Annotated in this window: 67 protein-coding genes, 1 pseudogene, 3 CRISPR repeat arrays and 1 riboswitch (1 of these 72 cut by a window edge); of the genes and pseudogenes, 27 read left to right on the forward strand and 41 right to left on the reverse strand. The window is 71.5% G+C overall.

The annotated features are described in order from the left end of the window. From WMF43_RS02205 to WMF43_RS02225, 5 genes are all read right to left on the reverse strand, one after another. Window positions 1-390: the 5' portion of a GAF domain-containing protein gene (locus tag WMF43_RS02205; protein WP_437677149.1), read on the reverse strand. The gene continues 24 nt to the left of window position 1, outside the view; 390 of the gene's 414 nt are visible here — the first part of the coding sequence; it begins with the start codon at window positions 388-390; the stop codon falls past the left edge of the window. A gap of 382 nt (window positions 391-772) precedes the next feature. After that, window positions 773-1,753, reverse strand: a complete 981-nt coding sequence (locus WMF43_RS02210) for a C-type lectin domain-containing protein (RefSeq protein ID WP_437677151.1) — start codon at window positions 1,751-1,753, stop codon at window positions 773-775. A 385-nt stretch (window positions 1,754-2,138) separates the two neighbouring features. Beyond that, entirely contained in the window at window positions 2,139-5,525 is a 3,387-nt protein-coding gene (locus tag WMF43_RS02215) for an ATP-binding protein (protein ID WP_437677153.1), read from the reverse strand. A gap of 100 nt (window positions 5,526-5,625) precedes the next feature. Next, the gene (locus tag WMF43_RS02220; RefSeq protein WP_437677155.1) at window positions 5,626-6,288 is read right to left on the reverse strand and encodes a regulatory protein RecX; all 663 of its coding nucleotides are present in this window, start codon (window positions 6,286-6,288) and stop codon (window positions 5,626-5,628) included. 83 nt (window positions 6,289-6,371) lie between these two features. After that, window positions 6,372-8,567 carry a DUF362 domain-containing protein gene (locus tag WMF43_RS02225; protein ID WP_437677157.1) on the reverse strand — a complete coding sequence of 732 codons (2,196 nt, stop codon included), beginning with the start codon at window positions 8,565-8,567 and terminating at the stop codon, window positions 6,372-6,374. Window positions 8,568-8,900: 333 nt separating this feature from the next. Here WMF43_RS02225 and WMF43_RS02230 point away from each other — a divergent pair, with 333 nt between their 5' ends. Further along, entirely contained in the window at window positions 8,901-9,452 is a 552-nt protein-coding gene (locus WMF43_RS02230; RefSeq protein WP_437677159.1) for a hypothetical protein, read from the forward strand. Between the two features lie 51 nt (window positions 9,453-9,503). On the opposite strand, the gene WMF43_RS02235 is transcribed toward WMF43_RS02230, so the two are convergent. Further along, window positions 9,504-12,347 carry a hypothetical protein gene (locus WMF43_RS02235; protein ID WP_437677160.1) on the reverse strand — a complete coding sequence of 948 codons (2,844 nt, stop codon included), beginning with the start codon at window positions 12,345-12,347 and terminating at the stop codon, window positions 9,504-9,506. A gap of 204 nt (window positions 12,348-12,551) precedes the next feature. Beyond that, the gene (locus WMF43_RS02240) at window positions 12,552-13,499 is read right to left on the reverse strand and encodes a hypothetical protein (protein WP_437677162.1); all 948 of its coding nucleotides are present in this window, start codon (window positions 13,497-13,499) and stop codon (window positions 12,552-12,554) included. Window positions 13,500-13,637: 138 nt separating this feature from the next. Between WMF43_RS02240 and WMF43_RS02245 the strand changes: the two genes are divergently transcribed. Further along, entirely contained in the window at window positions 13,638-14,621 is a 984-nt protein-coding gene (locus WMF43_RS02245) for a DHH family phosphoesterase (RefSeq protein WP_437677164.1), read from the forward strand. A gap of 1,108 nt (window positions 14,622-15,729) precedes the next feature. Next, window positions 15,730-20,697, forward strand: coding sequence for an AAA family ATPase (locus WMF43_RS02250; RefSeq protein WP_437677166.1), 4,968 nt, complete (start codon window positions 15,730-15,732; stop codon window positions 20,695-20,697). Window positions 20,698-20,725: 28 nt separating this feature from the next. Here the strand turns inward: WMF43_RS02250 and WMF43_RS02255 are convergent, their stop codons facing one another. The 26 genes and pseudogenes from WMF43_RS02255 to WMF43_RS02380 all read right to left on the reverse strand — a co-directional run bounded on the left by WMF43_RS02255 (window position 20,726) and on the right by WMF43_RS02380 (window position 49,451). Beyond that, window positions 20,726-22,072 carry a cytochrome P450 gene (locus tag WMF43_RS02255; protein WP_437677168.1) on the reverse strand — a complete coding sequence of 449 codons (1,347 nt, stop codon included), beginning with the start codon at window positions 22,070-22,072 and terminating at the stop codon, window positions 20,726-20,728. 249 nt (window positions 22,073-22,321) lie between these two features. Further along, complete coding sequence (locus tag WMF43_RS02260) at window positions 22,322-23,374, reverse strand: terpene synthase family protein (RefSeq protein WP_437677170.1); 1,053 nt, start codon at window positions 23,372-23,374, stop codon at window positions 22,322-22,324. A 9-nt stretch (window positions 23,375-23,383) separates the two neighbouring features. Next, complete coding sequence (locus WMF43_RS02265; RefSeq protein WP_437677172.1) at window positions 23,384-24,973, reverse strand: hypothetical protein; 1,590 nt, start codon at window positions 24,971-24,973, stop codon at window positions 23,384-23,386. A gap of 114 nt (window positions 24,974-25,087) precedes the next feature. Beyond that, window positions 25,088-26,050 carry a polyprenyl synthetase family protein gene (locus WMF43_RS02270; protein ID WP_437677173.1) on the reverse strand — a complete coding sequence of 321 codons (963 nt, stop codon included), beginning with the start codon at window positions 26,048-26,050 and terminating at the stop codon, window positions 25,088-25,090. A gap of 1,368 nt (window positions 26,051-27,418) precedes the next feature. Then, window positions 27,419-28,969, reverse strand: coding sequence for a cobyric acid synthase (locus WMF43_RS02275; protein ID WP_437677175.1), 1,551 nt, complete (start codon window positions 28,967-28,969; stop codon window positions 27,419-27,421). An 88-nt stretch (window positions 28,970-29,057) separates the two neighbouring features. Continuing rightward, window positions 29,058-29,993: an adenosylcobinamide-phosphate synthase CbiB gene (cbiB, locus tag WMF43_RS02280; RefSeq protein WP_437677177.1), complete on the reverse strand. Its 936-nt coding sequence runs from the start codon at window positions 29,991-29,993 to the stop codon at window positions 29,058-29,060. A 92-nt stretch (window positions 29,994-30,085) separates the two neighbouring features. After that, a complete protein-coding gene (gene cobU, locus WMF43_RS02285; RefSeq protein ID WP_437677179.1) occupies window positions 30,086-30,658 on the reverse strand; it encodes a bifunctional adenosylcobinamide kinase/adenosylcobinamide-phosphate guanylyltransferase in 573 nt (190 codons plus the stop codon). Continuing rightward, a complete protein-coding gene (locus WMF43_RS02290; protein WP_437677181.1) occupies window positions 30,655-32,109 on the reverse strand; it encodes a cobyrinate a,c-diamide synthase in 1,455 nt (484 codons plus the stop codon). The genes cobU and WMF43_RS02290 overlap by 4 nt, the downstream gene beginning before the upstream one ends. Continuing rightward, the gene (gene cobO / locus WMF43_RS02295) at window positions 32,109-32,645 is read right to left on the reverse strand and encodes a cob(I)yrinic acid a,c-diamide adenosyltransferase (RefSeq protein WP_437677183.1); all 537 of its coding nucleotides are present in this window, start codon (window positions 32,643-32,645) and stop codon (window positions 32,109-32,111) included. The genes WMF43_RS02290 and cobO overlap by 1 nt, the downstream gene beginning before the upstream one ends. Beyond that, window positions 32,642-33,433: a precorrin-4 C(11)-methyltransferase gene (cobM, locus tag WMF43_RS02300; protein ID WP_437677185.1), complete on the reverse strand. Its 792-nt coding sequence runs from the start codon at window positions 33,431-33,433 to the stop codon at window positions 32,642-32,644. The genes cobO and cobM overlap by 4 nt, the downstream gene beginning before the upstream one ends. 13 nt (window positions 33,434-33,446) lie before the next feature. Then, window positions 33,447-34,713 (reverse strand): annotated as a pseudogene (cobJ, locus tag WMF43_RS02305) (precorrin-3B C(17)-methyltransferase). Beyond that, window positions 34,706-35,845, reverse strand: coding sequence for a cobalt-precorrin 5A hydrolase (locus WMF43_RS02310; RefSeq protein ID WP_437677186.1), 1,140 nt, complete (start codon window positions 35,843-35,845; stop codon window positions 34,706-34,708). Before WMF43_RS02310 ends, cobJ begins: the two are co-directional and overlap by 8 nt. Further along, the gene (gene cobI, locus WMF43_RS02315) at window positions 35,842-36,651 is read right to left on the reverse strand and encodes a precorrin-2 C(20)-methyltransferase (RefSeq protein WP_437677187.1); all 810 of its coding nucleotides are present in this window, start codon (window positions 36,649-36,651) and stop codon (window positions 35,842-35,844) included. The genes WMF43_RS02310 and cobI overlap by 4 nt, the downstream gene beginning before the upstream one ends. Beyond that, on the reverse strand, window positions 36,648-37,955 hold the full coding sequence (gene cbiE / locus WMF43_RS02320; protein WP_437677189.1) for a precorrin-6y C5,15-methyltransferase (decarboxylating) subunit CbiE: 1,308 nt from the start codon (window positions 37,953-37,955) through the stop codon (window positions 36,648-36,650). Before cbiE ends, cobI begins: the two co-directional genes overlap by 4 nt. Continuing rightward, window positions 37,952-38,653, reverse strand: coding sequence for a precorrin-8X methylmutase (locus WMF43_RS02325; protein WP_437677191.1), 702 nt, complete (start codon window positions 38,651-38,653; stop codon window positions 37,952-37,954). Before WMF43_RS02325 ends, cbiE begins: the two co-directional genes overlap by 4 nt. Continuing rightward, window positions 38,650-39,783, reverse strand: a complete 1,134-nt coding sequence (locus WMF43_RS02330) for a cobalt-precorrin-5B (C(1))-methyltransferase (protein WP_437677192.1) — start codon at window positions 39,781-39,783, stop codon at window positions 38,650-38,652. The genes WMF43_RS02325 and WMF43_RS02330 overlap by 4 nt, the downstream gene beginning before the upstream one ends. Before the next feature lie 16 nt (window positions 39,784-39,799). Beyond that, window positions 39,800-40,534, reverse strand: a complete 735-nt coding sequence (locus WMF43_RS02335; protein WP_437677194.1) for an FAD-dependent oxidoreductase — start codon at window positions 40,532-40,534, stop codon at window positions 39,800-39,802. Between the two features lie 4 nt (window positions 40,535-40,538). After that, complete coding sequence (locus WMF43_RS02340; protein WP_437677196.1) at window positions 40,539-40,913, reverse strand: DUF3209 family protein; 375 nt, start codon at window positions 40,911-40,913, stop codon at window positions 40,539-40,541. Between the two features lie 111 nt (window positions 40,914-41,024). Next, window positions 41,025-42,212: a CbiX/SirB N-terminal domain-containing protein gene (locus WMF43_RS02345; protein ID WP_437677198.1), complete on the reverse strand. Its 1,188-nt coding sequence runs from the start codon at window positions 42,210-42,212 to the stop codon at window positions 41,025-41,027. Continuing rightward, window positions 42,188-43,018: an energy-coupling factor ABC transporter ATP-binding protein gene (locus tag WMF43_RS02350; RefSeq protein WP_437677200.1), complete on the reverse strand. Its 831-nt coding sequence runs from the start codon at window positions 43,016-43,018 to the stop codon at window positions 42,188-42,190. The genes WMF43_RS02345 and WMF43_RS02350 overlap by 25 nt, the downstream gene beginning before the upstream one ends. Further along, window positions 43,015-43,776: a CbiQ family ECF transporter T component gene (locus WMF43_RS02355; protein ID WP_437677202.1), complete on the reverse strand. Its 762-nt coding sequence runs from the start codon at window positions 43,774-43,776 to the stop codon at window positions 43,015-43,017. The genes WMF43_RS02350 and WMF43_RS02355 overlap by 4 nt, the downstream gene beginning before the upstream one ends. Next, window positions 43,766-44,164 (reverse strand): hypothetical protein, encoded by a 399-nt coding sequence (locus WMF43_RS02360; RefSeq protein ID WP_437677204.1) that lies wholly within the window; start codon window positions 44,162-44,164, stop codon window positions 43,766-43,768. Before WMF43_RS02360 ends, WMF43_RS02355 begins: the two co-directional genes overlap by 11 nt. Further along, window positions 44,164-44,841: an energy-coupling factor ABC transporter permease gene (locus WMF43_RS02365; RefSeq protein WP_437684271.1), complete on the reverse strand. Its 678-nt coding sequence runs from the start codon at window positions 44,839-44,841 to the stop codon at window positions 44,164-44,166. The genes WMF43_RS02360 and WMF43_RS02365 overlap by 1 nt, the downstream gene beginning before the upstream one ends. Window positions 44,842-44,974: 133 nt before the next feature. After that, window positions 44,975-45,183: riboswitch (cobalamin riboswitch) on the reverse strand. Between the two features lie 1,151 nt (window positions 45,184-46,334). After that, window positions 46,335-47,165: an enoyl-CoA hydratase/isomerase family protein gene (locus WMF43_RS02370; protein WP_437677206.1), complete on the reverse strand. Its 831-nt coding sequence runs from the start codon at window positions 47,163-47,165 to the stop codon at window positions 46,335-46,337. Window positions 47,166-47,318: 153 nt separating this feature from the next. After that, the gene (locus tag WMF43_RS02375) at window positions 47,319-47,822 is read right to left on the reverse strand and encodes an RDD family protein (protein ID WP_437677208.1); all 504 of its coding nucleotides are present in this window, start codon (window positions 47,820-47,822) and stop codon (window positions 47,319-47,321) included. Between the two features lie 738 nt (window positions 47,823-48,560). Continuing rightward, window positions 48,561-49,451 carry a 3-hydroxyacyl-CoA dehydrogenase family protein gene (locus WMF43_RS02380; protein ID WP_437677210.1) on the reverse strand — a complete coding sequence of 297 codons (891 nt, stop codon included), beginning with the start codon at window positions 49,449-49,451 and terminating at the stop codon, window positions 48,561-48,563. Window positions 49,452-49,695: 244 nt separating this feature from the next. On the opposite strand from WMF43_RS02380, the gene WMF43_RS02385 reads away from it, so the two are divergent. From WMF43_RS02385 to WMF43_RS02395, 3 genes are all read left to right on the forward strand, one after another. Continuing rightward, window positions 49,696-60,915, forward strand: a complete 11,220-nt coding sequence (locus WMF43_RS02385) for a tetratricopeptide repeat protein (protein ID WP_437677212.1) — start codon at window positions 49,696-49,698, stop codon at window positions 60,913-60,915. Between the two features lie 14 nt (window positions 60,916-60,929). Then, window positions 60,930-61,931, forward strand: a complete 1,002-nt coding sequence (locus tag WMF43_RS02390; RefSeq protein WP_437677213.1) for an aminotransferase class IV — start codon at window positions 60,930-60,932, stop codon at window positions 61,929-61,931. 152 nt (window positions 61,932-62,083) lie between these two features. Further along, window positions 62,084-62,908, forward strand: a complete 825-nt coding sequence (locus tag WMF43_RS02395) for a hypothetical protein (protein ID WP_437677215.1) — start codon at window positions 62,084-62,086, stop codon at window positions 62,906-62,908. A gap of 201 nt (window positions 62,909-63,109) precedes the next feature. On the opposite strand, the gene WMF43_RS02400 is transcribed toward WMF43_RS02395, so the two are convergent. From WMF43_RS02400 to WMF43_RS02415, 4 genes are all read right to left on the reverse strand, one after another. After that, window positions 63,110-65,359 carry a hypothetical protein gene (locus tag WMF43_RS02400; protein ID WP_437677217.1) on the reverse strand — a complete coding sequence of 750 codons (2,250 nt, stop codon included), beginning with the start codon at window positions 65,357-65,359 and terminating at the stop codon, window positions 63,110-63,112. 56 nt (window positions 65,360-65,415) lie between these two features. Beyond that, entirely contained in the window at window positions 65,416-65,802 is a 387-nt protein-coding gene (locus tag WMF43_RS02405; RefSeq protein WP_437677219.1) for a RidA family protein, read from the reverse strand. Between the two features lie 99 nt (window positions 65,803-65,901). Further along, a complete protein-coding gene (gene recR, locus WMF43_RS02410) occupies window positions 65,902-66,627 on the reverse strand; it encodes a recombination mediator RecR (RefSeq protein WP_437677220.1) in 726 nt (241 codons plus the stop codon). Further along, complete coding sequence (locus WMF43_RS02415) at window positions 66,624-66,947, reverse strand: YbaB/EbfC family nucleoid-associated protein (protein ID WP_104977174.1); 324 nt, start codon at window positions 66,945-66,947, stop codon at window positions 66,624-66,626. Before WMF43_RS02415 ends, recR begins: the two co-directional genes overlap by 4 nt. Window positions 66,948-67,240: 293 nt before the next feature. Here WMF43_RS02415 and dnaX point away from each other — a divergent pair, with 293 nt between their 5' ends. Next, window positions 67,241-69,805 carry a DNA polymerase III subunit gamma/tau gene (gene dnaX, locus WMF43_RS02420; RefSeq protein ID WP_437677222.1) on the forward strand — a complete coding sequence of 855 codons (2,565 nt, stop codon included), beginning with the start codon at window positions 67,241-67,243 and terminating at the stop codon, window positions 69,803-69,805. Window positions 69,806-70,079: 274 nt separating this feature from the next. Here the strand turns inward: dnaX and WMF43_RS02425 are convergent, their stop codons facing one another. Continuing rightward, window positions 70,080-70,694: a Uma2 family endonuclease gene (locus WMF43_RS02425; protein ID WP_437677224.1), complete on the reverse strand. Its 615-nt coding sequence runs from the start codon at window positions 70,692-70,694 to the stop codon at window positions 70,080-70,082. Between the two features lie 495 nt (window positions 70,695-71,189). On the opposite strand from WMF43_RS02425, the gene cas7g reads away from it, so the two are divergent. From cas7g to WMF43_RS02465, 8 genes are all read left to right on the forward strand, one after another. Beyond that, entirely contained in the window at window positions 71,190-72,464 is a 1,275-nt protein-coding gene (gene cas7g, locus WMF43_RS02430) for a type I-G CRISPR-associated RAMP protein Csb1/Cas7g (RefSeq protein ID WP_437677225.1), read from the forward strand. Further along, on the forward strand, window positions 72,464-74,158 hold the full coding sequence (gene csb2, locus WMF43_RS02435) for a type I-G CRISPR-associated protein Csb2 (protein ID WP_437677227.1): 1,695 nt from the start codon (window positions 72,464-72,466) through the stop codon (window positions 74,156-74,158). The genes cas7g and csb2 overlap by 1 nt, the downstream gene beginning before the upstream one ends. Continuing rightward, entirely contained in the window at window positions 74,151-77,129 is a 2,979-nt protein-coding gene (gene cas3g, locus WMF43_RS02440; protein WP_437677229.1) for a type I-G CRISPR-associated helicase/endonuclease Cas3g, read from the forward strand. Before csb2 ends, cas3g begins: the two co-directional genes overlap by 8 nt. After that, on the forward strand, window positions 77,126-78,064 hold the full coding sequence (locus WMF43_RS02445; protein ID WP_437677231.1) for a type I-G CRISPR-associated protein, Cas3-extension family: 939 nt from the start codon (window positions 77,126-77,128) through the stop codon (window positions 78,062-78,064). The genes cas3g and WMF43_RS02445 overlap by 4 nt, the downstream gene beginning before the upstream one ends. A gap of 142 nt (window positions 78,065-78,206) precedes the next feature. Continuing rightward, window positions 78,207-80,240, forward strand: a complete 2,034-nt coding sequence (cas1, locus tag WMF43_RS02450) for a CRISPR-associated endonuclease Cas1 (RefSeq protein ID WP_437677232.1) — start codon at window positions 78,207-78,209, stop codon at window positions 80,238-80,240. A 53-nt stretch (window positions 80,241-80,293) separates the two neighbouring features. Continuing rightward, window positions 80,294-80,584 carry a CRISPR-associated endonuclease Cas2 gene (gene cas2 / locus WMF43_RS02455; RefSeq protein WP_437677234.1) on the forward strand — a complete coding sequence of 97 codons (291 nt, stop codon included), beginning with the start codon at window positions 80,294-80,296 and terminating at the stop codon, window positions 80,582-80,584. A 909-nt stretch (window positions 80,585-81,493) separates the two neighbouring features. Beyond that, window positions 81,494-88,304: a CRISPR direct-repeat array (repeat unit 36 nt; unit sequence CCTTCCGCCGCTGAAAGGCGGCGGCCCCATTGAAGC). A 91-nt stretch (window positions 88,305-88,395) separates the two neighbouring features. Beyond that, window positions 88,396-88,773 carry a hypothetical protein gene (locus WMF43_RS02460; RefSeq protein ID WP_437677236.1) on the forward strand — a complete coding sequence of 126 codons (378 nt, stop codon included), beginning with the start codon at window positions 88,396-88,398 and terminating at the stop codon, window positions 88,771-88,773. A 253-nt stretch (window positions 88,774-89,026) separates the two neighbouring features. Further along, window positions 89,027-91,249, forward strand: a complete 2,223-nt coding sequence (locus tag WMF43_RS02465; protein ID WP_437677238.1) for a hypothetical protein — start codon at window positions 89,027-89,029, stop codon at window positions 91,247-91,249. Window positions 91,250-91,324: 75 nt separating this feature from the next. Here the strand turns inward: WMF43_RS02465 and WMF43_RS02470 are convergent, their stop codons facing one another. Beyond that, the gene (locus WMF43_RS02470; protein WP_437677240.1) at window positions 91,325-92,776 is read right to left on the reverse strand and encodes an SAVED domain-containing protein; all 1,452 of its coding nucleotides are present in this window, start codon (window positions 92,774-92,776) and stop codon (window positions 91,325-91,327) included. 207 nt (window positions 92,777-92,983) lie between these two features. Here WMF43_RS02470 and WMF43_RS02475 point away from each other — a divergent pair, with 207 nt between their 5' ends. The 12 genes from WMF43_RS02475 (at window position 92,984) to cmr6 (ending at window position 108,433) form a co-directional block, all read left to right on the forward strand. After that, complete coding sequence (locus WMF43_RS02475) at window positions 92,984-96,406, forward strand: nSTAND1 domain-containing NTPase (RefSeq protein WP_437683933.1); 3,423 nt, start codon at window positions 92,984-92,986, stop codon at window positions 96,404-96,406. A gap of 300 nt (window positions 96,407-96,706) precedes the next feature. Further along, window positions 96,707-97,492, forward strand: coding sequence for a sigma-70 family RNA polymerase sigma factor (locus tag WMF43_RS02480; RefSeq protein WP_437677242.1), 786 nt, complete (start codon window positions 96,707-96,709; stop codon window positions 97,490-97,492). Window positions 97,493-97,511: 19 nt separating this feature from the next. Further along, on the forward strand, window positions 97,512-98,366 hold the full coding sequence (locus tag WMF43_RS02485) for a serine/threonine-protein kinase (RefSeq protein WP_437677244.1): 855 nt from the start codon (window positions 97,512-97,514) through the stop codon (window positions 98,364-98,366). Then, entirely contained in the window at window positions 98,353-98,514 is a 162-nt protein-coding gene (locus WMF43_RS02490; protein WP_437677245.1) for a DUF3892 domain-containing protein, read from the forward strand. Before WMF43_RS02485 ends, WMF43_RS02490 begins: the two co-directional genes overlap by 14 nt. A gap of 25 nt (window positions 98,515-98,539) precedes the next feature. Beyond that, complete coding sequence (locus WMF43_RS02495; protein ID WP_437677247.1) at window positions 98,540-99,565, forward strand: cyclic GMP-AMP synthase DncV-like nucleotidyltransferase; 1,026 nt, start codon at window positions 98,540-98,542, stop codon at window positions 99,563-99,565. Between the two features lie 68 nt (window positions 99,566-99,633). Then, window positions 99,634-101,391, forward strand: coding sequence for an SAVED domain-containing protein (locus WMF43_RS02500; RefSeq protein ID WP_437677249.1), 1,758 nt, complete (start codon window positions 99,634-99,636; stop codon window positions 101,389-101,391). A gap of 54 nt (window positions 101,392-101,445) precedes the next feature. Further along, window positions 101,446-103,281: a type III-B CRISPR-associated protein Cas10/Cmr2 gene (cas10, locus tag WMF43_RS02505; protein WP_437677251.1), complete on the forward strand. Its 1,836-nt coding sequence runs from the start codon at window positions 101,446-101,448 to the stop codon at window positions 103,279-103,281. Then, window positions 103,278-104,462, forward strand: a complete 1,185-nt coding sequence (locus WMF43_RS02510) for a type III-B CRISPR module-associated Cmr3 family protein (RefSeq protein ID WP_437677253.1) — start codon at window positions 103,278-103,280, stop codon at window positions 104,460-104,462. The genes cas10 and WMF43_RS02510 overlap by 4 nt, the downstream gene beginning before the upstream one ends. A 29-nt stretch (window positions 104,463-104,491) precedes the next feature. Further along, window positions 104,492-105,706 (forward strand): type III-B CRISPR module RAMP protein Cmr1, encoded by a 1,215-nt coding sequence (cmr1, locus tag WMF43_RS02515; RefSeq protein ID WP_437677255.1) that lies wholly within the window; start codon window positions 104,492-104,494, stop codon window positions 105,704-105,706. Further along, window positions 105,703-106,614: a type III-B CRISPR module RAMP protein Cmr4 gene (cmr4, locus tag WMF43_RS02520; RefSeq protein WP_437677257.1), complete on the forward strand. Its 912-nt coding sequence runs from the start codon at window positions 105,703-105,705 to the stop codon at window positions 106,612-106,614. The genes cmr1 and cmr4 overlap by 4 nt, the downstream gene beginning before the upstream one ends. Window positions 106,615-106,617: 3 nt before the next feature. Beyond that, complete coding sequence (gene cmr5 / locus WMF43_RS02525; RefSeq protein WP_437677259.1) at window positions 106,618-107,016, forward strand: type III-B CRISPR module-associated protein Cmr5; 399 nt, start codon at window positions 106,618-106,620, stop codon at window positions 107,014-107,016. After that, entirely contained in the window at window positions 107,003-108,433 is a 1,431-nt protein-coding gene (gene cmr6, locus WMF43_RS02530) for a type III-B CRISPR module RAMP protein Cmr6 (protein ID WP_437677261.1), read from the forward strand. Before cmr5 ends, cmr6 begins: the two co-directional genes overlap by 14 nt. 84 nt (window positions 108,434-108,517) lie before the next feature. Here the strand turns inward: cmr6 and WMF43_RS02535 are convergent, their stop codons facing one another. Next, on the reverse strand, window positions 108,518-108,790 hold the full coding sequence (locus tag WMF43_RS02535) for a hypothetical protein (protein WP_437677263.1): 273 nt from the start codon (window positions 108,788-108,790) through the stop codon (window positions 108,518-108,520). Between the two features lie 336 nt (window positions 108,791-109,126). Further along, window positions 109,127-109,942, reverse strand: coding sequence for a hypothetical protein (locus tag WMF43_RS02540; RefSeq protein WP_437677264.1), 816 nt, complete (start codon window positions 109,940-109,942; stop codon window positions 109,127-109,129). Between the two features lie 712 nt (window positions 109,943-110,654). Beyond that, window positions 110,655-113,968: a CRISPR direct-repeat array (repeat unit 36 nt; unit sequence CTCTCCGCCGCTGAAAGGCGGCGGCCCCATTGAAGC). A 107-nt stretch (window positions 113,969-114,075) separates the two neighbouring features. After that, window positions 114,076-114,479: direct repeats of the CRISPR family, unit length 36 nt; unit sequence CTCTCCGCCGCTGAAAGGCGGCGGCCCCATTGAAGC. Window positions 114,480-115,343 lie beyond the last annotated feature (864 nt).

The following is a 115,343-nucleotide window of genomic DNA, read 5'->3' on the forward strand; positions in this document are numbered from 1 at the left end:
CGCGCCTTCGGCCAGCCGTCCGAGCTCTTCTTTGCTCAGCTCGCGTTCCTCGGCGAACGCGATCCCCACCACCGCGCGCACGTCCCCCGACGCCCCGCGCACCGGCAGCGCCACCGCCCCTTGTGCCGCGACGGCCTTGGCCCCTGGCCGCACGTCCCCGGACTTATCCGTCTGCAGGTTGCATGTCTGCACCGGCTCCCCCCGTTCCCAAGCGAGCCCGGCCATGCCTTTCCCTCGCGGCACCCTGCGCGTGATCTCCTGCACCTTCTCCGGAATGTTCATCGCCGCCGCCAGCTCGAGCCCGCCTTCGCCGACGAGGTGGACGCTTCCGGCGACCCCCCCGTTGCTGTTCACGAACCCCCGCAGCCACGCCTCCACCGCCTCGCTCATGCCCCCACGATCGACCGCCTCCGCCTCAGCGTCAACGCCCTTCCCGAAGCGCCGTGGGGTGGGTCTGCGCTCGCCGACGTGGCGCGGGTGGGCGCGCCCAGCACCGAGCGAGGTGCCATAAGCTCCCAGCGGGCTCCACGCCTCAGGCGCGCCTTGTGTGGCGCGCACCATAACGTCCCAGCCGGCGTGGCCCGAAGCGAGACATGCCGGGCGGTGTCTTATGCGCAAGCTCTCCCGCCCCAGTCTTGCCGATTGGCCAGCGCCCACCCGCGCCACGTCGGCGAGCGCAGACCCACCCCACGGCGCGCTCCGCTCGGAACGCCCTCCCTCGCTCTCGCCCCGTCGCGCTCCGCGCTCCGCGCTCAGCGCCCCGCCCTGACCGTCAGTCCGACTCGCAGATATACCGCAGGTGCAGCGAACACGGCTCGTCGTTCCACCCGAGCTCCGGATAGAACCGGTTGAGCTGCGCGCAGTCCTCGCCGCTCCCGACGTCGTTCGGCTCCCCCGCGTACCAGTTCGTGTACCCGACAGGCTCCCCGCTGTCCCACACGAAGTTGCCCTCGGCCCCCCTGTCGTTCAGCCCGATCCACCACTTCTGCGTCGAGAGCGCGCTCGCGAGCCCGTAGACCCACGCCTCCTCCTCCGCGTCGTTGATCGCGACCAGGCTCTTGCCCTCGCTCGCGCAGCTCGCCCGCGCGTCGTTCCACGACTGCTGGCCGTCGCAGAACAGGTACTCGTGGCCGCCGTACGTGTGCACATCACACGTCGAACCGTCGCAGACGAGGATCGTGTGCTCGCACAGGACCGACTGCACCGTCTCGCCCACGACGATGTCCACGTAGAAATAGATGGTCTGCTCGACGCACTCGTCCGGCAACGACTGCGGCTGCGCCTTGGGCGCGCCGCTCCGGTGCTCCCGCGCGATCATCCGCTCCACCTCCAGGGCCGCGATGTCGTCCGCGGTGAGCTCGGCGAAGTTCGAGGGATCCGCCGTGATCCGGAAGCGCCCGTCCTGCGCCCCCAGCGGGCTGTACGGGTGCGAGAACAGCGGCGCCATCGCCGCTGCCATCTGCGCCTTCCCCTGCTCGCCGAAGTCGAGATCGACGCGCTCGAGGTCGAGGCCCTCGAACGCGACGTGGTACATCACCTCGCGCGCGCGCAGGTCGACGGAGAGCCGCTCACCAGGCGACAGGCGCGCGACGCTCTCGGCGCTGATCTGCACGTTCCTGACGGCCCCGTCCTCCTCGGCCTGCGCCTCGTCAGGCCCGGCGACGCTGCAGCCGGCCAGGCCGGCCGCGGACAGCGCGGCCGCGGTGAGGGGAAACGCCAGCAAACGGGTGATACGAGCGAGCTCTCTGATCATGATCCCTCCTGAGGTGATGAAGCCTGTCCGCGAGCCGCATTGTCGGGCAGGGCGCGACGCATCACGCCCCGGACCCTCGCCGTGGCGGCGGAGAGGCGCTTCCCCCGCGATCCCGCCGCGCTCCGAGCCGAGCGTGATGTCCGAGAGGGGCGTCGAGGCCCGGCCTCCCCCTGGCTACGGCGCGTCCTGCCCTGTCGATGTCGCTGTCGGGCGAAGCACGCCCTCCGCCTCTAGCTCTGTGCGTCGAGCGAGTGTACTGGCACCCTATCCGCTAGATCGCGAGTATGAGGACAGCGCGGCTTCAAGCCAAGGAGAAAATAACGGCTCTCGCTGTTCGGGGGGAAGGTGTCCGGGCGTGTGCGTCCTCACGGGCACGTCCGCGCACTCACGCCCCCTCCTTCGCACGCATCGGCCAGCTGAAGAAGAACGTCGCGCCCGCGCCGGGCTGCGACTCGACCCGCACGCTCCCGCCGCGGCTCTGCACGACCTTCTTCACGACGGAGAGCCCGATGCCGGTCCCTTCCACCTTGTCGCGCGACTCGAGGGTCTGGAACAGGCCCCAGATCTGCTCGTGGTACTCGGGCGCGATCCCGGGCCCGTTGTCCTTCACGGCGAACTCGTAGAACTCCCCGGCTTCCCTGCACGACACCTCCACGCGCGGGTCGGCGCGGCGCGCGTGCTTCAGGGCGTTGCCGATGAGGTTCTGAAACACCTGCTGCAGCGGGACGCGCTCGGCGACCAGCGTCGGCATCCCGGGCCCGATCTCGATCTGGGCCTCGGGGCCGGGGGCGAGCAGCTCGACGACCTCGGCGAGCAGCCGGCCGACGTCGATGTCCGTGACCCTGTCGCGCTGGCGGCCCGCGCGCGAGTAGTCGAGGATCCCGTTGATCAACGTCTCGAGGCGGCGCACGCGCCCGCGCAGGAGCTGCATGTGCTGCTGCGTCTCTTCATCCATCTTCCCTTCCAGCGACTCCTCGATCCACTCCGACAGGTTCGCGATCCCGCGGAGCGGGGCCTTGAGATCGTGGGAGGCGACGAAGGCGAACCGGTCGAGCTCCTCGTTGGTCTTCGCGAGGGCCGCCATGAGCTCCTCCACGCGCCGCCGCGCGAGGACCTGGTCGGTGACCTCGAAGGCGACCACCATGACGCCGGTGACGGCGCCCGACGGGCCGCGGATCGGCTGCGCGACGTAGTTGAAGAAGGCGTCGCTCGCGACGCCCCCGCGCAGGATCGGCACGTTCAGCTCGAACACCCGCAGCGGCTCGCCGCTCCGGAGCACCCGGTCCAGCGTCGCGATCACCTCGTGCTCGCCGAGCTCGGGGAACACCTCGCGCACGGTCTTCCCGGCGATCTCCGGCCGGCCGACCATCTCGCAGTACGGCGGGTTCGCGACCTCGTAGAGGTGCTCGGGGCCGACGAACACCGCGATCGGGACCGGCGCCTGCATGAACAGGTCGTACAGCTTCGCGCGCTCGCGCTCGGCCGCCGCGCGCAGGCGCGCGATCTGGAGGTGCGTCGCGACGCGGGCGACGAGCTCGCGCGCGGAGAACGGCTTCGGGAGGTAGTCGTCCGCGCCCGCCTCCAGGCCCTCGACGCGCGACTCCTCGCCCGCGCGCGCGGAGAGCATGATGATCGGGACGCGCTGCGTCCCCGGATCCTCGCGGAGCGCGCGGAGCAGGCCGAAGCCGTCGAGGTTCGGCATCATCACGTCGGTGAGCACGAGATCCGGCGGGCTCCGCCGCGCGGCCGAGAGCGCCGCGGCGCCGTCGGCCACGGCCTCGACCGTCCAGCGCTCGCGCAGCACCCGCCCGACGTACTCGCGCATGTCGGCGTTGTCGTCCGCCAGCAGGATGCGCGCGGGCGGACCGGCCGCGAGATCGGGCGCCGCGGGCGGTCCGGGCGCGGCGAGGGCCGCGGGCGCGGCGTCCTCGCCGGCCTGCGCCCCGGGCAGCCAGCGGAGCGCCTCCTGCACGTACGGCGCCGCGCCCGTGGTCGTCGAGACGAGCGCCCGGCGGGCGTTCACGCGCTCCGGCGGGAGGTGCGCGCTCCCGCGAGGAAAGGAGACCGTGAACGCCGTCCCCTTGGACACCTCGCTCGCGACCTGGATGGTCCCGCCGTGCAGCCGGACGAGCTCGTGGACGAGCGCGAGCCCGATGCCCGATCCCTCGTGCGTGCGGGACCGCGCGCCCTGCACGCGGTGGAACCGCTTGAACAGGTGCGGCAGCTCGCTCTCCGGGATGCCCGTCCCCGTGTCGCGCACGGTGAGCTCGACGCGATCGTCGCGGGCGCGGAGCGCGACCGCGATCGACCCCTCGAACGTGAACTTGAGCGCGTTCGAGAGGAGGTTGAGCACGATCTTCTCCCACATGTCGCGATCGACGTAGGTGGGCTCCTGCAGCGGCGGGCAGTCGACCTCGAAGGCGAGCCCGGCGCGCTCGACGGCGGAGCGGAAGGCGCTCGCGAGATCCGCGGTGAGCGCCGCGAGGTCGGTCAGCTCGTAGGACGCCTGGGCCCGGCCCGCCTCGATGCGCGAGAAGTCGAGCAGCGCGTTGACCAGCTTGAGCAGGCGGATCGCGTTGCGGTGCGCGGTCTCGAGATCCGCGCCCGACAGGCTCCGCTCCGCCGACGCGAGCGCGTCCTCGAGCGGCCCCAGCATCAGCGTGAGGGGCGTCCGGAACTCGTGGCTCACGTTGCTGAAGAACGTGGTCTTCGCGCGATCGAGCTCGGCGAGCACCTCCGCCCGCCGCTTCTCTTCCTCGTACGCCTGCGCGTTGGCGATGCTCGCCGCGATCTGGCCGGCGACGAGCCCCAGGAACCCGCGGTAGCTGTCGTCGACGAGGCGGAACGGGTTCAGCCCGACGATCAGGACCCCGGCGCGCCCCGTCTCGCCCGCGGGGGCGATCGAGAGCACCGCGGCCCGCGCCGGGGGCTCCTGCCAGGCGCCCGTCGGCAGCGCGCCCAGCCACGGCGCGAGATCGACGACGCGGAAGGCCTCGTGCGCGCGCACCACCTCGGCGAGCGGCCAGGGGGACTCGTCGTCGATCGCGACCACCTCCGGGGCGGCGGCGTGCCCGCGCTCGATCCCCACCGCCTCCGCGAGCTTCATGCGGCGCCTGTCCGCGTCGAGGACGTAGAGGAGCGCGAACGGGAGATCCTTCGTGCTCGTCGCGAGCGAGAGGGCGCTGCGCGCGCACACGTCCTCCCACGAGCGCGCCTCCGCGGTGCGCGCCGCGAGATCGCGCAGGAGCACGAGCTGCCGCTCGCCGATGATGCGCTGCGTGTCGTCGGTGTTGGCGCAGAGGATCCCGCCCGTCCCGCCCTGATCGTTCGGAACGGGGCTGTAGGAGAACGTGTAATACGTCTCCTCCTTGTACCCGTGCCGCTCCATGATGAGCAGGAGCGCCTCGTCGTACGTGCCCTCGTTGCGGCGCATCGCCGACGCGGCGCGCGGCCCGACCTGGCCCCAGATCTCGCGCCAGACGACGGACGCGGGCTGGCCCAGCGCCTCGGGGTGTTTGCCGCCCACGATCGACCGGTACGCGTCGTTGTAGAGGTTGATGAGCGCGTCGCCCCACCAGACGAACATCGCCTGGCGCGAGGTCAGGATGATGCGCACGCACGTCTTGAGGCTCTGGGGCCACGACGCGACCGGCCCGAGCGGCGTGCTCGACCAGTTGATCGCGCGCATGCGTGCGCCCATCTCGCCTCCGCCCTCGAGGACGCTCGCGGCGCCCGAGGCATCGGATGAAGGAGCGTCCAAGTCGAGCGGCATCGCTCCTTGTAGCCTGTCGCCCGCTGCTCGACCAGCGCAGAGGTCCCGTGTTCCTCGCGGCGGCGCGGCGGCGCGACGCGCGCTGGATGGGACTGGGGCATTATTCACCGGACTCATCCGTCGCGGCGTCGAGCACCGCGCGGAGCGCCCGCCGCACCACGTCGGGCGCATAACCTTGCCGCGCCAGGAAGGCATAGAGCTTCTGCCGTTGCTCCGCCGGATCGAGGCGCGCGAGCGACCGAAGCTTCTTGCGCGCTGCCCGCTCGGCCACGGCCGCCTCGTCCGTCCCTTCATCGGCCATCACCTGTCGGATGGCCGCGTCGGCCACGTCGCGCGCGACGCCTTTGCGGGCGAGGTCCTGCGCGATCCTCCGGCGCGAGCGCGGCTTGCCCACGATGCCGGAGCGCGCCCTGGCCTCGGCGTAACGCGCGTCGTCGAGCAGCCCATTCGCGGTGAGGCGGGCGATCGCGGCCGTCACCTGGTCGCGGGGCTCGCCCTTCTCGAGGAGGCGCTTTTCGAGCTCGCTGGCCGACCGCGCCCGGAAGGACAGGAGCCGGAGCGCCCGGTCATAGGTCTTCTGCGCGGCCTGCGCGGCCTGACCGCGCGGCCGCAGCGGCTCGACCCCGGCGTCAGGGCTGTTTTGCCCGGCGACGAACGCCGCGGCGCTCTCCTCGGGGACCGTGGCGAAGGCGACCCCGTCCACCAGGATGACGACGTGGCCTGGCTGGTCGGGCGAGGGGACGATTCCGGTGATGATCGGCATGCGCGAGAGGACGATGGCGCACCCCGCGGGCGGCGCAAGGCCTCGCTACCGCGGGGCGGCCGTCCTGCGCGTCCGATCGCGGATCACGGATCGAGCACGAGCCACCCGAACGCCTCGGGGACATGGAAATTCGGCTTCTTCGTGCGCGGCGGGCTCCACGCGAGGTAACGCCGCGGGCTCTTCCCCTCCATGCGATAGAGGTTCATCGGCAGCCGCGCCCCCGGCGCGAGCGCCTTCACGATCCCGGGCGCCGTGAGCCGGGCCTCGATCACGGCCTTTCGCGAGGCCACTTCCCGGCTCGTCGCGATCGTCGCGCCGCTCGACCACGCCGTGTCCTCGAGGCGCGTGTCGCGGTCGATCGCGAGATCGAAGAAGTGGCCGAACGGGCCGATCTCCACCTCGAAATACCGCCTCGGCGCCGCCGGATCGGGCGTCAGGAAGAGCTCGACGCAGTCCTCCTCGTAAAGCGACCTCCGCTCCTTGTCGACAGGCCTCGACGTGTCGGTGTTCAGCCCGGCGCTCGCGAGCTCGAAGAGCACATAAAGCCCCTCCTTCGACCAGAGGAAGCGCGCCCGCGTCTCGATGCCCGTGCCGGCGGCGGCGTAATCGGTGTCCCATCGCGCGGCGCCCGCGCGGCGCCAGGCCGCGTCGTCCGCCTTCCCGTCGAGCGCGATCGTCTCCCCGGGCGGCAGCGGCGGCGCGTGCACCTCCGGCTTCGCCGGCGCCCCGCCGGGCTCGAAGCCCGGCCGCCCCTGGATCCCCTTGTCCGGGGTGGGCGGCGCGGGATCCAGCCCTTTCGCGGGGCCGCCGGGCAGCGGCGTCTGGCCAGGCTCCCAGTCCAGCCGGAAGGGCGCCATCGCCTTGTAGTGCACCGGGCGCGGGCTCTTCAGGAGCTCGGCGCCGTCTCCGGTGATCGCGGTCGCCCCGAGATCCAGCCCGAAGCGCTTCGCCGCCGCCTCGATGAGCGGCGAGGTCCGGTGTCCTCCGAGCTCGCGCGCGAGCGCCGGGCTGTTCCACACCCCCAGGAACTCCGCGATGACCCGGTCGACCCGCACCGGGTTCGTCCCGCCGATGGCCACGTTCTCCGCCGTGGGGCGCAGGACCTGGAAGCCGTCTCCGCCCATGGCCGGCGCGCCGTCGCCGAGCACCGCGTCGGGCGCCGAGATCTCGAGCACGTCGACCATCCGCTCGGAGAAGGCGCGGAGCGATGACAGGTACAGCGCGCGGTCCTCGTGGCTTCCGGTCTTCGTGTCGAGGTACTGCTTGAGCTCCCGGTGCATCCGCCACTTCTGCTTGTAGGCCGGCGCGTGGTCCGACAGCATCACCGTGCCCTGCATGCCCTTGATGCCGGCGGAGATCACCGAATAGCGGTGCATCTTGATCCGGGGGAGCGACAGGAACAGCCCGCGATCGAGGTGCTCGGCGAGCACCTTGGGCAGGAGCAGCGTCGGCACGTTCGTCGCCTCGATGCCGCGGATGGCGAGGGGCTTTCCTGGCTTGTCCCCGGCGACATCGTAGACGCCGTCGTCGTCCATCGCGACGAGCGCGGCGCCCTCCTCGGCGGCCATCGCCTCGTAGCCGGTCCGCTGCGCGAGGTCCTTCCAGAACTTGTGCGAGTGGCCGCACCCCTCGGCGATCGTGATCTTCGTGTGCCCCCGCGCCTTGAGGCACTGGACGACGCCGCGCACGAACTCCGGCTGCGTGATGCGGCCGGTCACGCCGTCGTCGCCGCCTGATTTGGCCGGATCCTTCACGCTGTCGAACCCGCACAGGTTCGGCTTGAGCAGGACGGGCGTCGCCGCCGGCCGCCTCGGCACCACCGCCTCGCAGAGGCGCCTCCCGAGATCCAAGGGACCGTCTCCGCGAAGCACGGTGACGGGCGAGCCGTCGGCCTTGATGCGCTCGACGTGCCGCTTCCTCAGCGCGGCGCCGTCGATGCTGTCCGACGCGATCACCGAGGGGCCGGCCTCGTACCGCGGCGACGCGCCCGCGACCACGTCGCTCGGCGCGCCCGGATCCGCGGTGGGCACGGCCGGGTGCGCCGAGGCGGCGGCGAACGAGGACGCCGTCGCCGAGGGCGCGGCCGGGGGCGCCGCGTCGGGGGGCGCCGCGGCGGAGGGCGCCGGCGCGACGGCGGCCCCGCCGTCGCTGAGCGGCCCGCCCGGCGGGGGTCGCCGGTCCCCGCAGCCCGCGAGCAGGGCCGGCAGCGCCGCCAGCGCGGTGATCTCGAGGGCAAGACGCCGCGCTCGGCGGCCGCGAATCGGCTGGGTGCTGTTCATCCTCGCCGTGCACCATGGCGTCGACGGGCGGCGACGAGAAGACGGAAATCACTGCGCACGCCGCGCGCGCCGCGTGCGCGCGCGGCGTCCGAGCCCGCGCGCCGCGAGGGAAGGCCCGCGCCCGGCGGCGGTAGATCCCGGGTGTCCCGCTGATCGTCCCAGCGCTCTCCAGCGCTCTCCAGCGCTCTCCAGCGCTCTCCAGCGCTCTCCAGCGCTCTCCAGCGCTCTCCAGCGCTTGATTCCACCGAGACGCGCGAGGCGAGGCAGGATTTTAATGCGGTGCACCCCTTGCATTGCGGACGCGACATGAGCATTCGGCGCATTTTGGTGGGCTTGGAAAGGACGACCCACGCTGGAATCGTCAGGACGGCGCTCTTGCTGCTGGCCGCGAGCCTGGGTGCCTGTCGCGGCGTCCCGCTCGGGGAGGGGGAAGGCGCCTCGGGAGACGCGGGAGACGCGATCTCGCGCGCGACGGCGGCGTGCGAGGACGCCTGCGAGGCGTACAGCGAGGCCTGTGGACCGGAGAACTGCTCCATCGCATGTCGCGTCATGACGACGGACTACAAGGCGGATGTCTGCACCGCCGAGTTCGAGGCGTATTACGCCTGCGTGGCCGTCCAGGCGCCGGAGCAGATCAGCTGCCGGGGAGCCGGGGGCTTCTTCGGCCACCCGGGGCCGGGGTGCAAGTCGGAGTGGGCGTCGTTCACCCAGTGCCGTCGCACGGACGGCGCGGACTGCGCGGTGCTGGCCAGGGACACGAGCTTCTGCACCCACAGCGGGGATCCACCCGACTGGACGACGTGCAAGGTGGGTGTCGAGCCGCCCCCGGGGTGCGTGCCGCTCACCAGCATGGATTACTGCTGCCCGCCCTCGGCGCCGCCCTGACGGCGAGATCGGCGGGCGCGGCGGCCTCGCCGCGCGCCGCGCACGGGCCGGTTACTGCCCCTCGGACAGGGCCGTGATCGCGAACGGGATCTCGGGGACGGTGCGCCCCGGGGCGCGGAGCGAGAGCGTGCCCTCGATGCGCGTGACCGCGCCTGTCTCGGGATCCACCCCCGTCACCTTGCCTCGGACGCCGCCGGCGTCGCCGGCCGCGCCGCGCGGCGACACGGGCATGGCGAAGCCCTCCATGAGGAACGTGTCGCCGTCGAGCCGCGCCCAGACCTCCTGGCGCTGTTGCGTGCCGAACGTCAGCGGGACGATACGCACCGTCAGGGCGCCCGGGATCTCGCCCACCACCTCGAGCTCCTTCTCGAGGGCGAGCGGCTCGCCGCCCTGGGAAGGCACCTCTACCGCCATCTTCATCCGCGCGGGGAGCGCGCCTGTCGCCGGGCGCGCCACCGTGAAGCTCGCGCGGCGCTCGGCCTCGAGCGCGCCGCCCGAGCGGAACGGCAGCCCCTCGAGCACGCGGAAGACGTAGGCGGCGGAGGGCACGAGCGGCTTCGCTGGCACAAAGCGCAGCGTGCCACCGTCCACCTCGACGGTGCCATCCACCCGGCCCTCGCCGTCGCGCTCGAGGACGACGAACTCCCGCGCGATCTCCGCGGCCGGCCGGTCGCCTGCGGTGTCGTCGAGGGGCTCGGAGAAGGTGACCCAGGGCGTCACGTCGGGATAGACCGCCTCGCCGCTGTCGATGTCGGGCCACATCGCGAGCGGCGCCGCGCCCTTCGGCGTGAGCTCGCGCAGGAACGCGACGAGGTCGGCGCGCTCGTCCGGCGAGAGATCGACGCCGGTGTAGTCGAGCGCGACGTCCGCGGCGGCCTCGAGGCCGCGCGCCTGGCCCTTCACGAAGTAGACGCCGTGGCGGTAGGCGCCGAGCAGGGTGGGCACGTCCGCTGGAACGCCGGATTTGCCGACCTCGACGAGCGCGCGGCTCGTGTAGAGCGGCGGGACGTGGCAGCCGGCGCAGGTGGCCTTGCCCTCGAAGAGGGCCTTTCCGCGCAGCGCGGCGTCGGTGTAGCTGCCGTCGAGGCGGGTGTAGCCCGTCGCCCGCGGGGCGCCGAGGAGCGAGGACAGGAACGCCGCGAGCCCCTCGGCCTCCTCGGGCGACGGCGGGCGCGCGACGATCGAGCTCGGGCCCTGGTAACCAAAGTTCTCGGCACTCGTGACATAGCCGTCCCACCCGATGGGCGTCGTGGCGTCGAGCAGCTGGAGCGGGCGGATGTTCGCGTCGACGCCGGGGCCGAAGTTCCAGACCATGCCCTCGTTCTGCGCCTCGACATGGCAGCTCGAGCAGCTGTGGTTGTCGGCGTAGCTCTGCCCGGGGCGGGTGAAGACGCGCTCGCCGAGCGCGACGGCGGCGGGGCGCGGGTCGTCCGCGAGCGCGACGGCGTAGGGGGCGCCGCCGTCCGGCGGGATGACCCAGAGCTCGAGGCTCTGGAAGCAGTGCACGCCGATCGTGCCCGCGTCGTCGAGCTGCACGAGCTGCCGCGCCCCCGGGCCGACCTCGTAACGCGCCTTCTCGGCGAAGGTCGACCGGTCGAGCGCGACGACGACGCCGGACGACTCGGCGGCGACCCAGAGCGTGTCGCCGGCGGCGAGCACCCCGGCCGGCGCGACCACGGGCCCGGCGGAGCCGGGGTCGCGCGTGAGATCGACCCGGCGCAGCACCCGGCCGTGGCGGGGCGCGCCGGGGTCGGCGCCGAGCGCGACGACCTCGTGGACGAACGGCTTGGCCTCGGCGTCGGCCTGGGAGGGCACGGGGTCGCCGTCCGTGCCGGCGACGTAGAGCTCCGCGCCGTCCTCGGAGAGCGCGAGCGCGCGCAGGCTGGACGAGACGCCGGAGACGCGCTTCTCCACCTCGAGCGTCACGGTGTTCACGATCCAGAGGTCCTGATCGTCGGCCAGCCCGTAGGTGCCGTTGAGGTCCTTCTCGGGGTTGCCGGAGCGGTAGGAGGCGACGAACAGCCGGGTCCCGTCCGGCGAGAGGGCGACCGCGCGCGGGTCGAAGCCGAGCGCGATGCGGCCTTCGACCTCGCGGCGCTCGAGGTCGACCACGGCCACCTGGCCCATCGTCGGCAGCGAGACGTAGAGTCGGTCCGCGTCCGGCGCGATGGCGAGGCCGGTCGGCTCGTCGCCGACCCACAAGGCGTCTTCGAGCACGCCGCGGTCCGGGTCGATGAAGCCGATCGTGTCGGAGCCGCGCTGGGCCACGACGACGTACGGCAGCGGGTCGCGGTGGGCCACGGCGGCGGGCCACGAGCCCACCGTGATCTCTCCCTGCTTGGTCCAGGCGCCGTTTTTGCCGCCGCGCGCGAGCCGCGTCACCGTGGGAGAGGCGCCGTTGGCGGTCCAGAGCTCGTCGCCGACGCGCGCGGCGCCGTAGAGCGGCGTGAGGTAATGGTTGCGGAACCGCTCCGCCGGCGGCAGGTCGACGACGCGCAGCGAGATGTCGGCGCCCGGCACGCGGCGCAGCCGGAACGTGTACTCGCCCGCGACGTCGGGCGTGAACCGCACCTCCGGCGCGCCTTCCTCGTAGAGGACGTTCTCGCTGCCCGGAGGCGCGCTCGCGAGCTCCCACGCGGCGTCCGCGGGGCAGCTGTCGCTCCGCTCGATGCGGGGCAGATAGAAGGTCTCGCCGAGCGTATGGGCGCGCGGGTTCTGCAGCGGCAGCGGCGCGATGGTGCACGAGACGGGGGCGACCTCCACCGGGTCCACCGGGCGCGTGTTCTCCTCGGCGACACATCCAGGCGCGGCGCAGCCGAGCGCGGCGCAGCCGAGCGCGAGCCGATCGAGCGGGGAGGGGACGCGCAGACGCGCGAGGAACGCAGGGGATCGCATGGACGCACCTCCAGTACGAGCCGCTTTCGCGCGGCCCGCGCACGACTGTAGCACCGGCTTGGTAATGTTTGTCCAAAGATTGGACAAAGTTGTGACCGAAAAGAGTTCCCGCAGCTGTACGGCCTCGGCGCACGAGCGGCACCGGCGGCGGAGGGTTGGGCAGGCGGCGCCGGTGGAGTTATGGCGCGGCGCGCCGGATGGAGCTCACGCGAGGCAGGCGTGTTGCGACACCGCGGCGGCGGCGAGGCCCGGGACGAGCGTGTGGAGGCGCGCCCGCTGCCGGGGTGTCAGCTCCCCGAGCGCGCGGAGGATGGCGAGATCTTTCTGCTTGGCTTCCACGATCACGACCACCTCGCGGCGGCCCGAGGCCTCGTCCACCTCCTCGCAGAAGCGGAGCAGGCCGCGGCCGGTGATGTGCTGCGCGTGGGCGCCGGCCGGCTTGCCTTTCCACTGTTCGCTGTAATGGACCTCGGGCAGCCGCGCTGCCGGCCAGGTGCGGAGGGCGCCCTCGAGCTCCACCTCGTAGGGCGCGCGCCTCGGGTTCGCCGCCCAGTGCAGGTTGTCGAACACGATGGGCACCTCGCCCCCGGTGGCCTCGAGCAGCTCCGGCACGGTCCAGCAGCGCTCGTCGTTCTCCAGCGCGAGCCGGTGCCGCGCCGCCGGCGTGAGCCGCGCGACGCCCTCCCGCAGCCGGGCGGCGGTGCCCTCCCGGTCGCCGTAGACGCCGCCTCCGTGCAGCGTGATCGATCCCTGCGCGCCGAGCAGATCCATGACCCAGCCCTGGTCGTTCATGACCGCGAGCGAATTCTGCAGCACCTCCTCGTGCGGCGACGAGAGCACCACGAACTGGCTCGGATGATTCGACAGGTGCACGTCGCCGCGCGCCGCGGCGCGGCGGACGGCGCGCAGGTCCGGCACCAGCATGCGCGCCCCCGGCGCGATGTCGAGCAGCGGGAAGAGGTCGCTGGAGATCCGGTGGGCCGTCAGGCCGAGGCCGGCCGAGTGGGCGATGGATCGCCGGATGTACTCCGCGTTGTACGTGTAGATCGGCGTGAGGTCGACCAGGCCCTTGAGGTAGCGCCCGAGCTGAGCGGTCTTGAGCGAAGGCTCCGGCATCCCGAGCGACTGACAGACATAGCCGAGTCGGATCATGCCCCCAGGGTGTGTCGCCCAAGGCCCGTCGGCATCGGGCTTGCAACGATTTAGCTCATGCCATCTTCCGAAAAGTCCCGCCTGGCCCGTCAGACCGCGCGAGATCTCTTGTGCCGCGCTGGGGCGCAGAGGTCCCGTGTGGCGATCGTGTACCACGCGGACACGGACGGGACGTCGTCCGCTGCGCTTGCCTGCTTCGCCGCCCGCGCCCTCGGCGCCGAGGTGGTCCCGGAGACGCCCGACAAGGGCGAGAACGTGCACAGCGCGGCGTTCGGCGCGCGCGTGCGGGCGGCGGGCGCGGCGCTCGCGGTGGTGCTCGACACCGGATCGCGTCCGGGGCGGCTGTTCGAGGTGCCGACGGTGATCGTCGATCATCACCGGGCGGACCCGGCAGCCGCGCCCGAGGTGGAGGCGTTCGTGAGCACGTTCGGGGGCGATCCCGCGACGTCGACGAGCGCGCTCACGTTCGAGCTGCTCGCGCCGATCGCGCCGGTCGCGCCGCGCGCCTGGCTCGCGGCGCTGGGCCTGCTCGGCGACCTCGGCGACGTCGCGCGGCGCCACCCGCTCGTCGCGGCGGCGGCGCGGCAGCACGGGTTCGCGGCGCTGCGCGAGGCCGTGTCGCTGGTGAACGCCGCCGGCCGCTCCGCGGCCCACGACGCGGGCGTCGCGCTCGCGGCGCTGCTCGAGGCCGAGCGCCCGGCGGACCTCGCGCGCGGCGACGGCGAGGCGGCGCGGCGGCTGCGCGCGCTCAGGGAGGACGTGGCGGCCGCGACCCGGCGCGCGATCCGCGCCGCGCCGCGCGTCTACGGCCGCTGGGCGGTCATCGAGCTCGACGAGCCGTACCGGATCCACGGCCCCGTGGCGAGCGCGTGGACGCGGCGGCTGGAGGGCCGGATCGTCCTCGTCGCGAACCGGGGCTACACGCCGGGGCGCGTGCACTTCTCGGTGCGCTCGCACGCGCCGATCGATCTCCGCGCGGCGCTGTCGGCGCTCCTGCCCGACGCGGGCCCCGACGTGGCGGCCGGGCACGACCGCGCCACCGGCGGGATCGTCGAGCCGGCGGTGTTCGACGAGCTGCTCCGGCGCATTCAGGGCGAGGCGGCGCAGGGCGCCGCGGCGTGATCCGGGCGCGCACGAGCCGGCGATCCGCCTCGCGGCGGGTCATCCACCTCGCGGCGGCTCAGCCGAGCTGGCGAGGCCCGCGATCGGCGCTGCGCAACAGCACGCGGCCGCGCATGTCAAGAGGCGAGCACGCCCGAGCCCACTCGAGCTGGTGACGGCAAGGCAGATTAGTTTCGCCCAGGACGATCGTAAACCCACCTCGTGTTCGTGAGCGCGCCGCAGGGCGGGCGCCGCGCCGAGGGCGGCGTCCGGTCGAGAGGTGGCCAATGCGCGCGTGATCCGCCGGCTGAAGACCGCGCAGTCGCGGCGCGGCTCGCAGCGCCTCGCGCGCGCAGACGCCGCGCCTCGCGTGCGCAGATGCAGCGCCTCTGCGCGCGCAGATCGCGCGCGCAGAGCAGAGGCGATAGGCAGCGCCGAAATGCCAAGGGGGTGGCCGCCTCCACACGGTCGCATCCCGCGGCGGCCCCTGCGTCGCTTGCTGAATCTTGTGTGTGCCTGGATGAGGGCAAGGGTAGGCGCCGGTCGGTGGTTTTCCGCTGAACCGCACCACGACCAGCCGGGGTATCTCCGCCGCGAGCGACGCGCATGGTATGGGGGCATCCAGCGAGGTGCAGCGAGATCTTCTACCATTGCTGGGGCGTGTGATAGGATCCTCAGCCATCCGGCACTTCTGAAGCGCCGAGAGACCGCGCGACCGTCGACCGTCATCTGCGCAACAAAGCTCGACCGGCTGGGGGGCCTGTCCACGTAAGCGGTCTTTCACCCCTCACGAGGTCGGGGCGTCGTGGGTCTCCCGCCTCCAGGTGTCGCCGGGCGTCGTTCCCCTGCGGATGAACCGGTTTTTCAGGCACACACAAATTCCTGAGGGTGATGTAACGTGATTGGGCCTGCGCAGCTCGAGCTCCTCGGGAGGATTCGCGACGGAGCCGGCCGCAGGCCCTGCCCAGGCTTGGGCGAGAAGGGGCTAGTACTCGCGGACCGCATGGCACACACAGCGCTGACGCCTTCCTGTGCCGCCAGACGAGCAGCCGATCGCTGAGAGCGCGGAGCTTCGCGCGGGCCATGGTTGCACTGCCGGCGCACCGAAGGGTTGTAGGGGGTAAGTGAAATGGTCGAGCTCGTCAATCACGAACTGGTCGACACGCTGCACGACGGATCCCGGAGCAGCGTCTACCTCGGGCGCAGCAAGAGCACCGGGAAGCTCTGCGTCATCAAGGTGGCCCGGAAGGGCGCGAACGGCACCCGGAACATCGCGATCCTGAAGCGCCAGTACGAGATCACGCGGCGGCTCGAGCTCGACGGGATCGTCAAGGTGCACGACCTCGAGGTCCGGCTCGACTACGCGGCGCTCATCATGGAGTACTTCGCGGGCCGGTCGCTCCGCGCGGTCATCGACGACGGCGGGCACGACGTCGGGCTCGTGCCGGCGACGCGGATCGCGCTCCAGCTCGCGGCGACGCTCGGCGCGATCCACGAGCGGAACGTCATCCACAAGGACATCAAGCCGAGCAACATCATCGTCGACGACGCGATCCGCACGTCGAAGATCACGGACTTCTCGATCGCGTCGCTCCTGCCCGGGGAGCAGGCGACCGTCTACGACCCCTGGACGGCCGGCGAGGGCACGCTGCAGTACATCTCCCCCGAGCAGACGGGCCGGATGAACCGGTCGGTCGACTTCCGCTCCGACTACTACTCGCTCGGCGTCACGCTGTACGAGCTCACGACGAGGCACCTCCCCTTCGAGGCGACCGACCCGATGGAGCTCGTCCATCACCACATCGCGAAGATCCCCGTGCCCCCGCACCAGGTCCGCTCGTCGATCCCGGAGGCGCTGTCCAAGGTCATCATGAAGCTGCTCTCGAAGACGGCGGAGGAGCGGTACCAGAGCGCCTTCGGCCTGAAGGCGGACCTCGAGACCTGCCTCAGGATCATCCAGACCGGCGAGCCGTCCTCGGATTTCGTGCCCGGGCGCCACGACCGGCCGACGCGGCTCCAGGTATCGCAGCGGCTCTACGGCCGGGAGGACGAGGTCGACACGCTGATGGAGGCGTTCCGGAACGTCAGCGAGCCGGCTGCGGGCGCCGCGAGGGCTGGGCAGTCGGAGCTCGTGCTCGTGGCCGGCTACTCCGGCATCGGCAAATCGGCGATCGTGAACGAGATCCACAAGCCGATCGCAAAGCAAGGCGGCTACTTCGCCGCGGGCAAGTTCGATCAGTTCACGCGCAACATCCCCTATGCGTCCATCATCGCCGCGCTCCGGGAGATCGTCCGGCAGATCCTCACGCAGAGCAAAGACGAGCTTGGGGACTGGAGGGCCAGGATCCTCACGGCCGTTGCCCCGAACGGCCAGGTCGTCGCCGAGGTGATCCCGGAGATCGAGCTCATCATCGGCAAGCAGCCGCCCGCCCCCGCCCTGGGCCCCATCGAGACGAAGAACCGCTTCAACCAGACGTTTCGCAACTTCATCGGCGCGATCGCGCTGAAGACGCGCGCGCTCGTGCTCTTCCTCGATGACCTTCAATGGGCCGACACAGGCTCCTTGAACCTCATCAGCGTCCTCGTGAGCGATCCCGACATCCGCCACCTCCTGTTGATCGGGTCATATCGAGACAATGAGGTGGACAGCAGCCATCCCCTGATGATGATGCTGAGCACGCTCGATAGGGCCAATACCCGCGTGCGCACGCTCACACTGAAGGCGCTGGGACACGAGCACGTCAACGCGCTCGTGTCCGACACGCTGGGCTCGTCTCAGGGCGAGTGCTCTCCGCTGTCAGACCTCATCTACGCCAAGACAGACGGGAATCCCTTCTTCACCATCCAGTACCTGACGAACGTGTACCGTGAGGGATACCTGCGCTTCAGCTCGGAGCGAGGCGCGTGGCGGTGGAACACCGCTGACATCGCGAAGATGGAAGCCACGGAGAACGTGGTCGACCTCATGGTACATACCATTCGTGGCCTGGAGCCGGCGGCGCAGCAGATTCTGAAGTATGCCGCGTGCATCGGCAATCAATTCGATCTGAACCTGCTGGCTCATGTCAGCGGGAAAGATAGGCGCACCACAGAGGAGGACCTGTGGGCCGCACTGGAGGCTGGGCTCGTCGTTCCAGTCGACAGTGAATACAAGATCGTGCGGTTCCTCGACGTTGAACAGGAAACATCGGTCATGTACAAGTTCTTGCATGACCGTGTCCAGCAGGCGGCGTACGGGATGCTCTCGCAGCGCGAGCGCGAGAGCATCCATCTGATGCTTGGGCAGCTGATGCTTGAGCATACTCCGCCCGACTCTATCGACGAGCGGATCTACGACGTCGTGTCACACCTCAATTTGGGCGCGGCGCTCGTCGTCGACAAGGAGAAGCGCTACGAAGCCGCGGCGCTCAACCTGAGGGCCGCCCAGAAGGCGAGGCGCTCCACGGCTTACGGTCCCGGGGTGCAGTGCCTGCGCGCAGCGGCGGCGTTCCTGCCGGAGGACGCCTGGGAGACGAACCGCGAGATGTCGCTCCGCATCTACACGGATCTCTCCGAGCTGGAGTACCTGACCGTCAACTTCGAGCGCGCGGAAGAGTGCGCGAAGATCATCGAAGGCCACGCCACGGATATCCTTGAGAAGATAGGGGTCTACGAGACCCGTATCCAGTTTTACATTTCTCAGCTCCGCATGCAGGAGGCCATCGACCTCTGCATGGACGTGATCGGCATGCTGGACGTTTCGCTGTGCGAGGCGCCACCGCTGATCACCGACGTTGAGCAGCTGGAGAAGCTCCCGTTAATGACGGACAAGCGGATGCTCGCTGCGATGCGGATCCTGTGCACTGTCGGCCCGGCCGTTTACAGCATCCGGCCGCACCTGATGCTCCCCATCAACTTCACGATGATGGACATTTGCACGAAGTACGGCATTTCTCCCCAAGGTGCATTCGCTTTCTCGACCTACGGTTTTCTTCAGTGCAATGTCATGAATAACGTCGGTCTGGGATTCGAGCTGGGCCAGCTGGCGATCAAGCTCGTTCACCGGCTCGGGGCCGTAGAGTTCGAATGTAAGATCTACGATGTCGTATACTCGATGATTTACCACCTGAAGGGGCATATGAAGGAGACGATCGCTCCGCTGCTCCATGCGGTCCAGGTTGGTCTAGATATAGGCGACATTGAGTACGTGGCACATAGCTCGTTTGGTTGTGCCGTCAGCTCGCTCTTTGCGGGGATGGAATTGGCGACCACGGATGTTCGAATGCAGCAGTCCGTGGATCTGTCGCTGAAGTTCAACCAGCAGTACTCTCATTATCACACCAGGATATGGAAGCAGCTCGTGTGCAGCCTACGGGATGCGTCCGAAGAAAAGACGAGGCTCGTCGGCGCGACATTCGACGAAACGACGATGATCCCGTTCCTGGGGCCCGGGCTGGTGTTGAAGTTCTCGCTCCATCTCGCCAAGGGCATCCTGCTCTATTTCTTCGGTAATCCAAAACAGGCTTGCGAGTGTCTGCGCGCCGGCGAGGAGTACCAGGCTGGAGCTGCGGGCATGGTCACCGTGGTGCAGCAGAATTTCTACCAATCGCTCTCGCTCCTCGCTGCCTTCGACGGGTTCTCCAAGGAGGAGCGAGCCGCCGCCCTCGCCAAGGTCGAGGCGAATCAGCGCAGCCTCGAGGCGTGGGCGCGCTCTGCTGCGGAGAACAACCAGCATAAGTACGACCTGGTAAGCGCGGAGCAGGCACGCCTGACGGGGGCGCTGGCCGATGCGATGGAGCTTTACGATCGAGCGATCGAGGGCGCCCGGAGGCATGGCTTCCTGCACGAGGAGGCCCTTGCGTGCGAGCTGACTTCGACGTTCTATCGTAAGCTGGGCCGGCAAGAGATCGCTCAGCACTACATGACGCTTGCGTACCGTGGCTATGCGCTTTGGGGAGCCGACGCCAAATGCCAGAGCCTTGTCTCTGCCTTCCCTCATCTCATATTCGAAGGCTCGCCCGACCAGTCGGCGTCGCTGACGCGTACGTCCAGCCATGACGGGACAGCCCTGGATCTCCTCAGCGTCATCAAGGCCTCGCAGGCCGTGGCGAGCGAGATCGTGCTCGAGAGGCTCTTGGAAAACCTCATGACGATCGTCATCGAGAACGTCGGAGCGCAGGCCGGCGTGCTCGCGATCGCGCGCGGCGAGACGTTGTTCGTCGAGGCCGAGGGCACCTTCGAGCCGAGGCGGGTCAATGTGCTCAAGGCTGTCCCGATCGCCTCTTTCAAGAAGGTCCCCCTTTCTGTGGTGAGCTACGTCGAGCGCACCCTGCAGAGCGTTATGTTGGACAACGCGGCCGTGGATCCCCGGTTCTCTGGAGATCCATACATCCAGGAGAGAAAGACGAAGTCCTTGATGTGCGCGCCGATCATTCGTCAAGGCCGTCTCGTCGGCGTGTTCTACCTGGAGAACGACCTGTCGACTGGAGTCTTCACCAAAGACCGCTCCGAGGTCCTGAATCTTCTTTCTACGCAGGTAGCGATCTCTATCGAGAACGCGAAGCTGTACGAAGGGCTGGAGCAGGCGGTCGCCGAGCGTACAGAGGAGCTGCGCATCTCGAATGAGCAGCTTCAGGACGTGAACGATAGGCTGCAGGTGGAGCTAGCCGAACGCGAGCGCCTCCAGGAGGAGCGCGTTCAGATGCAAGAAGAGATCATCCAGACCCAGCGCGCCCGGCTCTACGAGCTCTCGACGCCGTTCATTCCGATCACCGACGACATCATGGTGATGCCGATCATCGGAACCATCGATGACAAGCGGGCCGCGCAGATGCTCGAAACAGCGATGGAAGGCGTCGCGGCGAGCTCAGCGAGGGTCGTGATCATCGATATCACTGGAGTCAAGGCCGTGGATACGAGCGTGGCGAGCAGGCTGATGAGCCTGGCCAGCGCCGTGAGGCTGCTCGGGAGCAGGGCGATCCTCACGGGGCTTCGGCCGGCGGTGGCGCAGAGCTTGGTCGCCCTCGGCGTGGACCTCGGCTCGATCGAGACAAGGTCCAACCTCAAGGCAGGCATCGCGTACGCGATGAGGCGGACCGCGGTGGCCCGACATGCGTGAGGGCACCCCGGGCACCCCGGGGAGCACGCTACACGCGCTCGAACGTGATGGGTGTCGCGGTCGAGGGGTGGGCGATCGGTAGATACACATGGCGGGGCTCCGGCCCGCGGTGCGCCAGACGCAACCCCCTCCTCATGCACTCGCGCGCCAGCGCGACCTGCACGCAGACCGCCTCGAACATCGCGAGCCCGTAGCCCAGGCAGAAATGTGTACCACCACCGAAGGGCGACAGCTCGATCGGCGTGGGCGCCCCGGTGCGGCCCAGCCAGCGCCCGAGGTCGAAACGATCAGGGTCGGAGAAGAGATTCGGGTCGCGTCCCAGCGCAGCAGGGCTGATCGCTAGCGGTGTGCCCTCCTTGATGGTGCGTCCTGAGACGACGAAGTCCTTCACGGCCGTACGGAACAGGAACCAGCCTGGCGAGTACATCCGCACCGTCTCGCGGAAGATCGCCTCCGCGACCGGGAATCTGCGCAAATCCTTCGGTGACGCAGGAAGCGGAGCGTCTGGTTGCGCCTCGTGCTCGTCCATCAGCGCTCGCCAGAGGGCAGGGCGTCGGCTGAGCAGGAGCAGTATCCACGCCATGACCGAGGCCGACGTCTCATGCCCCGCAAAGAAGATCACGCGCAGGTTGTCGACGAGATCGTCGACCGAGAGCAGCTCCCCGTTGTCGCTGCGGGCATGGACCAGCGTGCCCAGGAGGCCGCCCTGCTCATAGCCTAGCCGTGCCCTCTCGATGAGCTGTTTTAGCTCGGCGTCAAGCCACTTCTGGGCCCGCGCTGAACGGTAGTGGGGTAAGCCTGGCAGGTTCCCCGGCACAGGGATAAGCCCGAGAGTGAACTCGCCGTAAGCTTGTCTCCACTCGCGCAGCCGCTCGACAGGCACGCCTCCCGCCCGGAGCATGATGTCCAGCGCCATGTCCTGCATCTCGGGCAGAGCGGCGACGGCGCCGCGCGACAGCCATGCGTCGACCCGCCCCTCGACCATCGACGCCAGCGACGAGGTAAACCCCGACAAAGACAGGCCTTGCATAGAGAACGTCGGGGTCATCGCCGAGCGCACATGCCGGTGCGTCGCGCCGTCCGTCATGAGCAGCGAGCGCCCCCCCATTGAGCGGAATACGTCATAAGCGCCGTCGCTGGTGATCGAAGGAGAGCGCAGGAGATCGAGGCTCTCGGGGCCCACGCAGAAGAGGCGTTCCTTGCCGAAGCCCATGTCTATCCAGAAGACGGGGCCAACCTCCGCCTGGCTGCGGCGAAAGAGCTTCGCCGCGCCCTCGTAGAGCAGAGGCAGGTGACCGACTACGGGGAGGTGGCCGGGGGCGAAGGGGTGACCGTCCCGCTCCGAGCGAGGACGTACCCGCCGCCACACGCTCATAGGCCATGAACCTCGCGACGTTCGGCCATTGGAGCTCTCCGGCTCCGCGCCTCGAGCACCGCCGTGAGCTGGAGAGGAATGGCGCGCGCGAATCGACTCGGTATTGATCGAATGTTGCATGGCTACGTCTCTTCTGTGCTGCTGTTCTTCTTGCGAACGATCATACGGGTGCGGCGTTGTGGGCGTGCTTCGATGGTGGATGGCTATCCGCCGCCTGAATCAAGGGAGGTTCGCGAGGGCTGCTCGTGTTCAGCCCTGTCGTGGCATCGGTGCTGAAACGGTAGGCTCAACGCGTGCAGCCCTCCTCGGGTCTCCTTGGAGTGAGGGACCCTGCCGAAGCTCGACAAAATCGCCACCGGTGTACATCATGTCCGTCACCGCGAGCTGGTGGAGCATGCAGAAACTCAGGATCGCGATCGGATCGTCCGCGCTCCTGTGATCGAGGTTAGGCCGGCAGAACTGCTCGACCTCTCGCGAGAATTGATCAATCATTTCGCGGACCTGCGCCCGCGCGTGATCTGAGGCTCCGCTGTCCGTCGTGATCGAAAGGGGGTTCGGCTTGCCTTCGCGGGCATCCTTGTCGGCCGTCGCCACGTCGTTCATGAGCCGCAGCGCTCTCGACATGGTCTCGGCGACGGGCGCGACGAGCCGCCAGCTGCGCTCGGCGTCAGGGAGCATCGCGTTCAACGCGCTCATGCACAAGCTCCCGCACATGGTGACGCTCGCGACGCGCAGGTATTCCGCGAGGTCAGCCGGCACGTACCGATCGATCCGCCAGCGCGCATCCGTGCACATCGCCGGCACCGTTTCGGTTAGGCACTGGTCGAAGATCTGGCAGCCCGCGGCGTCGCGCGACGCCTCACGGAGCCACCGGCGGAGCGGCTGGATGCCGGCGGCGAGGTCCAGGTTGGAATAGCCCAAGCCGAGCGCGTTCTCCGTAGGATCACGCGCAAGATCCAGATCCAGCCACCTCAGCTCGGCGTCGAGCGGCAGCACCAGCCTGCGCCCCAGGAGCGACGACAGGTCGTTGACGTAATCCATCGATGGACATGTGTCGAGTACGTTATCCATCGCGAACACCCAGCCGATCAGGTATGCGAGTGGACCACCGAGCTCTCCTCGAAGCTGAGGCGGTACGGTGAGCGCAGCAAATGACGCTGTAGCGGAGAGACGCTTCGCAACGGCCGGCCCGAAGACCGCCAGCTCGCCGCGCAGCCTCGCGGTGAGCCCTCGGATGAACTCCTCCGTCCCAGGAGCCCGCAGCTGCTCCTGGACCATCCGCTTTGCCTCTTCAGCCTTCATCTCGCCCCCTCACCGCCTGCCCCCGCGGGGGCCCCTCTTCCGCGCGCTCCCCGCGCCGGCGACCAGCCCGCGGGGCAGCGGATCGGGTGGGCCCAGGAAGCGCACCTCGCTCACGCGCCTCCGGGAGGCGCCTTGCAGGGCCGCCTCGATCGCCGCGTTGACGATGTTGCGCGGCGTGTACAGGCACTTCTCGATCCAGAGCGGCGGGTGCTCCGCGTCGTGCCGGGACAGGAGGTAGTCGACCGCCAGCTCGAGCCTCCAATCGTCTTCAGGGAGCGCCAACCGGCGCGCGTGACGGAGCGCCAGGACGCCGTACGCGGTCTCCTCGGCCGTCGGCCGGTCGTAGAACCCCCAGGAGCCGTCCGCGTTCTGCGTCTGCCTCACCCAGTCGAGCGCCGTGCGCGCAAGCTCGTCGGCCACGTGGCTGTGGGGCTCCGGGAGGTCGGCGAGCGCCGCGAGCGCGTGCGCGGTCGCGTAATACGGCGAGATGTGCCACTTGTCGATCCAGTACGTCCCGTGGGTCCGCGTGTCGGCCAGGAAGGTGAGGATCCGGCCGATCTGCGCGCTCCGCTCCGGGGTGGGCGGGAGCCACTTGAGCGTGTCGAGCACGTGCATGTTGACCCCCGAGGACGCGTGCCGCTCGTAGGGGTAACTCGCGTAGTGACCGTCGCGCTCGAAGGGGGACAGCGCGTCCGCCTTCACGTCGTACCCCATGGAGCGGAGCAGCAGGATCGCGACCGCCGTGTCGTCGGCGTCCGGCAAGGGGAAGGTCGCCGACGCGCTGATCCCCTCTCCGGCGTCGAGCGCCGCACGGAGCGCCTTCACCGCCTCCGCGGGCAGCAAGCCCGGCCCGCGCTCGCCGCCCAGGAAGCGATGGTACGCGCTCCACAGCAGATCGTACGTCTCGCAGGGGTGGACGACGGGGACCGCCGCGCCGCCGTCCAGCGCGAGGCACCGCCGCAGGTACTCGACCGCGGCCTCGCTCTCCCTCGTGTGAAGGAAGAACGCCGTCGCCGCCGGAGAGCTGCCCACCGACCCGTTCTCCCACTGAACGGAAGCCAGGCGGCTCACATCGACGTCGTCGCCCAGGAACTCGATCGAGTGGACGAGCGTGACCTTGGGAGAGTAGATGAGCTCGCTCGGGATCAGCGCGAGCTTGCGCCGGCGCTGCTCCGCGTAGATGTCGAGGTACGACGGCAGCCGGACGCCGGCGCGGGCCGCCCTGCTCTGCAACGTCGGCAGGAGCAGCTCGAACCCGACCAGCTCGACGGGCTCGCGCGAGAGCGCGTGCGCGTGCTGCCAGATGTAACGCTGCCCGGCCTCCACCGCGCGCGCCGTCCGGACGTCGCCCTTGAAGCGCGTGACCGCGCAGAGCGCGCTCAGCGTCGACAGGATGCGATCATGCTCGTACGCGATCTCGCCGCCCCAGCTCCCGTCGGGCCCCTGATGCTCGAACACCCACTCCAGCGCCGCGGGGAACCGCGGCCGCTCCGGGCGGTCTGGATCGGGCAGGCTCGCGACCCACGCCGTGTCGTAGGCGCAGCTGGCGACCGAAGGTAGTGCGGCTGGATAAGGGTTGGTCGTGTCCTCGTACGTCATGATCTCGTCCTTTCAGAGTCAAAAAAACCTTCGCCGCGCGGATCTCTGCCGCTGCGCGGCGGCTGGTCCGCGCGTCGACAGCCGCCGGGGCCCGCCACGGGCGCCCGCCGCGCTTCAGCTCGCCGCCTGGTCGGCCGCGAGCGCGTGTGCGATGGGGGCCAGGCAGCGCGAACCCCAGTTAGGAAGGACCTTTGCCATCCAGTGAAGCTCGAGGTGCTGCACGGCGGCCCTGATCCAGTCCGCCGTCGCGCGCAGCGCCCCGCACCGGGCGAGGGCGTCCACGGCCTCGTCCACCATCGCGAGGGTGCGCTGCTCCCGCGCGCACTCGAGCAGGGCGCGGATGGGCGCGACGGCCGACGCGCTCCCGTGCTCGAGCGCCCAGATCACAGGAAACGACAGCTTGCCCTCCATCAGATCGCGGCCGCGGTGCGCGCGCCCCTTGTCGCCGACGATGTCGAGGAAGTCGTCCTGCACCTGGAACAAGAGCCCCACGTCCTCCCCGTAGGTCGTGGCGCTCTCGACGACGTCGGCGTCCGCGCCCGCCGCCAGCGCGCCCGCGCGGACGCAGGCGGCGAACAGCGCCCCCGTCTTGCTCCTGGCCATGGCCTCCCACGCCTCCAGCGTCACCGCCGGCGCCGAGCGCTGGTGGAGATCCAGATCCATCGCCTGTCCCTCCGCGATCCGCGTCAGCGCGTCCATGAGAAATGGGAGGAACTGACGTGCTGCCGGGGCGCGCGCGACGCGCCCGATGCCCTGGAAGATCAGGGCGTCGCCGGCGTTGATGGCCTGCGCGATCCCCCACTGGAACCACACGGCCGGGCGGCCTCTCCGGTGCGAGTCGCCGTCCTGGATGTCGTCATGGATGAGCGTCGCGTTGTGCAAGAGCTCTAGGCCGACCCCGAGATCCAGCGCGTCCTCGGCGCGCCCGCCGAGGTTGATGCACACCCAGATGGGCAACAGGGCGCGCATCCGCTTGCCGCCCGACGCGAGGTGGTACGCCGTCATCCCGTGGACCAACCCGGCGCCCTGGCGCTCCGTGACGCGCCGCTCGACCTCGCCCCAGTACCGCCGACTCACCTCTTCGTAATCGACAAAGACCGTCCGTAAGGCGCTTAAGCCTTCTATACTCGTCGTCATCTTGATTCCCGCGACCCCCCGTGTTGCCCAAGGTCAAATGTCCTGAATACAGGATCACAGGAAACGTTCGTCCGACTGCTGAGGGGACACGGCTCTTGCGCGATGGATTATGCCGCGCGATGTGTGACGATCACGCGTTGAGCGGCCTGCGTCCGATTGCGATCGAAATTACTGATTGTGTAAACCCTGTCAAGCTGATTTCGCGATGTTGCGCGCTGGCGATAGCGGCGCACGCGTCACGTTTTCTATGGAGCAGCTCGCATCGAGAAGCTCGCATCGAGCAGCTCGCGTCGAGCAGCGGGCATCACGCAGAGCTCGCCGAATCACGGACGGCTCGCGACACCCGTGCAGGAACGTTCACCTCGCCGTTACCAGGAGGTGCCCGCCGCGTTCCTTCTCGCCCGTGCGCGGCGCCGCCCTCGGCGCTCGCCCGACCTCGAACGCAGCGCGCTCGGTGCTGTCCCGTCGAGCACGCATCGAGCCGCGTGCTTGCACGGGCCGCGCGCTCCACGACCCGGACACGAAGCCCCTCGCGTCGATGCACCGCTGTGCAGCGCCGCGTGCGTGTCGACACCTCGATCCAGTCTGCTGCGCGCCTCCGTTCGTTTCCCTTAGATCAACATTTCAAGCCATGGAGCACGTCGATGCGCGACATCGTAGAGTCGCACATCGCACGACATGTCACGCCCGTATCATAGCGGCGAGCCCACCGCGGGCAAGTTAATCCTTTGCAAGAGGGTTGAACGCCCGGATCCCGTGCAAATTCATGCACTTGTGCATGCTGGGTTTCAGCCATGAAACGACATAATGAAACCGCGTTGCACCGATGTGCTCTGCAGCGCGGCGTCGAGCCCGGCATGCCGAACCAATGAGCAAGGGACCAAGCCGTCCGTGGATCCGCATTTTTTCTTGGTACGCCAAACATCTCGATGCACCGCGCGCCGCTCGGCGAGGCGCATCTCGCGTGGCGAGAGGGGCTTCGGCGCCCTCGATCGCGCTACGCGCTGCGGCGCGATCGCCGCCGCCCGGGGCGGCGCCCGGCCGCGGCGCGCTCGGCGAGTGTTGGATTACTGCAACACGGAAACAGTAAAGAAACGCGCGCGCTGGTTTGCGACGACAGCAGTGAAATCCAATGGAATTGCTGTCGATATCGACATGAACACGACAGCTGCATGACGCGCGTGTTCACGGGGCGCGGCGCATACCGCGGCGCGTTGGGCCGCGGTCGTCGTCCTGTAACCTCCGCGCTCGCGCCGCGGCCTCGTGGGCGAGGAGCTCGGGCGCTCCGCTGGCGGCGCGCGGCGCCGCTCAGGGGCGCCGGTCGAGCCCCACGATCCGGTCGAGCTGCGCGCGGTCGAGGCTGGCCTCCACCGCCGTGGCGAGGCGGTCGTACTCGTCGTGCCGGCTCGGGATCGCCGGCTCGCCCGCGGGCGCGGCGGGCAGGCCTCGCCGCTCGCGCAGGGCCGAGAGCAGCGACCGCCGGAGCCTGTCGTCCTCGAAGATCCCGTGGATCATCGTCCCGACGACGACGCCGTCCGCGGAGACGGCCCCGTCGAGCGCCCGCTCCGCCGCCCCGCTGCGCGACAGGATCTCGAACGCCGCGCGCGCGCCCTCCGCGCGCTCCACCCGGCCCATGTGGATCTCGTAGCCGGCGAGCTCGTCGTCCACCCCGCCGGCACCCGCCGGGCGGCCCAGGAACGACGCGCCGGCGAGCCGCGCCCGCACCTGCGCCACCGTCTTCGTCCGCTCGAACCTCGTCCCTACGTCGAGCAGCCCGAGCCCACGCGCGGCCGGCTCCGCCGACTCGACGCCTTCCGGATCCTCGATCGCCCCGCCGAGCATCTGGCACCCGCCGCAGATCCCGAGCGTCCACCCGCCCTGCCGGGCGCGCCCCGCGATCGCCTCGGCGAGGCCGCTCGCGCGCAGCCACGCGAGATCCGCCATCGTGCTCTTCGTCCCCGGGAGCACGACGAGGTCGGCGCCGCCGAGCTCGCCCGGACCCTCGATGTACCGGACCACGACGTCCCGCTCGTGCTCCAGCGGCTCGAGGTCGTCGTAGTTCGATATCCGCGGCAGGCGCACCACCGCGACGTCGAGCTGCCCGGCGCCCGCGGGCGCCCTCCGCCGCCGGCCCTCCAGCGACACCGAGTCCTCGTCCGCGATGCGGAGCTGCTTCAGATAAGGCACCACGCCGAGCACCGGGACGCCCGTGCGCGCGGTGAGCATCTCGAGCCCCGGCTCGAGCAGCTTGAGATCGCCGCGGAACTTGTTGATCACGAACGCGGCCACGCGCGCGCGCTCGTCCGGCTCCAAGAGCGCCATCGTCCCGACCAGCGCCGCGAACACGCCGCCGCGGTCGATGTCGCCCGCGAGCAGCACCGGCGCGTCGGCGACGCGCGCGACGTGCATGTTCACGATGTCGCGGTCCTTCAGGTTGATCTCCGCGGGGCTGCCCGCCCCCTCGATCACCACCACGTCGTGCGCCGCGCGCAGCCGCCCGAGCGCGCCGGCGATGATGTCCTTGAGCTCGCCCCGAAACGCGTAGTAATCGCGCGCGTGCAAGCTCCCGATCGGCTTGCCGAGGACGACCACCTGCGAGCGCGAGTCGCCCTCGGGCTTGAGCAGGACCGGGTTCATGTCGACCGTCGGCGCGACGCGCGCCGCCTCGGCCTGCACCGCCTGCGCCCGGCCGATCTCGCCCCCGTCCAGGGTCGCGAACGAGTTCAGCGCCATGTTCTGCGACTTGAACGGCGCGACCCGGAGGCCCCGCCGCTGGAACATCCGGCACAGCGCGGTGCAGAGCAGGCTCTTGCCGACGGAGGACGCGGTGCCCTGCACCATGACGGTGAGCGCTGCCATTATAAAGATTCCTTCCAATACCCCATCATGCCGAGCGCGAGCGGGGCGGAGAGCAGCGACGCGAGCACCATGACGGTGAGCGCTGCCATTATAAAGATTCCTTCCAATACCCCATCACGCCGAGCCCGAGCGCGGCGAACGCGGCGAAGATCAGCGACGCGAGCACCATGATGCGACAGGCCTCGTCGATGAGCTCCCGGCGGAGCGGCGCGATCGGGTCGCCGAGGCGGTAATGGCCGCGCTTCTCGAGCTCGACCCGGAGCAGCCCGGCCATCGCCGCCATCGGCCGGCCGGCGTTCGGGCTCTCCGTGAGGCCGCCGTCGCGCCGCAGCACGGCGAGGCCGCGGCGCGCGTCGGCGCCGCGGAGCCACCCGGCGGCGAGCAGCAGGAGCGCGGTGATCCTGGCGGGGACGAAGTTGAGCGCGTCGTCGAGCCGCGCCGACGCCTTGCCGAGGTACTCGTAGCGGCCGTGATACCCCACCATCGCGTCGAGGGTGTTCACCGCGCGGTAGAAGAGCGCGCCGGGGAGGCCGAAGAGGGCGAAATAGAAGAGCGGGGCGACGACGCTGTCCGAGGTGTTCTCGGCGACCGACTCGATGGATGCGGCGACGAGGGCGGGCTCGTCGAGGTCGGAGGCGTCGCGGCTGCAAAGGCTCCCGAGGGCGGCGCGGGCCGCGGGGAGGTCGCCGGCCGCGAGCGCGTCGCGCACGCCGAAGGCCGCGGCGCGCAGGGCGCGCAGGGCGAAGGTGGGTTTGAGAAGGACTCCTAACAAAAACGCGGAGAGGACCGGGTGCGGGGCAATCAGCGCGGCGAGGCCGGCGCCGAGCGCCGCGAAGGCGCAGGGGACGGCGAGGGCCATGAGCGCGCCCCAGAGGAATTCCGCGACGCGGCCGCCCGCCGGGGCGCGGCGCTTGAGGAGCTGGATGGCGGAGCCCATCCACACGACCGGGTGCACGGCGGCGGGCGGCTCGCCGCGCGCGAGGTCGAGCGCGACCGCGACGAGCAATGCGACGGCGGCGCTCATCGGTTGTCCTGATCCACGACGGCGGCGCTCATCGACCGTCCTCGCCCACGACGGCGGCGCTCATCGGTTGTTCTCATCCACGAAAGCGGCGCTCATCGACCGTCCTCGCCCACGACGGCGACCGGGCCGGGGCGCAGGCGGAGGATGACGCCCATCACGGCGACGTAGAGCTCGCTCGCCGAGCGGCCGAGCCGCTGGTGCGCGCGCCCGGCGAGGTCGCGGAACGCCCGGCCGAGCGGGCTCTCGGGGACGACGCCCATCCCCACCTCGTTCGAGACGAGGACCACGTGCGGACGCGCCGACGCGACGGCGGCCGCGAGCGCCTCGATGCGCTCGTGGATGCGGGCCTCGGGCTCGTCGCGGAGCAGGAGGTTCGACAGCCAGAGCGTGAGGCAGTCGACCACGACGACCTCGACGCCGGAGAGCGCGGCGATGCGCTCCGGCAGGGCGAACGGCTCCTCCACCGTGGTGAACTCGTCGCCCCGCTCGCGGACGTGGGCCGCGATGCGCGCCCTCATCTCGTCGTCGAACGGCTCGGCGGTCGCGATGAAGGCGCGGCGCTGGCCGAGCGAGCGCGCGAGCGCGAGCGCGAAGGCGCTCTTGCCGGAGCGCACGCCGCCGCCGATCAGGGCGACCCGCCGCGGCGCCGCGCCGTCGCCGCTCATCGCGCGCGCTCCTTCCGGTACGCCGCGGCGCTCGCGACGAGCCCCTCCGGCACGAGCGGGTTGGACGCCCAGTGGGCGTGGACGTAGGAGGCGAGCACGCTCCGCGTCCAGTAGCCCTCGCGCGCGACCTGGCCGCCGCGCCGGCGGCGCACGGAGTAGGCGTGCTCGATCGGCAGGGGCGGGGAGGACGTCGCGGGCGCGGGCGACACGGGGCGGAGCTCGGAGTAGCGGAACTGATGGCCGCGGAAGCGGAGCCCGGCCTGGCCGAGGATCGTGCGCGCCTGCGTCTCCACCTCGACGTACCCGAGCGCCTGGAGCCGCTCGCACATCACGGCCTCGGCGGGGATGAGCCCGACCATCGGGTGCGCTCGCCCGTCGAGGGTGCGGATCGCCTCGGTGAGGACCATCAGCCCGCCGCACTCGGCGTAGATCGGGCCCCCGCCGCCGGCGAACGCGCGGATCTCGGCGCGCATCGCGGCGTTCTCGGCCAGGCGCTCCGCGTGCACCTCGGGGTAGCCGCCGCCGAGGTAGAGCGCGTCCACGTCGGGCAGCCGCGCGTCGCGGAGCGGCGAGAACCGGACGAGCTCGGCCCCCGCGGCCTCGAGGCGGCGCAGGTTGTCCGCGTAGTAGAAGTGGAAGGCCTCGTCGAAGGCGACGCCGATCCGCGCCGCGCGCGGCCGGGCGCCGTGCACATCGGCGCGCGCTTCGCCGGACACCGCCGCCCTCACCGGAGGCGGCGGCACGGACGGCGACGGCAAGGCCGGCGCCCCGCGCGCGATCTCGAGCAGCGCGTCGAGCCCGATCCACTCCTCGGCCCGCGCCCCCCAGTGGTCCAGGCGCTCCTCGGGGAGCGCCGCCTCGTCGGCGGTGCGCAGCCCGAGGTGGCGCTCGGGGAAGCGCTGCGCCTCGTCGCGCGGCAACCCGCCGAGCACCGGCGGCGAGCGCTGCGCCTGTCGCAGGAGGTCGAGGTGGCCCCGGCTGCCGACCTGGTTGCACACGACCCCGGCGAGGCGGAGCCCGGGGTCGAACGTCGCGAAGCCGTGCACCAGCGCCGCGAGGCTGCGGGCCATGCCGGACGCGTCGGCGACGAGCACGACTGGCGCCTCGAGCCACTTCGCGATCTCGGCCGTGGAGCCCTCCTCGCCCGCGGGGCTCGCGCCGTCGAACAGCCCCATCACGCCCTCGAGGATCGCGACGTCGGCGCCCGCGGCCTCCTCCGCGAACGTGGACAGCACCGCGTCCCGGCCCATCATCCAGCCGTCGAGGTTGTGCGACGCGCCCGCGATCGCGCGCGCGTGGTACGTCGGATCCAGGTAGTCGGGGCCGCACTTGAAGAGCGCGACCCGGAGGCCGCGCGCCCGGAGCGCGCGCGCGATCGCCACCGTGACGGTCGTCTTGCCGACGCCGCTCGCGACGCCGGCGACGACGAGCCGGGGGATCTGCCGGGACATCAGAAGTCGACTCCGATCTGGGCCTTCATCCCCTGCGCGAACGGGTGCTTGACCGATCGCATCTCGGTCACGAGGTCCGCGAGCTCGACGAGCGCGTCGGGCGCGTTCCGGCCGGTGATCACGACGTGCACGTGCGCCGGCCGCCCGCGCAGCGCCGCGAGCAGCTCGCCCTCGGCGATGAAGCCGTAGTGAATCGCGTACGTGATCTCGTCGAGCACGACGATGTCGTGCTCCCCGCCCGCGATGAGCGCCGCGGCCTCGTCGAAGGCGGCGCGCGCGGCCGCCTTGTCCCGCGAGAGGTCGTCGCTCTCCCAGGTGAAGCCGCGCCCCATCACGAGGAAGGTCAGGCCGGGGAGCGTCTCGGCGAACAGGCGCTCCCCCGTCTTCCACTTCCCCTTGATGAACTGCACGACCGCGACGCGCATGCCCCGCCCGAGCGCGCGGAACACCATCCCGAGCGCCGCCGTCGTCTTGCCCTTGCCGTGGCCGGTATAGACGATGACGAGCCCTCTCCTCTCCGGCGCCCCCGCGCTCACGAGCCCTCCTCCGCGGAGCCGGGCGCGCGGCGCTTCTCGGCCTTGCGGAACCGGTGGCTGAACTCCGGATCGTAGAGCCGCGAGTCGGCGAAATCCGTGGCGGTGAGCACGCGGCCGACCAGGATCATCGACTGGCTCTTGATCCCCTCGGCGCGCACCTTCTCCCGGATGTCGGCGAGCGTGCCCGTCACGATCTTCTGATCGGGGCAGCTCGCCTTGTGCACCACCGCGACCGGGCAATCGGCGCCGTACGACGGGATGAGCGCCTCGGCGACGTCCTTGAGCAGGGTGATGCTCAGGAACAGGCACAGTGTTGCCTGGTGGCGGGCGAGCTCCTCGAGCCGCTCCGCGGGCGGGACCGGCGTGCGGCCCTCGGCGCGCGTCAGGATCACCGTCTGCGAGAGCTCGGGCAACGTGAGCTCGCGCCCGAGCGCCGCCGCCGCCGCGGTGAACGACGAGACGCCGGGGATGATCTCGTACGGGATGCCGAGCGCATCCATCCGGCGCATCTGCTCGGCGGTCGACCCGAACAGGACCGGATCACCCGTGTGCACGCGCGCCACGTCGTGGCCCGCCTCCTTCGCCTCGACGAAGACGGCCACGATCTGGTCGAGGGTCATGCCGGAAGAGTCGATGACCCGGGCGTCCGGCCGCGCGGAGGCCACGATCTCCCGCGGCACGAGGGAGCCCGTGTACATGACGACGGGGCAGCGGGCGACGAGCTCGGCGCCGCGGACGGTGATGAGCCCGGGGTCGCCCGGGCCAGCGCCGATGATGTAGACGCGCATGAGGGCTCTCCAGCTAGATGCAGCGCAGCACGTTGTCGCGCACGAGCTGCCAGACGGCCTCGGGGATGTCGCCGAGCCACCGCGCGTCGCGCTCGATCGGCTCCTCCGGATCGTCGAGCGGGTCGTCAGGGGAGTAGACGAGCCGCCAGAGCCGCTCGCTCACCGAGCCGTTCCGCTCGATCAGGAAGCGCTGCGCGAGCCGCCGCGCGAGCTCCTCGCCCTCGACGTCGAGCAGCAGCACCGGCGCGGCGACCTTCACCGGGTCGGCGCCGGCCAGCGGCAACAGCTGCACGTACGGCCTCTTCAGCGCGTCGACCTCGCCCGGCGGCTCGAACCCCGCCTGCCGGAAGTCGCACGGCACCTTGGTGTTGCCGATGAGGTAATACGTCCCCTGGGTCTCGGCGAGCAGCGCGCCGCCCAGCCTCCCTACACGCGCCATCTTAGACCTCCTCCGCCGCGCCCTCGTCCGAGAGCACCAGCGTGCGCCCCGGCGTCTGGCCCGGGAGCGCGGCTCCATCCCATGTGTACTTGTTGGTGTATCCGCGCGGCGTGACCATGTACCCCTCGAAGACGAAGGTGTTGGTCGAGCCGACGAGCACCGTGGTCAGCATACCGATCTCGTAGTCCAGGAAGTGATCGAGATCGGTGAGCACGGCGCTCTCCAGCTTCCTGTAAGCGCTCTTCACCAGCGCGACCGGCGTCGTGCCCGCGCGGTGCTGCGCGATGATCTCCTGGGCCCGGACGATCTGGCGCGTGCGCCGGCCGCTCGCCGGATTGTAAAGGCCGATGACGAAGTCGGCCGCGGCGGCCGCCTCGAGGCGCCGCTCGATGACCGGCCACGGGGTCAGGAGGTCCGAGAGCGAGATGGCGCAGAAGTCGTGCCCGAGCGGGGCGCCGACGAGCGACGCGCACGCGTTCAGCGCGGTCATGCCGGGCACGATGCGGAGCTCCGGCGAGCCGCCCCGCTTCCAGCCGATCTCCTGGAGCACCTGGAAGACGAGCCCGGCCATGCCGTACACGCCCGCGTCGCCCGACGAGATGATCGCGACGCGCGCCCCGTCCCGCGCGCGCTCCACCGCGGCGCGCGCGCGGCCGATCTCCTCGGTCATGCCGGTCTTGATCACCTCCTTGCCCACGATGAGGTGCTTCACGAGCCGGATGTAGGTCGTGTACCCCACGATGAGGTCCGAGGCGGCGATCGCCTCGAGCGCGGCGCGGGACGCGTGCTCCTCGGCGCCTGGGCCGATGCCGACGATCGACAGGACTCCGTGCTCAGCCATGGCTCTCCTCGACGGTGCGCTTGGGGAAGGGGACACGCGCGACGGCGAGCGTCATCGACCGCCCGACGCCCTCCTCGGTGTACGCGCGCTTCGGGACGAGCAGCCTGGCCGCGCCCGCGGCGCGCAGCGCGGCCGGCTCGGAGACGCCCCGGGCGCCGACGTGCTTCTTCACGGTCTCCGACGGGTTCTCGATCCCCTCGGTCGCGTCGAGCTCCTCGGCGGTGAACGTGACGAGCGGCCAGCCCCGCCGCTCCGACAGCGCGAGCAGCGCCGCCTCGTCGGCCTTCTTGTCGATGGTGGCGAGCGCCTTCACCGACCTCGCCGACAGCCCGTGCTCCGCGAGCAGCTTGTCGACCCCGCGCTCCACCATGTCGAGCGGGGCGCCGCGGTCGCAGCCGACGCCGAGCACGAGGCTCTTCGGGCGGTAGACGACGGCGCGCTCGAAGGCGGCGGGGTGGGCGCGCGCGAGGTCGCGGTCGCTCGCGACGAGCAGGATCTCCCACGCGTCCGGGTCGACGCCGTCGAGCGACGTCGCGTAACACACGCCGGGCGGGAGCGGCGTCGCCTCGGGCCAGAACGACGGCTCGCCCGTCTCCTGGACGAACAGCACGGGCGCGGCGTTCACGACCGCGGCGCAGCCGCGCGTCACGTTGCGGTCGGGGTCGTCGAGCGTCCAGCCGAGCTCCCGGCCGAGGATGTCGACCGTCAACGTCCCGAGCGCGTCGGACGCCGTGGTCACCACCGGCTGCGCGCCGAGCAGCGCGGCCACCTTCTCGGTGAACGAGTTGCCCCGCCCGACGTGCCCGGAGAGCACGCAGATCGAGAAGCGGGCGGTGTCGTCGACACACACGACCGCCGGGTCGACCTTCTTGTTCTTGAGGAGCGGGGCGATCATCCGCACCACGGCGCCGACGCTGATCACGAAGACGTGGCAGTCGTAGGCCGTGAAGGCCTCGGTGAGCAGCGGCCCCATCGGCAGCGGGAGCGGCTTCGCCCCGGCCGGCGCCGACCCGAAGAGCTTCTGCGAGACGTAGAGATCCGCGCCCGGGAGCCCCTCGAGCAGCGTGCGGCCGATCGCGATCCCGTGGCGCGTGATCGCGTAGATGGCGTAGGGCTTGCGCGCGGCGGTCACGGCGCCTCCGGTTCGTTAAGTGCATTTTCGAAGGCCCCCGGCGGCGAGGCCTCGGCCTCCCCGACGAGCAGCCCGCTGCGCTCACCGCGCGTGACCACCACCATGGCGAAGCAGTCGCCCCGCTCGCCCTGCGCGGCCCGGAGGTCCCGGACGATGCGCTGCTCGGGCATGGTCGCCTTGGACACGAACACCGCCCGATCGAGCAGGCCCGCCCGGGTGAGCGCCTCGGTGACCTTCGGCATCTCCGAGCCGATCTTCATCAGGACCACGGTGTCGAACCGCTGCAGCACCTCGGTGAGGTCGTCGACGCCGTACGTGGCCGGGAGGATGGCGATGCGCTCCTGGCCGTCGGCCAGCGACAGGCCGCTCACGGCCGGGACCGCCGTGACCGAGGTGACGCCGGGGACGACCTCGACCTCGAGCCCGGGGAAGCGGCGGAGCGCCTCGCGGCGGACGTAGACGAACGTGCTGAAGAGCGACGGATCCCCCTCGGTGGCGAACGCGACCGAGAGGCCGCGCGAGAGGCGGTCGCCGATCTTGTCGAGCGCGGCGTCCACGTAGGGGCGGACGCGGTCCGGGTCCTTGCTCATGGGGAAGGTGAGCAGCAGCCTCTCCTGCTTGCGCGGCTCGCGCGGCTTGCCGAGGACCGGCTCGAGGATCCGGTAGGCCATCGAGGCGCCGAAATCCGAGCTGCGCGGGAGCGCGAGCACGTCCGCGCTCTCCAGCACGCGCACGGCGCGCAGCGTGAGCAGGTCCGGGGCGCCGGGGCCGACGCCCACGCCGTAGAGCTTGCCGAGGCCGGTCACGACGCCTCCGAGGCGGACCGCGCGCCGCCGGACGGCGCGGGCGGCGCCTTGTCCGCGCCCTGCGCGCCCGCCGGCTTGGTCGCGGCGAAGATGTGGATGGGGTTCAGCGCCTCGTAGCGCATGTAACGCGCGAGCGGGACGCCGCGCGAGACCTGGAGCATCGTGATCTCGGGGTCGAGGCCGCGCGCCTTGAGCGCGCGGTACGCCTCGGAGACGTTCTCCAGGGTGATCGCGTTGACCACGAGGCGGCCGCCCGGCCGCAGACGATCCAGCGCCGCGGTGATGATGTCGTCCATGCTCCCCTTGCTCCCGCCGACGAACACCGCGTCCGGGTCCTCGAGCGCCGCGAGCGCCTCGGGCGCGCGGCCCGCGACGACGCGCACGTTGTCGACGCCGTGTGTGCGGACGTTGTCCCGGCAGATCTCGACGCCCTCGGGGTCGACCTCGATCGCGTAGACGCGCCCGAGCGGGCAGAGCATCGCCGCCTCGATCGAGACCGAGCCCGAGCCGGCGCCGATGTCCCAGACGACCGCGTCGGGGCGGAGCGCCATCGCGGCGATCGAGAGCGTCCGCACCTCGCGCTTCGTGATGAGGCCGTTCTTCGGCATGCGCTTGGCGAACGCGTCCTCGTGCAGGTAGGGGACGACCGGCGGCGGCCGCCACGCCGGGTCGCTCCGGAGCAGCAGGAGCACGTTGAGCGGGCCGATGTCCTCGGCCGCCGCGAGCGCCGGGAGCTCGAACGCGCGCACGCGCTCGCCCGCGCCCGCGAGGCTCTCGCAGACCCACGCCTTCCACGCCGCGTCGCCGTGCTCGAGCAGCCGCGCCGCGAGCCGCGCCGGGCTGCTCTCGCCGTCGGTCAGCACCGCGACCTTCGAGAGCCGGCGGAGGCGCGTCGCGAACCCCTCGGGCGAGCGCCCGTGGACCGAGACGAACGCGGCGTCGTCCCACGCGATCCCCGTGCGCGCGAACGCCCACTGGACCGAGCTCAGGCTCGGGAGGATCTCGACGTGCTCCTCGCCGAGCTTCTTGACCACGAGCGCGCCGATCCCGAAAAACAGCGGATCGCCCGAGGCGAGGATGCACACGTTCTGCTCGGCGGAGAGGCTCTCCACGCGGTCGAGGACGGCGGACAGGCCGCCCTTCAGGGCGATCTTCTCGCCGCGGAACTGCGGGAAGAACTCGAGGTGCCGCTCGCCGCCCACGAGCACCTCGGCCCGCGCGACCGCGGAGGCGGCGCGGCTCGACAGGCTGGCGCACCCGTCGTCGCCGATGCCGACGACGGTCACGGCGCGGCGCGCGCTCATCGCGCCACCTGCGCCTTTTCCGCCCCGGCCTCGGCCGAGAGGAGCAGGAGCGCGTGCACGATCGCGACCGCGATCGGGCTGCCGCCCTTGCGCCCGCGCGCCACGATCGAGGGGAGCCCCGACGCGAGCAGCGCCTCCTTGGACTCCGCCGCCGACACGAAGCCGACCGGCACGCCGATCACGAGCGCCGGCCGCGCCCCCTCCTCCTCGGCGAGGCGCACGACCTCGAGCAGCGCCGTCGGCGCGTTGCCGATCGCGACGATCGCCCCGTCGAGCAGCCCGAGCCGGTGCGCCTTGCGCATCGCCTCGATCGCGCGGGTCGAGCCGGCCGCGGACGCGGCCTGGATGACGTCGTCGTCCGAGATGAAGCAGTGGATCTTGCAGCCGTAGGACGCGAGCCGCTGCTCGTTCAGGCCGACGCCGATCATCTTCACGTCGACGAGCACCGGCGCGCCGGCCTTGAGCGCCGCGATGCCCCGCGCGAGCGCCTCCGGGTGGAGCCGCATGAGCGACGAGAACTCGAAGTCGGCGGTCGCGTGGATCACCCGGCGGACGACCTGCCACTCCGCGTCCGGGAACCCGTGGCCCTTGGCCTCCTCGTCGATGATCGCGAAGCTTTTGTCCTCGATGCGCCGCCCGAGCGCGGTCATCTGCCGCATGTCGTTCGCCGCGGGCGCGCGCGCCTCGTCACCGCTCATGATTCCTCCGCTCTGTCTCCGCTGGCGGCGCCGCCGTCGGCCGGGTACCGGCCGAGCAGCGCCCCGTTGAAATCGACCAGGCACGCGTGCACCTCGAGGGCGCCGCCCGCGTGCCGCGAGGTGTGCTCGACGACGCGCCGGCAGATGCCGCCGGGGACGCCGGTGAGCCCCTCGCGCTGGCACAGCTCGAGCACGTGCCGCGCGGTGTTCGCCTGCCGGATCTCGGCGGCGATCTCCGGCCGCGCGCCGAGCTCCTCCGCGATCTGCGCGAGCAGCTCCATGCTCACCTCCGAGCCGGCGGCGTGGGTCATCATCTTGCCGTCGGCCATCTTCGAGAGCTTGCCGATCATCCCGACGATCACCGCGCGGGCGATCTTCCGCCGCGCGGCGTGCCGGACGCCGGTGCCGATGAAGTCGCCGACCTGGATGAACGCGTCCTCCGGCAGCTCCGGGTAGAGCTTCATCGCGTACGCCTCGGACTTGCCGCCGGTCGTGAGCGCGACGGCCCTGAGGCCGCGCTCGGCCGCGACGTCGATCGCCTGCACGACGCTCGCGCGGAAGGCGGCGGTCGAGTAGGGCTTCACGATCCCGCTCGTCCCGAGGATCGAGATCCCGCCGATCAGCCCGAGCCGCGCGTTGATGGTCTGCTTGGCCATCTCCTCGCCCCCGGGCACGCTGATCGTGATCGTGGCCCCGGCGAAGCCCGAGCCCTCGAGCTCCTCGAGGACCATCTCGGTGATGTTCCGGCGCGGCACGGGGTTCACCGCCGGCGCGCCGACCGGCAGCCCGAGCCCCGGCTTCGTGACCACGGCGACCCCCTCGCCGCCGCGGATCTCGACGCCCGGCTCGCGGCGGAGCTCGACCTCGGCGACGAGCTCCGCGCCGTGGGTGCAATCGGGGTCGTCGCCGGCGTCCTTGATCACGCTGCACGTGGCGCGCGCGCCGTCGCGGTCGCAGCGCTTCAGCGGGAACGTCGCCCGCTGCCCGTTCGGCAGCGTCGTCTCGATGGCGTCGACCGCCGCGCCGCGCGCGAGCACACGCGCCGCCGCCTTGGCCGCGGCGGCCGCGCAGGCGCCCGTCGTGAACCCCTCGCGCTGCCCTTTCGGGTCTCTCGGCCGGAGCTCTGCCATCCAGAATCCTGAATCGTTACGTGGACTTCTTCAGCGGGTTGTTGAAGAAGCTCTCGAGGAGCACGGCGCCCTCCGGCGCGCCGAGCGAGACCAGCCGGTCGCGGACCGGGTAGAGGACCGCGCCGTCGCCGGCGCAGAGGACGGCGTCGTACGGCCCGCGCGCGAGCTGCTCCTCGGCGATCGCGCAGGCGCGCGCCGGCCGCTCGGGGTGGCCGACCGGGAGGAAGCCGCCGGCGATCGTGAGGCTGGCCGCGGCGGGGAGGCGGTCGCGGACGAAGCGCTCGGGGAGGAAGTAGGCGGCGGACTCGACCAGCCAGAGGAGGTCGAGCTGCCGCGCGCCGGCCGCGGCCGCGCTCCGCGCGATACCGAGCGCCGCCGTGATGCCGGTGTCGGTGGCGACGACGAGCGCGCGGCCGGAGAAGCCGTCCGGGAGCCTCAGCTTGCCCCAGGGGCCGCTCCACTCGAGCTCCGCGCCCACGGCGATGTCGCTGAGCACGTTCGACCCGGGCCCGGCGGCGATGCGCTTGACCGCGATCTCGACGGCGCGCTGCTCGGCGTCGCTCGAGAGCAGCGAGTAGGCGCGCTTCGCGAGCTTGCCGCCCGGCAGGGTGACCCCGGTGTTGATGATCACGTACTGACCGCCGGCGAAGCCGACCTCGGCGCCGTCTGCGCGCTCGATCCGGAGCAGCCGGGCCCCCGGCCCGAGCGGCTCCGCGCAGGCGATCTTGATCCTCGTTCCCTGGGTCGCCATGGGCTCACTCCGCCGGGTAGATCTCGTGCACGAAGTCGTGCATCTCCTCGAGCTCGCGGTAGAGCCGGCCGAGCCCGTCGACCTGGGCGCGGAGGTCGAGCTCGACCTGCTTCGTGAGGATGACGAGCGAGCGCAGGTAGGCGAGCTTCTCGTCGCCCGCGGGCGTCTTCGCGACCTTCTCCTGGAGATCCGCGAGGGACGCCTCGAACAGGCGCGAGAGGCTCTTGAGATCGCCGGCGCGCAGCATCGAGGAGACGGGCCCCGGCGCCTCCGCCGCCGGGCCGAGCTCGGCGAGCTCGTGCGCGCGCTCGCCGGGATCGTCGATCCCGAGGATGTTCATGAGCCCGAGGCGGAGCGCGGCGATTTCATGGCAGGCCATATCGGTCCTCTCCTAACAGGTGAAGAGCAGGGTGGGAACAAGACCCGTGGTGTCGAGCGACGGCCTCGCAGGGCGCGACCGTGCCACGGCAGGGCTGTGAGGCGCCGGTCTTCATTGCATGATGTCGTCGACGAGCCGCGCCACGAGGCGATCGCCGAGCAGGTGCTCTTCCACGAGGTCCTTCGCGTCCCCCTCGCGCACGCCGCGGTACCAGACCCCGTCCGGGTAGACCGCGACCGTCGGCCCCTCGCCGCAGCGGCCCATGCACGAGGTCTTCGTCACGCGGATCTGCTGCTGCTGGCCGGCCTGCTTCAGGAGCCGGCGCAGCGACTCGAGCAGCGCGAGGCTGCCGCGGTCCACGCAGTCGGCGTTGCCGCAGACGAGGACGTGCTTGCGCAGGGGCCGGTGCGCGTGCACGTGGTTCGAGGCCTGCGTGTGCGTCAGCGTGTGGCGCACGCTGTAGAGCATCGCCTTGAGCCCGCCGACCTCGCGGGCGAGGCCCGGCAGGGCCGTGCGGTACATGCACGTGTCGCAGGGGAGGGGCGCCTCGCCGGCGAGCGCCTGGCGCACGCGCTCGTCGATCAGCCCGGAGAGCGCGCTCGACCGGCCGAGGTGCGGCGCGAGCGCCGCGCGGATCCACGGGTAGGTCGCCGAGAAGCGGTCGACCTGCTCGGCGAGCTTGGTCATGAGCCGCCCGGCGAAGAGGAAGTACGGCACGACCACGACGCGCTCGGGCCGCTGGCGCGCGACGCGCTCCAGCGTCTCCTCGACCGACGGCCGCGCGATGCCGATGAAGGTCGGCTCCACGAGCTGGAGGCCCCGGCCCTCGCCGATGAGGCGCGCCATCTTGTAGAAGTCGCCGTTCGCGTCCGGGTCGCTCGCGCCGCGGCCGACCACGACGAGGGCGGTGCGGGCGCGGGCCGCCGGATCCTCCGGCAGCACGGACGCGGCGCGCTCGAACGCGAGCTCCGCGAGCGCCGGGTGCACGCCCAGGTGGCGCGCCGCCGCGAAGCGCACGCCCGGGTGCGCCGCCCGCGCCTGCTCGAGCGCGAGCGGGATGTCGTTCTTCACGTGGCCCGCCGCGAACAGGAAGAGCGGCACGACGGCCACCCGTGACACCCGCCCGGCGAGCGAGGCGAGCGCGTCGGCGAGGTAGGGCGTCGCGAGCTCGATGTAGCCGTGCTGCACCACGAGCTCGGGCCGCGCCGCGCGGTGGTCGGCCACGAGCGCCTCGAACTCGGCGTTCGACGCCGCGTCGCGGCTGCCGTGGCCGATCAGCAAGAGGCCGGTGTCATGCATGCGAGCGCCTCCTCGAGGGTGAGCGGAAGTTCGGCCGCCCCGCCGCGCGCCGGCTGCGGCGCCATCCGGGTCCAGAGCTCCGCGACCCACGGCCGCCGGAGCCGCGCCCGCTCGAGCAGCTCGCCGCGCGCGAACACCTCCCGCGGCGGGCCGTCGGCGAGGATCCGCCCGTCGCCGAGCAGGATCGCGCGCCCGGCGAAGAGCGGCACGAGGTCCACGGCGTGCGTCGCGATGACCAGCGTGGCGCCCTGCCGCTCGGAGAGCGCGCGCAGCGTCGCGCACAGCGCGAGCTCGCCCGCGGGATCGAGGCCCGCCGTGGGCTCGTCGAGCAGGAGCACGCGCGGCTGCATCGCGAGCATGCCGGCGATGCACGCGCGCTTGCGCTCCCCGAAGCTCAGCGCCTCGATCGCCCGGTCCGCGAGGTGCGCGATGTGCACGGCGGCGAGCGCCGCCTCGGCGCGGCGCCGCGCCTCGCCGTCGGGCAGGCCGAGGTTCCTCGGCCCGAACAGGACGTCGTCGAGCAGCGTCGCGCCGAGCAGCTGGTCGTCCGGGTCCTGGAGCACGAGCGCGGCGCCGGCGGCGACCGCGTCCGAGGGCGAGGCGACGCGGCGGCCCGAGAGCTCGACGCGGCCGCCCGGCGTGGGCAAGAGCCCGACGAGCGCCCGGAGCAGCGCGGTCTTGCCGGCGCCGTTGCCGCCGAGCACCGCGACCGACTCGCCCTCGGCGACGTCGAGGCGCACGTCGCGGAGCACGGCCTCCCTGCCGGGGTACCCGATCCCGGGCGCGCGCAGCGCGATCGCCGTCATCGCGCCGCTCCGGCGCCGAGCCCGGCGGCGACGCTGAGCGCGAGGGCCGCGAGCGCGGCGGCGGCGAACGCGAGGTTCGCGGCGGGCGCGCTCGGCCGCGGCGCGGCGACGGGCAGCCGCCCGCGGTAGCCCCGGAGCTGCATGGCGACGGCGGCCTGCTCGGAGCGCTCCAGCGTGCGGAGCGCGACCACGCCCGCGACGGCGCCGGCCGAGCGCGCGGCGGCGACCGGCCGCGCGAACCCGCCGCGCAGCGCGGCGGCGCTCCACGCGCTGTCCGCCGCGCGCTGGAGCACGCCCGCGAAGCGCCGCGCGAGGGCGAGCAGCTCGACCAGCGCCGCGGGCGCGCCGAGCCCGGCGAGCGCCGCGTCGATCTCGGCGGGGGCGGCGGCGCGGGCGAGCCACCGGAGCACCGCCGCCGCGGCGAGGACACGCGCGGCGATCGCGGCGGCGGCGCGGGCGCCCTCCCGCGTGACGGCGCCGAGCGGGAACGCCGCGTCCGGGAGGAGCGGCTCTCCCCGGGTGAGCAGGAGCGCGAGCGCCGCCGCGATCCCGCCGATCCACGCGGGCGGCGCGAAGGCGCGGAGGATCGCGCCCGCGGTCATGCCCTGGAGCCGGAGGGCCGCGCACGCGACGAGCAGCAGCGCGGCGGGGGTCCTCGTCGAGCGCGCGCCGGCGGCGACGCAGCACGCGGCCACGGCGGCGCCGAGGCGGAGCCGCGGATCCACGTCGCGGAGGCGCGCGGCGAGGTCAATCGGCACGGCATCCCTGGGCGCCGGCCTTGCCGGCGGGCTGGTCCGCGCGCTCGACGAAGAGCACGCGCGAGAAGTAGCCGAGGGCGAAGCCGGCGAAGAGCCCGGCCCAGAGGAACGCGAACAGCAGGAGATCGCCCTCGAGGCCGGCGAAGAGCGGCCCCGTGTCGTTTCGCCCCGCGCCCTCGGCGACGCGGCGGACCACGGCCTCGTCGACGCCCTCCCAGGTGGCGCTGCCGCACGCGGCGAGCGAGAGCGCCGCGCCGAGCCGGAGCGCCGCGGCGAGCGCGGGCGCGGCGAGCCCAGCCAGCCTGCAGAGGGCGAGCGCGGGCGCGGCGAGCGCGCGCGGCCTGCAGAGGGCGAGCGCGGGCGACCGGCGCAGGGCGAGCCGCCGCATCACGGCGCCCCGGCGGCGAGGGGCACGACCCGGAGCCGCTCCAGGATGTCGGGCCGCCGGGTGCGCAGGAAGACGAGCGCCCCGGCGGTCATGACGCCCTCGAGCAGCCCGAGCGGCAGCTGGGTCGGCACGAAGGCGAGGGCGACGCCCGCGAACATGGTCTTCACCGACCCTTCGCCCGCGAGCCCGAGGGCGAGCTCGAGCGCCGTGGTCGCGTACGTGGCCCAGTCCGACGTCACGCCGGCGAGGAACCCGGCGACCCAGAGGCTCGCGCCGCAGCGCTGCGCGGCGCGGAACGCGAGGTACCCGGCGAACGCGCCCGCGATGCCCATCGACGCGACGTCGGCGCCGAGGGTGGTGAGCCCGCCGTGCGCGAGGAAGAGGGCCTGGAGGAGGAGCGCCACCACGGTGACGAGCACGGTCATGCGGGGGCCGATGAGGATGGCGGCGAGCCCGGTGCCGCACGGGTGGGAGCAGGTCCCCGCGGTCGGCACCGGCACGGGCATACACGAGATGGCGAACACGGCGGCGGCGACGAGGCCGACGAACGGCTTGTAAAAGGCGTCGCGCTGCGTGCGCTGCCGGAGCGCGTGGAGGGCGGCCGCGACGAACGGCAGGGCGATCGCGTTCCAGACCGCGCACCAGCCGAGCGGCAGGACCCCTTCCGCGAGGTGCATCGCGGCCGCGGGCCTGGGCGCTACGAGCGCCGCCAGGAACACGGCGAGGACGAACACAGGGCGGCCGGGGAGACCGGCTTCGGCGCTTCGGGTGAAATCCGCACCCGGACGCCACGATGACGTGCGCAAGCTGCACCTCGTGGGGACTCGGGTAGGTCTCCCGGCTCATGGGTTCAGGGGGCCTGTTCGGGCTCCCGGCGCTGCGTCCACCTTCCCAGGCCTCTTGTCGCGAGGCCCAGTGGTTCTCGGAAGCAGCTCCCCATTCACGGTGGCGGCACCGCGCCGGTCTCACACCGGCTTCCCTGTTATGCCCCTGAGGGCACCCGAGGAATCGATTGTCAGGTGCGCCTGGGTAGGCCCGTTTCGAGCGCGGCGTCAAGGAGGTCGCGTCGCGGCCGCGGCCGCGGCGGACGGCGGACGGCGGACGGCGCTGCCGGGTCGCTCTCTCGCCGGCCGAGGCGTCGAGGCCACGACGCCGCGCGCCCTCCCGCCGCGTCCGTCGCGCGAGCGGCAGCGCCTCGCGCGCCGTTCGTCCGACGTGCCGCCGCCCGTCGCGGGTGTCGTGGCGCCCCGCCTGCGGCGTGCCCTCGCGCGTCGCAGGCGCCCGCCGGCGGCCTCGCCGCTGCCGGGCAGGGCGCGCGCCTGCTGCGCATCAGCCGACCAGGAGGCTGCCGTGACGTGATGCGCGACAGGGCAAGTCACCGAGGTGCGCCCGCTGCACGCCGCGTCGACCGATGAGAATGATCTGGCGAGCGATCTCTGCTTCCGTCGGCTCCGTGCGAACAAGCGGCCGGAGGCAGTAAAATCGACCCAGACACATGACGTCGAGGAGCGCTCGAATTGCCTGTGCCCTCTGCGTCCGCTGTGTCCGCCGTGCGGTGTTTGTAAAACGCTCTTTACTTCGGCGTCACGTCGACGTGCTCGCGCCCTGCGCCTACCGTGCGGCGCACACAGTAGGAGGTTCGCCGTGCGCACGACCGCGCCGGCCGCGCGCTTCTCGCGACAGTGTGTTTCGTTCGTCCTGACTCTTTACTCACGTGCTCGGGTGTTCCGTGCCTCGGCCGCCCCGCGCCGCGCGCTGCGCAGGACGGGTACGGGTGGCGTTCTCTTTTCTCGTCCCGGAATCGAAGAGCCTGCCGTGCCGCGCGCGGATTCCGCACATCGATGGATCCATATGCCCGGCTCGGACGTGTTTCCCGCGAAATCGGGCGTGCCCGAGCCGCTGTGCGCGCAGCGCTCAGCGCGGGGGAGCGCTGCGCTCGTCACGTGCGCAGCCCTTGCACTTTGTTATCGACAACGCGCCGCTGGGTGCCACACTCGGGTTACTGCGTGCGCGCCGGTGCTGCCCCCCAGCCCGGAGCGCATGTGGTCTTCCTTGTAGCACCGCGGTGGACACTTCGTTTCTCCGGCGCGGTCACCCACCGTGCACATGCCGGTCCCCCCTCCGGCATGTTGCGCGGTCTTTTTTGTTTTGCCGTCGGGCGCGTCCCCGTTCACTTCCCGGTGAACGTGGCCTGCGATTTCGCCAGGAACGCCTTCATTCCATTCTTCTGATCTTCGCTGCCGAAGAGCGCGGCGAACGCCTGGGCTTCCAGCTCGTTGGCGGCGGTGAGGTCGAGGTTCTCGCCCCGCAGGAGGACACGTTTGGCGGCGGCGACGGCGAGCGGCCCGCGCGAGGCGATCTTGAGCGCGGTCTCGCGGGCGCGCGCGACGAGCTCCGACGCCGGGAAGACCGCGTTGACGAGCCCGAACGAGAGCGCCTGCTCGGCGGTGATCATATCTCCCGAATAGATGAGCTCGCGCGCGCGGCCCGGGCCGACCCGTCGCAGCAGTCGCTGGGTGCCGCCGAACCCTGGAATGACGCCCAGGTTCACCTCGGGCTGGCCGAGCTTGGCGCCTTCGGCTGCGTAGATGAAATCGCACGCGAGGGCGAGCTCGCAGCCTCCGCCGAGCGCGAAGCCGTTCACGGCGGCGATGACCGGGAACGGCGCGGTCTCGATGAGCTCCGCGAGCCGGTGGCCCGCCTCGGCGAACCGCTTCGCGGCGATGCTGTTCATCGAGGCCATCTCGGCGATATCGGCGCCCGCGACGAAGGCTTTTCCGGCTCCGGTGAGCACCGCGGCGCGGACCTCGTCGCCCCCTTCGGGCGCGAGGAGCTCGCGGAAGGCCGCGGTGAGATCGCCGATCACGGCGGGGTTCAGGGCGTTGAGCTTGTCGGGCCGCTGGATGGTCACGGTGGCGACGTGGCCCGTGCGCTCGACGGCGACGAACTGGAGGACGGGACCGCGAGGAGGGCTCCCCGGCTGCTGTTCTTGACCGTTCATGGGGGTGTGGTTAGCAGCGGGCGGCGCCGGGGGGAAGCGCGGCTGAGGCGCGGCGTGCCGCCGCGACGGCGGCGGCGAGCAGGCGGCCTTCGGCCTCTCTTCGCCGTTTGCGGGACGGTCTCTCTGTCGAGGACGACCGCCAGCGCGTGTTGTTTACGCCCGTTGCTCTTTCCCGCCGCGGGTGAGGATGACGCGTGTCTTCGAGAGGCCGTCGTGCAGGCCCACGCCGCTTCGTTGCAGAAATGTGAACGCCTCGAAGGGGATGAACCGGCACAGGGTGCGGACGATGATTCGGCCCACGCCGGCGCGGCTGCCGTCCTCCATGACGACGCGCGTGCCCGTGATGAGCTTGCCGAACGTGACGCCGAAGAGCGACTCGGCTCCGACGTAGTAGAGCAACATCATCAGGATGCCGAACAACGTGTCGTTGGTCTGATCGATCAGATCCTCCTGACCGATGAGCCCGAAGAGCATTCCGACGAGGAAGGTGAACAGCAGGATGCCCACGTAATCGAGGAGGAGGTTCGCGAACCGCCTGCCTGCGCTCGCGAGCCGCATGCGCGAGCGCGCGTCGGGGTCCGGCGCGGCGGTGACGTCGGCCTTGGGGGGTTGGTAGGGGTTGTAGCTCTCGGTGGGGCCGGCGGTGGGCGCGTTCATAAGACCTCTCGAACAGGGTCAAGGTGGCGCTGGCGTGAGGAGAGCCCGTCGAGCTCCTGGGAGTCGACGCGCAGGAGCGCATCGTACGCCGCCGGCTGCGCCCGTGTCAGCGCCCTTGAGCTTGGGGTTGAGAGCCCTCCGCGAGCTGACGGAGGGGATAACTCCCCCCACTCTTCCGTCCCCCGTCTCTCGTCGTTCGTCCCTCGTCGTTCGTCCCTCGTCGTTCGTCCCTCGTCGTTCGTCCCTCGTCGTTCGTCCCTCGTCGTTCGTCCCTCGTCGTTCGTCTCCCGTGCTCGTCCTCGTGATCGTGATCGTGATCGATCCGGCACGGTTGCCCTGACGATGGGCTCCGAACATCGGGAAAGGCTTGGGAAAATTGGTGATTGCAGGCTAAGCGTATTTTTGCGCGGTTGGTGCGCGCCTGCGATGGGGTCCAGTGCATTGGTGGACGTATCCCACGTGGACGTACGCCGGAATAATCGATCACGATCACGATCACGAGGACGAGCACGAAAGACGAGAGACGAAAGACGAGAGACGAAAGACGGGAGACGAGAGACGGGAGACGGGAGACGGGAGACGGGAGACGGGAGACGGGAGACGGGAGACGGGAGACGGGAGGCGGAAGGTGGTGAAGCTGTGCGACGCGCCCTGACGCCAGCAGACCCCCTCCTCCGTACCCCCTACACTGCGTGGATCTGTGGGAGTCCGCGTCTCCCTGGCCGCGCGGCGCCTCGACTACACCGCCCGCCCCGTCCGCTGCCCCTTCTCATCGTACAGGTAGAACCCCCTCCCGCTCTTCTTCCCGTACCACCCCGCCGCCACGAGGTTCCTCAGCAGCGTCGGCGCCCGGTACTTCGAATCCCCGAACTCCCGGTGCAGCACCTCCGCGATCGACAGCACCGTGTCGAGCCCGATCAGGTCCGCCAGCTCGAGCGGCCCCATCGGGTGGTTCAGCCCGAGCCGCGCCCCCGCGTCGATGTCCTCGGGCGTCGACAGCCCCTCCTGGAGCGCAAAACACGCCTCGTTCAGGAACGGGATCAACATCCGGTTCACGATGAACCCGGGCTGGTCCTTCGACGTGATCGCCGTCTTGCCGAACCCCACCGCGAGCGCCCGGACGGCCTCGTACGTGGCCTCCGACGTCTGGATCCCCCGGACGATCTCGACGAGCTTCATCAGCGGCACCGGGTTCATGAAGTGCATCCCGATCACCAGCTCAGGCCGGCTGGTCACCGCCGCGAGCCGCGTGATCGAAATCGACGACGTGTTCGACGCCAGGATCGCCCCCTTCGGGAGCGCCGCGTCGGCGAGCTTGAAAATCCCGCTCTTCACGTCGAAGCTCTCCGTCACCGCCTCCACCGCCAGGTCGACCCCCGACAGCCCCGCCATGCCCTCGGCCACCGCGACGCGCCCGAGCAGCGCGTCCCGCGCGTCCGCGGCCATCTTGCCCTTCTCCACCTGCTTCTCGAGGATGGCCGCGATCTGGGCCTTGCCCCGCTCCGCCAGCGCGGCGGACACGTCGCACAGGACCACCTCGAGCCCGGCCGCCGCGGCGACCTGAGCGATACCCCTCCCCATCTGACCCGCCCCGATCACCCCGAGGCGCTTGATCGTCGTTGCTTCCATGGCCGCGGTGGATACCCGAAGCAGCGGGCGCCGTGAACCCCGTGAACCGCGCTGACGCCGGCCTCCCGCCGGCCCAGGACGCCCCCGGCGCAAGCGCGCGAAAGCTCCGCCCCGCTTCCAGGGCAGCGGGGGCGAGGATCCTTGAAACCGTGTCGTCCGCCCGGCTATCTTCGGCCGGCCCGTGAACGGACCCGGCCTGTTTCGCGAGGTCCGCGGAGAGACGATGAGCGTTGAGACGATTCGGATGGCCCTTGGGCGCCTGCAGGATGAGCCTGAAAATGAGGCGGCCTGGAACGAGCTCGCGGAGGCCGTGACCGCGCCGAACAGCGGCGCGGGCGCCGGGGACGTCGAGCGCCTGCTCGGCGCGGCGCGCGCGAAGCACGAGCAGCGGCGCGAATGGCAGGCCGTCGCTCGCCTGCTCGAGCTGGAGATCGCCCTCGCCGCCGGGAGCGCCGTCGAGGGCGCGATGCAGGCCGAGCTCGCCCGCGTCTACCACGAGGAGCTCGTCGACGTGGACCGCGCGACGGCCGCCTACCGCCGGCTGCTCGAGCTGCGCCCCGACGACGACGCCGCCGCCGAGGCCGTCGAGACCGACGCCTCGAAGCGCGAGCGCTGGCGCGACATCGTCGAGCGCTACCTCGCCGAGGCCGAGGCCTCGACCGACGACGCCTTCAAGAGCGCGCTCACCACGAGCGCGGCCGACATCGGCTACCGCTACGGGCGCGCCGAGCTCGGCGCCAAGATCCCCGAGCTCCTCGAGCTCGCCCTCAAGCTCGACCCCAAGAACCGCCGCGCCGCGAACCTCGCGGAGCTCGCCTTCGCCGCCGCGGGCGACTGGGAGGCCGTCGTCCGCGTCCAGGCGCTCATCAAGGCCGAGGCGCAGAGCAAGGAGGACCGCGTCGCGGCCGGCCTCCGCATGGCGCGTACCATCAAGGCCCACCTCGGCGACCCGGCCCGCGCCGTCGCGGCCTACGAGGAGGTGCTCGACCTCTCCCCCAGCCAGCCCGAGGCCCTCGCGTTCCTCGCCGAGGCGTACTCCGCGGCGGGCGAGTGGGAGCGCCTCGTCGCGCTCTACGAGGACCAGCTCCGGAGCGGCGGCGTCAAGCCGGGCGATGAGCTCGGGATGCTCGTGCAGATCGCCATGGTGCACTGGCGCATGCGCGGCCAGCCCCAGGCCGCCGAGCCCTACTTCGACCGCGTCCGGCGCGCCGACCCGGCGCACGCCGGCATGCTCAACTTCTACCGCGAGATCCTCGAGCAGCGCGGCGACAAGCCGCGGCTCACGACGATCCTCACCGACGCGCAGCGCGCGCTGCCCGACGGCCCCGAGAAGCGCGCCCTCGCCACCGAGCTCGCGCGGCTCGCCGAGTCGCAGGAGAACGCCGCCAAGGCGATCGAGCAGTACAAGTCGGTGCTCCGGACCGACCCGGAGAACCGCCAGGCGCGCGACGCGCTGAAGCGCCTCTACCTGCAGACCGAGGGGTACAACGCCCTCGTCGAGCTCTACCGGCAGGACCTCGAGCGCACCCCCGCGACCGACGTCGCGGGCAGGGTCGCGGTGCTCCGCGACATCGCGGCGATCTACCGCGACCGCGCCAAGAACGACGCGGCGCTCGTCACCGTGCTCACCCAGATCGTCCAGCTCGACGACAAGGACGTCGACGCGGTGCGGGAGCTCACCCGCATCTACGAGTCGCTCGGGCGCTGGCGCGACCTGCTCTCGTACCAGCAGCGCCTCGCCGAGCTGACCGAGAGCCAGGCCGAGAAGGCGGGGCTCTACCGCGCGGCCGCGCGGCGCTGGATCGACCAGTTCTCGAACGTGCAGAACGCCATCGCGGCCTACGAGGCGCTGCTCACGGTCGAGCCGATCGACGAGGAGGCGCAGCAGAAGCTGCGCGAGCTCTACCTCAAGCGGCGCGCCTGGCCGCAGCTCTACTCCCTCTACGAGCGCAAGCTCGAGGGCGCCGAGGGCGCCGCGAAGATCGAGCTGCTCGGCGAGATGGCCAAGCTCGCGGCGGAGCGGCTCGACCGCGGCGCGGACGCGATCGCCCTCCAGAAGCGCATCCTCGAGCTCGACCCGAACGCCCCCGGGGTGCTCGACGCGCTCGAGAAGCAGGCCGAGCGCGAGAAGGACTTCGCCACCGTCGCCGAGGTGCTCGAGCGGCGGGTCGACCTCGCCGCCGACGACGCGGCGCGGCTCGTCTCCCTCCAGAAGCTCGGGGCCGTGTACGCCGAGCGCCTCAAGGACTCGGCCCAGGCGGCGCGGACCTGGCGGCGCGTGCTCACGCTCTCGCCGGGGCACGCGCGCGCGCTCCGGGTGCTGCGCGACTCGTACTTCGCCGCGGGCGACTGGGACGGGCTCGAGGAGCTCTACGCGTCGCAGAACGACTGGGAGGGCCTCGTCGACTTCCTCTCGGGCGCGGCCGACAAGGCGACCGATCCGGCGACGAAGCTCGACATCTCGTTCCGCGCGGCGCGCATCTTCGAGGAGCAGCTCAAGGCGCCCGAGCGCGCGGCCCGCTCGTACGAGCGCGTGCTCAGCGTCTCGCCGAGGGACGCGCGCGCCGCCGCGGCGCTCGTGCCGATCTACGAGGAGGAGGAGAAGTGGGCCCGGCTGCCGGCGCTCTACGAGATCCTGCTCGCCGCGACCGACGACGCCGAGGCGCAGGTCAGCATGCTGCGCAAGCTGGCGGCGGCCACCGGCGGCCCGCTCTCGGACAAGCCGAGCGCGCTCGGCTACGCGCGCCGCGCGTACGAGCTCAAGCCGGACGAGGAGGGGCTCGAGCTGCTCGAGGCCTGGTCGCGCGCGGCGGCCTCCTGGGGGCCGTTCGTCGACGCGGTCGAGGGCCGGCTCAGGACGGCGACGGATCTGCCGACCGACGTCCAGCGCACCCTCCGGCTGAAGCTCGCCGAGGTGTACGCGCGCGAGATGGGCAAGCTCGACGAGGCGGTGACCGTGTACCGCGGCCTCGTCGAGGACGACCCGTCCGACGACGACACGGTGCGGGCGCTCGACGCGCTCCTCCGCGCCAACGAGCGGCAGGAAGACCTCCGGTGGCTCTTCGACCTCAGGGCGAGCCAGGTCGAGGGCGAGGCGCGCGCCGACATCCTCGAGGAGTGGGCGACGCTCGAGGAGGAGGTCTTCGGCGATCCGGCGAAGTCGATCGAGCTCCTGCGCAAGGTCATCGCGCTCGCGCCCGGCCGCCTCGACGCGCTGCGGGCGCTCTCGCGCCTCCTGATCGCGGCGGGCGAGTTCGAGGCCGCGGCCGAGATCGTGGCCACGCAGCGCGACGTCAGCGAGGGCGACGACCGGGCGCGGCGCGAGATCGAGCTCGCGGCGCTCTACCTCGACCGGCTGGACCGGCCGGCGGACGCCTTCGAGGCGGCGGTGCGCGCGCTCGAGCTGTCCGCGCACGACCCGGAGGCGATCGCCGTGCTGTCGCGGCTCGTGGAGCGCCCGGAGACGCGCGTGCGCGCGGCGCGGGTGCTCGCGGTCGAGTACGCCGAGACCGGCAACCACCGCCGCGAGGCGATGGCGCTCCGGGTGATCCTCGAGGCGGAGCGGGACCCGGCGCGGCGCCGGGAGCTCTACCTCACGCTCGCGGACGTCGAGGAGACGAAGCTCCACGCCGCGGGGACGGCGTTCGACGCGCTGCTGCGCGCGCTGCACGAGTTCTCGGACGACATCGAGCTCTGGGACCGCGCCGCGGAGCTGTCGCGGCGCGCCGGCCGGCCGACCGATCTCGCGGAGGCGTACCGGGTGCACCTCGTCGCGGGGCGCACCGAGGGCGACAAGGTGCTCGGGAGCGCCGTGGAGGTCGAGCTCTGCGAGCGCGCGGCGAGCCTGCACGACGAGCAGCTCGGCGACCCGGAGGGCGCGCGGCCGTACCTGGAGCGCGTGCTCAGCCTCGACCCGAACAACCACCGCGCCTTCAACCGGCTGAAGCAGATCCTGACGGCGGCCGAGCGGTGGGGCGAGCTCGAGGAGCTCTACGACCGCGCCGCCAAGGGCACGACCGACCAGAAGGAGCGCATCGAGCTGCTCAACGAGGTGGCGCTGATCGCCGAGGAGATCATCGGCGACGCCGCCAAGGCGATCGGCTACTACGAGCGCATCCTCGAGCTCGATCCGTTCTACACGGCGGCGCTCGACTCTCTGGAGAAGCTCTACGAGCGCGAGGGGCGCTTCCGCGACCTCGCGGCGCTGCTCGAGCAGCGCCTGAAGACGGCGACCGAGTCCGAGAGCGTCGAGATCAAGCTGTCGCTCGGCAGCATCTACCTCGACCGGCTGCACGAGCCGGAGGGGTCGCTCGGGCACCTCGAGGACGTGCTCCGGATCCGGCAGAACGACCCGAAGGCGCGCGAGCTGGTCGAGCGCCTGCTCGACATCGGGGCGCTCCGGCTCCGGGCGGCGCGCGTGCTCGAGGCGGTGTACGAGGCGCGCGACGAGATCCGGCAGCTCGTGCGGGTGCTCGAGATCCGGCGCCAGGGCGCCGAGACCGAGTCGGAGCGGCGCGAGCTGCTCCGCCGCGTGAGCGTGCTCCAGGACGAGCGGCTCAAGGACGACGCCGGCGCGTTCGCCAGCCTGTCGGAGCTCCTGCCGCTCGAGCCGGAGGACCTCCCGGCGCGCGAGCGGCTCATCGAGATCGGCCGCCGCCTCGGCGAGCACGAGCAGGTGGCCGAGGTGCTCACGGCGGCCGCAGACGCGTGCCCCACGCCGTCCATCCGCGGCGAAATCCTGATGGAAGTCGCGAGGATCTGCGAGGACCTCCTCGGCGACGTCGACCGCGCCGAGAAGGTCTACCGGCGCGTGCTCGCGATCGATCCGACCGATCCGTCGCTGGTCATCCCGGCGGCGCAGGCGCTCGGCCGGATCTACGCGGCGCAGGAGCAGCACCAGGCGCTCGCGGGGGTGCTCGCGATCGAGGTGCGCCTCGAGGAGGACGTCGCGACGCGGCGGTCGCTCTACGAGCGCATCGGCACGCTGTACGAGACGGTGCTCGACGATCCGCAGAAGGCGATCGAGGCCTGGCAGGCGCGGCTCGGCGACGACAGCGCCGACGCCGCGGCGCTCGCGGCGCTCGAGCGGCTCTACGAGCGGACGTCGCAGTGGCGGGAGCTCGTCTCCGTGCTCCGGGCGCGGGAGCAGTCGACCACGGACCCGGAGGAGCGGCGCCGCGCGATGACCAAGGCGGCCGAGACGCTCGCGCAGCGGCTGGCCGACGTGCCCGAGGCGATCAACGCCTGGCGCGCGGTGCTCGACGAGTTCGGGCCCGAGCGCCCGACCCTCGCGGCGCTCGAGGCGCTGTACGAGCTCGACGAGCGCTGGGTCGACCTCGCCGACACGCTGGAGACGGACCTGTCGCTCGCGACGGAGACGCCCGCGCGGCTGGATCTGCTCGCGCGCCTCGGCGACGTGCGGCGGCTGCACCAGGCCGACGCGCCGGGGGCGCTCGACGCGTACCGCCAGGCGCTCTCGCTCGATCCGTCGAACGCGCGCTGCCGCGCGGCCCTGGAGGCGATGCTGGAGCGCGAGGACGCCCGGCGCGACGCGGCCGAGACGCTCGAGCCGCTCTACGAGGCCGACGGCGACGCCGAGCGCCTGCTCCGGGTGCTCGAGATCAAGGTCGAGACGTCGGACCTCCCGAGCGAGCGGCTGGCCACCCTGCAGAAGGCGCTCCGCACCGCGGAGGGGCTGCTCGGCGACACGTCGCGGGCGTTCGGCTACGCGCTCCGCGGCGTGCGGGAGGCGGCCGGCGAGCCCGACGTGACGACCTGGATTAGCACCGTCGAGCGCCTCGGCGAGGCGACCGGCCGCTGGGCCGAGGTGTGCGCGCTGTTCCAGCGCATCGCGCCGGACATCCTCGACAGCGACGTGCAGCAGAACGTGCGGCTCCGGGTCGGCGAGCTCGCGCGGCACAAGCTCGGCGACCGCGAGCTCGCGGTCGAGCAGTACAAGAAGGCGCTCGAGGCGCGCGGCGACGACCGCCGGGCGATGATCGCGCTCGAGGAGCTCTACGGCGAGGCGAACGACGCGGCCAGCCTGCTCGAGATCCTGAAGCTCCGGGTCGAGCACGCCGAGAGCGACGAGGAGAAGACGGGGCTGCTCTTCCGGATCGCCGAGCTCGAGCGGGGCCCGCTCGGGGACCAGGCGGGCGCGATCGCGACGTACGAGACGATCCTCGACATCGCGCTCCACCCGGACGCCATCGCGGCGCTCGACAGCCTCTACCGCGAGGCGAAGCGCTTCGAGGACCTGATCCGGCTCTACGAGCGGCAGCTCGACGTGCGCGCCGGCGACCTCGCCGACCTGCACGTCAAGATCGCGCTCGTCGCGCACGGGCACACCGGCGACGTGCAGCGCGCGTTCGACGAGCTCTCCGAGGCGCTGCTCATCGAGCCGGCGCACGAGGGCGCGGTCGCGCTGCTCGAGGCGATCCTCGAGGGCTCGGCCGAGGCGGAGCACCGCGCGCGGGCAGGCGAGATGCTCGAGCCGGTGTACCTGCGCCGGGCCGACTGGAACCGGGTGAAGGTCGCGCTCGAGGCGCGCCTCGCCGCGAGCCAGGACCCGGCCGAGCGCCGCGATCTCCTGCAGCGGCTCGCGACGCTGCACGAGGAGCAGCTCGAGGACTACCGCGCGGCGCTGGAGACGGTGGCGAAGCTCCTCCACGAGGACCTCACCGACGAGGGGGTCTGGGCGGAGCTCGAGCGGCTCGCGAAGGTCGCGAGCGCCGAGCGGCGGCTCGCGGAGATCTACGCGACGGAGCTCGGCAACCTCACCTCGGACGACGCGTCGAGCGCGAAGCTCAGCCGGCGCACCGGCGAGCTCTACGCCGAGCTCGGCGAGGTGGCCGAGGCGCTCCGGTGGTACCGGCGCGCGCACGAGTTCGAGCCGGACTCGCGCGAGCTGTTCGACGCGATCGACGGGCTGCTCATCAAGGAAGGGCGGCACGCCGAGCGGATCCAGCTCTACCGCGCCGCGCTCGACTACCGGAAGGACGACGGCCGGCTCGACGCCCTCCACACGATCGCGCGCCTGGAGCGGACGGAGCTGCGCGAGCCCGCGCTCGCGATCGAGACCTACCGGGCGGCGCTCGACGTGGACGAGAACGACGCGCGGGCGCTCGACGCGCTGACCGAGCTCTACCGCGAGCTCGATCGGCCGCGCGACCTCGCCGACCTCTACCTGCGCCGGGCCGAGGCGGCCCCGAACGGGGAGCGGGCGGCGCCGTACCGGCTGGCGCTGGCGGAGCTCCTGCGCACGCGCCTCGACGACACCGCGGGCGCGATCGATCAGCTCGAGGCGATCGTGGGCGAGGTGCCCGCGCACGCCGAGGCGATCCGGGCGCTCGAGGCGCTGATCCAGGATCCGCAGCACAAGGCGCGGGTCGTCGAGATCCTGAGGCCGCTCTACGAGCAGGCGGACGACTGGCGGCAGCTCGTCCGGCTGAACGAGGAGCGGCTCGGCCTCGCGTCCGACCCGCGCGAGAAGGTCGGCGTGCTCCGGGAGACGGCGAAGCTCTGGGAGACGCGGGGCAGCGACGAGCTGCGCGCGTTCGACGCGACGCGGACGGCGTTCAGCCTGGATCCGGACGACGGCGAGACGCGCGGCGAGCTGGAGCGGCTGGCCGAGCAGCTGGGCGCCTGGGAGGAGCTCGCGTCGAGCCTCGAGGAGGGCGTGAAGACGACCGCCGACGAGCTCACGAAGCGGGAGCTGCTCTCGTCGCTGGCCAAGGTCTACGACACGCGGATCGACGACCCCCGCCGGGCGCTCGGCGCGTACTCGCGCCTCTCGGCGCTCGACCCGAGCGACCCCGAGCCGCTCGAGCAGATGGACACCCTCGCCGTGCTGCTCAGCGACTGGGACACGCTCATCGCCGTCCTGGAGAAGAAGAGCGAGATGGCGTCGGACGAGGAGAACGCCTCGATCTGCCGGCGCATCGCCGAGACGAAGCTCGAGATGCTCGAGGACACCGAGGGCGCCATCAAGGCCTACGAGCGGGCGCTCGACCTCGATCCGGACAGCGCGATGACGATCGACGCGCTGATCGAGCTCTACGAGCCGCGCGGCGTCGCGAGCCGGCTGGTGGAGCTCTACGGCCGCCGCGTCGAGCTCGCGGACGCCGAGGAGGAGGGGCTGCGCTACGACCTCAACGTGCGCGCCGCCGAGCGGTACGAGCGGGACCTCGCGAGCCCGCGCGACGCGATCACCGCGCTGAACGCGGCGCTCGAGGCGAAGCCGGGTGATCCGGCGGTGCTCTCGGCGCTGGAGCGGCTCTACCGGGCCGAGCGGATGTGGGACGACCTCCTCTCGAACCTGACGCTCCAGGCGGGCGCGGCCGCGGACAGGGACGCGCGCATCAAGCTGCGGACGGCGATCGGCGACCTCTACGCGGGGGAGCTCGAGAGCCCGAGCGACGCGATCGAGCAGTACCGGCTCGTCCTCGACGAGGATCCGGCGAACAACCACGCCATTCAGGCGGTGCGCACCATCGGCGAGTCCCGCGAGGAGCTGCGCCTCGACGCGGCCGAGGTGCTCGAGCCGGTGCTCCGCGCGGCGGGCCGCCACGAGGAGCTCGCGGCCGCGCTCGAGCTGCGCCTGCGCGCGCAGACCGAGCCGGCCGACCGCGCCGCGACCCTGCGGGCGATCGCGGTGGTGCAGGACGTGGAGCTCGGGCGCCCGATCGAGGCGGAGCAGGCGCTCCTGCGCGCCCTGGAGGACGCCCCGGACGACGCGTCGCTGCACGCGGAGATCGAGCGGCTCGCGGCCCGCACGGACGGCTTCGGCCGCTACTGCGACGCGCTGGCGCAGCGCGCCGCCGCGACCTTCGACGCGACGATCGCGAAGGACCTGTTCCTCCGGATCGGCCGCATCGCCGAGGAGAAGCTCAAGGACGACCGGCGCAGCGCCGCGGCTTACGCCAAGGCCGTCGAGCACGCCGGCGACACGCCGGAGCTGCTCGAGGCGCTGGACCGGCTGTACGGCCGGCTCGGCGACGAGAAGGCGCTCGCGGACGTGCTCGAGCGGCGCGTCTCGGTGACGACGGGCGATCGCGAGCAGGCCGATCTCTTCTACCGGCTCGCGGTCATCCAGATCGGGTCGTTCGGGGACAAGTCCCAGGGCCTGAGCACCCTGCGGCAGGCGCTCGACCGCGCCGTGGACCACGAGCCGGCGAGCGCCGCGCTCGAGGCGCTCACGGACGATCCGGCGCTCTTCGACGAGGCGGCCGAGGCGCTCGAGGGCGTCTACCGCACGCGCGGGGACAACGCCGCGCTGGCGCGCCTCTACGAGAAGCGCATCCGCTTCGCCCCGACCGGCGCGGAGCGGATCCGGATGCGCCTCGACCTCGCCAAGGTGCTCGAGGTGCGCTCGAACGACCCGCGGGCGGCGCTCGCGACGCTCGAGAAGGCGCTCGCCGACGACCCGTCGGACCCTGACGTGCTCGGCGAGATCGAGCGCCTCGCCCCGCTGACGGGCGGCTGGGCGAGCGCCGCCGCCGCGCTGGAGCGGGCGGTGCGCGAGGGGGCGGACCTCGACAGCGACACGGCGCGCGACCTCTGGATGCGCATCGCCGAGTGGCAGAAGAACAAGGTGAGCGACCCGAAGGCGGCCGAGGCGGCGTTCGAGGAGGCGCTGAAGCACGATCCCACGAGCGAGCACATCCTCCGGGCGATCGAGGAGCTGCAGCGCGCGCCGGGCCGCGAGCGCGATCTCATCGGCACGCTCCGGCGGATCGCGGCGCTCGACGGCATGGAGGGGGGCGCGGGCGAGCTCCGGCGCGAGGCGAAGCAGCTCGCCGAGCGCGCGCTGGGCGACCGCGAGCTCGTCGAGGCGATCCTGCGCGAGATGATCGCCGCGGACGAGGGCGACACGTGGGCGATCGGCGAGCTCACGAAGGTGCGGGAGGAGGCGGGGGACCACAAGGAGGTCTTCCGGCTGCTCGTGCGCCAGGCCGAGCTCTTCATGGAGGCCGATCGCGTGCGCGACGCGCGGCACGCCGCGGCGGCGGTCGCGCGCGAGAAGCTCGGCGACGACGCGGCGGCGATCGAGCTCTACGAGACGCTCTTCGAGGCGGAGCCGGGCGACGAGCGCGCCGCGACGGCGCTGCGCGAGCTCTACGCGAAGGCCGGCAAGTACAAGGAGCTGCTCGCGCTGCTCGAGCGGCTCACCGAGCTGGCCGAGTCCCCGGAGGCGCGCTCGGCGCTGCGCCTGGAGAGCGCGGAGATCTGCCTCTCCCGGCTCGACGCCGTGAGCGAGGCGACCGAGCACCTGCGCGCGGTCCTCGACGAGCAGCCGGACAACGACAAGGCGACGGTGCTGCTCGCGCAGCTGCTCGAGAAGACCGGCCGCGATCAGGAGCTGTCGGACCTGTTCGTCGCGCAGATCGAGCGCGCGAGGGACCGGGGCGACGTCGCGGCGGAGCTCTCGTACAGCGTCCGGCTCGGCGAGGTCTACGAGACCCGGCTGAGCGACACGGCGCGGGCGATCGAGACCTACCGCGCCGTGCTCGAGCGCGAGCCGCGCCACCCCGGCGCGCTGCTCGCGCTGGCCCGGCTGCACGAGCAGCGCGGGGAGAAGGCGGAGGCGGCGCAGCGGCTCGAGGTGATCCTCGAGGGCGCGAGCGGCGCGGACGCCGTGAGCACGGCGCTCCGCCTCGCGGAGCTGCACCGGGCCCTCGGCGACGAGGGCGCGGTCCGGCGCGTGCTCGAGCGCGGCCTCGCCGCGGACGGGTCGGCGCAGGAGATCCGCAGGCAGCTGCTCGCCCTCTACGAGAAGCAGCAGGCCTACGGCGAGCTCGCCGACCTCATCACCGGCGACGCGGACGCGGCCAAGCAGCCCGCGGAGAAGGTGGCGCTCTACCGCAAGGCGGCGGGCATCCACCTGACGAAGCGGAACGACCCTGGCCGGGCCGCGGATCTGCTGGTGAAGGCGACGGAGCTCGTGCCGGGCGACCGCGAGCTCCTGCTCGCGCTGTGCGACGCGTACAGCGCCTCGGGCCGCGGGCAGAAGGCGGCCGAGGCGCTCCAGCAGATCGTCGAGTCCTACGGCGGCCGCCGCTCGAAGGACCTCGCCGCGATCCACCACCGCCTCGCCAAGGCCTACCTGGCCGAGGGGCAGCGGGAGCGGGCGCTCGGCGAGCTCGACATCGCCTTCAAGATCGACCCGGGCTCGATCGCCATCCTCCGCGACCTCGGCGTGCTGGCGCTGGAGCTGTCGGAGACCGGCGACGACGCGGCGAAGGCGGCGCACATCGACCGGGCGCAGAAGACGTTCCGCGCGCTGCTCCTCCAGAAGCTCGACGAGGGGGCGCCGATCAGCAAGGGCGAGGTCTTCTACTACCTCGGCGTCATCAGCCACCGGCAGAACGACGACAAGAAGGCGATCCAGATGCTGGAGCGCGCCCTCGACAACGAGAAGGATCTCGCCCCGGCCAAGGAGCTCCTGGCGCAGCTCAAGAAGTGACGTAATCTCGCCGTGTGACGCGGCTTGTCAGCATCGACGGGGTGATCTTCCGGCCGGAGGAGGCCAAGGTCTCGGTCTACGACCGCGGCTTCCTCTACGGCGACAGCGTCTTCGAGACGATCCGCACGTACGGCGGCAAGCCGTTCGCGCTCGAGGATCACCTCGCCCGGCTCGAGCGCTCCGCCGAGCGGATCGCGATCTCGTTGCCCGTATCGAAAGAGGAGCTCGGCCGCGAGGTGACCGCGCTGATCGATCAAGCCGCGCGCGAGGCGCCGCAGGCCGCGCGCGAGGCGCCGCAGGCCGCGCGCGGGGAGGGAGGGGGCGCGGCCAGCGCCGCCGCGCGCGGCGTGGTCGAGAGCTACGTCCGCGTGATGCTGACCCGCGGCAGCGGCCCGCTCGGCCTGGATCCCGCGCTCGCGGGCGCGCCGCTCCGGGTCATCCTCGTGGAGCCGCTGAAGCCGCTCCCGGCCGCGCTCTACCGCGACGGGATCTCGGTGATCACGACCCGCACCCAGCGGGCCGGCGACGCGGCGCCCGGGGCGAAGGTCTCGAACTACCTCGAGAGCCTGCTCGCCCTGCGGGACGCGCGGGCCGCGGGGGCGCACGAGGCATTCATCCTCGACCCCTCCGGCCACGTCGTCGAGGGGACGACCTCCAACGTGTTCCTGGTGGAGCGGCGGCCCGCGACGCACGAAGGCGACGAGGATCCGGGGCACCTGCTGATCACCCCGCCCAAGGAGGCGGGCATCCTCGTCGGCATCACCCGAGGGCACGTGATCGACGTCGCCGCCGAGCTCGGCCTCCCCGCCTGCTGCGAGCCGGTCACGATGTCGCGGCTCCTCGCGGCCGACGAGGTGTTCATCACCTCGAGCCTCCGCGAGATCGTCCCGGTCGTCCGGGTCGACGCCCACGTGGTCGGCGCGGGTGTGCCCGGTCCGAAGACCCGGGCGCTGCACGCCGCGTTCCGCAAGAAGGTCGGCCTCGGCGGGGCCCCCCTCCCGTGGGAGTCGCCCTGAGCGCGCGCCGCGCTCGCGCAGCCGGCTGATATCGTGCGATCCATGGGCCGCGGCCCGCGGCGCGCGGCCAGGGTGCGGGCCCGCGTGAACCCTGCGCGGTCGGGCGAGGCCAGTCCGCCGCTCGCCGCCCGACCTCCCGGGAGGACACCACGATGAGCCGCTCGCTTCGAATCGCCTGCTCCCTGATCAGCGCCGCTTCCGCCGCGGCGACGGCCGGCTGCTTCCCCGGCACCACGCCGCTGCTCGTCTACGAAGGCGACGAGGTGAGCGCGCTCGTCGCGTACCGCCCGACCCAGAGCGTCCGCATCTCGAGCATCAAGGGCGAGGTCGAGGTCACCACCGGGGACGTGGACGACGTCGAGGTCACCTTCTCGCCGTTCATCAAGCGCGCGGACGGGGAGGGGCAGTACGCGATGGACGAGATACGAGACCAGCTCGTCCTCACCGCGGAGGCCGACGACGCCGTCGTCATCGCGACGCAGAAGTTCAAGGACGCCTGGGGCGATCTCTCCCCGCATCTCGGCGCCCACATCCGGGTCGTCCTCCCCGCGCGCTTCGACGGCGCGCTCCGGGTCGACCAGGGCGACGGCGACGTCCGCGTCGACCTCGACGGCGCGCGGTCGTCCCGCGCCACCGTGGTCGAGAGCCGCAGCGGCAACATCGACGTGGTCGGCGCCGGCGGCGCGGTCGACCTGGTCACGGCCAGCGGCAGCATCTCCGCCGACGTCGACGGGTGGAGCGACGTGGACGGCCTGATCCGGTCGGGCGACGGGAGCATCGAGCTCGCCCTGCCGGCGCAGGTGGACGGGACGATGACCGCGCAGGCGAAGCTCGGCGAGCTCGTCGAGCGGGACCTGCCCTCGACGTGGGTGGTCGCCGGCGAGGGCAGCGCGAGGTCGTACACGATGGGCGACGGCGAGGGCGGGTGGCTCGAGGTCGTCGCCGAGCGCGGCGACATCGACCTCGTCGTGAAGTAGCGCCGCGGCGTAGCGCCGCGGCGAGGCCCAGGGAAAGCACAGGACGAAACGCCGCGAGGCGAGCCCGGGGCCACCCGGCGCTCGCCTCGCGGCGTTGCGTTGGTCGTGTCGCTTGTCTGTCGTGTGCGTCGCGTCGCGTCGCGTCGCGTCGCGTCGTGTCGTGTTGCGGCACCGGCGCGCCGGCTCGGCCGGCGCCCCCGGTCAGCCGCCGGCCGGCGGCTGGGCCTCGGCTTCCGGCGCTTCGGCGGCTTGCTCGCCGCCCTGCGCCCCTGCCGCCTCCTCACCGCCCTGCGCGGCCGGGGCTGCCCCGGCGGACGGCGCCGCGCCCGCGGGCACCGGCACCCGCAGCTGCCCGCCGCCCTGCTGCGCGAGCACGCCGAGGGCCTTCTGGAAGAAGGCCGCGAGGAAGGGGATCTCGCGCGGGGGCGAGGTGATGAGCCCGGCCTCCTTGATCGCGCGCGCGATCGCGAGGGCGTTGGTCGCCGCCGCGTCGCCCTTGCGCGCCCGCAGCGAGACGGCGCTGCTGCGCATGCGCGTCGCGAGCACCGAGCGCACCTCGGGCGAGAAGAACCGGTCGGTCGCGAGCTCGAGCTCCTCGCGCAGCGCGGCGTTCACCTGCTCGGGATCGCGCATGCCGGCGGCCCCGAGCCGCTGGCCGACCTTCTGCAAGAGCTCGTCGAGCGCCTGGCGCGCGGGCAGCCAGTGGCGGAACTCCGGCTCGTCGTGCAGGGAGGCGGAGGTGGGGATCAGCGCCGTCACCAGCTCGGCCGACAGGCTCTCCTCGAGGTCGGCCACCGGGTGCGTCGGCTCGGCCTCCGGCGCGGGCTCGATGAGGTCGCGACATCCCTCGAGCCCGAGCGGCAGGACCTGCCCTGTCGACGCGTTCTGGCGCTTCGCGGCCGCGATCCGGTGCCGCGCCCACTCGACGGGGACGGGGACGGGCGCGGTGCCGAGGTTGTCGTAGGCGCGCGCGCGGCCCTCCTTGAGCTGCGAGCCGCTGAGCCACCCGGCGCCGGCGTGGAGCACGCCGACCGAGTCGCGCACGATCACCTCCGCGATCCGGTAGCGGCCGCTCGTGTCGCGGCTCGTGATCGCGATCGCCTCGGTCCCGCTCGAGTCGGGCGGGATCAGCGTCGCCTCGATCACCTCGGCGCGGTCCTCCGCGAGCCGCGCCACGCGCGGGCGCGTCGGGATCGCCGCCCCGCGCGACTTCAGCACGTTGAGCGCGCGCCGCGCCGCCTTGCGCGCCGCCCCGGAGGCGTCCTCCGCCTCGGCAGCCGCCGCGATCGCCTCCGCGTTGGAGGCGGCGAGCCAGGCGTCGACGAGCGCCGGCGCGGCGTCGCCGGCCGACCGCAGCGCCTCGAGCGCCCGGTCCCAGCCCGCGGCGAGCACCTCGGCGTCGAAGTCGACCTTCGGCTCGGCGCCCGCGCTGCCCTCGGGGCGCGCGCCGCTGTCGGCCTTGGGCTTCGCCGCGGCCTGCTTCGCCTTGGTGCGCGCGCTCAGCGCCTCGCGCGCCGTGAGCGCCGGCTTGTCCGAGCCCGCGGCCTGCTTCGCCTTGGCCGCCGGCAGCGAGAACAGGAGGTGCGCCGGCCTCGACGGGCCCTGCGGCTGGCCCTGCGGCGGACGGACGTCCTTGCCCGTCACGACCGTCGCGGTCGCGCCCTGCCCGGTCACGGTCACCATGCGCTGGCTCTGCTGCGACGCCGCGCCGGCCGGCCGCGCGGAGCCCGCCGGCCCCTTCGCCCCGGGCCGAGCGCCCTGCGCCCGCCCGCCGTCCGCCACCGGCCTGGCCGAGAGGCCGCGCTCCGGCCTCGGCCCTCGCTCCGCGCGGGGGCCTTGATCTGCCCTGGGCCCGGCGCCTTGCTCCGCTCGCGCGCCCTGCTCCGCGCCGGGTCCGCGCTCCAGCCGGGGCCCGCGGTCGGGCCGGGGTCCGCGGTCGGGCCGGGGCCCGCGGTCGGGCCGAGGTCCGCGATCGGGCCGGGGCCCGCGATCGGGCCGGGGTCCGCGATCGGGCCTGGGGCCGCGGTCGGGCCGGGGCCCGCTGGGCGCCGCGGCCGCTCGTTCGGGCCTCGGCGCGCGGAAGTCGCGCACCCGCGGCGCCGCGGTGGGCGGCGGCGCGGCGTCTTCCGTCGTGGCCGGCGCGGCCGGCGGCGGATCCGCGAGCACCGGCCGCTTGCGGGGCGCGATCACGTCCAGCAGCGAGGCCTGGGGCTCCTTGGCGGCGGCCTTCGACGAGGGCCGCGGCGCCTCGCCTTCGGGCTGGGCCGAGGCGCCCTCGGCCTCGTCGGCCCGCTTCGCGCCGCTCGCGCTCGCGGAGGTGCTCGCCGAGCGGACGACCCTCCGCGCGCGCGGCTTGTCTGCGCTCTCTGCATCGGGGGCGCCCTCGTGCGCAGGCTCAGCGGCTGCGCCGGCGGTCCGCTCCGTGCTCTCGATCTCGTTCTTTGTGCTCATGTCGAGGCTCCCGGGGACATTTTTAGGAGATGGGGACCGCGGCCGCGGCTCCCCGATTATCGCGAAAGATGGGCAACAGCTTCGATCTCGACGGCGGCGCCCTTGGGGAGCGCCGCCACCTGCACCGTCGCTCGCGCGGGCAACACGCCGCCGACGGCCATCCCGTACACCTGGTTGACGACGGCGAAGTTCGCGAGGTCCGTCAGGTAGATCGTGGTCTTCACCACGTCGTCCCAGGTCGCGCCGGCCGCGGACAGCACCTCGGTGAGGTTCTTGATCACCTGGGCCGTCTGGACGTCGATGCCGCCTTCGACGAGCTCGCCCGTCGCGGGGTCGACCGGGATCTGGCCGCTGCAAAAGACGAGGTGGCCGGCCTTGACCGCCTGCGAGTACGGGCCGATTGCGCGCGGGGCCCGGTCGGATGTGATGGCTGTTTTGGACATGTTGACCTCTGAAATCGTGGAGCGCCTCGGGGGCGGGTGTTCCGCCCGCCCCGGTCCTCGCTCTCGCGGGTCCGGGGACCGGTGCTCGCCGTCCCCTCTCTAGCCGAAGTGTTTCCGGCCTTCGATGGCTCGCCCCAGGGTCACCTGGTCGGCGAACTCCAGATCTCCACCGTGGGGCACGCCGCTCGCGATCCGCGTGACCTGGATCCCCAGGGCGCCGAGCTCGCGCGCGACGAGCAGGGCCGTCGCCTCGCCGTCGACGGAGGGCGGGGTCGCGACCAGCACCTCCCGGACGGGCTCTTCGGGGTCGCGCACACGCGCCCGGAGCGCCTCGAGCGGCAGCTCCTCGGCGCCGACCCCTTCGAGCGGCGAGAGGAGCCGGCCGAGCACGAAGTAGCGCCCGCGCATCGCCCCGCTCCGCTCGATGGCGAGCAGGTCCTGGACGCGCGCGACGACGCACAGGAGCCCGCCGTCGCGCCGGGTGTCCAGGCAGATCGCGCAGAGCGCCGGGGCGTCGCCGTGCGTCTCGGCGACCTCGGCGATGTGGCCGCACCGGGCGCACGGCCGGATGTGGTCGCTGAGCTCCGCGAGCTCGCCGCCGAGCTCGCGCGCGGTGTCCGCGCCGCCGGTCGCGAGGAACAGGGCGAAGCGCTGCGCCGTCTTCTCGCCGACCCCCGGCAGGCGCGCGAGCAGCTGGGCGACCCGCGACAGCCGCCCGGGCAGGCCGCCGGGCGCGCTCCGGAAGCCGGCGGCGGGCGCGCCCCGGCCGCCGTTCGGGAGGTTGGAGGAGCCGGGGAGCGACGCCGGGGGACGCAATGCGGTCAAGTGTGCATGCCGGGGAGCTTGACGCCGCCGGTCACCTTGGCGATCTCGCCCTCGACGAGCTTGTCGGCCGTCTCGAGCGCCGAGTTCGACGCCGCCACGATCGCGTCGAGCGCCATTTCCAGGCCCTCGCTCGCGAGGAACTCCGGGTCGACGTCGATCCTGCGCACCTTCCCCTCGCAGGAGACCACGACCGTGACCTTGTCGCCGGCGGCGGTCGCGCTCACCTCGCGGTCCTTCAGCTCGCCCTTCACCTGGTCGATCTTGCGCTGCATGCGCGCCGCCTGGCGAACCAGCTCATTCATTCCGCCGCGAAATTGCATGGTCAGGCGGCGGTCTATGCCGTGAACCGCGCCGCGCCGCAACCGGGAAGGGAGCGGGAAGGGAGCGGGAAGGGAGCGGGAAGGGGAGCGGGAAGGGGAGGGGCCGCGGAGGGGGCGTCTCGTCCGCCTCTCCAGGGACTTCCTTGGCCCCGCCGTCCTGGTCATGGCGGAGCAGGTGCGCCCGGTGCGGCAACTCTGGCAGGCTCTCCGGAATGCAGAGGAACGCGGGGCGGCCGCGGCTCCGGTGACAGCCGCGGCGACGCGCACGCGAGAAGGTGCTAGTCGAGCAGCGTATGAGCTACGTCGTCCTCGCGCGGAAGTGGCGCCCGCAGTCCTTCGAGGATCTCGTCGGCCAGGAGCACGTATCCACGACGCTGGCCAACGCCATCGCGCGGGACCGCGTCGCGCACGCGTTCCTCTTCACGGGCGTCCGCGGGGTCGGCAAGACGACGAGCGCCCGCATCCTCGCGAAGGCGCTGAACTGCGTGCACGGCCCCACGGCGAAGCCGTGCCAGACGTGCGCGGCGTGCGCCGAGATCACGGTGGGCGCGGACGTCGACGTCCAGGAGATCGACGGCGCGAGCTACAACGGCGTGGACGAGGTGCGCAAGCTCCAGGAGAGCCTGCCGTACCGGCCGTCGCGCGACCGCTTCAAGATCTTCATCGTGGACGAGGTCCACATGCTCTCGAACGCGGCGTGGAACGCGTTCCTGAAGACGCTGGAGGAGCCGCCTCCGCACGTGAAGTTCATCTTCGCGACGACCGAGGTGCACAAGGTCCCGGTCACGATCCTGAGCCGCTGCCAGCGCTACGACTTCAAGCTCATCGGCGCGCAGCAGATCGCGGCGCGGCTCCGCTGGGTGCTCGAGCAGGAGCGGATCCCGGCCGACGACGTGGCGCTCAGCGCGCTCGCGCGGGAGGCCGCGGGCAGCATGCGCGACGCGATGAGCCTGCTCGACCAGGTGATCGCCTGGGTGGGCACGAGCGGCGACCGCATCACGGCCGAGGGCGTGGCGAAGGTGCTCGGCGTCGCCGACCGCGTGGTGCTGCACCGCCTGGCGGAGGCGCTCGTGGACGGCGATCCCGCGGCGTGCGTGCGCATCGTCGGCGAGCTCGCGCAGGAGGGCTACGACCTGCCCCACGTGGCCCGCGACTTCCTCGCGCACCTGCGCGACCTCGTGGTGGCGAAGGTCTGCGAGGATCCGTCGCCGCTGCTCGATCTCGCCGACGAGGAGATCGCCGACGCGCGCGCGCTCGCGGCGCGCGCCGACGCGGACGATCTCACGCGGCTGCACCAGGGGTTCTCGCGATCCTTCGACGACATCGTCCGGAGCGGCCAGCCGCGGGCCTCGCTCGAGATGGCGCTCGTGCGGCTCGCCAGGCGGCCTCCGCTCCTGCCGATCGACGAGCTGCTGCGCCGGCTCGGCGATCTCGAGCGGCGGCTGAACGGCGGCGGGGGCGGCGGGGGTGGTGGCGGCGGCGGGGCGACGGAGCGCGCGCCGCAGCGGCCCGGGGCGCCGGCCGGCGGAGCGGCCGCGCCGCGGCGCGCGGCGGGGATGGCGGAGGCTGTGGGGGAGGAGGCGCGCGGCGCGGGGGCGGCGAGCGGCGCGGCGGTGGCGAGCGGCGCGGCGATGGCGAGCGGCGCGGCGACGGGCGGAGCTGGCCATGGCATGGCCGCGGTCCACGGCGCAGCGCCAGCGCCATGGCGGGGCGAACCGCCGGGTGCAGCGTCGGCAAACGGCGCGGCGGCGGTGAACGGCATGACGGCCGCGCACGGGGCGGTAGCCGCGAACGGCGCGGCCGCGAACGGGGTGGCGAGGGGGTACGGCGCGCCGACGGCGAACGGGATGGCGGCGAACGGCGCAGCGGCCGTGAACGGCGCGGCGGCGAACGGTGTCGCGGCAGCGAACGGCAACGGCGCGAGGGGCATGAACGGCGTGGCGCCGAACGGCGCCGCGGCTGCGAACGGGGTGGTGAGGGCGTACGGCGCGCCGGCGGCGAACGGGATGGCGGCGAACGGCGTCGCAGCCGCGAACGGCGCCGCGGCCGCGAATGGGATGGCGAGGGGGTACGGCGCGCCGGCGGCGAACGGGATGGCGGCGAACGGCGTCGCAGCCGCGAACGGCGCCGCGGCCGCGAACGGGGTGGCGAGGGGGTACGGCGCGCCGGCGGCGAACGGGATGGCGGCGAACGGCGTCGCGACAGCGAACGGTCTGGCGCGGGCGAACGGCGCGGCGGCGGCGAACGGCGCCGCCTTCGCGTTCAGTGCGCCGGGCGTGAACGGCGTCGCCCCCGCCTTCGCGAGGGGCACGGACCACACGAACGGCGCGCCCGCGCCGGGGTTCCGCGCCGACAGCGCGCCGCCGCTCACGCCGCGCAGCGCTCCGCCCACCGGAGCGCCCGGCGCGGCGATAAGATCGAGCGTGCCGCCTCCCGCCATGAGCGCCGACGACCTTGCCACCTGGCGCGCGGTGCTCGCGGCGATCCGGGGGCAACGCCCCGCGCTGGCCTCCGTGCTCGAGCACGCGGCTGTCATCGAGCTCACACCGACCCGCGTCGTCCTCGGCTACGAGGCGAACTCCTTCCTGTCCGGTCAGGCCACCGAACCCCCGGCCCGCGACCTGCTTGGCAACGCCCTGCGCGCCCATTTCGGCGGCCCGGTCGAGCTCGTCTTCGAGACGATCACCCGCGGCAACGCCGGCCCCTCGCTCGCTCAGGTCGAGACCGCCGAGCGCAAAGCCCGCGTCGAGGCCGCCCGGCGGGCCGTGGCCGAGCACCCGCTCGTCACGGCCGCCATCGAGCTGCTCGGCGCCGAGCTCAAGGACGTGCGGCTCTCTCCGGAGTTCGCGGAAGGGTGAATCGCGGTATCCGGGCGGGGTCATGCGGAATGGCGTCCGCCGGGCGCAGGATGAGCCCTCGGCGTCTCAGGTGATTCGGCCTGTCAGAAGTCTTGGCAGGGATCACGGCAATAGAAGAGAGATTTCAACGCAAAGGCGCAAAGGCGCAAAGGCGCAAAAATACAGAGAAAATTCTGGTTTGCGTCTTTGCGGCTTTGCGTTGAAATCTCTCGGGATTCCTGGCCAGCCTTGTGAGGCAAGGAAGTAGCGCGCATCAGGCACCGAGCGAACAAGCTCAGCGTGTTCCCCGCAGCGAGTCGCGGAACGCCTTGACCGCCTCGTGCTGGTCAGGCCAGCGCACGAAACGCGCTAGCTCACCGAGATCCAGCTCCGGGAGGAGCTCGCTTGTCGCGATCGCTTCGTACTCCTCGCCGCGCGACGCATGGAGATGGAACACGTCGCGCTCCCAGAACCAGACCTCACGCACCCCGAGCCCGCTGTAAACGGGAAGCTTGTCGAGCCCACCGCTCATCGGAACCACCTCGATCGCGAGATCAGGAAACTCCTTGAGCGTGCCGCCCACGCAGTAACACTCGTCGGGCTCGAGGCCGCGTGCCTTGGCTTCACGACGAAAGGTCATCGAGCCGTAGCCGTGGAGCGGCACATCCCGCTCGAGCGCGAAAAGCTCGACCAGGCGGCCGATGCTTTTCTTCGCTGCTTCGTGCTCGAGCGATGGACGCATCAGCTCCAGCGTCCCCTCATAGAACGTCATCCGCAGGCCGGGGGTGTCCAGCTCGTCACGTAGCCTCACGTACGTCTGCCAGGGCACGCCGTAGAGCACGAACCGCTGCTCACCCGCGGGCGAGGTGGAGGTCGGGGACGGAAGCGGCAGGTGCGCGGCGGCGACCATGGGCGCGGAGGGAACATAGCACCTCGGCGCTGACCACCATCTGACGCGGCGAGCCCGCGGCTCCCGGCCACACCACCACGCCAGGGCATTCTCAGGCACGGTGCGCCGCCTCGCGAGCCGCGCGCGGCCCGCCAGGAGCTCCGCCCGTTTTTCTACGGCGCCGGGCTCGACGTCGACCGGATCGCGATACCCGCGCTCCAGCCCGTTGCCACGGAGCGGTCCGCGTCGCTCTCCTTCTGGTCTCCAGCGCCCGGACGGTGAATTCGAGACCGCGCACGCATGGGTCGACGGGCCGCCAGGTCTTCGTTACAGTGACCGACGGGTGGGTGAACGAGACCGCTCCGCGCGCTGATCGGGGCAGTCCTCGGCACCAGCGACCAAGCTCGCCGGGATCATGACGGAGTACGGTATTCTGGACCGGCGTCGCCGCTCGCGCGGGCCCACGCGCTTCACACGTCCTGTCGTTCTTCAGCCTGCTCCGCCCACGGAGGACCGATGCGATCTCTCGATCTCGACACCCTCACGAACGCCGTCGCCGGCGGCGCCGCCGCCATCCGCGCGATCACGCGCCTCGAGCCCGCGGGAGGCCCCGGAGACAAGGTCTTCCCGCCGACCTACGTGAAGGAGCGCAGCGCCACCACGAAGTACGCGATGGAGCCGCGGCGCATCGACGGACGCGAGGTGACTACCGTGCTCCTCGACTCGGTCGCTTCCCAGGCAAACCGCTTCGAGGAGGCGCTGCTGGAGGGATGGCGGCGAGGGGAGCTCCCCTTCCCGGTCGTGCAGGTCGACTTCTCCAACGAGGAGGGGCTCGCGGACCTCGAGCAGATCACCGCGCTCCAGGCCCCGCACCGCATCGCTGACGCGCTCCTTCGCGACAGCGTGCTGGGCGGCACGCCCTTCCGTCACACGGCCGTCGGCAAGGAGGTGACCGACGCGCGCCCGACCCACGCGACGGCCATGTTCAAATACTGCCCAACAGCGCTCGTGCTGGGCGTGTGGGACAGCACCGGGCCGAAGGGCGGCATGGGCGCGAAGTTCCAGCGTTGCCTCGTCTCCGAGATCGTCGGGATCGACGTCGCGACGGGCGTCAAGACGGCGAGCCGCCTCGACCCTGCCAGCATCCAGACGAAGGCAGGACCGGTCTTCAAGCACAAGGACCCGAGCCAGGACTGGACCGTCGACCCGAAGGACGCCGAGCTTTCCAAGGGCAAGCCGGTCGAGTTCTCGCGCAGCGGCGGTGACGGCAAGAAGGGCTCTCCGTCGGCCATCAACCACGGGAACATCCCGCCGAGCATCGACGGGGAGGCGGGCGGGGTGACCATGAGCCACGCCGTGCAGACCACCGTGCTCTCGCTCGGCGCCCTCCGCCGCCTGCGCTTCCAGACCGCCTGCTCGGGCGAGCGCCTGCCGGCCGAGCAGCGCGACGCGGCCGAGGCGGCGGCGCGCACCGCCCTCGCCGCGCTGGCGCTCGCCGCGATCGTCTACCAGCGCGACCAGGGCTACGATCTCCGCTCGCGCTCCCTCCTCGTCCCGAAAGAGCCCCTCCTCTTCGAGCTCATCGGACGAGACGGCGGCGAGCCGGAGCGCTTCTCCCTCTCTCGGGCCGAGGCAGCGGCCCTGCTGAAGGGCGCCGAGCACAAAGCGCGGCAGCTCGGCCTCGGCTGGGATCCGAAGCCGATCACGCTCACGCCGGCGCCGAAGCTCGCTGGCCTCATCCGGAAGAGCCGCGAGCTGGCGGCGCGCGGCGAGGCCGAGGGCGAGGGCTGATGCTCGCGATCGAGGTCGCCCTGCTGACCGGTCGTTACGTGGCGACCGCGATCGACGACCGCGGTCGGGCCGAGTGGCCGCCGCACCCGGCGAGGCTGTTCTCGGCCCTCGTCGCGGCGCACTTCGAAGCGCCCGACCCTCAGTCCGAGGACGAGCGCGCCGCGCTGGAGTGGCTGGAGCAGCAGGGCCCCCCCGAGATCTCGGCCCCCGAGGCCGCCGCGCGGGAGGTCGTGACCGTGTTCGTGCCGGTGAACGACACGAGCGTGGTCGGCTCGCTCGACGACGAGGCGTTCACGGTACGCGAGGCACGCGCCGAGCTCGACGCCGTGCGGCCGAAGGGCGGCAAGCCGCTCGCCGCCGCGGAGAAGAAGCTCGCCAAGGCCGAGTCGCGCTTTCTGGATGCCGTGCGCAAGGCGATCGCGCCCGTCCCGGCGGGGAAGGAGGGAAAAGACGGGCCGGGCAAGGCCGAGTCGCTCCTGCCCGACCGCCGGACGAGGCAGCCGCGCACCTTCCCGTCGAGTTCACCCTCCGAGGTGGGCCCCGCCGTGCCCCGCATCGTCTTCGCATGGCCGAGCGCGGACCCCACACCCGGGCAGCGCGCGACGCTGGACGCGCTCGCCGCGCGTGTGACGCGGCTCGGGCACTCCTCGTCGCTCGTGACGGTCCGTGTGCGCAACGATCGCCCCGAGGCGACCTGGATCCCGGACGACGTCGGCCCGGGCCGCGCCGGCGACGAGGCGGTGCTCCGCGTCGTCGGTCCAGGCCAGCTGGACGCCCTCTGCGAGGCCTTCGAGCTCCAGGCCGACGCGCCCGGACGGGTCATGCCGGCGTCGTTCCAGCGCTACGTCCGGCCTCGCGTCGCCGGCGAGGCGAACGCGCCGGCGACCCGGTTCGGCGACGGGTGGATCGTCCTGCGTCGTCGTGCCGGCCCGCGCCTGCCCTCGTCCCGGGCCGTCGACGTCGCCCGCACCGTGCGCAAGGCGATGATGGCGTCCTACGGCCCCGGCGCGCCCGAGATCCTCTCGGGGCACCACGCGTCCGGCGGCCCGAGCGAGCGCCCCCACCTCGCGTATGTCCCGCTGCCGTTCGTCGGCAGCGAGCACGCCGACGGCACGATCCTCGGCGTGGCGCTGGTCCTGCCGCGGGACGCGACGCGCGACGAGCGGCTCGCCGTCTACCGTGCGCTGGACGCCTGGCAGCGGCAGCGGCGCGACGGCGATGAGGAGTCGCCGCGGCTCCCGGTCTACCTCGGCAGGGCCGGCGAGCTCGTCCTCGAGCGGCTGGAAGAGCAGGCGTCCCAGTCGACCTTGCGGCCGGCGACGTGGTGCGCCGAGGCCGCATCCTGGGCCAGCGCCACGCCGGTCGCGCTCGATCGCAACCCGGGTGATCTCGGCGCGCGTGATCCGCGAAAGGAGGCCGCGGCCTACGCCGACGCGGAGGCGACCGTCGCCACGGCGTGCGAGCGGATCGGCCTGCCACGCCCGGCGCGCGTGACGGTCGTGCCGGCGGCGCCGCTCGCGGGCGCCGACAAGGCCCGGCACTTCCCGCCGTTCCAGGCGGGCACGCCTCCCCTGCAGCGCGTCCTGGTGCACGCGACGCTCACGTTCGACGTGCCGGTGAGGGGGCCGATCCTGATCGGCGCCGGACGTTACTTCGGCCTCGGCCTCTTCCGGCCGCTGAGGGGACATGGCTGAGCTCTCGCCCGGCGACTTCGCCGCGTACTTCGAGGCGATCCACCGTGCCGCGCCGTTTCCATGGCAGGCGAGGCTGCTCGCCGAGGTCGCGCGCGAGGGGAGCTGGCCCGCGTTGCTCGATCTGCCCACGGGCACGGGCAAGACGGCGGCGATCGACGTCGCGCTCTTCCACCTCGCGCTCGACGCCGCGTCGCCGCCGGCGCAGCGTAAGGCCCCGCGGCGCATCGTGATGGTCGTGGACCGGCGGACGGTCGTCGATCAGGCTTTCGAGCGCGCGAAGGCGGTCGCCGCGGCGCTGGTCGGCGCGCGGGACGGCGTCCTTCGCGCGGTGGCCGATCGGCTCCGGGCGCTCGCCGGTCTCCGGGAGGACGAGGCGCCGCTCGCGCTGGCGCAGCTCCGCGGCGGCATGCCGCGGGACGACGCGTGGGCGAGGAGGCCCGATCAGCCGCTCGTGGCCGTCTCGACCGTGGACCAGGTCGGCTCGCGGCTGCTCTTCCGCGGCTACGGCGTGAGCGACGCCATGCGCCCGATCCACGCGGGGCTGCTCGGCAACGACGCGCTCCTGCTGCTCGACGAGGTGCACCTGTCGCAGCCCTTCCGCGAGACGTTGACCTCGCTGCGCCGGTACCGCGCGTGGGCGCGCCGCGAGCTGCCGGATCGATGGCAGTTCGTCGAGATGTCGGCCACGCCGGGCGGCGCGTCGGCCGCGCCGGGCGGCGGCCGCCTGTTCGCGTTGAATGAGGACGATCATCGCGACGAGCGGCTCGCGAAGCGGCTCCGAGCGAAGAAGCTGGTCGCGCTCGCGGAGGTGAAGGTGAGCGGCGGAGAGGACGCGAGGCGAGCGGCGTTCGCCGAGGCGTGCTCCGACCATGCCCTGCGCTTCGTGGCGCCCGGGCGCGCTGTCGGCGTCATCGTCAACCGCGTCGCCACGGCGCGCGAGGTGGTCGCCGCGATCCGGAGGCGGGCCGGCGACGGCGCCGACGTCGTCCTCGTCACGGGCCGCATGCGCCCGCTCGACAGGGACGACCTCGACGCCAGGATCGGTCCACTCCTCCGCTCAGGCCGTGCGCGCGACGCGACCGCGCGCCCGCTGGTCATCGTCGCAACGCAGTGCATCGAGGCGGGCGCCGACTTCGATCTCGACGCGGTGGTGACCGAGTGCGCCTCGCTCGACGCCCTCCGGCAGCGCTTCGGCCGGCTGAACCGGCTCGGCGCGATCGAGGACGCGCGCGGCGTGGTGCTGGTTCGCTCGGACGCGCTCGCCAAGGATCAGGTCGATCCGGTCTACGGCCGGGCGCTCGCCGCGACGTGGACGTGGCTCGGCGAGGCGGCGCGCGACTTCGGCATCCAGGCGACGGCCGGGACGCTGCCCGAGGGGGAGGCGCTCGACGTGTTGCTCTCGCCGAAGGCGCGCGCGCCCGTGATGCTCCCCGCCCACCTCGACGCGTGGGTGCAGACGAGGCCCGTCCCGGAGATCGATCCCGATGTCTCGCTGTGGCTTCACGGGACCGATCAGGAGCAGGCTCCCGAGGTGCAAATCGTATGGCGCGCCGATCTGACGGGCGCGCTGCTCGCGCAGGCGACGCGGGACGAGGAGGCGCGCGAGGCCTTGTTGAAGCGCGTGGAGGCGTGCGCGCCGGTCGGGCTCGAGGCGATCTCGATGCCGGCTCATGCGGTCCGCGCGTGGCTCCAGGGCGGCGCAGCGCCCGACCTCGCCGACGTCGAGGGCCGTGCGGTGGGAGAGGACGACCGGAAGCCGCGGGCCAAGCGGCTCGTGCTCCTCTGGAAGGGGGACGAGAGCCGGGTGATCGAGCCCGGCAAGCTCCACGCCGGCAGCACGATCATCGTCCCGAGCACGTACGGAGGCCTGTCCGAAGGCACCTGGGATCCTTCGTCCAGGGACCCCGTCTCGGACCTGGGCGACCGCGCTCGATGGCAGCAGACGGGGCGCCCGACGTTGCGGCTGCACCCCGACGTGATGCGGCAGCACGCGGACGTCATGGATCCCGCATGGCCGAAGCCCCCCGAACCGGCCGTGGACGAGGACTCGGATGCCGAGGATCGCGCGGCCATGGACGCGTGGCTCTCGGAGGCGAGCGCGGCGACGACCGCGGCGTCGTGGCTCGGCGGGGTCCTCAGGGCGCTCGCGGAGACGGGCAGGAGGCGCCCTGCGCTCGTGCGGATCGACGGGATCGAGCTGGTCGGCGAAGGCGGTGAGCGGCGCGTCGAGCCCGGGTACTTCGCGCTCGTCGGCCGCGTCCGCGCGCGCGACGAGGGGGCGGGCGATGTGACGACGGAGGACGACGGCGCGTCCCATACGGGCGTGGAGGTGACGCTGCGGGAGCACCTGGGCGGCGTCGCTGCGTGGGCCAGGCGGTTCGCGGAGCAGTGCGGGGTCCCGCCGGAGGTCGCGCGCGACGTCGAGCTGGCGGCGCGCTGGCATGACGCCGGGAAGGTCGATCCGAGGTTCCAGCGGATGCTCCACGGGGGGAGCGAGCTCCGGGCGGCGGTGGCGGTCGAGCCCCTCGCGAAGAGCGCGATCGTCGCCGCGGATCGCGCTGCGCGGGCCCGTGCGATCGAGCGATCCGGGTACCCGCGCGGGGCCCGGCACGAGCTCTCGTCGGTGGCGATCCTGGAGGCCTGCTCGCCGCTGACCGGCGATGCCGGTGATCGGGATCTGGTCCTGCACCTCGTGGCGTCGCATCACGGCTGGTGCCGGCCGTTCGCGCCGGTGGTGGTCGATTCGGATCCGGTCGAGCTCGCCTTCGACGCGGAGGGCGCGGTCGTGCGCGTCTCGAGCGACCACGGCCTCGCCCGGCTCGATTCGGGCATCGCGGAGCGGTTCTGGCGGCTCGTGGAGCGTTATGGCTGGTTCGGCCTGGCATGGCTCGAAGCGATCTTGCGGCTCGCGGATCACCGGCGGAGCGAGCAAGAGCAGCGCGGCGACGTCGGGGCGAGGGAGGAGAGATGACCGAGCTCCTGCTGACCGGGCTTGATGGCAAGAACCCGCTGGCGTTCCTCGCGGCGCTGGGCGTGCTCAACGCGCTCGCCGACCGGGTGAAGGAGGGGCAGCCGGAGCCGAGGCTGCTCTGGCGTGCCGGCGGCACGTACAGGCCGGCGATCCTGGGCGGCCCAGAGCGCGACGTGTTGCTCGACGTGCTCGTGAAGGATCTGGAGAGCTTCCGGGGAGAGCCCGCCATCGAGCGGCTGCGGTATCGCAAGGACGGCGACGGGGCCGAGGCGCACGATTTGAAGCCGCCTCCGCTGCACTTTGCGAGATACCTGCGCGACCTGGTGAGCGAGGATGTGCGGCGGAGCCTCGCCTTCGCCGCCGCGTTCGCGACGGACGTGGCGGTGGACAACAACGGCAACACGAAGCCGACCGCGCTCCATTTCACCGCGGGGCAGCAGGAGTTCCTCGGGATGGTGAGCGAGCTCGTGCAGGGCGTGCGCGCGGAGGATCTGGAAGAGGCCTTGTTCGGGCCGTGGCGCTACGAGCGACCGTTGCCGGTGCTCCAGTGGGACAACACCTCGGCGCGCGACTATGCGCTTCGCGCGAGCGATCCGTCGAAGGACAAGAAGCTCGGCGTGCCGGGCGCGGACTGGCTGGCGTTCCGGGGCCTGCCGTTCTTCCGGGTGGCGCCCGTCGGCGACCGCATCGTGACGGCCAGTTGCAGCGGCGAGTGGAAGACGGGCACGTTCCGGTGGCCGATCTGGACGGTCCCGCTTCCGCGCTCGGTCATCGGCTCCGTCGTCACCTCGCCGGAGGTGTTCGAGGTGGACCCGCACGTCCTGCGCGCTCGCGGGATCGCCATCGTGTTCGAGTCCGCGATCCGGCGGAGCGATCAGGGCGGCTACGGCAGCTTCGCGCCGGCGCGCATGGCGCGCCCTGCCCGGGAAGCCTGATTGTGAAGAGGGGGTCGATCAAGCGCGAGTGCGCGTGGATTACGCCAGGTCGCTTGTAGTTATCACCTTTTCTTTTGTCCCTCTGATCCTTGACCGTCGCGGAGACCCCACGTTGTATGGCCTCGAAAGGGGTGGTGTGGGGATGGCGCGAGTTGCTGAGGGAGTGGCGGGCGAGTCGAGCGAGCCGCTGATCCGAGCAAAGCCGCTCCCGCGGCGGTTGCCGGTGTCGGGAGCGCCGCCGGAGCTGGTGCCGGCGCGGATGATCAACGAGGTGCTGTATTGCGAGCGCCTGCTCTACCTCGAGTGGGCGCAGGGCGAGTTCGAGGACAACGTGTTCACGGTCGAGGGCCGGAGCGTGCACCGGCGCGCGGACGTCGCCGGCGGCGAGCTGCCGCCGCTGCAGCAGCCGGAGGCGGCGAGCGCGGGCGGTGGCGCTGGCGTGGAGCCGGGCGCGGCGACGCGCTCGCCGGCGCCGCCGCGGCGCGCGCCGGGGAAGCGGGCCGGCAGCGACGAGGAGGGCGAGGAGCCGGCGCCGTACGAGGCGCGCAGCGTGTGGCTGTCGTCGGAGCGGCTCGGCATCACCGCGAAGATCGACGTGGTCGAGGGCGACGCATCGGGGCGGCTTGTGCCGATAGAGTACAAGCGCGGCCACGCGCCGGACGTGCCCGGGGGCGCGTACCTGCCGGAGCGTGCACAGCTCTGCGCGCACGTGCTGCTCCTGCGCGAGCACGGGTATACGTGCGACGAGGCGGCGATCTACTTCGCGGCGTCGCGCCGGCGGATCGCGATCGCGATCGACGAGGCGCTGATCGCCGCGACGCAGGCCGCCGCGGCGCGCGCGCGGGAGGTGACGGGCGCCGCGGCCATGCCGCCGCCGCTCGTGGACAGCCGGAAGTGCAACGGCTGCTCGCTGGTGGGGATCTGCCTGCCCGACGAGACGAACCTCTTGCGGCGCCTGGACGGGGAGGATCTCGACGCGGCGGCGGAGGACGCGCCGAGCGAGGCGGAGGGGGCGGGGGAGGGGGAGATCGAGGGCCCGCTGGAGGTGGATCCGTGGGGGCTCGTCGGCGCGGCGAGCGCGGAGGCGGGCGAGGCGGTCGCGGAGGCGAGGCCCGGAGAGGGCGCGCTGGTGGGCGAGGTGGAGCTCCGGCGGCTGCACCCGGCGCGCGACGACAAGCTCCCCGTGTACGTGCAGGAGCAGGGGGCGCGCATCGGGCTCTCGGGGGAGCGGCTCGTGATCCACAGCCGGACCGGGGGGCAGACCGAGGCGCGGCTCTCGAACACGTCGCAGGTCGCGCTGCTCGGCAACGTGCAGATCTCGACGCAGGCGACGCGGGCGCTGCTGGAGCGGGGGATCCCGCTCTGCTTCATGACCTACGGCGGGTATTACCTGGGCCGCGCGACGGGGCTCGAGTCGAGGAACGTGGAGCTCCGGGTCGCCCAGCACCGGGCGGCGGCGGACGAGGCGTTCTGTCTGTCGTTCGCGCGCGGCGTGGTGGTGTCGAAGATCAAGAACGCGCGGACGATGCTCCGGCGCAACCACGCGGCGCCCGAGGCGGCGGTGCTGTCGGAGCTCGACCAGCTCGCGCGCAAGGCCGCGGAAGCGCCGTCGCTGCCGTCGCTGCTCGGGCTGGAGGGGTCGGCCGCGCGCGTGTACTTCGGGGCGTTCACCGGCATGCTGAAGGGCGCGGACGAGGTGAAGGGCGCCTTCGATCTCGACGGGCGGAACCGGCGGCCGCCGCGCGATCCGGTGAACGCGATGCTGTCGCTCGCGTACGCGCTGCTCGCGAAGGAGCTCGCGGTGACGCTGGGCACGGTCGGGCTGGATCCGCTGCTCGGGTTCTACCACCAGCCGCGCTTCGGGCGGCCGGCGCTGGCGCTCGACCTGATGGAGGAGTTCCGGCCGATCGTCGCGGACTCGGTGGTCGTGGCGGCGATCAACAACGAGGTGGTCGCGCCGGACGACTTCCTGCATCACGGGGACGCGGTGGCGCTCAAGCCGGCGGGGCGGAAGAAGTTCCTGACGGCCTACGAGCGGCGGATGGATCAGCTCGTGACACACCCGGTGTTCGGATACCGGATCAGCTACCGGAGGGTGCTGGAGGTGCAGGCGCGGCTGCTCGCGCGGGTGCTGCTCGGGGAGGTCGCGGCGTATCCGTCGTTCCGGACGCGGTGAGGGGCGCGAGGGATGAGGGGGCGAGCGGACAGGGAGAAGAAAGGGAGGCCGGCGTGAGGCAGAGCTACATCGTGAGCTACGACGTCTGCGATCCGAAGCGGCTGCGCAAGATCTTCAAGGCGATGCGCGGGTACGGGGACTGGCTGCAGCTGTCCGTGTGGCAGTGCGAGCTGAGCCGGCGGGAGCTCGTGGAGCTGCGGCGCGACCTCGGGCAGATCATCGACGCGCGGACGGACCAGGTGCTGATCATCGACATCGGGCCGGCAAACGGGCGGGCCGTGGGCGCGATCGCGTCGCTCGGACGGGCGTACGTGCCGTCCGAGCGGGTGGCGGTGGTGGTGTGAGATGCCGCGGCTGAGGGGCGCGGGGGGGACGGGGGAAACGGGAGGGAGGATCCCGGGCGTCGGTGGCCGCCGTCGGCGCGGTGGGTGAGCCGAGCCGGGGGCGGCCGCGGCAGCGGCGGCGGTAAAGCTGGGCCGGGCAGGTGTCGCATGCAGGCCAGGCGCGTCCGGCAGGACGTGAGGAAGAGGCGGGGCGCACCGCCGCGCGCGGTGGACAGGGCGAGGCGGCAAGGCGTCGATCCGAGCCTGCGTGCACCAGGCACGTGCGAGGGGGCACGGGCGAGCGCATACGGAGCGCGGCACAGGAGACGCCTCGATCGGGAGAGCCGTGCCCCGGCGCGGGCGACGCGTGAGGCACGTCGGACGGAGGAAGCCCCGCCGCGGACGCCGAGGTGCCGAGAGCACTGGACGGAATCCCCTGGCGGAGCGTGTTGCCTCCCCGGGTCGGAAGGCGAGCGCCCCGCGGGGGTTGACGCGGACGAGCTGGGCGACGAGTGCGGCGAGCCGGGGGCTGACGCGGGCGACCTGGGGGAGGAGTCGCGCGAGCTGGGGATGCGACGGTGCGAGGCGGGGGCGAGATGAGAGGAGGTGGGGGCTACGGCGCGGCAGGCGGGGGGGCAAGCTGCGGGGGTGGGGGCAAGAGCGGCAAGGCGCTCCGGGAGAGCGGAAGGGCGGGGTGAGGAGGGAAGGGGGCATGGTAGAAGGAGGAGGGCGGACCGGCTGCGAGCGGTGGAGTGACGCGAAAAACCCGGGGGGCGCACGCAACGCCGGCAGGTGTTTGAAATGATGGAGGATTTGGGGGGAGCCGGGGGCGCGCGGAGGGCCGCCGGCGACCCCGGAGGGAGGGTGGAACGGGAACCTCTCGCAAACCGGGTTGCAAGTACGCGAAATGTTTCGTAGCCTGCGAGGGCTCCTTCCGCCGCTGAAAGGCGGCGGCCCCATTGAAGCAGGAGCATCAGTTGGATCTCCTTGGGCGGAGGCTCCAACCCTTCCGCCGCTGAAAGGCGGCGGCCCCATTGAAACTTGCCCTCGTAGCTGCACTTCTTGCAGTTCGGGTACCTTCCGCCGCTGAAAGGCGGCGGCCCCATTGAAGCCCCTAGGCGCTTGGCACACCCATTGCCCTCGGAGACTGGCCTTCCGCCGCTGAAAGGCGGCGGCCCCATTGAAGCGGCACCCGTGTCCGAGGTGTTACCCTCGCTCGCGAGCCTTCCGCCGCTGAAAGGCGGCGGCCCCATTGAAGCGAGGTGCTCCTTCAGCGACTGCTCAGCGGCCGGGTAGACCTTCCGCCGCTGAAAGGCGGCGGCCCCATTGAAGCTAAGGGTTGTCCGCACAAGGCACTGTGCCCTCGGTCCCTTCCGCCGCTGAAAGGCGGCGGCCCCATTGAAGCGTGCATCGAACAGGCAGACCCCGAGCCTTCGTCATCCCTTCCGCCGCTGAAAGGCGGCGGCCCCATTGAAGCAGCAGGCCCGGCCCGAGCTCCCGCAGGAACGCGGCGCCTTCCGCCGCTGAAAGGCGGCGGCCCCATTGAAGCATCAAAAAGGCCGCCCTCGGCAAGGGGCCGGTCGGCCTTCCGCCGCTGAAAGGCGGCGGCCCCATTGAAGCGTCCTCATTCTTGCGGGCGCGACGGGCTGTATCGTTTCCTTCCGCCGCTGAAAGGCGGCGGCCCCATTGAAGCCCGTCACGGGTGCGAGGGTACGCGCGACCCGGGCGGGTGCCTTCCGCCGCTGAAAGGCGGCGGCCCCATTGAAGCCGTCGAGAGGTTCGGGTGACGGCTCCAACTCGGGGCCTTCCGCCGCTGAAAGGCGGCGGCCCCATTGAAGCATTAGCCAGCCGTAAAGAGGCGGATCGTGCGCACCGGCCTTCCGCCGCTGAAAGGCGGCGGCCCCATTGAAGCCTCGTCCAGCCCGGCGAGGATAAGACGGTCTGCTCTTCCTTCCGCCGCTGAAAGGCGGCGGCCCCATTGAAGCCGGCGACACCTGGGGTAACCCGAGCTTCGCCCCGAACTCGCCTTCCGCCGCTGAAAGGCGGCGGCCCCATTGAAGCGAGGTTTACGCCATCCTCCGGACCGGGTAATCGAGAAATCCTTCCGCCGCTGAAAGGCGGCGGCCCCATTGAAGCGTCATGGAGCCTCAAGAACAAGGAACGGCGCGGACGATTCCCTTCCGCCGCTGAAAGGCGGCGGCCCCATTGAAGCATCTCGACCGCTCCGATCTTCCCCTGACCCGCGATGACCTTCCGCCGCTGAAAGGCGGCGGCCCCATTGAAGCTCACCCTTGACGAAAATCGGCTTCATCTCATCCTCCACCTTCCGCCGCTGAAAGGCGGCGGCCCCATTGAAGCATGGAACTGCTGCTGCACCATCTTGTGGATTGCCTTTCCTTCCGCCGCTGAAAGGCGGCGGCCCCATTGAAGCCGCTTCCTCCGGCCGCCGCGCCCCGTCACCGCCCGACCCTTCCGCCGCTGAAAGGCGGCGGCCCCATTGAAGCTGGGCGGACGCGATCGAGGCGGAGACAGAGAGGGCGCTCCTCCTTCCGCCGCTGAAAGGCGGCGGCCCCATTGAAGCCGACTTGAGCTTGTCTGCTGCGTTCATGCCCATGGCCTTCCGCCGCTGAAAGGCGGCGGCCCCATTGAAGCGCCGAGTAGGTCAGCCCACCGAGCACCAGCAGCGCCTTTCTTCCGCCGCTGAAAGGCGGCGGCCCCATTGAAGCCCGATCGTGTCGCACCGCTGGTTGGCCTCGGCGGTGTCCTTCCGCCGCTGAAAGGCGGCGGCCCCATTGAAGCGTGAAGCCGGGTGGCCGAGGAAACGGCGTTGGCTTCCTTCCGCCGCTGAAAGGCGGCGGCCCCATTGAAGCTACGAGTTCAACAGCCGCGACATCGAGGCATCGCGCCCCCTTCCGCCGCTGAAAGGCGGCGGCCCCATTGAAGCAGGCACCTCGGGTCGTCCACGAAGATGCCGGCGATCCTTCCGCCGCTGAAAGGCTGCGGCCCCATTGAAGCCACGCGTTCGTCGCGTAGCAAAAGAACGCCTTGCCGTCCTTCCGCCGCTGAAAGGCGGCGGCCCCATTGAAGCCGCCCCTGCATGGTGCCGGCTTGCCGTTCCTTACCTTCCTTCCGCCGCTGAAAGGCGGCGGCCCCATTGAAGCTTGTGCTCGCGAAGCGCCGCGATCACGTCGTCAGCGCCTTCCGCCGCTGAAAGGCGGCGGCCCCATTGAAGCTCGTACCTGCCCGAAGCGACCCACCCGCCCGTGGTCACCCTTCCGCCGCTGAAAGGCGGCGGCCCCATTGAAGCGCAAACAAGAAGGAGGGTGGCGGGTCTACCGCTTCCGGCCTTCCGCCGCTGAAAGGCGGCGGCCCCATTGAAGCGTTGGGCGTACCGTTGGCGGAACCGTTGCGCATCAGCCTTCCGCCGCTGAAAGGCGGCGGCCCCATTGAAGCAAGTGCTTGCACCGTCGCTTGAACTCGTCCTCGTCCCCTTCCGCCGCTGAAAGGCGGCGGCCCCATTGAAGCAGGTGGATCGGGACGAGGGACAGCGGGAGCTTGTGCGCGCCTTCCGCCGCTGAAAGGCGGCGGCCCCATTGAAGCAGGAGCGTCGCGCGGAGCTCGGTGCCGCCGCCCTTGCCCGGCCTTCCGCCGCTGAAAGGCGGCGGCCCCATTGAAGCGACGTGAAGAGCTTCCCGTAGCGGAGTGCGCCGTCCTCGCCTTCCGCCGCTGAAAGGCGGCGGCCCCATTGAAGCGTGACGAAGACGCCGTTGCGCGCCTCCCACGTGCGGACCTTCCGCCGCTGAAAGGCGGCGGCCCCATTGAAGCCCGTTGAGGTAGATGGCCGCCTCAGGTCCGTTCGGCCCGCCTTCCGCCGCTGAAAGGCGGCGGCCCCATTGAAGCAAGTCCTCGAGCGGGCGGAGCTCGGGGCGCTCGTAGGGCCTTCCGCCGCTGAAAGGCGGCGGCCCCATTGAAGCCAGGCGATATGGGACGGACACAAGCACCACGAAGTGCCCTTCCGCCGCTGAAAGGCGGCGGCCCCATTGAAGCTCGCTCGTGCTCCCGCGGTAGAACAGGAGCGTTCTCCCCCTTCCGCCGCTGAAAGGCGGCGGCCCCATTGAAGCAGACACATGCCATGGACGGGTGTTGTTCCTACCCTTTCCTTCCGCCGCTGAAAGGCGGCGGCCCCATTGAAGCGTCGCCGAGCCACTGGACGAGGACCTCCCGCAGGACCTCGCCTTCCGCCGCTGAAAGGCGGCAGCCCCATTGAAGCAGCGGGAATTTGGCCTGGGTGCCGCGCGGGTCCTTGGCGCCTTCCGCCGCTGAAAGGCGGCGGCCCCATTGAAGCAACTCGTTCGTGTCCTTGCCGCCGTACTTGGTGATGCCTTCCGCCGCTGAAAGGCGGCGGCCCCATTGAAGCATCTGGATCGCGACCGCCATCGGCGCCGAGCATAGCCCCTTCCGCCGCTGAAAGGCGGCGGCCCCATTGAAGCGATGAGGCGGCCGACGCGGACCCGTTTGCGGCCGAGGACCTTCCGCCGCTGAAAGGCGGCGGCCCCATTGAAGCCGCAGGCGCGCCCCCGGCCCGTTCGAATCGAAGACCCTTCCGCCGCTGAAAGGCGGCGGCCCCATTGAAGCGTACCGCTGCGCCGCGGGGTCGTTCTTCGGGGAGGGCCCTTCCGCCGCTGAAAGGCGGCGGCCCCATTGAAGCGTGTTGTTGCCTGTGACGGCCGCGTTGTCGCACACGAACCTTCCGCCGCTGAAAGGCGGCGGCCCCATTGAAGCAAGGCGCTGTCCCGCCCGTTCGGGAAGTCGCTCTTCAGCCCTTCCGCCGCTGAAAGGCGGCGGTCCCATTGAAGCTAGAACGTGTACGACTCGCGGTACTTGTTGGCCACGTCCCTTCCGCCGCTGAAAGGCGGCGGCCCCATTGAAGCATGTCGATCGCCATGTTGACCTCCACCTGGGTCCACCCCTTCCGCCGCTGAAAGGCGGCGGCCCCATTGAAGCGCCTCCATGTCGCGCGCCGGACACGCCGGCGGCGCGTGATCCTTCCGCCGCTGAAAGGCGGCGGCCCCATTGAAGCAGTTCCTCGCCCGCCAGAAAGGGCAAGGTTCGGATGCCTTCCGCCGCTGAAAGGCGGCGGCCCCATTGAAGCCGAAACCCACGCGCCGCGACCGGCTGGACGCCGCAGGAGGCCTTCCGCCGCTGAAAGGCGGCGGCCCCATTGAAGCCATGTGGTCCCTCGCGGTCTCAGTCGAGCTTCAGCAGCCTTCCGCCGCTGAAAGGCGGCGGCCCCATTGAAGCGGGACCAGAGAGACCGACGCCTTCCCGCTGTACCCGTTCGCCTTCCGCCGCTGAAAGGCGGCGGCCCCATTGAAGCGAGATTGGCCCCCCCGGCGGGGCCGTTCGCGTACCTGCCTTCCGCCGCTGAAAGGCGGCGGCCCCATTGAAGCCGCAACGGCGGAGTCGACGGCTTCGCGCCGCGTGGTGTCCTTCCGCCGCTGAAAGGCGGCGGCCCCATTGAAGCTTGCCGGTGACGCGCTCGCAGTCCGCCTCGGTGTAGCCCTTCCGCCGCTGAAAGGCGGCGGCCCCATTGAAGCTAGAGGTTGACCGCGCCGTGTCTACGTCCGGAGACCCTTCCGCCGCTGAAAGGCGGCGGCCCCATTGAAGCCTGGCGCAACAGAGCCTCTATCCAGAGCGTAGCCTCTGCCTTCCGCCGCTGAAAGGCGGCGGCCCCATTGAAGCCAAGTACCGCGACCACGTCGACCGCATCGCCCGTGAGCCTTCCGCCGCTGAAAGGCGGCGGCCCCATTGAAGCTGATGATCGTTCGTGCCGTCCTTGGCCAATGCCCTGACCTTCCGCCGCTGAAAGGCGGCGGCCCCATTGAAGCAGAGCTTCGGCGGGCATCGGGCGAGCTGCGGCCGACCTTCCGCCGCTGAAAGGCGGCGGCCCCATTGAAGCGTATCCTCCGATCGCGGCCCCGTGTCCGAGTGTCCCGCCTTCCGCCGCTGAAAGGCGGCGGCCCCATTGAAGCTCGTGGTCGACCAGCCGACCAAGCCTCGCATACAGGCCGTCCTTCCGCCGCTGAAAGGCGGCGGCCCCATTGAAGCAAGAAGGCCGGCCGCCGCATCCCGCTCGCATGCATCCGCCTTCCGCCGCTGAAAGGCGGCGGCCCCATTGAAGCCTGGACCGTCTGATCGCCTGGGGTCTCAACACATGCTTTGAGCCTTCCGCCGCTGAAAGGCGGCGGCCCCATTGAAGCAAGGTGCGTCAGGCGGCAGCCGCGAAGTGCCAGCGCGTGCTGCCTTCTGCCGCTGAAAGGCGGCGGCCCCATTGAAGCGGCCCGGTGCTGCGCGGTCCACGTGACGGACATGTTGCCTTCCGCCGCTGAAAGGCGGCGGCCCCATTGAAGCTTGCCCCTTCCACTGCGCCGGTGTCGGAGTCAGGACCCTTCCGCCGCTGAAAGGCGGCGGCCCCATTGAAGCAGGTCGGCCATCGCCTTGAGGACGTTGACCGCACCCGTCCTTCCGCCGCTGAAAGGCGGCGGCCCCATTGAAGCTGAGAGGCATCGCCGCGTGCGCGCTCTGTGGCGCTCGCCTTCCGCCGCTGAAAGGCGGCGGCCCCATTGAAGCAGCAAGCGCGCCCACGTCTCGGCACCTGCGTAATACTCCTTCCGCCGCTGAAAGGCGGCGGCCCCATTGAAGCTCGCAGGTGCGCGCGTTGTATCCGGGCTTTCCGCAGCGCCTTCCGCCGCTGAAAGGCGGCGGCCCCATTGAAGCTTGACGAACAGGTCCCAGGTGTCCAGGATCGTCTGGGCCTTCCGCCGCTGAAAGGCGGCGGCCCCATTGAAGCGTGATCACGAGGTCCGCGCACCTGTCGAGCGTCGGGCCTTCCGCCGCTGAAAGGCGGCGGCCCCATTGAAGCCGCCAGTCGCCGATCACCGTCTCGCGCGCGTCGTGGACCTTCCGCCGCTGAAAATCGGCGGCCCCATTGAAGCGTATCGGAAGCATGGGAAGAAGCGGTCCGCCGTCCCCCTTCCGCCGCTGAAAGGCGGCGGCCCCATTGAAGCCGTCGCTCCGTCACCGGGCAGGTAACCCGCGCGTACCTTCCGCCGCTGAAAGGCGGCGGCCCCAATGAAGCCAGATGGCCTTCAGCGTCGCGACCGCTGTCGTCCCGAGCCTTCCGCCGCTGAAAGGCGGCAGCCCCATTGAAGCCTGACCCGCGCGCCCTGGGACGAGGTGCGCCGGGCGATCCTTCCGCCGCTGAAAGGCGGCGGCCCCATTGAAGCTTCTCCATCTCCGCCTTGTAGGCCGCCTGTTCCTCCCCTTCCGCCGCTGAAAGGCGGCGGCCCCATTGAAGCTACCAGCCCGAAATATGAACTAGGTTACCATGAGGACCTTCCGCCGCTGAAAGTTCCGCCGCTGAAAGGCGGCGGCCCCATTGAAGTGACTCCGCGTCGACAGACAGAGGAAGCTTCCACTCCTCCTTCCGCCGCTGAAAGGCGGCGGCCCCATTGAAGCTCCGACACGTAATAGACCGTGAACCACGTCTTCATGCACCTTCTGCCGCTGAAAGGCGGCGGCCCGATTGAACCCCGTCGCCGGACACCTTACTTCCACCGCGCAAAGAGCCGTCCTTCCGCCGCTGAAAGGCGGCGGCCTCATTGAAGCAGCAGCAGGGCGCTCCGATCGTAGGTGACCAGACGGCCCTTCCGCCGCTGAAAGGCGGCGGCCCCATCGAAGCGAGGCGTGGATCGATCGGGATCCGCATCTCCGGGCGCCTTCCGCGGCTGAAAGGCGGCGGCCCATTGAAGCGTGGACGACCCCATGTGGGGATGGCGGATGACATCCGCAAACAGGGCGACGCTCAGCGCAAGAGCGCCGGCAAGCCGAAGATGACGAACGCCGAGGTGCGCGAAGAGCTGCAGAAGCGATTCAAGAACGGCGCGACCATAGAGACCACGAACGACAAAGGCGAGGGCATGGCGCCGTGCGAGATGTGCGCCCAGATCTTCCGCGAGCTCGGTCTCCACCCGTCGAACATCGGGGAGGCGAAGGGGGGCGTCATCGGTCCGAACAAGATCGACGAGACGGAGGTCAACAAAATGGGGAAGTGGGACGGGAAGCTCACGCAAAACAAGGAGGACAAAAACAGCCGCTCGAAGCGGAGCTCGACGAAGCCTTCGTCGACACCTCCCTTCACGAGCCCATGAAGGCTGCGTCATGAAGAGATCGCGCCTGGCGCCTGCGCCCATCGAGCGGGCCGTCCGTGCCTTCTGGAGCGAGGCCATGCACCGCCCGCTGCTGGGCCCGGAACGTGCCGCTCTGGCCTCCCTCGACCGCTGGCGAGAGGACGCGGACCGACCCTATGCCCTCGTCCATGGGCCGAGGACGAGCCGGCACGCGGCGGTCGCGGCCCGCTTCCTTCGTGCTCGCGAGCGCTCACGCGCTCTCGATGTTCACCTCGTGCCCGTCGGGCCGGACACCCGCTCGGAGCGTGACCTCATCGTCCTGCTCGCCGCCCGGCTCTTGCGTGACGCCGCAGCGGGCTCCGTGCGGACGCTGCTCAACAACGTGGCGTGGGAATGCCTCGGCGAGGGGCGTGACAAGGGGTCTCCGCCGCTCATGCTCGCGCTCACAGACGTCGATGAGGCCGAGTCGTCCGTCCGCTGGCCTGCGCTGTTCACCGGCGTCGCGGCCGGCGGCAAGGTCATGGCCACCGTGGAAGGCGACGAGGACGCGGCCCAGATGTGGATCGACCGGCTCGGCTTCGACCCAGCGCGTACCCTCGTCCATGCGCTCCCGAACCGCCCCGATCCAGCATGGGAAGGGCTCCTTGGCCTCCTCCAGGGGGAGGAGACCCAGGCTGCGCGCTTGCTCGGCCTGCTCTCCTGCGCCTTCGGCCGACTCCCCGCGGAGGACCTCGCGCGTGGCCTTGGCGGGGCCGTCGAGCTCCCGCTCGCGGAGATCGCTCCCTGGGTCGCGGAGGTCGAGGGGACCTATGCCTTCCGGCAGAGCGCGTACCGCCGCGAGGTGGAGGCGCGGCTGGATCCGGAAGCGCGCGCGCGGTGGGGGCGCCGGCTCCTGGAGCTCCCTCCCGGTGGGTACCCGTGCGACTACGGGTGCGCTCACCGAGTGGCCCTGCGTGCGCCGCTCGAGGCATTCGCCACCCTGGTGACGCAGGACCACCTGACCCGGTGGATGCAGCGGCCGCTGGATGGGCTCGGCTTCACCTCCGACCTCGAGCGCGTGCGCGGGCGGGCCGCGGCCTGGCTGGCCCAGGGAGCCGATGCCGAGGCGCTCGGGCTCGCGGTGCGCGCGACGCTCGCAGAGGCCTCCTATCGATGGCTGGCCCGCCCCCCGAGGCGCCGCGCTCCGGCCGGCGTCCAGGAGCTCGATCGCAAGCGACCCATCGCGGATCACCACGCCCAATCCACGGCGCTGATTGCGCTCGGCCGCGCGATCGCGCCCGGTCTTGAGCGCACCGAGGTGCTCCAGGCGGCCCTGGACGCGGCCCGGCGTATTCCCGAGCCCGAGGCGCGGGCCTATGCCATCCACGCGCTCGCCTCGGCGTGGGAGGACGAGAGCGAGGAGCGGCGTGCGCTCGCCCGCGAGGTGGTGGGCGCCTATCGGGGGATGCCCGAGGCTCCATGGAATCTGCTGACGGTGGTGCCGCTCCTGCCGCCCGAGGAGGGCCTCGCGCTCGCGCGCGAGGCGCTCGCAGCGGCGCAAGTGGCTGGCGAGGACCCGGGCGATCTCGCGTTGTTCGTGGGCGAGCTCCCCCGCTCCGTCGCCGAGGCGCTGTGGCCCGTCGCCGCGTCCTTCCCCCTGCCGGCGCAGGCGCGGGCGCTCGCCGCGCTCGCTGTGCGCATCGGCGATCCTGACCGGGTGCGCGCTGCGTTCGACGTCGTATCGGCCCATCTGGAGAGCGACAGCGACGATTCCTTCCACGGCAAGCCGCTCCACCTCGAGGCGCTCGCACCGCGGCTCGCCCTGGATCAAGCCCTCGATGCGCTGCACCTCGTCGCAGCGTCCGGCGATCTCGGGCGGGACGCGCTCCAGGCGCTGGTGCTGCGGCTCATCGAGCTCGGTGAGCCCGCCGGAGATCTGCTCTCCGCGCTGCGCGACGATGAAGAGCGCCTCGGCGTCCTCGCCCGCACCCTGACCTTGCCTTCCACGCGCGATCCGGAGCGCCTCCGCGCCGAGCTTCTCGATGCGCTCGGCGCTGCCTCGGGCGCGCCGCGTACCCCTGGGGAGTGCTTCGGCCTGTTCTTCCTGGTTGCCCCGCCGCTCGCGGCCGCCGGCGCCACCGACGCGCTCGTCGCCGTCGCCGAGACGTTCGGCCCACCCGCCAGGTTCGTCGCGCTCCTCTTGCTCGCGAAGCACGACGCCGCTCGCGCGCCGGAGCTCGTCCGGCGCGCGCTCGCGCTGGGCCTCGCGCTCCCGCCCGAGGACGCGCCCCGCCTGCTCCACCTCGTCCCGCTCGCGCCGCACCTCCCGCGTGACGGCGCCGCCGAGGTGCTGGCACGCCTTCTCGACGAGGCGGCGTCCGACCTGCGCCCGGCCGCGCTCGCGGGCGACGGCGTGAGCCTCGCGAAGCTCGTCCCGCTCCTCGCAGGTTTGGCGGGCGATCAGGGACTGGCCGAGGCCGCGCGCGAGGTGCAGCGGGTGGCCGTGTGGTTCCGTTGAGGCGCTCTCGGTCGAGAGAGAGCGCTCGCGGCGGGGCGTCCCCCGTCGGAGCTCGCCGTGCACAGGAGCCCTGGATCAGCCTTGGATGAGAAACGCCGGCACGTACCCCGGGCTCAGGTCCTCGTATACCTGCGTCCTCGGCACCCGGTTCCAGACATGCCCGAGGAGCAGCGCGCCGCCTGCCGGGCCGGACAGGAACAGGTGGATCTTGCGTGCCCCGCTCTCGCGCACCTGCTCACGCACCACCCGCCTCACCGCGAGCGCCCACCCCATCGCCCGCTCCGCATCCGGGATCGCCGTCCGGCTCGGCGCAGGCGAAGCCGCGATCGCGACGAATCGCCGGACCGGGAGCGCGCTCTGCCGCAGGTACACGAGCACGTCCTCCGACAGGTCGTTGGTCACGCAGAGCCCCACCGCGAGCTCGTCTCCCGCGCCAAGCTCCACGGGAGCTCCGACGTCGACCGGGAAGTCGCCGGGCGTCACCTCGCTGCTCCAGCGCTGCCCGCCCTGCATACACGCCACCCGGAGGTTCCGCGTGTCGCCGAACGCCACGCCGGTCGCGAACCACGCCGGCAGCCGCATGTAGCCGCGCACGAGCACCCGGTCGAAGCCGAGCGCGCGCACGCGCCGCTCGGCGTCCTCGAGCTCCGGAAGCAGGCGCTCGTTCCAGTGCCTCGGGTCGCGCAGCTGCCGGCGCGCGCGGGGATGATCCCCATCGAACAGATCCACCCAGTCGAGGCTGACCGTCGCGCCGGCCGCCCAGGGGTCGCTGTCGATCGCCTGCACCACCAGCGTCGCCTGCCGCGCGTCGCCGCGCAGGCCGCGGCGCGCGATCTCCGCGGCCAGCGCCTGCCGGTCCACCTCGCGCCGGCTCCCCGTCACCCAGGCGCGGACGGCCTGCACCCCCTGCTCCACCGCGAGCTCATCGCTCCTCAGGCCCACGGAGGCCATGCGATCCGAGACGCTCGGGATGAACTGCAGCCAGCCCGCCTGGCCGGTGAGCAGCGCGAGATGATCGAGCATCTCGAGCAGATCGGCCTCCGCCACCCCGACGTGGCTCGCCCAGCCCGTGAGACCGCGCCCCGCGTCCGAGCCCGGCTTCGCCGCGCGCAGCCTCGGGCCGAGGCTCCCGGTGCGGCCGTCCTGCAAGGCGAGCACCGGGTCGGAGACGTCGAGCGGGCGGTTCGTATAAAGGCCCATACGAGGCCGCTGCCCGGCCCGCGACAGCAGCCGCCAGCTGTCCCAGAACCGCTGCAGCGGGCTCTTCCCGCCCTTCGTCGCCGGCGTGACCCACCAGGCATGGTCGATCGGGTGGCGCCCATCCACCGAGTACTTCACCTGGTAGAACTCGTCGGGGGACGCGCCGTGGCGCACCACGACGTCATCCACGTTGCCCGCGTCCTCCGCCTCGACCTCGATGCCGATGACGTCCTCCGCGGGATTCAGCGCCCGCAGCGCGTGATACCAGGCAAAGAGGTGCTGATAGTCGTGTCCCTGGAGCGCGGCTCCGGCGGCGCTGAGGCTCATTCGTCTTGCCCTCGCTCGATGCCGTCGGCAGCGTGCAGCGACCGGAGCGCGATCGCAAGCCGACCGCGAAGGACCGCGAGGCAACCGCGGCGCGTCCACGACCGCGACACGCGCGCCGTCCATGGCGCAAGCGATCTCGCCCCTACGTCCCGAACTCCGCGGCCTGGTGCCGGCGGACTCGCCTCGGGTAGAGTCGCCGGCCACGTGATGGCGCTCCCCGGCGACAGCATCGGGCCATATCAGATCCTCCGGACGATCGGCAGCGGCGGTATCGGCCACGTCTTCGCCGCCGTGCACCGGCACATGGGGCAGGAGGTCGCGCTCAAGGTCCTCTCGCCGGAGTCGGCCGGAGATCCCCGGATGGTGGCGCGCTTCATCCAGGAGTCGCGCGCCCTCGCGCAGCTCCAGCACCCCGGCATCGTGCGGGTCCGCCACTTCGACAAGCTCGAGGACGGTACCGCCTACCTCGCCATGGAGCACCTCGAGGGCATCACGCTCCGCGCGTGGATCCAGCAGCAGGACGGGCCGGTGCCGCTCGAGGCCGCGCTGGCGATCGGCCGGCAGATCGCCGACGCGATGGCCGAGGTCCACGCCAAAGGCATCGTTCATCGGGACCTGAAGCCGGAGAACGTCCTCCTCGTGCAGGACGCCGCCGCGCCGCTCGGCCTGCAGCCGAAGGTCGTGGACTTCGGCATCGCCAAGGTGCCGCCTCCTGTCAACGACACGCGCGGCGACACCCACGTGCAGACCGCCGCCCATGACGTCCTCGGGACCTCCGCTTACATGGCGCCCGAGCAATGGAAGAGAGCCTCGGAGGTCACGGACCGGGCCGACGTGTATGCGCTCGGCGTGGTCCTCTTCGAGCTCGTCGCGGGCAAGCCGCCGTTCGATGCGACCGACGACGTCGCGCTCCTCGTCGATCACGTGAACACCCCGCCTCCGCACCTGCACGAGCGCGTCGCCTCGGTCCCTGCGTCGCTCGGCGCCTTCGTGTCCTCGATGCTGGCCAAGGCGCCCGAGCAGCGCCCCACGATGCTCCGCTGCCGCGACATGCTCGCCCGGCCATGGGAGGCCGGGAAGGACGAGTGTCCCTTCCCGGGCCTGCAGCCCTTCTCGGAGGCCCAGGCCGAGCTGTTCTTCGGGCGCGACGCCGAGATCCGCGAGATCGTCGACCTGCTCGAGGAGATGCGCGAGGAGGGCACCCGGCGCTGGCTCCAGATCGAGGGACCCAGCGGCGCCGGCAAGTCGTCGCTCGTGCAAGCAGGGGTCTTGCCGCGCCTCACGGGGCGATCCCCGGGGGGTGCGCCCTGGATCGTCGCGACGCTGCGACCCTCCGAGGATCCGATCAAGAGCCTCGCGACGGCCATCGCCGCGGTGTGCTCGGCGCACGGCGCGGCGACGCCGCCGGCAGAGATCGAGGCGGCGCTGCGCGCCGACGGCGCCGCCCTCGGCGCGCTCGTCTCGCGCTGCGTCCCCGCGGGCGCCAGGCTGCTGCTCGTCGTGGAGCAGTTCGAGGAGCTGTTCGCGCTGGGCGGCGCGCACCTGCACCAGGTCGATGCGCTGCTGTCGGCGTGCCTCACCGGGGAGACGGCCCCGCTCCGGCTCCTGACGACCCTGCGGAGCGACTACTTCCACCGGCTGGAGCAGACGCCCGGCCTGGCGCGCCTGCTGAACAACAAGGCCTCTCGTTACCACCTGCGGCCGATGGCAGAAGAGGCGCTCGAGCAGGTGATCCTCGGCATGGCGGACCGCGCCGGGCTCCAGCTCTCCGAGGGCTTGCCCGAGCGCATGGTGCGCGACGCCGCCGGGACCGACGACCGGCTGCCCCTGCTCGGGCATACGCTGCGCAGCCTATGGTCGTCGCGCGCCGCGGCCGCGCTGACACACGAGCACTACGAGCGCATCGGCGGCGTCGGCGGCGCCCTGGCGCACCACGCCGCGCAGCTGCTCGACGGCCTGGGCGAGGACGGACGCGAGCGGGCGAAGTGGCTCCTCCTCGATCTCGTGCAGGTCGGGCGCGGCACGCCCGATACCCGGCGACCGCGGACCCGCAAGGAAGTCCTCGCCGCCGCGGGTGGCGACCGCCTCGCTGAGCAGGTGCTCATGCGGCTGTCGGGGATCCCGGTCGGACAGGCGGCGGAGGCGCCCGAGACCCTGCGGCTCGTCGTGATGGCCAGAGACCCGCCGGCGGACCCGTCGCAGCAGCGCGTGGACCTGGTGCACGAGACGCTGCTCCAGCGGGTGCCGGCCGTCGTGGGGTGGATCGACGCCGAGCGCGCGCTGCTCGAGCGGCACGCCGACCTCGAGGTCGCGGCGCACGCCTGGGAGCAATCGGGGAGCCAGGACGATGGGCTGCCGTCGGGCGCCCTGCTCGACCATTACCGCGGGAAGATCGGCGCCGTGCACCAGCGCGAGCGGCTCCTGCGGATGGCCAGCGAACGGGCGCGCGCGTTCGTCGGGAAGGCGGAGGCGCGCGAGCGGCGGCACATCTGGGCGAGGCGGGCGCTCGGCATCGCGCTCGGCGCGGTGGTGATGGTCATCGCCGTGACGTCGCTCTGGGCGTGGCGAGAGCGGGAGCGCGCGGAGGACAACCGGAAGAGCATTCTCCGGACGACGGGAGCACTCAGCTCGCTCGACTGGAAGCTCGGAAGGCTGCTTCACACGGCGAACATCCGATCGGAGATACTCACCAACCTCGACGTCAATCTGTCTTCGCTCAGCGAGCAGGAGCAGAACGAGCTCGATGTCGTCGAGGAAGTCGTGAGAACCATGCAACGCCGGAGCGACTTCGCTCGGTCGAACGGGCGCCTGTCCGAGTCGCACGCGTTTCTCTCAATGGCCGAGCGCCGCATTTGGTTCGGGCTTACGATCGAGCCTGCGCACGAGATCTTGCGCCTGCGGCTTGCGCTGAACCACTCGAAGCGCGGGAAGCTGGAGCTGGCGAGCGGCCTGCCCGAGCGCGCACGTGTGGAGTTCGAGCGATCGGTGGCCGAGCTGGTGAAGCTGCACGACATCGATGCCAACAACTACAGGCGCACGCTCGCGACGAGCTACGCCGAGCAAGCCGACGTCGAGCTCGAGCTCGGCCATGCCCCTGCCGCCGCGGCGCTGTACGACAAAGCCATCGGGTTGCTCCAGCAGCTGGACGAGCCGGGCGAAGAAGACAGGAGGTACAACCTGGCCCTGCTCGCACAGACGGCGGGCCTTCTGGGGGAGGCCCTGCGCAGGAACGGAGACCTGCGGGCGGCAGCTTCGCGCATCGAGCAGGCACGGCAGACCCAGGAGGGGCTGGTCCGCGCTGAGCCGGGGAACGCGTTTCTCCTCCTGACCCTGGGCAAACTCGACGCCACCCTCGCCGCCGTCCGGGTCGACGAGGAGCAGACCGCCGAGGCGTCGCGCCTCTACGAGCAGGCCGCCAGCACCGGCGAGGCGTTGATCCTCGGCGACCCGCACCACAAGGAGTACGGGCTGCTCCTGTGCCAGAGCCTCCGCGGGGTCGAGGAGCTGGCGAACGGTCGTGGAGATCGCGAGCGCGCCGCGGAGGCGCACGAACGACGTTGTGATACGGCTAACAGATTCTTGGCGCGGGATCCCGAGGACGTACGGTTCAAGCGCCTGGCCTGCCCGTGATGGGAAAAAAGTGACGAGCCCGCGATCGATCTTCCGCGGAACGGCATCCCTCCGGATCGAGGCGCCTTCCGCGTCCGCACCATGCTCGCCGCCCATCCCCCGCGCACCACGTCCCTCCTCGTCCGCGCAGAGCAGCTCGGCAGGTCCCCGTGTTCCCGGGCCCCGGGTACGGCTGCTGCCCGGCGCACATCCCCTGCTGCCGGGCCGGCAGCCTCTCTGCGCGGAGCTCCACCCCGCAGCCCGCCTCGTGACCTCCCTCGTGACCTCCGTTCGGCGCCGCATGGCGAACCACGTGAATCTATGAGCCAGGATGTCGCCAGCATCGAGGAGCTGATCGCGCGCGCGCGGGCGGGGGACAGAGTCGCGATGGCGCGGCTGCTCGAGTGGTCGGCACCGCTCCTCGAGGGGCGGGCGTCGCGTCGCCTGAAGAGGAGGCAGCCGGACATCACGCGGCCGTCCGACATCGTGCAGGAGGCATCGGACAGGGCGTCCCGCGCCATGGCCTCCTTCAGGGGGACGACCGCGGGCGAGTGGTTGTCGTGGCTGGAGAGCATCGTGGAGGCCTGCGCAGCGCAGTCCTTCCGCGACGCCGCGCGCAAGAAGCGGGACAGGGCCGGCGAGATCCCTCTCGATGACGACAAGCTCGTCGTGCCGCAGCTGAGCCCGAGCCGGGCCACCGCGGACGTGGAGCAGTGGCGGCAGGTGCTCGGCCAGATCTACGAGCTGCCGGAGGATCAACGGAACGCGATATGGCTTCGTTACCTGAAGGATCTTTCCGTTCCAGAGGTGGCTCAGTGCATGGGGAGGACCGAAGCGGCGATCCGGGGCCTCCTGGATCGAGGCACCGATACGCTGCGAGAGCGCTTGACGAGCGGCTCGGCAGAGGACGGCGCTCCTCGCGCGACCCAGGCACAGGAGGCTGCCAGGGACGCGCTGCTGGTGTACCAGCGGCGGCGCGACGCCGGAGAGCGCGTGGACGCCGTCGCCTTCATCGCGGAGCACCCGTCCTGCGCTGCCGAGCTCCGTGACATGATCGCGTGGATCGAACGGCTCGAGGCGCTGCGGCTCACGAGCCGCGAGGACTAGAAGGGAGGCGGGAGCATCGATGCTGGCGCCGGGGGTGAGGGTCGAAGGCTACGAGGTGGTCAGCGTGCTGGCCATCGGGGCGATGTGCCACGTCTACGAGGCGCGGGCCGAGCACGCCGCGCAGCCCGTCGCGGTGAAGGTCCTGCTCGACATGTGGTGCGCCGACCAGGACATCGTGACCCGGTTTCGCAACGAGGCGAGCGTCCTCGGGAGCATCCAGCACCCCCATGTCGTGCGGCTGCTCGCCACGGGGACCCTGCCGGCGGGCTCGCCTTACATGGTCCTGGAGCGGCTGCCGACCCACCTCGCGCGCGCGCTCGACGACGCGGACGGCGCGGTGCCGCCGAGCGCTGCGGCGCGCCTCGCGGCCCAGATCGCGAGCGCGCTCCTCGCCTTGCACGGCCGAAAGATCGTCCACCGCGACCTGAAGCCCGCCAACGTGCTGCTGGACGCACACGACCTCGCCGTGGCCGAGGTCCGGCTCGCGGATCTCGGCCTCGCCAAGGTGCGGCCCGAAGCGCGAGGCGAGCCGCTCGCTGTCGGCCACATCTCGACCGGCGGGAGCGCGCTGCTCGGGACCTGGGACTACATGGCGCCCGAGCAGTGGATCAAGTCGAAGACCGCCGGCCCGGAAGCGGACGTGTACTCCCTCGGCGTGCTCCTGTTCCAGATGCTGGCGGGCGACTTGCCGTTCATCGCAGAGGAGCCGAAGGACCTCATGGCGCTCCACCTGTTCGAGAGCCCGCCGCTGGACCGGCTGGGAGAGCGCACCCCGCCGGCGCTGCGCGACCTCGTCGGGCGCATGCTGAACAAGGTCCCGGCGACGCGGCCGGCGATGCAGGAGGTGATCGCACGGCTCGATGGCTTCCGGTAGCGGCGAGGGACGCGCCGTCGATAAATCGACGGGACCCGCGATCGATTTTCCCCGGAACGGCGTCTTCTGCGTCAGGGACAGGTACCTGAAGACAGAGGCGGATGGGGAGCAGCCGAACAACCTGCTCTCGTTGACGGAGTGCCCGTAGCCGCTGCGCTCCAGCGGAGCCCTGCGTGGAGGTCGAGAACATGGCAGATGTGCAGAAGTACTTCGTGCAGTTCGACGAGGCGATCCGGTTCGATCGGGAAGCCGAGAAGAAGATCCTCGCGGACAAGCGCGAGTGCATCCTGCGCAAGTTGAGCGAGGGCATCAAGCGGCAGCGCGTCGAGGGCACGAAGATCCCTTCCTACGAGCCGTTCAACCAGGGTAGTTACGCGATGAACATCGGCGTGAAGCCCGTCGACGGCGACTTCGACATCGACGTCGGCTTGCGCTTCGACCTGTCCAAGGAGGAGTACCCGGATCCGGTCGTCGTCAAGACCTGGGTGCACAATGCGCTCAAGATTCCTACAAACCACGTCGATGTTCGCCGCTCGTGCGTCACCATCTTTTATCAGGAGGGCGGGGAAGACAAATACCATGTCGACCTCGCGATCTACTCGAGCGGGAAGAGGAACTCCGACAGCAAGGACTACATCGCGAAGGGGAAGCCCGGACAACCGGCGGACGAGCGCCGCTGGGAGCCGTCAGATCCGCTGGAGCTCCAGAACGTCATCATGAGCGGGCGCTCGGAGGAGGACACACAGCAGTTTCGCCGCGTCATCCGCGCCCTCAAGCGATGGAAGGAGCTCCGGCTCTCGAGGAATCATGGCAGGGCCGCCCCGAAGGGGATCGCGTTGACGGTCGCCGCCCACCACTGGTTTGATGCGTCATACAAGAAAGACGCGTCCGGGAAACCCACCAAATACGACGACCTTGGTGCTCTGAGCAGCCTCGTCACCCGCATGCTGAGCAAGTTCGAGCCTGTCTGGAACGCAGAGGAGCGGCGGTACGTGTCGCGTCTTCGAATCGAGCACCCTGTCTCGCGGACTTACGATTTCTGCTCCAACATGTCGACCGCGAGCATGCTCGGCTTCAAGGAGGGCCTCGAGAAGCTCCTCGCCGTGCTGAAGAGGGCTCACGACGCGGTAGATCCCGGCGCTGCTTGCAAAGCTCTCCGGGAGCAGTTCGGCGAAGATTTTCCCGTCCCCGAGAAGTGAGGCCGTCGGAGCGACACGGTGTGGAGAGACCCGAACCCAGCAGCGCAGCCCCTGAGGAGCGACCCAACATGGCAAAGAACGACCTCCAGATCCTGATCGCGGTGGACCTCTACCCCTCCGCCAACGTTGAGGAGCTGCGAGACGCGCTCCCGTCCGAGCGCGAGGGCCTCCACGTCCTTCCCCTGACGAAGCTCGGCGCTCCTCGGCTCTCACCTCCACCCGATACATCCCCCATCGACTGGCCGGCCATCGGGCGCGCGGTCGAGCAGGTCGCGGTCGAGGTGCAGAAGATCCGCGACGAGAAGGCGAACCCGAGCATCATCTTCTTCATCGGCGGCCGTGGCCCGCTCTCCGTCTTCGTCCACCTCGGCTATCTCCTGTCCAAGTTCGGGGGGACGCAGGTGGTGCTCAACCAGACGCACGGCGGGGGGGCGTGGGAACACTTCCCCATGGAAGCCGCGGCGGTCGAGCACCCGCCCCTCCTGGATCAGGTGGCCGGTCTGCCGAGGGAGGAGGTGTCGAGACCGGGACGCGTGGGCATCTATGTCGACACGGCCGGCAGGAACCCGTCCGAGGACGTCTTCGAGGACTTCATCGTGAACGAGGGCGACAGCGTGGCAGGGATCATCAGGCTCCACTCCTCGGAGGCGCTGCTCGTGACGCCCGACAACATCCCCGCGCTCGTGCTGCAGCTCATCCAGTTCATGTCACAGGCGCCGGCGCGCTACCGGCGCCGCTCGGGTCTTTCGCTCTTCGTCGGAGCGCCCGCGCAGGTCGCGTTCGCGGTCGGCCGCGCCGTCAACCCGACGCTCATCGGCAATGACGTCTGGCTGACGGAGTACCGCCACCCGGCGTACGAGCGCGTGTACACGCTCCCGTTCGCGGCCGATGCCCGGCCTGTCATCCCGCGCGGGCCGGAGCACGAGCTCGTTCGCCGGAAGGTCCTCGACGTGATGGCCGCGGGGATCGCCGAGCTGAAGAGGAACATGAAAGCTGAGTATCTGCCCGCCGACGTGCTGTCGGCGCCCCAGCGGCAGAAGTTCATCGAGCGCCTGAGCCGGCTGGATCAGTCGAACGGCCTCAAGGACGGCGGCGCGTTCAAGCTGCGCGCCATCGAGGGGCACTTCGCCCTGGGCGAGGGGCTCGCGGAGGCGCTCCGCAACAGCACCGAGCAGCAGCAGAAGGACGTCGCGAAGCTGTTCATCTTGCACGAGCTCCTTCATGACTGGCAGGCCCTCCGGAGCACGAACTACTTCGCGGTCGGCGGAGCTGGCGTCGTGCTCGAGCAGGTCGATTACGCGGCGGATGCGTTCGCGGTCCGGGCGCTCATGAACATGGATCTCGACAGGGGCGGCGAGGACGCTCGCGACGAGATCCGGGCACGGCTCCAGCGCTGGCTGGAGATGGTGCTCCACGGCATCTCGTCGTTCGATATCATGGGACAGGGAGCGACCAAGATGGGCCGGCTCGACGAACGGCGCCTCCGCAGGTACCTCATGTGGCACCTCCAGCTCGCGCGCGCGGCGACCATCTCGGAACCAGCACACATCGACGAGATGCTGCGTCCGCCGCTGGCGGTCGAGCTCGCGCCCCTGGCGGGGCGGCTCGACACGGAACGCTACGAGAAGGTCGTCAAGCGAGCGCTGCCCGACACCGAGCTGTTCTGCGCCATCGGCGGCCACCTGGTCAGACAGGCCCGGCGCCCCGGGTTCTCGCCCGGCGATCTCGTCGAAGCGGTGAAGAGCTACGCACACGACCTGATCCAGCAGGCCATGGTCTTTCTGGTTGACGAGCACAGGGACAAGCTCGCTCCATGGATCGCATGAACGTTCGCGCTTCGCTGTCGGCTCACAGCCGTGAGCACCCACGAGGAACGTACGATGCCTGAGCATTTGCTGGTCGTCTCACTGGGGCCGGCGCATGAGAGCTTGCAGGAGTTCATCTCCCGGGCGCGGCGCTGCCACGACCTGTGGTTCGGCTCGTGGCTCGTCGCCGCGCTGAGCAAGGCCATGGCGCGCGGCATCGCCGAGGGCATCGGGGCTTTGGGCCACGAAGCCCTGCTGTTCCCGGCGCCCGCGGCGGCAGGGGAGCTCGCGCCGACGTCCGACCTCACGGTGGCCAACAAGGTGCTCGCCGTCGTGCCCGAGGGTCGGGATCCGGTCGAGGTGGCGCGTGCGGGCGTTCGCGCGTTCGCGCAAGAGCGCGAGCGATGGACGGCCGAGATCCTCGGGCGGGTCGGCAAGGACGATCCGCGGCGCACCGAGAACTTCCACGAGCAGGCCGCGCGCGCCCAGGTCGCGGAGCTGTTCGAGACGAGCTGGGTCGCCGTGCCGCTCGACGGCGGGCTGCCCGCAGCCCGCGGCGAGGCTGAGCGCCTGCTCGGCGCGCGCAAGCGGACGCGCGCCTTTCGCCAACCCGCATGGACCAGGGAAGGCGTGCCGAAGTCGTCGCTCGACGGTCTACGCGACTCGGTGCTCGATGAGCGCATCTACGACAAGACCATGGTCGGCCGCGCGCGCCCGGCCGCGCTCGGGTCCGAGGAGCGGCGCCGCTTCTACGACGTGCACGGCAGCGAGCGGCTCTGCGGCGTGGGTCTGCTGAAGCGCTTTGGCCGGCGCGTGAACGGCGACGCCGAGCGCATCCCCAGCTCCAACCACCTCTCGACGTTGCCCTTCCTGCGCGGGCTCGATCGGGACGAGGCACGGCGCGAGGCGATCGGACGGGCATGGCGCGACTACCGCGCCGCGCTGGAGCACGCCGGGGTGCTCGGCGAGTTCCAGGACGCGCCGCCGCTGCTCCGCTCCAGCGTGCTCGGAAGGGTCGACGGCGGCGTGCTGTATCCGGGCCGCGTGCGCGAGGCGCTCGAGGACGCGGGCGCGGACGAGGAGACGAGGCGAGGCGTCGAGGAGAAGCGCCGGGCGCTGCTGAGGTCTGCCGGACGCGACGAGCCCAGCGCGTATTACGCCATCCTGGTCGCGGACGGCGACTCGATGGGCCGGCTCATCGCGACGCTCGCGACCTCCGAGGAGCAGCGGCGGTTCTCGGCGGTGCTCGCGCGCTTCGCCCGGGAGCGGGTCCCCGTCATCGTGCAGGAGGGCGAGGGCGCGCTCATCTATGCCGGTGGCGACGATGTGCTGGCGCTCTTGCCGTTGCACACGGCGCTGACCACGGCGATGCGCGTGGCGCAGGCGTTCCGGGAGGAGCTCGCGCCGTGGGCCACCTCCGAGCGCGCGCCCTCGCTGTCGGCCGGGCTCGGGGTGGTCCACGCGTGGAGCCCGCTCGAGGAAGGGCTCGGCGCGGCGCGCGACGCGGAGAAGCGCGCCAAGGCGAGGAGCGAGAAGAACGCGCTCGCGATCGCCGTGCACAAGCGCTCCGGAGAGCCCTTGACGGTGTGCGACCGCTGGGACGTGCTGGTCCCACGGCTCCGGCGGCTGGCCGATCTCCAGCTCGATGGCGAGCTGCCAGGGACCATGATCGAGGAGCTTGCGGCGCTGGAGCGGCTGGCCTCCGGGCTCGAAGGCGACGCGCTGGCGAAGGCGCGCGCCGTGCAGCGCGCGGAGGCGCAGCGGATCCTCGGCCGCAAGGACATGGAGGGGCCGGTCCGGGAAGAGCTCGGGGGCTGGATCGAGCGGGGGGCCATCGACGGTCCTGCGCTGGGCCGCGAGGTGGCGGTGGCACGGGTCTTCGCGCGAGCGGCGAAGGAGGCGAAGGGATGAGCGTGTGGACCATCGAGCCGCGCGACCCGCTGGTGGTGCGCGACGGGCGGCCGAACCAGGGCCGCAGCGAGAGCGCGGCGCGCGCGTTCCCGCTGCCGTCGACCCTCGCGGGCGCGGTGCGGACGCGGCTGGGGCTCGGGGCCGACGGGGTGTTCGCGAGGACGAGCGCGGACGAGCTCGCGGCGCTCCGGGCGGTGGCGGTCCGCGGCCCGTGGCTGGTCGAGCCGGACGCCGGGACGTTCTACGCGCCGACCCCCGCCGATCTCGTGCTCCTCGGCGAGCCCGAGCGCCGCGATCTCAGGACGATCGACGCGCTCTCGCCGGCGCCGCGGGCCACATCGGCCTTGATGGATGAGGGGCTTCCCGACGACCTCTCGCCCGTCTCTGCGCGGAGACACGAGAGCGGTCGCAAAGCGCTGGATCCGCCGGCTTTCCTCCGATGGGACGCCTTCGCGCGATGGCTGGCGCGGCCTGGAGAGCGCGCCGGGGAGGAGGCGGACCGATTCCTCCAGGGCGCCATCGGCTCGCTGCCGCGCGAGGGGCGGCTCCACGTCCAGGTCGGTGAGCACGCGACGGCCGAGGATGGCATGTTGTTCGAGGTAGAAGGCCTGCGCTTCGTACATCCAGAGACGCGCGCGCCGCTCGCGCTCGCCGTGGAGGTGGACGACGCCGCAGCGGCGAAGGTGGGGTCGCTGCGAGAGGGCCTCGCGCCGCTGGGAGGGAAGCGCCGGCTCGTGCGCTGGAGCAGGGCGGGTCAGCCGCTGCCCAAGGTCCCCGAGCTCGTGCTGCAGGGAGCAAGCAGGGGAGACGCCCGGTCTCGGGTGCGGGTGCTGCTGCTCACACCGGCCCTCTTCGAGGAGGGATGGCGGCCGGGCCTGTCGCCGGGCGCGCCGCTCGGGCCGGGCGAGGGGGTGACACACGTGCGGCTGGTGGCGGCGTGTTTGGAGAGGCCGATCGCCATCTCGGGATGGGATCTCGCGAAGCAGCAACCCAAGCGGATCCGGCGCGCAGTGCCGGCGGGGAGCGTCTACTGGCTGGAGCTCTCGGGCCCGCCCGCCGCGCGGCTGGCGTGGGTCGAGCGGGCATGGGCGAGGGCGACGAGCGACGCGGAGGAAGATCGGCGCGACGGGTTCGGGGTCGCGGCGATCGGCAATGTGGCGGAGGAGGGAGGTGCAGCATGAGGAGAGGGCCGGAACGAGCCCCGTCGCCGGTGCTGAAGGACCGAGCGACGCCGGACATCATCGACGAGGTGCGCACCTACGAGTTCCTCACGCCGGTCTTCGGGAGCGGGGTGACGGTCAAAGGGCAGCACAAGCACGTCGATCCGGTGACGCCGATCCGGGCGGCCTCGATGCGAGGACAGCTCCGGTTCTGGTGGCGGGCGTGCAATCCGCAGGGCTGCCGCACGCCGGAAGAGCTCCGCGAGAAGGAGGACCGGGTCTTCGGATCGACGGAGGAGCCGAGCCGATTGACGGTGGAGGTCGTCGCCCAGCCGGCGGCTTATGCGCCGGTGGAGGTGCTGGCAGGAAAATTCGAGGCCGTACCCGGCATGGCGGAGATCGCGTATGGATCCTTCCCGCTGCGCGCGGAGGCCAAGTCCGGAGCAGGAGGCACACACGGCGTGCTGCACCGCTTGTCCGGCCCGTGGCAGGTGCGCTTCCGTTATCCGCGCGAGCTGCGCTCCGACATCGAGGCGGCGCTCTGGGCGTTCGCCCATTTCGGCGGGTTGGGAGGGCGCACCAGGCGCGGGTTCGGAGCCGTGGTGGAGGTGCGGCCCGAGCCTGAGCAGACGCCTGCCATGGAGGTGGGATGGGCGTCCCACGTCAAGGGGCTCCAGGTCCCCTGGCCTCACCTTCCGCGGTGGTCCGACGCCGGGCGAAAGCTCGTCGTGCGGCGCGAGCGACACTGGCAGGACGGCCTGGCGGCTCAGAAGTTCCTCCTCGGGAGGCTTCGCGAGCTGCGGCAGGGCGCCACGGGTCGAACGAACGGCGGGACGAACAGGGCAGGTCGCTCTCTCTGGCCCGAGCCTGATGAGATCCGGCGGCTTACCCCGTGTTCTCATCGGCATCACCTCCCCGAGCACCCTGTGCACGCGTTCCCGCGCGCCTCGTTCGGCTTGCCGATCATCTTCAAGTTCAAGAACGACAAGGAAGGCGACCCGGCGCAGACGACGCTGGCGCCTCGCGGCTACAACCGGTGGGCCTCTCCGCTCGTGCTCCGGCCCCACCGCGGCCCAGCAGGGATCGAGGCGATCGCTCTCTTGCTCGAGCCGCGCGTCCCCGACGCGCTCGAGCTGCGCGGAAAACGCGAGCGCGACCGCTGGCAGGTGAGGCGCGCGCTCTCCCCCGAGGAGGCCCGCAAGACGACCCCGATGGGCGCGACGGCTCTCGATCCTCTCGACCGCTTCCTGGAGATTTTTCGATGAGTGAATCTGTCAAGCTCCTCTTGATCCATGCGCTCTCGCCGGTCCATTGCGGCACGGGACACTCGGTCGGCGGCATCGATCTGCCCATCGCCCGCGAGAAGCCGACCGGGATACCGCTGATCCCGGGCTCGACGCTCAAAGGTGTGCTCCGCAGCGCTGCGAGCACGGACGCCGGGCTGCACAGGGCGGTCTTCGGTCCAGACACGGAGAGCGCCAGCGAGCACGCGGGCAGCGTGCAGCTCGCGGACGCGGCGCTGCTGTTCTTGCCAGTGCGCAGCGCGCGCGGGACGTTCGCCTGGGTGACGTCGCCTTACATCCTGCGGCGGTTCGGCCGGGACGCGCGCGAGGCGGGGCGCGCTGACCTCGTGCCGCCCGCGATCAAGCCGGACGAGGGCAAGGCCGTCGTCTCCGGAGCCGACCTCCGGCTCGAGGACCTCGGGGGCAAGGTCGTCTTCGAGGACTACGACCTCGAGTCGTCGGTGCAGAAGGAGCTCGGTGTCTTCGCCGGGGAAATGGCGAAGGCGCTCTGGGGGACGGACAGCGCCGACGCCGAGGAGCGCAGTCACTTCGCCGCGCGCGTGTGTGTGGTTCACGACGACGTCATGGCGCTCTTCCTGCAGACGTGCCTCGAGATCACGACGCGGGTCCGCCTCGACACGGACAAGAAGACGGTCGTCAAGGGGGCCCTGTGGACCGAGGAGGCGCTGCCGGTCGAGACCATCTTGGCGGGGCTCGTCCTGGCCAGTCCGGTGAAGCAGCCGAAGCCGGTGCGCCAGGGAGGCGCCGACCGGTACCAGGCCGGGGAGCTGCTTGGTTATGTCCAGGGGCTCGCCGGAGGCGGCGTGGTGCAGATCGGCGGCAAGGCCACGGTGGGGCGAGGGCTCTGCCGAATGACGATGGTGGGGTGAACGATGCCGTCCCTGGATCAACAACGCGCGCTTCTGGCACACGAGCACGTCACGGCGGTCAAGGCCTGGCCGGACGAGAAGCGACGGAAGAAATACGGCGGGATGGTGCACAGGCTACCGGCGCTGGTGCGGTCGGCGGGCCTGAGCCAGGCCCTGCACTTCGTAGCGTCGCGCAAGGCGGACGCGCAAACGATCATCCTCGATCACCTCGCGGCCCAGCTCAGGCACATCGACGCGAGCATCCAGGGCGGCGAGGAGCTGCTGCATGCCGTCCGCCGAGCAAAGCTGCCGAAGTACCTCACGTTGACACGCGAGGCGCTCGCTTGTGTGGACTGGTACCGGCGGCTGGTGCAGGGCGAGCTCGGCATCGAGGCGGGGGAGCAGGACGATGGCACCGATTGATGCCGACGGACGGCGCGACGACCTGCGAAAGATCCGGCGCGTCGACGTGCAGCACGCAGGGTTGCTGCTGGACAAGATGTTGGTCTGGCCTGACCGTCCGGATGACCCGAGCGACGCGGAGGCGGCGAGCAAGTCGGCGTTCCGGGCGTTGATGGAGGCGGCGCGGATCAGGGTGCCCGAGGGGTACTCGCGTGCGTTCGCGCGGAGGAGGACATGGCTCGAGCGGTTCACTGGCGGCTTCGAGCGCGGCGGCACGCAGCTGCGACGCGCGACAGCGAAAGGCCGCCTCGTGGTGAACCTCGGCGCGGCCGCGGTGCGGGAGACGAACCTCGCGTTGCTCCACACGTGGGGCGTTCCGTACCTCCCGGGTAGCGCGCTCAAGGGTCTGGCCAGCGCGGCGGCGCATCGATCCGGCGTGCCCGCCTGGCGGAAGGTGGACGAGCGCGAAGGGAGGCTGCAAGGGGAAGACCACCGCCTGATGTTCGGCGACACGGGCGAGAGCGGCTGCGTGGTGTTCCACGACGCCTGGTGGGTCCCGGAAGACGACGAGCTGCCGCTCGACCTGGACACGATGACCGTGCATCACAGGGGTTACTATCAAGGCGACGGGAGCCCGCCGGCCGATGGTGACGAGCCGAACCCCGTGGCGTTCCTGACGACGAGGGGGGCGTTCCTGATCGCGCTGACCGGGCCCGAGGAATGGGTCGAAGCGGCGTTCGACTGGCTCGACAGCGGTCTCAAGGAGGATGGCATCGGGGCGAAGACGGCCGCGGGCTACGGGCGGATGCTCCTCGACAAGTCGCCGCGTCAGCGTGAGCGAGAGGAGAGGGAGGAGGCCGAGCGGAAGCAGCGAGAGGAGGAGAAGAAGCGGAACGAGGCGAGACGGCGGCGGTTGAGAGAGCTGGTCGGGATATTCAGGGGCAAGTCGAACGCTCGGCAGGTGTTCGAGCAAATCCAGCAGATCGCCGCGGACCAAGCCCTTCATGAAGACGTGAAGCGGGCGCTGCGGGAGCTCTTCGAGAAGGACAAGGTCTGCTGGCGTGACTGGCTGAAGAGCGGGGCTGATCCCGAGCAGCAGGCGCTCGCGAGACAGTTCGAGATGGAGGCGACTGGAATCCCGCTCAAGGCGCCGATCCACGCGGTGGCTCCGCCTGCGTCAGCAGGCACAGGTGTATGGGAGAAGGGGCTCGCCTGGATCGCGCGGGACCAGAAGAACCGGTCGATGCTGTTCTTCCTGGGTAAAGGCAGCAGGAAGCCGGAGGAACGCAACCGGAAGGACGTGAAGATCGAGGAGGAGGGGCTCGAGGAGGTGTTGCGGGCCGCGGGCCCAGACGCGCCCGTCGAGGTCGAGGGACTGCGCGACGGCAAGAAGATCGCCGGCATCCGCCGGCCGGTCCGGGGAGGTGGAGCGCCGTAGCGGGTGGCCTACAGGATGCTGGCCTGTCGGCCGGATGCCGCAGCGGCGGGTCCGAGGCGCCGCCGGCCGAGGACATGGCTACCGTCAGCGTGCCGCCGGATCCGTGAGCCACGCGGCGAGCGCGTCTGCGGACAGCTCCAGCCGGACATCGTCGAGGCGATCCAGGCCGAGGCGGTCGAACCGTTCGGCCAGCACGGCGTGTTCCACCTCGGCGAGCGACCGGCCGAGCTTCCTCTCGAACTGCCTCGCGATGACCGAGATCTCCCCCTCCTTAATACGCTCCTCCAGCACTTCCCTGCGGGCCTCGTCCCGGAGCGACTGCATGAACTGCTCGAACCACTGCTGAGCTTCCGTCATGTGCTCCTCCTCTTCTGTGGTTTACGCTGAGCGCGCCGAGGGCTGCTGCGCTTCGACTTCTCAGGAAGCATGGGCTCTCGTGTGCGTCTCAGCAAGCGATTGCCATACGCGTGCGGCCACAGCGGTGTGTGCGAGGGCGGTGCAGGTACACAGAGGAGAAGCAGCGGTATTACGCGCAGCACGCCGATCTCGTGCCGGTATCGTGATCCCAGCGCGACCTGCTGGTGCTGGCGTCAGGCGCCACCCTGGCCTGGGTTGTGCGGTGGCGGCGCTGGGGCCGACGAATAGAGGGGGGCGTCAGGCGGGGAGAGGCTGAACGCGATGTGCTCGCGGTGTTTACCGCCCCCTGCGCCCGGCGACCGGGGCAGGGCTGCCGGTGAGGAACGCGCCCGGCTCAACCTGTGGCTCGGCGTCCACGGCGTCGCTGTCGTCCTCTGCCTCCTCCACCTCTGCCTCTTCACCTTGGGCCTCCTCGGCCGTCGCGGTCCTGGAGGAGCTCGTCCGGCGGAAGCCGAGCTCGCGGAGGATCCTGCGGTCCTTGATGGCGCTCTGGACGATGGTGCTCCACTCCAGGTACCAGTCCCAGAGCTGCTGTTCGGCCCTGTCGAAGTCCTCGTCGCCGGCGGCGGCGGGCGCCACCTCGGCGACGGTCTCCAGCTTTCCCGCGCGTGCGAGGAGCTGCTTTGCCTCCTCGATGACGGCCTTGGTGAGGCCGCGCTTGGCGAGGATCTTGCGCGCCTCGTCCCCTTCGGCTTCGGGGCCGCCCTTTTCCTTGGACTTGGCGAGCGATTCCCAGCGCTCGACGAAGGTGCTGACGGAGACGAGGACGGCGGCGCCTTCGGTCTGGCTCAGGTTGCGGAACATCCACGCGTGGGCCGCGGGCGCGTGGCGCTTGAGGGTCGCCGCGGCGATGGGAAACCACTTGTTCTCCCAGGCGTCGATCTCGTTGACGAGACCGGTGTCGGTCGCGGCCGCGGTGGCGACGAAGCCGAGCCGGGTGCGGGTGACGCGCTGGAGCAGGCGCCATCCCTCCGCGAGATCGTCATCCGAGAACCCGTGGGCGACGAGCGCCGCTGCGACCTTATTCTTGCGAAGCCCCATGAGCAACAGGAGCACCCGCTCGGCCTTCTGGCCGATCGTGAGTTTGGCCATGATTACCTCCCAAGCGCACACGGTTACCAGGACTCGATAGCGCCGTCGACGTATCGAGTGCGTCGATTGTGTGCTCGCGCGAGTGCACCTCGAGAGCGGGGCAGGGGACGCGGAGCTCGGGAGAGCCGCGGCGGAGGGCGGGGGATGGGCGGCGGGGGTCGTGGGGAAGAGGCAACGGCTCGGGAGCTGGGGCGCCGGGGAGGCGGGGACGGAATTTCCGGGTCGGCGGGGGTGGTCCCCAGGTCGGAAGGCGGACGCCCCGCGGGGGAGCAGGCCGGCGAGGTGGGGGGTGAGTGCGGCGAGCCGGGGGCTGAGGCGAGCGAGGTGGGGGATGAGTACGGCGAGCAGGGGGGAAGGATGGCGCGAGTCGGGGAATGCACGCGGCGAGCCGGGGGCGGCGGCGGCGGAGGCGGGGGAGCGAAGGGCGGAGGTGGGGCGCAGCGCGGCAAAGCGCCTGGCAAGGGCGGAAGGGCTGGGCGAGGGGAGGAGGGGGCGTGGTAGAAGGAGGGAGGCGGACCGGCTGCGAGCGGTGGAGTGACGCGGAAATCCCGGGGGGCGCTCGCAACGCGGGCAGGTGTTTGAAATGATGAAGATTTTTGGTGGGGCCGGGGGCGCGCGGAGCGCCTCCGGCGGGCCCTGCGGGGGGGCGGAACGGGAACCTCTCGCAGGCCGGGTTGCAAGTGCGCGAAATGTTTCGTAGCCTGCGAGGGCTCTCTCCGCCGCTGAAAGGCGGCGGCCCCATTGAAGCTCGGGCGTGTCGAGCCCAGGCACACCCGCGTCGATGGCTCTCCGCCGCTGAAAGGCGGCGGCCCCATTGAAGCCGAGTATAGCTCGGGCACCCGATGAACGGCGGGGACTCTCCGCCGCTGAAAGGCGGCGGCCCCATTGAAGCAAGCCCCGGGCGCGGCGCCTCGAGGCCTGCGCCGCGCTCTCCGCCGCTGAAAGGCGGCGGCCCCATTGAAGCGCTTCCGCGCGTGCTCCGCGGCGGCCGCGTCGATCGCGCTCTCTCCGCCGCTGAAAGGCGGCGGCCCCATTGAAGCGCCGACGCCGACGCGCCGGCGGTGGCGTACGGCGTCGACTCTCCGCCGCTGAAAGGCGGCGGCCCCATTGAAGCGAGGAGCTCCGTCAACTCCGAGCCATGCAGGAGAAGCTCTCCGCCGCTGAAAGGCGGCGGCCCCATTGAAGCCAGAGCCAGCGCCGCTCAACGTGCTGACTGATTCGGACTCTCCGCCGCTGAAAGGCGGCGGCCCCATTGAAGCAACTAAAGCAGTAACGGTGAAGGGAGGTTCTGTTGATGCTCTCCGCCGCTGAAAGGCGGCGGCCCCATTGAAGCTCGTCGATGATGTCCTTGGCCCCCATCCCCACGCCGCTCTCCGCCGCTGAAAGGCGGCGGCCCCATTGAAGCGGCGCCACGCCCGCGCGAGGACCTTCCGCCGCTGAACTCTCCGCCGCTGAAAGGCGGCGGCCCCATTGAAGCGCCGTCCTGCCAGAGGTCGAGCTCGTCCGCGAAGACTCTCCGCCGCTGAAAGGCGGCGGCCCCATTGAAGCATGATGTCGTCCCCGGCCTTACGGGCCTCGATGGCGCTCTCCGCCGCTGAAAGGCGGCGGCCCCATTGAAGCTCGGCGGTGTTCTCGAGGCGACGGGCGAGGTCCCGGACTCTCCGCCGCTGAAAGGCGGCGGCCCCATTGAAGCCCCTGCGCGAAGGCGCGCCACGCCTCGTGCGCCGCGCTCTCCGCCGCTGAAAGGCGGCGGCCCCATTGAAGCGCGGTCGCCCTCGCTGCCTTCGCGCCGATGTACGGGTCTCTCCGCCGCTGAAAGGCGGCGGCCCCATTGAAGCAGCGTGGTGATGACCGGAGCGAGCTGAGGCTGACGACTCTCCGCCGCTGAAAGGCGGCGGCCCCATTGAAGCCAGCACCGCGAGCATCGCCTTGAGCCCAGCCGTGAACTCTCCGCCGCTGAAAGGCGGCGGCCCCATTGAAGCGGGAACTCGAGGCAGGCGTACCCGTGTGGAACCCACGGCTCTCCGCCGCTGAAAGGCGGCGGCCCCATTGAAGCAAAGGGTGCGGTGTGTGCCCGGCCTGCGTGGCCCGACTCTCCGCCGCTGAAAGGCGGCGGCCCCATTGAAGCCACACGACTCGGAACGAGACGCCGTTGACGCCGAAACTCTCCGCCGCTGAAAGGCGGCGGCCCCATTGAAGCAGGTTGATCGCGCGCAGCTTCGGCGTGCACCGCGGCAGCTCTCCGCCGCTGAAAGGCGGCGGCCCCATTGAAGCACGCCGACGTCGCGCGTCTGGTTCCTCAACACCGCGTCTCTCCGCCGCTGAAAGGCGGCGGCCCCATTGAAGCGCTCCGGCCGAGACGCTGTACGAGCGAGGCACGATGGCTCTCCGCCGCTGAAAGGCGGCGGCCCCATTGAAGCATCAGGGCCTTCTGACCGGCCTCGACCGCCTTTTCGGCTCTCCGCCGCTGAAAGGCGGCGGCCCCATTGAAGCCTCCTTCGTCTCGAATGAGAACGTGAACGTCCCAGGCCTCTCCGCCGCTGAAAGGCGGCGGCCCCATTGAAGCGGGTCCTCCAGTAGGCCCTGGAACACGCGTTGCCACTCTCCGCCGCTGAAAGGCGGCGGCCCCATTGAAGCCTCAGGCGGCGGAGCGCGAAGTCGTGCACCAGGTCGTCTCTCCGCCGCTGAAAGGCGGTGGCCCCATTGAAGCTACGCCTGCACCGTCGGCGGCCCCTCGGGCGAGAAGCTCTCCGCCGCTGAAAGGCGGCGGCCCCATTGAAGCCTCAAGCTCTTCTGCCGTCATGGTGGTCATGGTCAACTCTCCGCCGCTGAAAGGCGGCGGCCCCATTGAAGCAACGGCGGGTTCGTCATGAACATGTCCGCCCCGAGACCGACTCTCCGCCGCTGAAAGGCGGCGGCCCCATTGAAGCAGTGACATCGCGCGTGTCGCTGGAGGCGTTGCCGGACTCTCCGCCGCTGAAAGGCGGCGGCCCCATTGAAGCCGAGCTACCTTGTCGAAGGCGTGCGCCATCCTTCCCGGCTCTCCGCCGCTGAAAGGCGGCGGCCCCATTGAAGCCGCGCCTTCTCCTGCGCCCTGCGCTCGCCCTCCTCGACTCTCCGCCGCTGAAAGGCGGCGGCCCCATTAAAGCCGTCCGCGTCAGCGAAAGCGAGCAGCACGATCGATCTCTCCGCCGCTGAAAGGCGGCGGCCCCATTGAAGCTAGTAGCCGATAGCCGTCGTCTTGGTGTGGCACCCGCTCTCCGCCGCTGAAAGGCGGCGGCCCCATTGAAGCTCTCGTCGAGCGCGATTTGGAGGCACCAGACGAACGCTCTCCGCCGCTGAAAGGCGGCGGCTCCATTGAAGCGTTGCGTTCGCATCGGACGTGTAGAGCGCGGTCACTCCTCTCCGCCGCTGAAAGGCGGCGGCCCCATTCAAGCAACGTCCGCCGGGCCCGCCGTGGCGGCAAAGGCCAGCTCTCCGCCGCTGAAAGGCGGCGGCCCCATTGAAGCAAGTACCAGCTGGACCGGGGGTCTGACGTGTGAAGCTCTCCGCCGCTGAAAGGCGGCGGCCCCATTGAAGCGACGGGCTCGGCGCGGGCGATGCGACGCGGGCGATGCGGCTCTCCGCCGCTGAAAGGCGGCGGCCCCATTGAAGCTGCTGAGCGCGCTTCTCGCGGAACTTGTCCGACGCCTTCTCTCCGCCGCTGAAAGGCGGCGGCTCCATTGAAGCCCGGTCTTGGTCTTGATGACCCGGGCGAGGATACACCTCTCCGCTGCCGCTGAAAGGCGGCGGCACCATTGAAGCGATTCCCGTCTTGGCGTAGACGTAGAACGCCTTGAATCTCTCCGCCGCTGAAAGGCGGCGGCCCCATTGAAGCAGGTGCATCTCAGCGTGCGGGCGGTAGCGGGTCGCGCAGCTCTCCGCGGCTGAAAGGCGGCGGCCCCATTGAAGTCATATCATCTCACCACTACCGCCCTCGCCGCAGTGGCCTCTCCGCCGCTGAAAGTCGGCGGCCCCATTGAAGCCCGAGCTTCGGCCGCGCGATGTCGCGCGTCTCCTGCTCTCTGCCGCTGAAAGGCGGAGCCCCCATGAAGCAAGGGGTACCGACGCGTCGAGGGCAGCGGCGCGGTCGACTCTCCGCCGCTGAAAGGCGGCGGCCCCATTGAAGCACGGCTTGGAGTTGGAGCCGATCGCCGATCTGGCCCACCCCTCCGCCGCTGAAAGGCGGCGGCCCCATTGAAGCCCTCTGCGGCTCCGGGGCCCCTTCCCCCGTCTGAACTCTCCGCCGCTGAAAGGCGGCGGCCCCATTGAAGCGAGAGCCATCCGCCGCGCCGTGCAGAATCGCGGAGCCGTCTCTCCGCCGCTGAAAGGCGGCGGCCCCATTGAAGCGCGACGGGGTAGCCGTCCTTGCCCTTGACCGTGTACTCCTCTCCGCCGCTGAAAGGCGGCAGCCTCATTGAAGCATACTGGTGTGCATGTACCGAATGGTCGTGGTGACATCTCTCCGCGGCTGAAAGGCGGCGGCCCCATTGAAGCTCTTTGGCTCCCACGATCCTGCACCGCTCAAGCCGCCTCTCCGCGGCTGAAAGGCGGCGGCCCATTGAAGCTCCCGCTCCGCTGCGTCGAGCCTGGCCCGCAGGTCGGGGACTATCCGCCGCTGAAAGGCGGCGGCCCCATTGAAGCCGCAGCAACCAACTCCGCGCCGCCCACGAAGCGGCCGTCTCTCCGCCGCTGAAAGGCGGCGGCCCCATTGAAACCGGCTTGTCTCGACGGCGACCTCGGGGATGGGCTCCCCAATGCTCTCCGCGGCTGAAAGGCGGCGGCCCCATTGAAGCTGCCGTCGTGGCCTTCAGCTCCCCGAGCGCCGCCGCCACTCTCCGTTGCTGAAATGCGGCGGCCCCATTGAAGCGGCTACTTCTCCTTGCCCGCGGTGGGGATCCCGAACTCTCCGCCGCTGAAAGGCGGCGGCCCCATTGAAGCGGTTGAGCCCGTGGAGGAAGCGCCGGCGGCGCCGGGCACCTCTCCGCCGCTGAAAGGCGGCGGCCCCATTGAAGCAACAGCGGGCCCACGTCGTTGTGGATGGTCTCCAGCTTGACTCTCCGCCGCTGAAAGGCGGCGGCCCCATTGAAGCGTCCACTGGGGGGCTCAAGGGTACCATGGCGACCGCGGCCCGAGCGCTCTCCGCCGCTGAAAGGCGGCGGCCCCATTGAAGCGTCCCCTGGAACGGGCTGCGGGCCATGTCGCACTCCTACTTCCCGCCGCTGAAAGGCGGCGGCCCCATTGAAGCGTGGGCCCCGTGGCTGACGCCCCGGTACTCTCCGCCCGGGCTCTCCGCCGCTGAAAGGCGGCGGCCCCATTGAAGCGACAAGTCCTCCTTGGAGGCCGGTCGCCGAGAGAACTC

Source organism: Sorangium sp. So ce131 (assembly GCF_051519095.1).
In the GTDB taxonomy this organism is placed as follows: domain Bacteria; phylum Myxococcota_A; class Polyangia; order Polyangiales; family Polyangiaceae; genus Sorangium.

What these genes read in the sequence shown, in the direction of transcription:
- WMF43_RS02210 (WP_437677151.1), bottom strand. Translation starts at nt 1,753, where the DNA reads ATGATCAGAGAGCTCGCTCGTATCACCCGTTTGCTGGCGTTTCCCCTC.
- WMF43_RS02215 (WP_437677153.1), bottom strand. Translation starts at nt 5,525, where the DNA reads ATGCCGCTCGACTTGGACGCTCCTTCATCCGATGCCTCGGGCGCCGCG.
- WMF43_RS02220 (WP_437677155.1), bottom strand. Translation starts at nt 6,288, where the DNA reads ATGCCGATCATCACCGGAATCGTCCCCTCGCCCGACCAGCCAGGCCAC.
- WMF43_RS02225 (WP_437677157.1), bottom strand. Translation starts at nt 8,567, where the DNA reads ATGAACAGCACCCAGCCGATTCGCGGCCGCCGAGCGCGGCGTCTTGCC.
- WMF43_RS02235 (WP_437677160.1), bottom strand. Translation starts at nt 12,347, where the DNA reads ATGCGATCCCCTGCGTTCCTCGCGCGTCTGCGCGTCCCCTCCCCGCTC.
- WMF43_RS02240 (WP_437677162.1), bottom strand. Translation starts at nt 13,499, where the DNA reads ATGATCCGACTCGGCTATGTCTGTCAGTCGCTCGGGATGCCGGAGCCT.
- WMF43_RS02250 (WP_437677166.1), top strand. Translation starts at nt 15,730, where the DNA reads ATGGTCGAGCTCGTCAATCACGAACTGGTCGACACGCTGCACGACGGA.
- WMF43_RS02255 (WP_437677168.1), bottom strand. Translation starts at nt 22,072, where the DNA reads ATGAGCGTGTGGCGGCGGGTACGTCCTCGCTCGGAGCGGGACGGTCAC.
- WMF43_RS02260 (WP_437677170.1), bottom strand. Translation starts at nt 23,374, where the DNA reads ATGAAGGCTGAAGAGGCAAAGCGGATGGTCCAGGAGCAGCTGCGGGCT.
- WMF43_RS02265 (WP_437677172.1), bottom strand. Translation starts at nt 24,973, where the DNA reads ATGACGTACGAGGACACGACCAACCCTTATCCAGCCGCACTACCTTCG.
- WMF43_RS02275 (WP_437677175.1), bottom strand. Translation starts at nt 28,969, where the DNA reads ATGGCAGCGCTCACCGTCATGGTGCAGGGCACCGCGTCCTCCGTCGGC.
- cbiB (WP_437677177.1), bottom strand. Translation starts at nt 29,993, where the DNA reads ATGAGCGCCGCCGTCGCATTGCTCGTCGCGGTCGCGCTCGACCTCGCG.
- cobU (WP_437677179.1), bottom strand. Translation starts at nt 30,658, where the DNA reads ATGAGCGGCGACGGCGCGGCGCCGCGGCGGGTCGCCCTGATCGGCGGC.
- WMF43_RS02290 (WP_437677181.1), bottom strand. Translation starts at nt 32,109, where the DNA reads ATGTCCCGGCAGATCCCCCGGCTCGTCGTCGCCGGCGTCGCGAGCGGC.
- cobM (WP_437677185.1), bottom strand. Translation starts at nt 33,433, where the DNA reads ATGCGCGTCTACATCATCGGCGCTGGCCCGGGCGACCCCGGGCTCATC.
- cbiE (WP_437677189.1), bottom strand. Translation starts at nt 37,955, where the DNA reads ATGAGCGCGCGCCGCGCCGTGACCGTCGTCGGCATCGGCGACGACGGG.
- WMF43_RS02325 (WP_437677191.1), bottom strand. Translation starts at nt 38,653, where the DNA reads ATGAGCGGTGACGAGGCGCGCGCGCCCGCGGCGAACGACATGCGGCAG.
- WMF43_RS02330 (WP_437677192.1), bottom strand. Translation starts at nt 39,783, where the DNA reads ATGGCAGAGCTCCGGCCGAGAGACCCGAAAGGGCAGCGCGAGGGGTTC.
- WMF43_RS02335 (WP_437677194.1), bottom strand. Translation starts at nt 40,534, where the DNA reads ATGGCGACCCAGGGAACGAGGATCAAGATCGCCTGCGCGGAGCCGCTC.
- WMF43_RS02340 (WP_437677196.1), bottom strand. Translation starts at nt 40,913, where the DNA reads ATGGCCTGCCATGAAATCGCCGCGCTCCGCCTCGGGCTCATGAACATC.
- WMF43_RS02345 (WP_437677198.1), bottom strand. Translation starts at nt 42,212, where the DNA reads ATGCATGACACCGGCCTCTTGCTGATCGGCCACGGCAGCCGCGACGCG.
- WMF43_RS02350 (WP_437677200.1), bottom strand. Translation starts at nt 43,018, where the DNA reads ATGACGGCGATCGCGCTGCGCGCGCCCGGGATCGGGTACCCCGGCAGG.
- WMF43_RS02360 (WP_437677204.1), bottom strand. Translation starts at nt 44,164, where the DNA reads ATGCGGCGGCTCGCCCTGCGCCGGTCGCCCGCGCTCGCCCTCTGCAGG.
- WMF43_RS02365 (WP_437684271.1), bottom strand. Translation starts at nt 44,841, where the DNA reads ATGCACCTCGCGGAAGGGGTCCTGCCGCTCGGCTGGTGCGCGGTCTGG.
- WMF43_RS02370 (WP_437677206.1), bottom strand. Translation starts at nt 47,165, where the DNA reads ATGAACGGTCAAGAACAGCAGCCGGGGAGCCCTCCTCGCGGTCCCGTC.
- WMF43_RS02375 (WP_437677208.1), bottom strand. Translation starts at nt 47,822, where the DNA reads ATGAACGCGCCCACCGCCGGCCCCACCGAGAGCTACAACCCCTACCAA.
- WMF43_RS02380 (WP_437677210.1), bottom strand. Translation starts at nt 49,451, where the DNA reads ATGGAAGCAACGACGATCAAGCGCCTCGGGGTGATCGGGGCGGGTCAG.
- WMF43_RS02385 (WP_437677212.1), top strand. Translation starts at nt 49,696, where the DNA reads ATGGCCCTTGGGCGCCTGCAGGATGAGCCTGAAAATGAGGCGGCCTGG.
- WMF43_RS02395 (WP_437677215.1), top strand. Translation starts at nt 62,084, where the DNA reads ATGAGCCGCTCGCTTCGAATCGCCTGCTCCCTGATCAGCGCCGCTTCC.
- WMF43_RS02400 (WP_437677217.1), bottom strand. Translation starts at nt 65,359, where the DNA reads ATGAGCACAAAGAACGAGATCGAGAGCACGGAGCGGACCGCCGGCGCA.
- WMF43_RS02405 (WP_437677219.1), bottom strand. Translation starts at nt 65,802, where the DNA reads ATGTCCAAAACAGCCATCACATCCGACCGGGCCCCGCGCGCAATCGGC.
- WMF43_RS02415 (WP_104977174.1), bottom strand. Translation starts at nt 66,947, where the DNA reads ATGCAATTTCGCGGCGGAATGAATGAGCTGGTTCGCCAGGCGGCGCGC.
- dnaX (WP_437677222.1), top strand. Translation starts at nt 67,241, where the DNA reads ATGAGCTACGTCGTCCTCGCGCGGAAGTGGCGCCCGCAGTCCTTCGAG.
- WMF43_RS02425 (WP_437677224.1), bottom strand. Translation starts at nt 70,694, where the DNA reads ATGGTCGCCGCCGCGCACCTGCCGCTTCCGTCCCCGACCTCCACCTCG.
- cas7g (WP_437677225.1), top strand. Translation starts at nt 71,190, where the DNA reads ATGCGATCTCTCGATCTCGACACCCTCACGAACGCCGTCGCCGGCGGC.
- csb2 (WP_437677227.1), top strand. Translation starts at nt 72,464, where the DNA reads ATGCTCGCGATCGAGGTCGCCCTGCTGACCGGTCGTTACGTGGCGACC.
- cas3g (WP_437677229.1), top strand. Translation starts at nt 74,151, where the DNA reads ATGGCTGAGCTCTCGCCCGGCGACTTCGCCGCGTACTTCGAGGCGATC.
- WMF43_RS02445 (WP_437677231.1), top strand. Translation starts at nt 77,126, where the DNA reads ATGACCGAGCTCCTGCTGACCGGGCTTGATGGCAAGAACCCGCTGGCG.
- cas1 (WP_437677232.1), top strand. Translation starts at nt 78,207, where the DNA reads ATGGCGCGAGTTGCTGAGGGAGTGGCGGGCGAGTCGAGCGAGCCGCTG.
- WMF43_RS02460 (WP_437677236.1), top strand. Translation starts at nt 88,396, where the DNA reads ATGGCGGATGACATCCGCAAACAGGGCGACGCTCAGCGCAAGAGCGCC.
- WMF43_RS02470 (WP_437677240.1), bottom strand. Translation starts at nt 92,776, where the DNA reads ATGAGCCTCAGCGCCGCCGGAGCCGCGCTCCAGGGACACGACTATCAG.
- WMF43_RS02475 (WP_437683933.1), top strand. Translation starts at nt 92,984, where the DNA reads ATGGCGCTCCCCGGCGACAGCATCGGGCCATATCAGATCCTCCGGACG.
- WMF43_RS02480 (WP_437677242.1), top strand. Translation starts at nt 96,707, where the DNA reads ATGAGCCAGGATGTCGCCAGCATCGAGGAGCTGATCGCGCGCGCGCGG.
- WMF43_RS02485 (WP_437677244.1), top strand. Translation starts at nt 97,512, where the DNA reads ATGCTGGCGCCGGGGGTGAGGGTCGAAGGCTACGAGGTGGTCAGCGTG.
- WMF43_RS02490 (WP_437677245.1), top strand. Translation starts at nt 98,353, where the DNA reads ATGGCTTCCGGTAGCGGCGAGGGACGCGCCGTCGATAAATCGACGGGA.
- WMF43_RS02500 (WP_437677249.1), top strand. Translation starts at nt 99,634, where the DNA reads ATGGCAAAGAACGACCTCCAGATCCTGATCGCGGTGGACCTCTACCCC.
- cas10 (WP_437677251.1), top strand. Translation starts at nt 101,446, where the DNA reads ATGCCTGAGCATTTGCTGGTCGTCTCACTGGGGCCGGCGCATGAGAGC.
- WMF43_RS02510 (WP_437677253.1), top strand. Translation starts at nt 103,278, where the DNA reads ATGAGCGTGTGGACCATCGAGCCGCGCGACCCGCTGGTGGTGCGCGAC.
- cmr4 (WP_437677257.1), top strand. Translation starts at nt 105,703, where the DNA reads ATGAGTGAATCTGTCAAGCTCCTCTTGATCCATGCGCTCTCGCCGGTC.
- cmr5 (WP_437677259.1), top strand. Translation starts at nt 106,618, where the DNA reads ATGCCGTCCCTGGATCAACAACGCGCGCTTCTGGCACACGAGCACGTC.
- cmr6 (WP_437677261.1), top strand. Translation starts at nt 107,003, where the DNA reads ATGGCACCGATTGATGCCGACGGACGGCGCGACGACCTGCGAAAGATC.
- WMF43_RS02535 (WP_437677263.1), bottom strand. Translation starts at nt 108,790, where the DNA reads ATGACGGAAGCTCAGCAGTGGTTCGAGCAGTTCATGCAGTCGCTCCGG.
- WMF43_RS02540 (WP_437677264.1), bottom strand. Translation starts at nt 109,942, where the DNA reads ATGGCCAAACTCACGATCGGCCAGAAGGCCGAGCGGGTGCTCCTGTTG.